The 112,300-nt window shown below is 65.4% G+C and carries 107 protein-coding genes and 1 riboswitch (1 of these 108 cut by a window edge); of the genes, 51 read left to right on the top strand and 56 right to left on the bottom strand.

Features of this window, described 5'->3' with window-relative positions; genetic code table 11:
• The 7 genes from bioB to scpA form a co-directional block, all read right to left on the bottom strand.
• Positions 1-410 carry the beginning of a biotin synthase BioB gene (bioB, locus tag DFR45_RS10755; protein WP_114483742.1) on the bottom strand. 652 nt of this gene lie to the left of the window's left edge, so the window shows 410 of its 1,062 coding nt (coding positions 1-410); it begins with the start codon at positions 408-410; the stop codon falls past the left edge of the window.
• On the bottom strand, positions 410-2,458 hold the full coding sequence (accC, locus tag DFR45_RS10750; protein ID WP_114483741.1) for an acetyl-CoA carboxylase biotin carboxylase subunit: 2,049 nt from the start codon (positions 2,456-2,458) through the stop codon (positions 410-412). The genes bioB and accC overlap by 1 nt, the downstream gene beginning before the upstream one ends.
• Positions 2,459-2,666: 208 nt before the next feature.
• Positions 2,667-4,199: an acyl-CoA carboxylase subunit beta gene (locus DFR45_RS10745; RefSeq protein ID WP_114483740.1), complete on the bottom strand. Its 1,533-nt coding sequence runs from the start codon at positions 4,197-4,199 to the stop codon at positions 2,667-2,669.
• A gap of 47 nt (positions 4,200-4,246) precedes the next feature.
• Positions 4,247-5,269 carry a methylmalonyl Co-A mutase-associated GTPase MeaB gene (gene meaB / locus DFR45_RS10740; protein WP_174564691.1) on the bottom strand — a complete coding sequence of 341 codons (1,023 nt, stop codon included), beginning with the start codon at positions 5,267-5,269 and terminating at the stop codon, positions 4,247-4,249.
• Between the two features lie 51 nt (positions 5,270-5,320).
• Positions 5,321-5,719, bottom strand: a complete 399-nt coding sequence (vapC, locus tag DFR45_RS10735) for a type II toxin-antitoxin system tRNA(fMet)-specific endonuclease VapC (RefSeq protein ID WP_114483739.1) — start codon at positions 5,717-5,719, stop codon at positions 5,321-5,323.
• Positions 5,716-5,976, bottom strand: coding sequence for an antitoxin (locus DFR45_RS10730; protein WP_114483738.1), 261 nt, complete (start codon positions 5,974-5,976; stop codon positions 5,716-5,718). Before DFR45_RS10730 ends, vapC begins: the two co-directional genes overlap by 4 nt.
• 80 nt (positions 5,977-6,056) lie before the next feature.
• The gene (scpA, locus tag DFR45_RS10725) at positions 6,057-8,219 is read right to left on the bottom strand and encodes a methylmalonyl-CoA mutase (RefSeq protein WP_114483737.1); all 2,163 of its coding nucleotides are present in this window, start codon (positions 8,217-8,219) and stop codon (positions 6,057-6,059) included.
• A 214-nt stretch (positions 8,220-8,433) separates the two neighbouring features.
• Between scpA and DFR45_RS10720 the strand changes: the two genes are divergently transcribed.
• The 3 genes from DFR45_RS10720 (at position 8,434) to DFR45_RS10710 (ending at position 9,752) form a co-directional block, all read left to right on the top strand.
• A complete protein-coding gene (locus DFR45_RS10720; protein WP_114483736.1) occupies positions 8,434-9,069 on the top strand; it encodes a GntR family transcriptional regulator in 636 nt (211 codons plus the stop codon).
• Positions 9,070-9,184: 115 nt separating this feature from the next.
• Entirely contained in the window at positions 9,185-9,490 is a 306-nt protein-coding gene (locus DFR45_RS10715) for a DUF4258 domain-containing protein (protein ID WP_114483735.1), read from the top strand.
• A 4-nt stretch (positions 9,491-9,494) separates the two neighbouring features.
• Positions 9,495-9,752 carry a YgiT-type zinc finger protein gene (locus DFR45_RS10710; RefSeq protein WP_114483734.1) on the top strand — a complete coding sequence of 86 codons (258 nt, stop codon included), beginning with the start codon at positions 9,495-9,497 and terminating at the stop codon, positions 9,750-9,752.
• A 98-nt stretch (positions 9,753-9,850) separates the two neighbouring features.
• Here the strand turns inward: DFR45_RS10710 and DFR45_RS10705 are convergent, their stop codons facing one another.
• Positions 9,851-10,555 (bottom strand): DUF3334 family protein, encoded by a 705-nt coding sequence (locus DFR45_RS10705; RefSeq protein WP_114483733.1) that lies wholly within the window; start codon positions 10,553-10,555, stop codon positions 9,851-9,853.
• Positions 10,556-10,653: 98 nt separating this feature from the next.
• On the opposite strand from DFR45_RS10705, the gene DFR45_RS10700 reads away from it, so the two are divergent.
• Positions 10,654-12,447 carry an ABC transporter ATP-binding protein/permease gene (locus DFR45_RS10700; RefSeq protein WP_114483785.1) on the top strand — a complete coding sequence of 598 codons (1,794 nt, stop codon included), beginning with the start codon at positions 10,654-10,656 and terminating at the stop codon, positions 12,445-12,447.
• A gap of 4 nt (positions 12,448-12,451) precedes the next feature.
• On the opposite strand, the gene lpdA is transcribed toward DFR45_RS10700, so the two are convergent.
• From lpdA to aceE, 3 genes are read right to left on the bottom strand one after another with little or no spacing between them, the layout of a single operon-like run.
• Positions 12,452-14,374 carry a dihydrolipoyl dehydrogenase gene (gene lpdA, locus DFR45_RS10695; protein WP_114483732.1) on the bottom strand — a complete coding sequence of 641 codons (1,923 nt, stop codon included), beginning with the start codon at positions 14,372-14,374 and terminating at the stop codon, positions 12,452-12,454.
• Positions 14,375-14,395: 21 nt separating this feature from the next.
• Complete coding sequence (locus DFR45_RS10690) at positions 14,396-15,814, bottom strand: dihydrolipoyllysine-residue acetyltransferase (protein WP_114483784.1); 1,419 nt, start codon at positions 15,812-15,814, stop codon at positions 14,396-14,398.
• A 39-nt stretch (positions 15,815-15,853) separates the two neighbouring features.
• A complete protein-coding gene (aceE, locus tag DFR45_RS10685; protein WP_114483731.1) occupies positions 15,854-18,565 on the bottom strand; it encodes a pyruvate dehydrogenase (acetyl-transferring), homodimeric type in 2,712 nt (903 codons plus the stop codon).
• Positions 18,566-18,748: 183 nt separating this feature from the next.
• On the opposite strand from aceE, the gene DFR45_RS10680 reads away from it, so the two are divergent.
• The 5 genes from DFR45_RS10680 (at position 18,749) to DFR45_RS10660 (ending at position 25,681) form a co-directional block, all read left to right on the top strand.
• Positions 18,749-21,304, top strand: coding sequence for a PAS domain S-box protein (locus DFR45_RS10680; protein ID WP_114483730.1), 2,556 nt, complete (start codon positions 18,749-18,751; stop codon positions 21,302-21,304).
• Positions 21,301-21,927: a response regulator transcription factor gene (locus DFR45_RS10675; RefSeq protein ID WP_114483729.1), complete on the top strand. Its 627-nt coding sequence runs from the start codon at positions 21,301-21,303 to the stop codon at positions 21,925-21,927. Before DFR45_RS10680 ends, DFR45_RS10675 begins: the two co-directional genes overlap by 4 nt.
• Before the next feature lie 84 nt (positions 21,928-22,011).
• Entirely contained in the window at positions 22,012-22,887 is an 876-nt protein-coding gene (gene folD, locus DFR45_RS10670; RefSeq protein ID WP_114483728.1) for a bifunctional methylenetetrahydrofolate dehydrogenase/methenyltetrahydrofolate cyclohydrolase FolD, read from the top strand.
• Between the two features lie 44 nt (positions 22,888-22,931).
• Entirely contained in the window at positions 22,932-24,995 is a 2,064-nt protein-coding gene (locus DFR45_RS10665; protein WP_114483727.1) for a M3 family metallopeptidase, read from the top strand.
• A gap of 17 nt (positions 24,996-25,012) precedes the next feature.
• Entirely contained in the window at positions 25,013-25,681 is a 669-nt protein-coding gene (locus DFR45_RS10660) for a glutaredoxin domain-containing protein (RefSeq protein ID WP_114483726.1), read from the top strand.
• 119 nt (positions 25,682-25,800) lie between these two features.
• Here DFR45_RS10660 and DFR45_RS10655 read toward each other — a convergent pair whose 3' ends face one another.
• Genes DFR45_RS10655 through rpiA form a run of 3 tightly spaced genes read right to left on the bottom strand, consistent with a single transcriptional unit; the run spans position 25,801 to position 27,664 of the window.
• Positions 25,801-26,160, bottom strand: a complete 360-nt coding sequence (locus DFR45_RS10655; RefSeq protein WP_114483725.1) for an AzlD domain-containing protein — start codon at positions 26,158-26,160, stop codon at positions 25,801-25,803.
• Positions 26,157-26,957, bottom strand: a complete 801-nt coding sequence (locus DFR45_RS10650) for an AzlC family ABC transporter permease (protein WP_241659416.1) — start codon at positions 26,955-26,957, stop codon at positions 26,157-26,159. Before DFR45_RS10650 ends, DFR45_RS10655 begins: the two co-directional genes overlap by 4 nt.
• Complete coding sequence (rpiA, locus tag DFR45_RS10645) at positions 26,957-27,664, bottom strand: ribose-5-phosphate isomerase RpiA (protein ID WP_114483724.1); 708 nt, start codon at positions 27,662-27,664, stop codon at positions 26,957-26,959. The genes DFR45_RS10650 and rpiA overlap by 1 nt, the downstream gene beginning before the upstream one ends.
• Positions 27,665-27,732: 68 nt before the next feature.
• Here rpiA and DFR45_RS10640 point away from each other — a divergent pair, with 68 nt between their 5' ends.
• Positions 27,733-28,797: a quinone-dependent dihydroorotate dehydrogenase gene (locus DFR45_RS10640; protein WP_114483723.1), complete on the top strand. Its 1,065-nt coding sequence runs from the start codon at positions 27,733-27,735 to the stop codon at positions 28,795-28,797.
• 110 nt (positions 28,798-28,907) lie between these two features.
• On the opposite strand, the gene DFR45_RS10635 is transcribed toward DFR45_RS10640, so the two are convergent.
• From DFR45_RS10635 to rfbC, 5 genes are all read right to left on the bottom strand, one after another.
• On the bottom strand, positions 28,908-29,249 hold the full coding sequence (locus DFR45_RS10635; protein WP_114483722.1) for a hypothetical protein: 342 nt from the start codon (positions 29,247-29,249) through the stop codon (positions 28,908-28,910).
• Positions 29,249-29,644: a phage holin family protein gene (locus DFR45_RS10630; RefSeq protein ID WP_114483721.1), complete on the bottom strand. Its 396-nt coding sequence runs from the start codon at positions 29,642-29,644 to the stop codon at positions 29,249-29,251. Before DFR45_RS10630 ends, DFR45_RS10635 begins: the two co-directional genes overlap by 1 nt.
• 42 nt (positions 29,645-29,686) lie before the next feature.
• Positions 29,687-29,986, bottom strand: a complete 300-nt coding sequence (locus DFR45_RS10625; RefSeq protein WP_114483720.1) for a DUF883 family protein — start codon at positions 29,984-29,986, stop codon at positions 29,687-29,689.
• 114 nt (positions 29,987-30,100) lie between these two features.
• Positions 30,101-31,261 (bottom strand): NAD(P)/FAD-dependent oxidoreductase, encoded by a 1,161-nt coding sequence (locus DFR45_RS10620; protein ID WP_114483719.1) that lies wholly within the window; start codon positions 31,259-31,261, stop codon positions 30,101-30,103.
• Between the two features lie 32 nt (positions 31,262-31,293).
• Entirely contained in the window at positions 31,294-31,845 is a 552-nt protein-coding gene (gene rfbC, locus DFR45_RS10615; protein WP_114483718.1) for a dTDP-4-dehydrorhamnose 3,5-epimerase, read from the bottom strand.
• Between the two features lie 175 nt (positions 31,846-32,020).
• Between rfbC and adk the strand changes: the two genes are divergently transcribed.
• Entirely contained in the window at positions 32,021-32,677 is a 657-nt protein-coding gene (gene adk, locus DFR45_RS10610) for an adenylate kinase (protein WP_114483717.1), read from the top strand.
• A gap of 46 nt (positions 32,678-32,723) precedes the next feature.
• On the opposite strand, the gene DFR45_RS10605 is transcribed toward adk, so the two are convergent.
• Positions 32,724-33,671: an asparaginase gene (locus DFR45_RS10605; RefSeq protein WP_241659417.1), complete on the bottom strand. Its 948-nt coding sequence runs from the start codon at positions 33,669-33,671 to the stop codon at positions 32,724-32,726.
• 217 nt (positions 33,672-33,888) lie between these two features.
• Between DFR45_RS10605 and lexA the strand changes: the two genes are divergently transcribed.
• The 4 genes from lexA to rpmG all read left to right on the top strand — a co-directional run bounded on the left by lexA (position 33,889) and on the right by rpmG (position 35,802).
• Positions 33,889-34,563, top strand: a complete 675-nt coding sequence (gene lexA, locus DFR45_RS10600) for a transcriptional repressor LexA (protein ID WP_114483716.1) — start codon at positions 33,889-33,891, stop codon at positions 34,561-34,563.
• A gap of 321 nt (positions 34,564-34,884) precedes the next feature.
• The gene (locus DFR45_RS10590) at positions 34,885-35,136 is read left to right on the top strand and encodes a hypothetical protein (RefSeq protein ID WP_144686959.1); all 252 of its coding nucleotides are present in this window, start codon (positions 34,885-34,887) and stop codon (positions 35,134-35,136) included.
• A gap of 246 nt (positions 35,137-35,382) precedes the next feature.
• Positions 35,383-35,616: a 50S ribosomal protein L28 gene (gene rpmB, locus DFR45_RS10585; protein WP_114483713.1), complete on the top strand. Its 234-nt coding sequence runs from the start codon at positions 35,383-35,385 to the stop codon at positions 35,614-35,616.
• Positions 35,617-35,631: 15 nt separating this feature from the next.
• A complete protein-coding gene (gene rpmG / locus DFR45_RS10580) occupies positions 35,632-35,802 on the top strand; it encodes a 50S ribosomal protein L33 (protein ID WP_114483712.1) in 171 nt (56 codons plus the stop codon).
• Positions 35,803-35,895: 93 nt separating this feature from the next.
• On the opposite strand, the gene DFR45_RS10575 is transcribed toward rpmG, so the two are convergent.
• The 3 genes from DFR45_RS10575 to purN form a co-directional block, all read right to left on the bottom strand.
• Positions 35,896-37,086, bottom strand: coding sequence for a DesA family fatty acid desaturase (locus DFR45_RS10575; RefSeq protein WP_114483711.1), 1,191 nt, complete (start codon positions 37,084-37,086; stop codon positions 35,896-35,898).
• A gap of 188 nt (positions 37,087-37,274) precedes the next feature.
• Positions 37,275-38,546: an RsmB/NOP family class I SAM-dependent RNA methyltransferase gene (locus tag DFR45_RS10570; protein WP_114483710.1), complete on the bottom strand. Its 1,272-nt coding sequence runs from the start codon at positions 38,544-38,546 to the stop codon at positions 37,275-37,277.
• 83 nt (positions 38,547-38,629) lie between these two features.
• Complete coding sequence (purN, locus tag DFR45_RS10565) at positions 38,630-39,211, bottom strand: phosphoribosylglycinamide formyltransferase (protein ID WP_114483709.1); 582 nt, start codon at positions 39,209-39,211, stop codon at positions 38,630-38,632.
• 126 nt (positions 39,212-39,337) lie between these two features.
• Between purN and DFR45_RS10560 the strand changes: the two genes are divergently transcribed.
• Together DFR45_RS10560 and DFR45_RS10555 are read left to right on the top strand one after the other, a co-directional pair.
• Complete coding sequence (locus DFR45_RS10560) at positions 39,338-40,519, top strand: acyl-CoA dehydrogenase family protein (RefSeq protein ID WP_114483708.1); 1,182 nt, start codon at positions 39,338-39,340, stop codon at positions 40,517-40,519.
• 11 nt (positions 40,520-40,530) lie between these two features.
• Complete coding sequence (locus DFR45_RS10555; protein WP_114483707.1) at positions 40,531-41,646, top strand: acyl-CoA dehydrogenase family protein; 1,116 nt, start codon at positions 40,531-40,533, stop codon at positions 41,644-41,646.
• Between the two features lie 66 nt (positions 41,647-41,712).
• Here the strand turns inward: DFR45_RS10555 and DFR45_RS10550 are convergent, their stop codons facing one another.
• Positions 41,713-42,270: an HNH endonuclease gene (locus DFR45_RS10550; RefSeq protein ID WP_114483706.1), complete on the bottom strand. Its 558-nt coding sequence runs from the start codon at positions 42,268-42,270 to the stop codon at positions 41,713-41,715.
• 110 nt (positions 42,271-42,380) lie between these two features.
• On the opposite strand from DFR45_RS10550, the gene DFR45_RS10545 reads away from it, so the two are divergent.
• The 5 genes from DFR45_RS10545 (at position 42,381) to DFR45_RS10525 (ending at position 49,111) form a co-directional block, all read left to right on the top strand.
• A complete protein-coding gene (locus tag DFR45_RS10545) occupies positions 42,381-43,502 on the top strand; it encodes a bifunctional riboflavin kinase/FMN adenylyltransferase (protein WP_114483705.1) in 1,122 nt (373 codons plus the stop codon).
• 146 nt (positions 43,503-43,648) lie between these two features.
• Entirely contained in the window at positions 43,649-46,528 is a 2,880-nt protein-coding gene (gene ileS / locus DFR45_RS10540) for an isoleucine--tRNA ligase (RefSeq protein WP_114483704.1), read from the top strand.
• Positions 46,528-47,055, top strand: coding sequence for a signal peptidase II (gene lspA / locus DFR45_RS10535; RefSeq protein ID WP_114483703.1), 528 nt, complete (start codon positions 46,528-46,530; stop codon positions 47,053-47,055). Before ileS ends, lspA begins: the two co-directional genes overlap by 1 nt.
• Before the next feature lie 48 nt (positions 47,056-47,103).
• A complete protein-coding gene (locus DFR45_RS10530; protein ID WP_114483702.1) occupies positions 47,104-47,772 on the top strand; it encodes a site-2 protease family protein in 669 nt (222 codons plus the stop codon).
• Between the two features lie 28 nt (positions 47,773-47,800).
• Positions 47,801-49,111, top strand: a complete 1,311-nt coding sequence (locus tag DFR45_RS10525; protein ID WP_114483701.1) for a tryptophan--tRNA ligase — start codon at positions 47,801-47,803, stop codon at positions 49,109-49,111.
• A 417-nt stretch (positions 49,112-49,528) separates the two neighbouring features.
• Here the strand turns inward: DFR45_RS10525 and acnB are convergent, their stop codons facing one another.
• The 4 genes from acnB to DFR45_RS10505 form a co-directional block, all read right to left on the bottom strand.
• A complete protein-coding gene (gene acnB, locus DFR45_RS10520) occupies positions 49,529-52,123 on the bottom strand; it encodes a bifunctional aconitate hydratase 2/2-methylisocitrate dehydratase (protein WP_114483700.1) in 2,595 nt (864 codons plus the stop codon).
• Between the two features lie 175 nt (positions 52,124-52,298).
• Positions 52,299-52,868, bottom strand: coding sequence for a hypothetical protein (locus DFR45_RS10515; RefSeq protein ID WP_114483699.1), 570 nt, complete (start codon positions 52,866-52,868; stop codon positions 52,299-52,301).
• Positions 52,869-52,893: 25 nt separating this feature from the next.
• Complete coding sequence (locus DFR45_RS10510; protein ID WP_114483698.1) at positions 52,894-53,952, bottom strand: HpcH/HpaI aldolase/citrate lyase family protein; 1,059 nt, start codon at positions 53,950-53,952, stop codon at positions 52,894-52,896.
• Between the two features lie 19 nt (positions 53,953-53,971).
• The gene (locus DFR45_RS10505; RefSeq protein ID WP_114483697.1) at positions 53,972-54,958 is read right to left on the bottom strand and encodes a malate dehydrogenase; all 987 of its coding nucleotides are present in this window, start codon (positions 54,956-54,958) and stop codon (positions 53,972-53,974) included.
• 240 nt (positions 54,959-55,198) lie between these two features.
• Between DFR45_RS10505 and DFR45_RS10500 the strand changes: the two genes are divergently transcribed.
• The 7 genes from DFR45_RS10500 to gltA all read left to right on the top strand — a co-directional run bounded on the left by DFR45_RS10500 (position 55,199) and on the right by gltA (position 61,276).
• Positions 55,199-56,014 carry a GntR family transcriptional regulator gene (locus DFR45_RS10500; protein WP_114483696.1) on the top strand — a complete coding sequence of 272 codons (816 nt, stop codon included), beginning with the start codon at positions 55,199-55,201 and terminating at the stop codon, positions 56,012-56,014.
• Between the two features lie 153 nt (positions 56,015-56,167).
• Positions 56,168-56,602: a succinate dehydrogenase, cytochrome b556 subunit gene (gene sdhC, locus DFR45_RS10495; protein WP_114483695.1), complete on the top strand. Its 435-nt coding sequence runs from the start codon at positions 56,168-56,170 to the stop codon at positions 56,600-56,602.
• Positions 56,603-56,642: 40 nt separating this feature from the next.
• Complete coding sequence (gene sdhD, locus DFR45_RS10490) at positions 56,643-57,008, top strand: succinate dehydrogenase, hydrophobic membrane anchor protein (RefSeq protein WP_114483694.1); 366 nt, start codon at positions 56,643-56,645, stop codon at positions 57,006-57,008.
• A gap of 22 nt (positions 57,009-57,030) precedes the next feature.
• The gene (gene sdhA / locus DFR45_RS10485; protein ID WP_114483693.1) at positions 57,031-58,839 is read left to right on the top strand and encodes a succinate dehydrogenase flavoprotein subunit; all 1,809 of its coding nucleotides are present in this window, start codon (positions 57,031-57,033) and stop codon (positions 58,837-58,839) included.
• Positions 58,840-58,865: 26 nt separating this feature from the next.
• Positions 58,866-59,570: a succinate dehydrogenase iron-sulfur subunit gene (locus DFR45_RS10480; RefSeq protein ID WP_114483692.1), complete on the top strand. Its 705-nt coding sequence runs from the start codon at positions 58,866-58,868 to the stop codon at positions 59,568-59,570.
• Positions 59,571-59,584: 14 nt separating this feature from the next.
• Positions 59,585-59,902, top strand: coding sequence for an FAD assembly factor SdhE (locus DFR45_RS10475; RefSeq protein WP_114483691.1), 318 nt, complete (start codon positions 59,585-59,587; stop codon positions 59,900-59,902).
• 69 nt (positions 59,903-59,971) lie between these two features.
• Positions 59,972-61,276, top strand: coding sequence for a citrate synthase (gene gltA, locus DFR45_RS10470; RefSeq protein ID WP_114483690.1), 1,305 nt, complete (start codon positions 59,972-59,974; stop codon positions 61,274-61,276).
• 119 nt (positions 61,277-61,395) lie between these two features.
• Here gltA and ettA read toward each other — a convergent pair whose 3' ends face one another.
• Positions 61,396-63,057, bottom strand: a complete 1,662-nt coding sequence (gene ettA, locus DFR45_RS10465; RefSeq protein ID WP_114483689.1) for an energy-dependent translational throttle protein EttA — start codon at positions 63,055-63,057, stop codon at positions 61,396-61,398.
• 223 nt (positions 63,058-63,280) lie between these two features.
• Between ettA and DFR45_RS10460 the strand changes: the two genes are divergently transcribed.
• The gene (locus DFR45_RS10460) at positions 63,281-64,981 is read left to right on the top strand and encodes a DEAD/DEAH box helicase (RefSeq protein ID WP_114483688.1); all 1,701 of its coding nucleotides are present in this window, start codon (positions 63,281-63,283) and stop codon (positions 64,979-64,981) included.
• Between the two features lie 83 nt (positions 64,982-65,064).
• On the opposite strand, the gene DFR45_RS10455 is transcribed toward DFR45_RS10460, so the two are convergent.
• Positions 65,065-66,006 carry an alpha/beta fold hydrolase gene (locus tag DFR45_RS10455; RefSeq protein WP_158636992.1) on the bottom strand — a complete coding sequence of 314 codons (942 nt, stop codon included), beginning with the start codon at positions 66,004-66,006 and terminating at the stop codon, positions 65,065-65,067.
• 96 nt (positions 66,007-66,102) lie between these two features.
• Between DFR45_RS10455 and DFR45_RS10450 the strand changes: the two genes are divergently transcribed.
• Entirely contained in the window at positions 66,103-67,998 is a 1,896-nt protein-coding gene (locus DFR45_RS10450) for a M14 family metallopeptidase (RefSeq protein ID WP_241659419.1), read from the top strand.
• Between the two features lie 29 nt (positions 67,999-68,027).
• On the top strand, positions 68,028-68,717 hold the full coding sequence (locus DFR45_RS10445) for a CBS domain-containing protein (RefSeq protein WP_114483685.1): 690 nt from the start codon (positions 68,028-68,030) through the stop codon (positions 68,715-68,717).
• Positions 68,718-68,916: 199 nt separating this feature from the next.
• Here DFR45_RS10445 and ispH read toward each other — a convergent pair whose 3' ends face one another.
• Positions 68,917-69,861, bottom strand: coding sequence for a 4-hydroxy-3-methylbut-2-enyl diphosphate reductase (ispH, locus tag DFR45_RS10440; RefSeq protein WP_421782456.1), 945 nt, complete (start codon positions 69,859-69,861; stop codon positions 68,917-68,919).
• Positions 69,861-70,334 (bottom strand): FKBP-type peptidyl-prolyl cis-trans isomerase, encoded by a 474-nt coding sequence (locus DFR45_RS10435; protein WP_114483683.1) that lies wholly within the window; start codon positions 70,332-70,334, stop codon positions 69,861-69,863. Before DFR45_RS10435 ends, ispH begins: the two co-directional genes overlap by 1 nt.
• 60 nt (positions 70,335-70,394) lie before the next feature.
• Between DFR45_RS10435 and radC the strand changes: the two genes are divergently transcribed.
• Positions 70,395-71,108, top strand: coding sequence for a RadC family protein (radC, locus tag DFR45_RS10430; protein WP_114483682.1), 714 nt, complete (start codon positions 70,395-70,397; stop codon positions 71,106-71,108).
• A 10-nt stretch (positions 71,109-71,118) separates the two neighbouring features.
• Positions 71,119-71,826: a Smr/MutS family protein gene (locus DFR45_RS10425; protein ID WP_114483681.1), complete on the top strand. Its 708-nt coding sequence runs from the start codon at positions 71,119-71,121 to the stop codon at positions 71,824-71,826.
• Positions 71,827-71,999: 173 nt separating this feature from the next.
• Here DFR45_RS10425 and DFR45_RS10420 read toward each other — a convergent pair whose 3' ends face one another.
• Complete coding sequence (locus tag DFR45_RS10420) at positions 72,000-72,947, bottom strand: LysR family transcriptional regulator (protein WP_114483680.1); 948 nt, start codon at positions 72,945-72,947, stop codon at positions 72,000-72,002.
• Positions 72,948-73,025: 78 nt separating this feature from the next.
• Here DFR45_RS10420 and DFR45_RS10415 point away from each other — a divergent pair, with 78 nt between their 5' ends.
• The 5 genes from DFR45_RS10415 (at position 73,026) to DFR45_RS10400 (ending at position 76,456) form a co-directional block, all read left to right on the top strand.
• Positions 73,026-74,150: a YeiH family protein gene (locus tag DFR45_RS10415; protein ID WP_114483679.1), complete on the top strand. Its 1,125-nt coding sequence runs from the start codon at positions 73,026-73,028 to the stop codon at positions 74,148-74,150.
• An 89-nt stretch (positions 74,151-74,239) separates the two neighbouring features.
• Complete coding sequence (locus DFR45_RS14385) at positions 74,240-74,443, top strand: hypothetical protein (protein ID WP_144686958.1); 204 nt, start codon at positions 74,240-74,242, stop codon at positions 74,441-74,443.
• A gap of 29 nt (positions 74,444-74,472) precedes the next feature.
• Positions 74,473-75,792 carry a diaminopimelate decarboxylase gene (gene lysA, locus DFR45_RS10410; protein WP_114483678.1) on the top strand — a complete coding sequence of 440 codons (1,320 nt, stop codon included), beginning with the start codon at positions 74,473-74,475 and terminating at the stop codon, positions 75,790-75,792.
• Positions 75,793-75,953: 161 nt separating this feature from the next.
• Positions 75,954-76,205, top strand: coding sequence for a type II toxin-antitoxin system Phd/YefM family antitoxin (locus tag DFR45_RS10405; RefSeq protein ID WP_114483677.1), 252 nt, complete (start codon positions 75,954-75,956; stop codon positions 76,203-76,205).
• Positions 76,202-76,456 (top strand): Txe/YoeB family addiction module toxin, encoded by a 255-nt coding sequence (locus DFR45_RS10400; RefSeq protein WP_114483676.1) that lies wholly within the window; start codon positions 76,202-76,204, stop codon positions 76,454-76,456. The genes DFR45_RS10405 and DFR45_RS10400 overlap by 4 nt, the downstream gene beginning before the upstream one ends.
• 226 nt (positions 76,457-76,682) lie before the next feature.
• On the opposite strand, the gene DFR45_RS10390 is transcribed toward DFR45_RS10400, so the two are convergent.
• The 4 genes from DFR45_RS10390 to DFR45_RS10375 all read right to left on the bottom strand — a co-directional run bounded on the left by DFR45_RS10390 (position 76,683) and on the right by DFR45_RS10375 (position 79,093).
• A complete protein-coding gene (locus DFR45_RS10390) occupies positions 76,683-77,699 on the bottom strand; it encodes an NAD(P)H-dependent glycerol-3-phosphate dehydrogenase (RefSeq protein ID WP_114483675.1) in 1,017 nt (338 codons plus the stop codon).
• 52 nt (positions 77,700-77,751) lie between these two features.
• Positions 77,752-78,198 carry a protein-export chaperone SecB gene (secB, locus tag DFR45_RS10385; protein WP_114483674.1) on the bottom strand — a complete coding sequence of 149 codons (447 nt, stop codon included), beginning with the start codon at positions 78,196-78,198 and terminating at the stop codon, positions 77,752-77,754.
• Positions 78,199-78,380: 182 nt separating this feature from the next.
• The gene (grxC, locus tag DFR45_RS10380; RefSeq protein WP_114483673.1) at positions 78,381-78,650 is read right to left on the bottom strand and encodes a glutaredoxin 3; all 270 of its coding nucleotides are present in this window, start codon (positions 78,648-78,650) and stop codon (positions 78,381-78,383) included.
• Positions 78,651-78,682: 32 nt separating this feature from the next.
• On the bottom strand, positions 78,683-79,093 hold the full coding sequence (locus DFR45_RS10375; protein ID WP_114483672.1) for a rhodanese-like domain-containing protein: 411 nt from the start codon (positions 79,091-79,093) through the stop codon (positions 78,683-78,685).
• Positions 79,094-79,174: 81 nt separating this feature from the next.
• On the opposite strand from DFR45_RS10375, the gene gpmA reads away from it, so the two are divergent.
• The 4 genes from gpmA to DFR45_RS10355 all read left to right on the top strand — a co-directional run bounded on the left by gpmA (position 79,175) and on the right by DFR45_RS10355 (position 83,680).
• Positions 79,175-79,918: a 2,3-diphosphoglycerate-dependent phosphoglycerate mutase gene (gene gpmA, locus DFR45_RS10370; RefSeq protein WP_114483671.1), complete on the top strand. Its 744-nt coding sequence runs from the start codon at positions 79,175-79,177 to the stop codon at positions 79,916-79,918.
• A 205-nt stretch (positions 79,919-80,123) separates the two neighbouring features.
• A complete protein-coding gene (locus DFR45_RS10365; RefSeq protein ID WP_114483670.1) occupies positions 80,124-81,599 on the top strand; it encodes a S41 family peptidase in 1,476 nt (491 codons plus the stop codon).
• 64 nt (positions 81,600-81,663) lie between these two features.
• Complete coding sequence (locus DFR45_RS10360) at positions 81,664-82,455, top strand: HesA/MoeB/ThiF family protein (RefSeq protein ID WP_114483669.1); 792 nt, start codon at positions 81,664-81,666, stop codon at positions 82,453-82,455.
• Positions 82,456-82,849: 394 nt separating this feature from the next.
• On the top strand, positions 82,850-83,680 hold the full coding sequence (locus DFR45_RS10355) for an oxygen-binding di-iron domain-containing protein (protein WP_114483668.1): 831 nt from the start codon (positions 82,850-82,852) through the stop codon (positions 83,678-83,680).
• A 65-nt stretch (positions 83,681-83,745) separates the two neighbouring features.
• Here DFR45_RS10355 and DFR45_RS10350 read toward each other — a convergent pair whose 3' ends face one another.
• From DFR45_RS10350 to DFR45_RS10330, 5 genes are all read right to left on the bottom strand, one after another.
• The gene (locus tag DFR45_RS10350; RefSeq protein WP_114483781.1) at positions 83,746-84,381 is read right to left on the bottom strand and encodes a protein-methionine-sulfoxide reductase heme-binding subunit MsrQ; all 636 of its coding nucleotides are present in this window, start codon (positions 84,379-84,381) and stop codon (positions 83,746-83,748) included.
• A 38-nt stretch (positions 84,382-84,419) separates the two neighbouring features.
• Positions 84,420-85,409, bottom strand: a complete 990-nt coding sequence (gene msrP, locus DFR45_RS10345) for a protein-methionine-sulfoxide reductase catalytic subunit MsrP (RefSeq protein WP_114483780.1) — start codon at positions 85,407-85,409, stop codon at positions 84,420-84,422.
• Positions 85,410-85,470: 61 nt separating this feature from the next.
• Positions 85,471-86,862 (bottom strand): c-type cytochrome biogenesis protein CcsB, encoded by a 1,392-nt coding sequence (gene ccsB, locus DFR45_RS10340; RefSeq protein WP_114483667.1) that lies wholly within the window; start codon positions 86,860-86,862, stop codon positions 85,471-85,473.
• Positions 86,859-89,087, bottom strand: a complete 2,229-nt coding sequence (locus tag DFR45_RS10335) for a cytochrome c biogenesis ResB family protein (protein WP_114483666.1) — start codon at positions 89,085-89,087, stop codon at positions 86,859-86,861. Before DFR45_RS10335 ends, ccsB begins: the two co-directional genes overlap by 4 nt.
• Positions 89,088-89,222: 135 nt before the next feature.
• Entirely contained in the window at positions 89,223-89,864 is a 642-nt protein-coding gene (locus tag DFR45_RS10330) for a c-type cytochrome (protein WP_114483665.1), read from the bottom strand.
• A 305-nt stretch (positions 89,865-90,169) separates the two neighbouring features.
• Between DFR45_RS10330 and yihA the strand changes: the two genes are divergently transcribed.
• Positions 90,170-90,856, top strand: coding sequence for a ribosome biogenesis GTP-binding protein YihA/YsxC (gene yihA / locus DFR45_RS10325; protein ID WP_114483664.1), 687 nt, complete (start codon positions 90,170-90,172; stop codon positions 90,854-90,856).
• Positions 90,857-90,910: 54 nt separating this feature from the next.
• Here yihA and DFR45_RS10320 read toward each other — a convergent pair whose 3' ends face one another.
• The gene (locus DFR45_RS10320) at positions 90,911-91,819 is read right to left on the bottom strand and encodes a lysophospholipid acyltransferase family protein (protein ID WP_114483779.1); all 909 of its coding nucleotides are present in this window, start codon (positions 91,817-91,819) and stop codon (positions 90,911-90,913) included.
• Entirely contained in the window at positions 91,819-92,661 is an 843-nt protein-coding gene (locus DFR45_RS10315; RefSeq protein WP_114483663.1) for a lysophospholipid acyltransferase family protein, read from the bottom strand. The genes DFR45_RS10320 and DFR45_RS10315 overlap by 1 nt, the downstream gene beginning before the upstream one ends.
• Positions 92,662-92,799: 138 nt before the next feature.
• Here DFR45_RS10315 and metK point away from each other — a divergent pair, with 138 nt between their 5' ends.
• The 3 genes from metK (at position 92,800) to DFR45_RS10300 (ending at position 95,930) form a co-directional block, all read left to right on the top strand.
• Positions 92,800-93,981 carry a methionine adenosyltransferase gene (metK, locus tag DFR45_RS10310; protein ID WP_114483778.1) on the top strand — a complete coding sequence of 394 codons (1,182 nt, stop codon included), beginning with the start codon at positions 92,800-92,802 and terminating at the stop codon, positions 93,979-93,981.
• Between the two features lie 125 nt (positions 93,982-94,106).
• Positions 94,107-94,727, top strand: a complete 621-nt coding sequence (locus DFR45_RS10305; RefSeq protein ID WP_114483662.1) for a C40 family peptidase — start codon at positions 94,107-94,109, stop codon at positions 94,725-94,727.
• Positions 94,728-94,781: 54 nt separating this feature from the next.
• Positions 94,782-95,930, top strand: coding sequence for a bifunctional nicotinamide-nucleotide adenylyltransferase/Nudix hydroxylase (locus DFR45_RS10300; RefSeq protein WP_114483661.1), 1,149 nt, complete (start codon positions 94,782-94,784; stop codon positions 95,928-95,930).
• Between the two features lie 104 nt (positions 95,931-96,034).
• On the opposite strand, the gene DFR45_RS14530 is transcribed toward DFR45_RS10300, so the two are convergent.
• The 4 genes from DFR45_RS14530 to DFR45_RS10285 form a co-directional block, all read right to left on the bottom strand.
• Entirely contained in the window at positions 96,035-96,193 is a 159-nt protein-coding gene (locus DFR45_RS14530; protein WP_158637016.1) for a hypothetical protein, read from the bottom strand.
• 121 nt (positions 96,194-96,314) lie between these two features.
• Positions 96,315-96,791, bottom strand: a complete 477-nt coding sequence (locus DFR45_RS10295) for an RES family NAD+ phosphorylase (protein ID WP_114483660.1) — start codon at positions 96,789-96,791, stop codon at positions 96,315-96,317.
• On the bottom strand, positions 96,791-97,243 hold the full coding sequence (parS, locus tag DFR45_RS10290; protein WP_114483659.1) for a type II RES/Xre toxin-antitoxin system antitoxin: 453 nt from the start codon (positions 97,241-97,243) through the stop codon (positions 96,791-96,793). The genes DFR45_RS10295 and parS overlap by 1 nt, the downstream gene beginning before the upstream one ends.
• Before the next feature lie 233 nt (positions 97,244-97,476).
• Positions 97,477-97,767 carry a type IIL restriction-modification enzyme MmeI gene (locus DFR45_RS10285; RefSeq protein WP_114483658.1) on the bottom strand — a complete coding sequence of 97 codons (291 nt, stop codon included), beginning with the start codon at positions 97,765-97,767 and terminating at the stop codon, positions 97,477-97,479.
• 815 nt (positions 97,768-98,582) lie between these two features.
• On the opposite strand from DFR45_RS10285, the gene DFR45_RS10275 reads away from it, so the two are divergent.
• The gene (locus tag DFR45_RS10275) at positions 98,583-100,799 is read left to right on the top strand and encodes a TonB-dependent receptor plug domain-containing protein (RefSeq protein ID WP_114483656.1); all 2,217 of its coding nucleotides are present in this window, start codon (positions 98,583-98,585) and stop codon (positions 100,797-100,799) included.
• A gap of 39 nt (positions 100,800-100,838) precedes the next feature.
• Positions 100,839-102,221: a PepSY-associated TM helix domain-containing protein gene (locus tag DFR45_RS10270; protein WP_114483655.1), complete on the top strand. Its 1,383-nt coding sequence runs from the start codon at positions 100,839-100,841 to the stop codon at positions 102,219-102,221.
• Between the two features lie 156 nt (positions 102,222-102,377).
• Here DFR45_RS10270 and DFR45_RS10265 read toward each other — a convergent pair whose 3' ends face one another.
• The 8 genes from DFR45_RS10265 to DFR45_RS10230 form a co-directional block, all read right to left on the bottom strand.
• A complete protein-coding gene (locus tag DFR45_RS10265; protein ID WP_114483654.1) occupies positions 102,378-102,953 on the bottom strand; it encodes a methylated-DNA--[protein]-cysteine S-methyltransferase in 576 nt (191 codons plus the stop codon).
• Positions 102,954-102,994: 41 nt separating this feature from the next.
• Positions 102,995-103,564 carry a cob(I)yrinic acid a,c-diamide adenosyltransferase gene (gene cobO, locus DFR45_RS10260; protein ID WP_114483653.1) on the bottom strand — a complete coding sequence of 190 codons (570 nt, stop codon included), beginning with the start codon at positions 103,562-103,564 and terminating at the stop codon, positions 102,995-102,997.
• Between the two features lie 81 nt (positions 103,565-103,645).
• Positions 103,646-104,410 carry an ABC transporter ATP-binding protein gene (locus tag DFR45_RS10255; protein ID WP_114483652.1) on the bottom strand — a complete coding sequence of 255 codons (765 nt, stop codon included), beginning with the start codon at positions 104,408-104,410 and terminating at the stop codon, positions 103,646-103,648.
• Positions 104,407-105,594, bottom strand: a complete 1,188-nt coding sequence (locus tag DFR45_RS10250; protein ID WP_194161665.1) for a FecCD family ABC transporter permease — start codon at positions 105,592-105,594, stop codon at positions 104,407-104,409. The genes DFR45_RS10255 and DFR45_RS10250 overlap by 4 nt, the downstream gene beginning before the upstream one ends.
• Entirely contained in the window at positions 105,591-106,469 is an 879-nt protein-coding gene (locus tag DFR45_RS10245; RefSeq protein ID WP_241659421.1) for an ABC transporter substrate-binding protein, read from the bottom strand. Before DFR45_RS10245 ends, DFR45_RS10250 begins: the two co-directional genes overlap by 4 nt.
• Positions 106,470-106,576: 107 nt before the next feature.
• Positions 106,577-107,179: a bifunctional adenosylcobinamide kinase/adenosylcobinamide-phosphate guanylyltransferase gene (locus DFR45_RS10240; RefSeq protein ID WP_114483651.1), complete on the bottom strand. Its 603-nt coding sequence runs from the start codon at positions 107,177-107,179 to the stop codon at positions 106,577-106,579.
• A complete protein-coding gene (locus tag DFR45_RS10235; protein ID WP_241659423.1) occupies positions 107,170-108,579 on the bottom strand; it encodes a cobyrinic acid a,c-diamide synthase CobB in 1,410 nt (469 codons plus the stop codon). Before DFR45_RS10235 ends, DFR45_RS10240 begins: the two co-directional genes overlap by 10 nt.
• A 96-nt stretch (positions 108,580-108,675) precedes the next feature.
• On the bottom strand, positions 108,676-110,598 hold the full coding sequence (locus DFR45_RS10230; protein WP_114483774.1) for a TonB-dependent receptor domain-containing protein: 1,923 nt from the start codon (positions 110,596-110,598) through the stop codon (positions 108,676-108,678).
• Between the two features lie 86 nt (positions 110,599-110,684).
• Positions 110,685-110,921: riboswitch (cobalamin riboswitch) on the bottom strand.
• Between the two features lie 189 nt (positions 110,922-111,110).
• Here DFR45_RS10230 and DFR45_RS10225 point away from each other — a divergent pair.
• Positions 111,111-111,344, top strand: coding sequence for a DUF904 domain-containing protein (locus DFR45_RS10225; RefSeq protein ID WP_114483650.1), 234 nt, complete (start codon positions 111,111-111,113; stop codon positions 111,342-111,344).
• Positions 111,341-111,676 (top strand): cell division protein ZapA, encoded by a 336-nt coding sequence (locus tag DFR45_RS10220; RefSeq protein WP_114483649.1) that lies wholly within the window; start codon positions 111,341-111,343, stop codon positions 111,674-111,676. The genes DFR45_RS10225 and DFR45_RS10220 overlap by 4 nt, the downstream gene beginning before the upstream one ends.
• Positions 111,677-112,300: the final 624 nt, after the last annotated feature.

The following is a 112,300-nucleotide window of genomic DNA, read 5'->3' as shown; positions in this document are numbered from 1 at the left end:
AGCTCGCTCACTTTTTCGATGTCGCGGTCTTTGGGTGCGCGCCAGGCCGCGCCCATGCAAAAGCGCGTGGCACCGGCGTCCTTGGCGGCCTGCGCGGCACGCACGACTTCATCGACTTCCATGAGCTTTTGCGCCTTGACGCCGGTGTCGAACTCGGCCGACTGTGGGCAATAGCCGCAGTTTTCGGGGCAGCCACCGGTTTTCACCGACAGCAGCGTGGCAAGTTCGATGTCGCCCGCAGGCCAGTGCTGGCGGTGCACGGTCTGGGCTTCATAAACCAGATCGAGCAAGGGCTTGTCGAGCAGGGCCTGGATGGCTTCGACAGTCCAGGGGCCACTGGAGGGCGCGGGCTGTGCAGCGGGGACGGAAGTGCGGTGCACGGTGATGGTTTGTTCGGCAGCGGTGTTCATCACGCAAACTCCAAAATGATTTGATCCACGGCGAGAGATTCGCCTTTTTGCGCGTGGATTTTGCTCACGACGCCGTCGCGCGCCGCAAACAGGATGTTTTCCATTTTCATGGCCTCGATCGCGGCGAGCTTTTCGCCCGCCTCCACTTTCTGCCCCGGCTCCACGGCAATATCCACGAGCAGCCCCGGCATGGGCGAGAGCAGGTACTTGGACATGTCCGGCGGCGCCTTGTAGGGCATGAGCTTGTACAGCTGTGCCGCCAAGGGTGAGAGCACCAGCGCATCGATCTGCGTGCCATTGTGGATGACGCGCAGCGCCAGGGGGCTCTTGGGCGTGCCGCGCTCGACCTGCGCCGTAAAGGGCCTGCCATTGCATTGGCCCTGCACGCGAATCTGGCCCAGCGTTGCATTGCTGCTAATTTGATAGCTTCTATCGCTCACTGTGATTACGCTAGAGCCTGATTTGTCTTCGAAGTCGGTGACGGATACGTCGTGGTATTCACGCTGCCCTTGCGCGCCGAGCACGACCACCACGAACTTCTCGCCGACCTTGACCTCGTGCCCTTCGAGCTGCCCGCTGATGCCCGAAGCGCGCGCGCGGTAGCGCCGGTTCATGTAGGCCGCGAGCGCGATGAGGAACAGCGGGTCTTCGTGCGGCACGTCCTCGGCGTGGAAGCCATCGGCATAGTGCTCGGCGATGAAGCCGGTGTTGAAGTCACCGCTCTGGAACTTGGGGTGCGCGAGCAGCGCCGCCTGGAACGGGATGTTGCTGTGGATGCCGCGGATCACGAAGCCGTTGAGCGCCTCGCGCATCTTGGCGATGGCGTCCTGCCGGTCGGTGCCGTGCACGATGAGCTTGGCGATCATCGAGTCGTAATACATCGGGATTTCGCCGCCCTCATAGACGCCCGTATCGACGCGCACGCCATGGCGCAGGCTGGTGTCGGCCTGGAACATGGTCTGCTCGGGCGGCTGAAAGCGCACCAGCCGCCCGGTGCTCGGCAGGAAGTTGCGAAACGGGTCTTCGGCATTGATGCGGCACTCGATCGCCCAGCCTTCGCGCTTGACCTCGGCCTGCGTGAAGCCGAGCTTTTCGCCCGCGGCGATGCGGATCATCTGCTCGACCAGGTCCAGCCCCGTGATGCACTCGGTCACCGGGTGCTCGACCTGCAGGCGCGTGTTCATCTCGAGGAAGTAAAAGTCCTGGTTCTTGCCGACCACGAACTCCACCGTGCCCGCGCTCTGGTAGCCCACGGCCTTGGCCAGCGCCACGGCCTGCTCGCCCATGGCTTTGCGCGTGGCCTCGCTGATGAAGGGCGACGGCGCTTCTTCGATCACCTTCTGGTGGCGACGCTGGATCGAGCATTCGCGCTCGTTCAGATAGACCACGTTGCCGAAGGCGTCACCAAGCACCTGGATTTCGATGTGGCGCGGCTGTTCGACAAACTTTTCGATGAAGATGCGGTCGTCGCCAAAGCTGTTGCGCGCCTCGTTCTGGCAGCTCGCAAAGCCGTCGAAAGCCTCTTTGTCGTTGAACGCGACGCGCAGTCCCTTGCCGCCGCCGCCCGCGCTCGCCTTGATCATCACGGGGTAGCCGATCTGCCGTGCGATCTCGACCGCCTGCTCGGGGCCCGCGATGGGCTCGTTGTAGCCGGGGATGGTGTTGACCTTGGCCTCATGGGCGAGCTTCTTGGACGCAATCTTGTCGCCCATGGCCGCGATGGCCGCGTGCTTGGGGCCGATGAAGACGATGCCCTCGTCTTCGACCTGCTTGGCGAACGCCTCGTTTTCGCTCAAAAAGCCGTAGCCCGGATGGATGGCCTGCGCGCCGGTCTGCTTGGCCGCGGCAATGATCTTGTCAGCGCGCAGATAGCTCTCGCGGCTGGGCGGCGGGCCGATGTGCACGGCCTCGTCGGCGAGCTTGACATGGCGCGCGTCCTTGTCGGCGTCGGAATACACCGCCACGGTGGCGATGCCCATTTTCTTGGCCGTGGCAATCACTCTGCACGCAATCTCGCCCCGGTTCGCGATCAGGATTTTGGTAAACATGGTTTTGAACTCCTCAAACGATAGGACAGCGTGTTGCAGCCCGGGGCGCGGGCTGCGGCAGGCGATGTGACGAAACGACCGCTGCGCGGCCGTTTTCGCCGCGGTTGGCGATGAGGATTTTTTTGAACATGGTCATAGCCCGTGTTGCTGGTGGATGCTTTTCAGTTGCTGGAGCGCGTGTGGCGTCAGAAGCCACAGTGCGCCTGCTTCACAGCGGAATGTTCCCGTGCTTCTTCCACGGGTTCTCTAGCTTTTTGTTGCGCAGCATCACCAGGCTGCGGCAGATGCGCTTGCGCGTTTCGTGCGGCAGGATCACGTCGTCGATGAAGCCGCGCGCGCCGGCGACGAAGGGGTTGGCGAAGCGCGCCTTGTATTCGGCCTCGCGCGCAGCGAGTTTTGCGGGGTCGTTCTTGTCTTCGCGGAAGATGATCTCCACCGCGCCCTTGGCGCCCATCACGGCAATTTCCGCGTTGGGCCAGGCGAGGTTGACGTCGCCGCGCAGGTGCTTGGAGCTCATCACGTCGTAGGCGCCGCCGTAGGCCTTGCGCGTGATCACGGTGATCTTGGGCACGGTGCACTCGGCAAAGGCGTAGAGCAGCTTGGCGCCGTGCTTGATGATGCCGCCGTATTCCTGCGCCGTGCCGGGCATGAAGCCGGGCACATCGACGAAGGTGATCACGGGGATGTTGAAGGCGTCGCAAAAACGCACGAAGCGCGCGGCCTTGATACTGCTTTTGATGTCCAGGCAGCCTGCGAGCACGAGCGGCTGGTTGGCCACGATGCCCACGGTCTGGCCTTCCATGCGCGCAAAGCAGGTGATGATGTTCTTCGCATATTCAGGCTGGAGCTCGAAAAAGTCGCCGTCGTCCACCGTCTTGAGGATCAGCTCCTTCATGTCGTAGGGCTTGTTCGGGTTGTCGGGCACGAGCGTGTCCAGGCTCAGGTCCATGCGTTCGGCCGGGTCCTTGCTCTTGCGCACGGGCGGTTTTTCGCGGTTGTTGAGCGGCAGGTAGTTGTAGAGGCGCCGCAACATCAGCAGCGCTTCGACGTCGTTCTCGAAGGCCATGTCGGCTACGCCGCTCTTGGTGGTGTGTGTGCTCGCGCCGCCGAGCTCTTCGGCCGTGACCTCCTCGTGCGTCACGGTCTTGACCACGTCGGGGCCGGTCACGAACATGTAGCTGCTGTCTTTGACCATGAAGATGAAGTCGGTCATGGCCGGCGAATACACCGCGCCGCCCGCGCACGGGCCCATGATCAGGCTGATTTGCGGAATCACGCCGCTGGCCATGACGTTGCGCTGGAACACTTCAGCGTAGCCGCCGAGCGAGGCCACGCCTTCCTGGATGCGCGCGCCGCCCGAGTCGTTGATGCCGATCACGGGCGCGCCGACCTTCATGGCCTGGTCCATGATCTTGCAGATTTTTTCCGCATGCGCCTCGGACAGCGCACCGCCGAACACGGTGAAGTCCTGGCTGAATACGAACACCAGGCGGCCGTTGATCATGCCGTAGCCCGTGACGACGCCGTCGCCGGGGATCTTGTTGTTTTCCATGCCGAAGTCGGTGCAGCGGTGCTCGACGAACATGTCCCACTCTTCGAAGGTGCCGTCGTCGAGCAGCAGCTCAATGCGCTCGCGCGCCGTGAGCTTGCCCTTGGCGTGCTGCATGTCGATGCGCTTTTGCCCGCCGCCCAGGCGCGCGAGGGCGCGCTTTTTTTCGAGTTGATCCAGGATTTCTTGCATGGTTCGTCCTTTGGGTGAATTGGCTGTTCCGTGGTAGCTGGCGCTACTTATTCGATGGTTTCCGGCGCTTTGCCGAACTGCGCTGCGAGCAAAATTCTTGCGGCCGTAGATGCAGGCACGCGGCCTTGCGCCACGTCGGCTTCCATGGCGGGCAGCAGGCGGCGCACCTGTGGGTGCTGGCGAAACGCCTGTTTGAGCCCCGCGTCGATGCGCTCCCACATCCACGCGAGCGCCTGCTGCTGACGGCGCGCGGCCAGGCGGCCGTTGGCCGTTTGCAGGCGCCGGAATTCGCTGACCTCGGCCCAGAAAGTGTCTATCCCCTGCCCGCGCAAAGCGCTGATCTGGATGACCTTGGGGTGCCAGAGCGTGTCATCGTGGTGCGCGTGTTCGGGGTTGCCGTGCAGGCCCAGCAGGCGCAGGCTGGAGGTGATTTGCGCCTGCGCGCGCGTGGCCGCCTTGGGGTCGAGGTCGGCCTTGTTGATGACCACGAGGTCGGCCAGCTCCATCACGCCCTTTTTGATCGCCTGCAGATCGTCGCCCGCATTCGGCAGCTGCAGCAGCACGAACATGTCGGTCATGCCCGCCACGGCGGTTTCGCTCTGGCCCACGCCCACGGTTTCGACGATGACCACGTCGTAGCCCGCGGCCTCGCACACCAGCATGGCCTCGCGCGTTTTCTCGGCCACACCGCCCAGCGTGCCGCTGCTGGGGCTGGGGCGGATGTAAGCCATCTCGTGCACCGAGAGCTTTTCCATGCGCGTCTTGTCGCCCAGGATCGAGCCGCCCGAGACGCTCGACGATGGGTCGATCGCGAGCACCGCCACGCGGTGGCCCTGGGCGATCAGGTACAAGCCCAGCGCTTCGATGAAGGTCGATTTGCCCACGCCCGGCACGCCGCTGATACCCAGCCGAAACGCCTTGCCCGTGTGCGGCAGCAAGGCCGTGAGCAGCGCATCGGCCTGCGCACGATGGTCGGCGCGCGTCGATTCGAGCAGCGTGATGGCCTTGGCCATGGCGCGGCGGCGAGCCATGGGGCCGCCATGGAGGATGGCATCAAGCAGCGGCTGCATCCAAGACGGCCCTGTAATGGACTTTGTTTTTGGTGTCTATAACTTGTGGCTTCATATCGCCCAGTTCTCCAGCTTCAGACCCGCAACGCGCTCGAACTCGCGGGTGTTATTGGTAACCATGGTGGCACCCAGGGCCAGGGCCTGGCAGGCCAGCAGCAAGTCCCGTTCGCCGATGCGTTGCCCTTTCGCTTCCAGGGCTTTTCGCACAGGGCCATACACCCACGCCGCGTCCTGATTCCAGTCCAGCACGGGAAATTTCGAGACAAAATTCTCCAGCTTTGCGCGCGACTCGGCGCGCGAGCTCTTGGCCACGCCAAACGCCAGTTCGGCCACGGTCACCGCAGAAATGGCCAGCGATTCGCGCCCGGCATGGATCAGCCGCTGCAACACTCGAGCCGGCTGCTCGTTGATGATGTAAATGCAGATATTCGTGTCCAGCAGGTACGTCATGGAAGCAAGGCCTCCCGGTCTGCCTGGGGCCATTCTTCGGCGCGCTCCAGGCGGGGGCCATCGGCAAAGGCGGCCACGGCGTCCATGAGTTGGCGCGCCCAGGCGTCATGGTCTGGTTTTGGCCGCAGGATGACTGCATCCCCCTGACGCTCTATGGTGACTTCCTTGGTAGTAAAGCGATATGCCTTGGGTAAGCGCACGGCTTGGCTGCGACCGGTGGTGAAAATCTTGGCGGTATCAACGGATGTGGTCGTCATCTCACCTCCACAAAAGATGAATATCAAAAGTATATATCATGAGATAAATACCATAGATATGTACCATCCGCAAGACAGCCTTACAGTGTCTTTTTGATCTGCTCCAGCACGTCCTTCGCGCTGACCGGGATCGGCGTGCCCGGGCCGTAGATGCCTTTGACGCCGGCCTGGTAGAGAAAGTCGTAGTCCTGCGGCGGAATCACGCCGCCCACGAAGACGATGATGTCGTCCGCGCCCTGCTTTTTGAGCTCTTCGATGATTGCGGGCACCAGCGTTTTGTGGCCCGCAGCGAGCGTGCTCACGCCCACGGCGTGCACGTCGTTTTCGATCGCCTGGCGCGCGCATTCTTCGGGCGTCTGGAACAGCGGGCCGATGTCCACGTCGAAGCCCAGGTCGGCAAAGGCCGTGGCCACCACCTTGGCGCCGCGGTCGTGGCCGTCCTGGCCGAGCTTGGCGATCATCACGCGCGGGCGGCGGCCATGCTCGGCGGCGAATTCGTTGATCTCGGCTTTGAGCTTTTCCCAGCCTTCGGCGGAATCGTAAGCGGCTGCATACACCCCGGTCACCTTTTGTGTGTCGGCGCGGTGGCGTCCAAAGACTTTTTCGAGGGCATCGCTGACTTCGCCCACCGTGGCGCGCAGACGGATCGCGTCGATGGTGAGCGCCAGCAGGTTGCCCGTGCCGCTCTCTGCTGCTTTTGTGAGAGCATCCAGCGCTTGCTGTACCTTGGCTTGGTCGCGATTTTGCTTGATTTTTTGCAGGCGGGCGATCTGGCCTTCGCGCACCTTGAGGTTGTCGATCTCGAGGATGTCCACGGGCTCTTCCTTGGCCAGCTTGTATTTGTTCACGCCCACGATCACGTCCTTGCCCGAGTCGATGCGCGCCTGCTTCTCGGCGGCGGCAGCCTCGATCTTGAGCTTGGCCCAGCCACTGTCCACGGCCTGCGTCATGCCGCCCATGGCTTCGACTTCTTCGATGATCTTCCACGCGGCGTCGGCCATGTCCTGCGTGAGCTTTTCCATCATGTAGCTGCCGGCCCAGGGGTCGATCACGTTGGGGATGTGCGTCTCTTCCTGCAGGATGAGCTGGGTGTTGCGCGCGATGCGGGCGGAAAACTCGGTGGGTAGCGCGATGGCCTCGTCGAAGCTGTTGGTGTGCAGGCTTTGCGTGCCGCCGAACACCGCGGCCATGGCTTCGATGGTGGTGCGCACGATGTTGTTGTACGGGTCTTGCGCGGTGAGGCTCCAGCCGCTGGTCTGGCAGTGCGTGCGCAGCATCAGGCTCTTGGGGTTCTTGGCGCCAAAGCCCTTCATGATGCGGCACCACAGCAAGCGCGCGGCGCGCATCTTGGCGATCTCGAGGTAAAAGTTCATGCCGATCGCCCAGAAAAAGCTCAGGCGCCCGGCAAAATCATCCACGTTGAGCCCCTTGGCCAGCGCGGTTTTGACGTATTCCTTGCCGTCGGCCAGCGTGAATGCGAGCTCGAGCGCCTGCGTGGCACCGGCCTCCTGCATGTGGTAGCCGCTGATGCTGATCGAGTTGAACTTCGGCATGTGCTTGGCCGTGTACTCGATGATGTCGCCGATGATGCGCATGCTCGGCTGCGGGGGATAAATGTAGGTGTTGCGCACCATGAACTCTTTGAGGATGTCGTTCTGTATGGTGCCGCTGAGCTGCTCCTGCTTCACGCCCTGCTCTTCGGCCGCGACGATGTAGCCCGCGAGCACGGGCAGCACGGCGCCGTTCATGGTCATGGAGACGCTGACCTTGTCGAGCGGAATCTGGTCGAACAGGATTTTCATGTCCTCGACCGAGTCGATCGCCACCCCCGCTTTGCCAACGTCGCCGACGACGCGCGGGTTGTCCGAGTCGTAGCCGCGGTGCGTGGCCAAATCGAACGCCACCGAAACGCCTTGTGCCCCGGCTGCGAGCGCCTTGCGATAAAACGCATTCGATTCCTCGGCTGTGGAAAAGCCCGCGTATTGGCGGATCGTCCAGGGGCGCACCGCGTACATGGTGGCCTGCGGGCCGCGGATGAAGGGCTCGAAGCCCGGCAGCGTGTCGGTGTAGGGCAAGCCTTGCAGGTCTTGCGCGGTGTAGAGCGGCTTCACGGTGAGCCCGTCGGGTGTGACCCAGTTGAGCGCGTTCAAGTCTCCACCAGGGGCGGATTTGGCCGCGGCTTTGACCCAGTCTGCAAGGCTGGCTTGGGCAAATTCGGGGGAGGCTTTGGTGGGCTCACTCATGGCGTGGCTTTCTGTGGTCAGGCAATGCGAGGAAATGAAAGCGATTCAGAGAATCTGGCGGTGCAAGAAGGCAAAAAGCGTGAGGCGGCTCACGCGCAACGGACGGCAAACGTCCGCTTGGCAGGGGCGGAGTTTATATCATTCATAATTATGAATTCAGAGCGTCAGCCCACGCTGCAGCTCTCATCGCCATTTTGCCTCGTACCGTCCACCCATGTCCTCCCCTACCCTGACGCCGCGCGCGCTCTATGAAGAAGTGGCCGAGCAATTGCGCCAGCGCATTTTCCGGCGCGAGCTCGAGCCTGGTAGCTGGATCGACGAGCTCAAAATCGCCGAGGAGTTCGGCATCAGCCGCACGCCGCTGCGCGAGGCGCTCAAGGTGCTGGCCACCGAGGGCCTGATTACGATGAAGCTGCGCCGCGGCGCCTATGTGACCGAGATGTCGGAAAAAGACCTGCGCGACGTCTATCACCTGCTCGCGCTGCTCGAAAGCGACGCCGCAGGCATTGTGGCGGCCCGCGCGACGCCGCAGCAATTGCAGGAACTCGAAGCGCTGCACGCCGAACTCGAAGCCGCCGTGGGCGAGCGCGAGCGTTTTTTTGCCATCAACGAGCGCTTTCACATGCGGCTTTTGGAGCTTGCCGACAACCGCTGGCGCAGCCAGGTCGTGGCCGATTTGCGCAAGGTCATGAAGCTTAACCGCCAGAATTCCCTGCTCAAGCAGGGGCGCATCGAAGATTCGCTGCGTGAGCACCGCGCCCTCCTCACGGCGCTGCAGGCGCACGACGTAGCCGCGAGCGTGCAGGCCATGCAGACGCATTTTGCGCAGGGGCTGGAGGCGGCGGCGTGAAGACCCGCTATTGCGATCTCTATAGGAGCACCGCTATGGCACTGCCACAATCTAACCTCAGGGATGATCCCCTCAGCGCTTGCGTCTGGGGCGCGCCGCTGCTGGAGGCCATGCCATGATCGCGGAAGACTGGATCAAGCAGTGCGCGAGAACCGACCACTATCGCTATTCCCGCCACGCCGACCGCGAGCGCCAAAACGACGGCTTGTCGCTCGCAGAAGTGGAACAAGCGCTGGCGTCGGGCCGGATCATCGAACACTATCTCGATACAGGCCGCGGCGAGAGCTGCCTCTTGGCGGGTTTTACGGATGCAGGTAAACCGATACACGCGGTATGTGCCGCGATGGAGGACTGGCTGGTCATCGTGACGGTCTATATCCCGACGCCGCCCAAATTCAAAAATCCTTACGAGCGAGGCTGAAGCCATGAGCCAACATTGCACTTTCTGCGGCCACAAACACCTTTCCACCAAGACAACGCGCTACATCCACCAGCAAGCCGACGAATTGCTCATCGTCGATGAAGTGCCCTGCCTGGAATGCGACTACTGCGGCGAGCAGTATTTTGACGCCGCCGTTTTGAAAGCGATCGCAGCCGAACACACTGCGATCCTGCAGCATCGCAAGCAGCCGCAAGCCGTCAAGCCCGTAGCAGTGGAGTCTTTTACAGCGCTTGCTGGATGACCGTTGCACGCGAGCGCCGAGGGGGCTGATGGTTCGTGAACCCTCGCAACCGAAAACCGAGTACCTCTTCGGCCGCGTATTTACGCCCAACCACCCGCTCACATCCCCAGCGACTTGAGCAGTTCCTCGGTATCACTCGCCCCAGCGGCTGCGCCAGCGCCCGGTGCCGTGGCCGCCGGTGCAGCGGATGCCAGGTGCGCCTGCGCGATCAGCGCGTCGGGGTCGGGCACTTCCTGGGGTTCGAAGTCGTAGAGCTTGATGAATTCGGTGCGGTCAACCGCGAGTTCGAGGTAGAAGATGTGGTTCGCGCCGGTGTAGAAAGTCACGCGCCGCGCCTCGGGCTGGTCGAGGTTGGCGTCCACGCTCAATACCACTTGTTTATTCAGCGCCAGCATCTTGGGCTGGTTTTGCGTGATGTGGGTCTGCAGCTCGCGCCGCACCTTGCCGATGAAGTCGCCCACGACCTGGTTCATGAGCTCGCCCATGACGTTGGCGACGTCGTCCGAGGTGTAGGAGCTTGCAAGATCGTCGCGCGACATGCCCATGTTGAGCATGTAGCTCTGGTAGAGCTCCATCGCCGCCTGGGCCGAGAAGTTGATGATCACCAGGCCCGAAAAGCCGCCGTCGAACAGCACGAAGCAGCCGATGTCGGGCTTGAGGCAGGTTTTGCTGATGCGCTGCACCATGGCCGAATAATGGATGGTGCTCTGCGTGGCCAGGTTGAGCACCTTGGTGACCGAATTGCACAGGCTCAGCAGCAGGTCTTCGGTGCCGAAGACGACGGGGTTTTCAATGGCGCTCATGAAAAGGTGTAGAAAAAAGTAACGAACCCCGCAAGTGTGCCTTTTTTTCGACCGCGCTGAAACGAAGCCCCTGGTCATGGCTCGTGTCCAATACGGTCATGCGCAAGGACACCAGAGAAAACAACGACGGCAATATCGACGGTAACGGCGACGACCGCACGGCACCGCCAGGCGCCGACACTCCGGGCTTCAACCTGCGCCTGTGGCGGCATTTTGCGGCGATTGCAAAGCCCTACTGGCGCTCGCAGGAACGCTGGCGCGCCGGCGGGTTGCTCGCCTTGCTCGTGGGGCTGCTGCTCGTGCAGACCGCCTGCAACGTGCTGTTCAACCAGGAAACCGGCGAATTCACCTCGGCGCTGGCGGCGGGCGACAGTGCGCGCTTCTGGGCTTCGATTCGGCGCTACACCGCATTGCTCGTGGCGGCGGTGCCGCTGTATGCGCTGTACTACTTCGTGCGCGACACGCTGGGTCTGCGCTGGCGCCGCCGGCTGACCGAGCAGTTTCTCGCGCGCTACTTCCACCGGCGCGCGTACTACCGGCTGAGCATGGCCGAGGACATAGACAACCCCGACCAACGCATTGCCGACGACATCAACAGCTTCACCCAGCAGTCGCTCTATTTTTCGATGATCGTGCTGGGCTCGGTCATCGAGCTCATCGCGTTTGCGGGCGTGCTGTGGTCGATTTCGCACGCGCTGGTGTATTTTTTGCTCGCTTATGCCGTCGTGAGCACCTGGTTCACGGGCACGGTGTTCGGGCGGCAGCTCATCGCGCTGAATTTTCGCCAGTTGCAGCGCGAGGCCGATTTCCGCTTCAGCCTCGTGCGCGTGCGCGAGCATGCCGAGCCCATCGCCTTCTTGCATGGCGAAGCACGCGAAATGGCAATGATGCAGCGTGTGTTCCAGACGGTGTATGCCAATTTCCAGCGGGTGCTGCGCGCGCAGTTCAAGCTCAACCTGTTTCAGTATGCACACAGTTTTTTGATGGCCTTGCTGCCCACGGTGATCATCGCGGGCGACGTGCTTTCGGGCGACCTGGAGGTCGGCCGCGCGATCCAGGCGACGGGCGCGTTCACCGCCATCCTGAGCGCGCTCACGGTGATCGTCGAACACTTCGAGGGACTGAGCCGCTTTTCCGCGGGCGTGGAGCGGCTGCACGCTTTTTCCGAAGCGCTCGACGGCCAAACGCCGCAGGGCGAGCCTGCGCCCGAGCCCGTGCCGCAGATCCGCACCATGCCCGGCTTCGAGCTGGCGCTGGAGCGCCTGACGCTGCTCACGCCCCACCGCGAGCGCCTGCTGATCCGCGAGCTGAGCCTGAGCGTGCAGCCCGGCGAAGGGCTGCACATCGTGGGCGCGAGCGGCGCGGGCAAAAGCTCGCTGCTGCGCGCGATGGCCGGGCTGTGGAATGCGGGCTCGGGCGAGGTGATACGCCCCGCGGGGCTGGACATGATGTTTCTGCCGCAGCAGCCCTATCTGCCGCTCGGTGATCTGCGCTGCCAGCTCACGTACCCGCAAACCGGGCACGAAGTTTCGGACGAGGAACTGCTGCAGTGGCTCGAGCGCGTCAACCTGCCCACGCTGGCCGTGCGCTTCGGCAGCCTGCAGGCGCGCCAGGACTGGGCCAAGGTGCTGTCCGTGGGCGAGCAGCAGCGGCTGGCCTTTGCGCGCGCGCTGCTTGCCAAGCCGCGCTATCTGCTGCTCGACGAGGCCACGAGCGCACTGGACACGGGCAACGAGGCGCAGCTCTACGGGCAGCTGCACGGCCTGTCAATCACGCCCGTGAGCGTGAGCCACCACCCTGCGCTGCTCCAGCACCACGCCTGGGTGCTGGAGCTCACCGGCGACGGCGGCTGGACGCTGCACGAAGCCGCGCGTTACCGCTGGAGCTTGTGACTTGTCAGCGCCGCAAGGGCGGCAGGTCGGTGCAATGGCCCAGCGCGGCTTCGGCGGCCAGGCCTATGCTTTCGCCCAGCGTGGGGTGCGGGTGCACGGTCTGGCCTATGTCGAGCGCGTCGGCGCCCATTTCGATCGCGAGCGCCACTTCGCCGATCAGGTCGCCCGCATGCGGGCCGACGATGCCGCCGCCGAGGATGCGGCCGTGGCCGGGGGCGCTGGCATCGGCGCTGGCGTCGAACAACAGCTTGGTGAAGCCTTCGTCGCGGCCGTTCGCGATGGCGCGGCCCGAGGCGCTCCAGGGGAACAGCCCCTTGCGCACGGCGATGCCCTGCGCCTTGGCCTGCGCTTCGGTCAGGCCGACCCAGGCGATTTCGGGGTCGGTGTAGGCCACGCTGGGGATCACGCGCGCCTCGAACGCGGCGCGCGCGAGCTCGGCCTTGCCCTGCAGCTCGCCCGCGATCACTTCAGCCGCGACATGGCCTTCGTGCACGGCCTTGTGCGCGAGCATGGGCTGGCCGACGATGTCGCCGATCGCAAAGATGTGCGGCACGTTGCTGCGCATCTGCATATCGACCGGGATGAAGCCGCGCGCATCGACGTGCACGTCGGCCGCTTCGGCGCCGATCTTGCGCCCGTTGGGGCTGCGGCCCACGGCTTGCAGCACGAGGTCGTAGGTTTGCGGCTCGGGCGCTGCCGCATCGGCCGTAGCACCTTCCTGCACCGGGGCGAACTGCACCTGTACGCCCTCGGGCGTGGCGCGTGCGCCGGTGACGCGGGTGTTCAGCAGGATGCGGTCGAAGCGCCCGGCGTTGATTTTTTGCCAGACCTTGACGAGGTCGCGGTCGGCGCCGGGCATGAGCTCGCCGGTCATCTCGACCACGTCGATGCGCGCGCCCAGCGTCGAATACACGGTGGCCATCTCCAGCCCGATGATGCCGCCGCCGACGATCAGCATGCGCTGCGGGATGGACGGCAGCGCGAGCGCGCCCGTGCTGTCGATGATGCGCGCGTCGTCGGGCAGAAACGGCAGGCGCACGGCCTGGCTGCCCGCGGCGATGATCGCGCGCTGGAAGGCGATGGTGCTGCGCTTGCCGGTTTTTTCTTGCGCGGGGCCGCCGGTTTCTTCGACCACGACGCGGTGCGCGCTCGCAAAGCTGCCATAGCCGCGCACGACTTGCACCTTGCGCATCTTGGCCATCGCGGCGAGGCCGCCCGTGAGCCGGCCCACGACCTTGGCCTTGTGCGCACGCAGTTGCTCAAGGTCGATCTGCGGCGCGCCGAAAGACACGCCGGCGCCCGCCAGGTGGCGCGCCTCGTCGATCACCGCGGCCACGTGCAGCAAGGCTTTCGAGGGAATGCAGCCCACGTTGAGGCACACGCCGCCGAGCTCGGCGTAGCGCTCGACGAGCACCACGCGCAGCCCCAGGTCGGCCGCGCGAAAGGCTGCGCTGTAGCCGCCCGGCCCGCCGCCGAGCACGAGCAGGTCGCATTCGAGGTCGGCCGGGGCCTCTGCTGTGGCGCTCACAGGCGCTACGCTTGCAGGAGCTGCTTGCGCTTGAAGGGCCTCATTTTCAGAGATATTTTTGCTTGAAGTGCTTGAATCGACAGCGCCAGCAGCTTCCGAATCAGGAGCGGCAGGGTTTGCCGCAGCAGGTGCAGAAGGAGCAGCAGGTGCAGCAGCGGCGTCCGCCGTTTCGAGCGTGAGCAGCACGCTGCCTTGGTGCACCTTGTCGCCGAGCTTGACGTGCAGCTCCTTGACCACGCCGGCGTGGCTGGAGGGGATTTCCATCGACGCCTTGTCGGATTCCACCGTGACCAGGCTTTGCTCTGCGCGGATGCTGTCGCCGGGCTTGACCAGCACTTCGATCACGGTGACTTCAGGGAAGTCGCCGATGTCGGGCACCTTGATGTCCATGAGGGCCATGGTTTGCTTCTCCAGGATTGCTTACAAGCTCACGCGGCGGAAGTCCGCGAGCAGGCCGGTGAAATAGACGAGAAAACGCGCCGCCGCGGCGCCGTCGATCACGCGGTGATCCCACGACAGCGACAGCGGCAGCATCAGGCGCGGCACGAATTGCTGGCCGTCCCACTGCGGCTCGGTGTGGCTCTTGCACACGCCCAGGATGGCCACCTCGGGCGCGTTGATGATGGGCGTGAAGTAGCGCCCGCCGATGCCGCCGAGCGACGAGATCGAAAAGCAGCCGCCCGTCATGTCGGCCGGCGTGAGCTTGCCCTCGCGCGCCTTTTGGCTCAGCGCTGCGGTTTCCTGCGCGATCTCGAGGATGCCTTTTTGGTCGGCGTCGCGCACCACGGGCACGACGAGGCCATTGGGCGTGTCGGCGGCAAAGCCGATGTGGAAGTATTTTTTGAGCACGAGCTGCTCGCCGTCGAGCGAGGCGTTGAACTGCGGAAATTTGCGCAGCGCCGCGACGGCGGCCTTGATCATGAACGCGAGCAGCGTGACCTTGATGCCGGCCTTGGCCTGCTCCTCGTTGAGCTGCTGGCGCAAGGCTTCGAGGTCGGTGACGTCGGCGTCGTCGTGGTTGGTGACATGCGGGATCATCACCCAGTTGCGGTGCAGATTGGCGCCGCTGATTTTCTGGATGCGCGACAAGTCCTTGCGTTCGATGGGCCCGAACTTGGCGAAATCGACCTGCGGCCAAGGCAGCAGGTTCAGGCCCGCGCCGCCCGGTGCGCCGGCGCCGGCACCTGCGGCCGTTGCGCGCTGGGCCGCGGCAGCGCGCGTTTGCAGCGTGCCGCGCATCACGGCCTGCGTGAAGGCCTGCACGTCGGCGATCGTGATGCGCCCTTTGGGCCCCGTGCCCTGCACTTCTTCGAGCGGCACGCCGAGCTCGCGCGCGAACCTGCGCACCGCAGGCGAGGCGTGCGGCAGGTGCACGAGCTGCGCGCTGCGGTCGGGCTGGTGCGGAGTTTGCAGGCTGGCGGCGGCGGGCGCAACGGCGGCCGGTGCCGCAGATGCGGGCGTCGGTGCGGGCGGCGCCATGGACGCAGCCACCGCGGGAGCCGCCTGCTCGATTGCTTCTGCTTTGGGAGCTGCTTGCGCTTGCTGTACCTGGGCTGGTGGCTGATTTGGCTCAGAATTTTGCGCCGATGCTTGTTGTGCCTTGGCCACATCGAGCGTGAGCAGCACCGAGCCTTCGTGCACCTTGTCGCCGAGCTTCACGCGCAGCTCCTGCACCACGCCTGCGTGGCTCGAGGGGATTTCCATCGAGGCTTTGTCGGACTCCACGGTGACCAGCGATTGCTCTTTTTGCACCGTGTCGCCCGGCTTGACGAGGATTTCGATCACCGTGACTTCATCGAAGTTACCGATGTCGGGCACCTTGATTTCTTGGATGGCCATGTTGTTCTCCAGCGATTCCTGCAATGCCAGGCGCCCGCCTCAGGCGTAGAGCGGGTTGGGTTTTTCGGTGCGTATGCCGTATTGGGCGATCGCCTGCGCCAGGCGCTCGCGCGCCAGCTGGCCTTGCTCGGCCAGGCCCGTGAGGGCGGCGAGCGTGATGTAGTGGCGGTCGATCTCGAAGTGTTCGCGCAGGCGAAAGCGGAAGTCGCTGCGGCCAAAGCCATCCGTGCCCAGCACGTGGTAGCTGCGCCCCGCGGGGATGAAGGGGCGGATCTGCTCGGCGTAGGCCTTGACGTAGTCGGTCGAGGCCACGACGGGGCCGGCGTGGCCTGCGAGCTGGCGCGTCACGAAGGGCACGCGCGGCGCCTCGGTGGGGTGCAGCAGGTTCCAGCGCTCGGCGTCGCGGCCTTCGCGCGCGAGCTCGTTGAAGCTCGGGCAGCTCCAGACGTCGGCGGCCACGCCCCAGTCCTGCGCGAGCAGCTCTTGCGCCGCGAGGCTCTCGCGCAGGATCGAGCCCGAGCCCAGCAACTGCACGCGCGGCGCCTGCGCGTCGGCTGTTGCGGCGGGCTTGAACAGGTACATGCCCTGGATGATCTGCTCCTCGGTGCCGGGCGTGAGGCCGGGCATGGCGTAGTTTTCGTTCAGCAGGGTGAGGTAGTAAAACACGTTCTCCTGGCGCTCGACCATGCGCTTCAAGCCGTGCTGCATGATCACCGCGACCTCGTGCGCAAAGCTCGGGTCGTAGCTCACGCAGTTGGGGATGTTGCCCGCGAGGATGTGGCTGTGGCCGTCCTGGTGCTGCAGGCCCTCGCCGTTGAGCGTGGTGCGCCCCGAAGTGCCGCCCAGCAGGAAGCCGCGCGCCTGTATGTCGCCCGCAGCCCAGGCCAGGTCGCCCACGCGCTGGAAGCCGAACATCGAATAGAACACGTAAAACGGGATCATGATCCGGTTGTTCGTGCTGTAGCTCGTGGCCGCGGCGATCCAGCTGCTCATGCCGCCGGCCTCGTTGATGCCCTCTTGCAGGATCTGGCCCTTGGCGTCCTCGCGGTAATACATCACTTGGTCTTTGTCCACCGGCGTGTATTGCTGGCCCGCGGGGTTGTAGATGCCGATCTGGCGGAACAGCCCTTCCATGCCGAAGGTGCGCGCCTCATCGACGAGGATGGGCACCACGCGCGGCCCCAGCGCCTGGTCGCGCAAGAGCTGCGTGAGAAAGCGCACGTACGCCTGCGTGGTCGAAATCTCACGCCCCTCGGCCGTGGGCTCGAGGATGGCCTTGAAGGTTTCGAGCGCGGGCACGGTGAACTGCTCGTCGGCGCGTGTGCGCCGCTGGGGCAGGTAGCCGCCCAGCGCCTCGCGGCGCGCCTGCAGGTACTTCATCTCGGGCGTGCCCTCGGCGGGCTTGTAAAAAGGCAGCTCCGGGATCTGGCTGTCGGGGATGGGAATGTCGAAGCGGTCGCGAAACGCGCGCACCTCCTCGTCGCTGAGCTTTTTGGTCTGGTGCACGGTGTTCTTGCCCTCGCCGATCTTGCCCATGCCGTAGCCCTTGATGGTCTTGGCGAGTATCACCGTGGGCTGGCCCTCGTGGTGGTAGGCGGCGTGGTACGCGGCATAGACCTTTTGCGGGTCGTGCCCGCCGCGGCGCAGGTTCCAGATTTCGTCGTCGCTCATGTGCTCGACCAGCGCCAGCGTGCGCGGGTCGCGGCCAAAAAAGTGCTTGCGCACGTAGGCCCCATCGAAGGCTTTGAAAGCCTGGTAGTCGCCATCGTTGCACTCCATCATGATCTTGCGCAGCGCGCCGTCCTTGTCGCGCGCGAGCAGGTCGTCCCAATCGCGGCCCCACAGCAGCTTGATGACGTTCCAGCCCGAGCCGCGGAATTCGCCCTCGAGCTCCTGGATGATCTTGCCGTTGCCGCGCACGGGCCCGTCGAGGCGCTGCAGGTTGCAGTTGATGACGAAAATCAGGTTGTCGAGTTTCTCGCGCGCCGCGAGACCGATCGCGCCCAGCGACTCGGGCTCGTCCATCTCGCCGTCGCCGCAGAACACCCAGACCTTGCGCCCGGACGTGTCGGCAATGCCGCGCGCGTGCAGGTATTTGAGAAAACGCGCCTGGTAGATCGCCATGATCGGGCCCAGACCCATGGACACGGTGGGAAACTGCCAGAACTCGGGCATGAGCTTGGGGTGCGGATAGCTCGACAAGCCCCTGCCGCCGACTTCCTGGCGGAAGTTGAGCAGCTGCTCCTCGCTGATGCGGCCCTCGAGGTAGGCGCGCGCGTAGATGCCGGGCGAGCTGTGGCCTTGGATGTAGATGCAGTCACCGCCGTGCTGGGCGCTCGGCGCGTGCCAGAAATGGTCGAAACCCGTGCCCAGCAGCGTCGCGAGCGAGGCAAAAGAGCCGATATGTCCGCCGAGTTCGCCGCCATCGTTGGGATGCAGGCGATTGGCCTTGACCACCATGGCCATCGCGTTCCAGCGCATGTACCCGCGCAGGCGCTTTTCGATCTCCATGTTGCCGGGGCAGCGGGCCTCTTGCGCGGGCTCGATCGTGTTCACGTAGCCCGTGGTGGCCGAAAACGGCAGGTCGATGCTGTTTTGGCGGGCGTGCTCGAGCAATTGTTCGAGCAGGGCGTGCGCGCGCTCGGGGCCTTCGCGTTCGATCACGGCAGAAAGCGCGTCCATCCACTCGCGCGTTTCCTGCGGGTCGGGGTCGGTGGTGGATGCGGGCTGAAAAGCGGCGGGTTCAGTCATGCGATGTCTCCTTCGAGGACGCGAAAAAACAGGGGGGCGGCTCTGCAAGCCATTCTAATGGGCCAATACGGGTTTAATTTCAAATAATGGACGCATATACCGCAATGTGATAATTTGTCACGGGTGCACACAAAAACACAGGGCAGCTCTTTGGCCATTTCTCCTTCTACACTTCGCAGCGTGATGACTTCTACGCGCACGAAACCTTTGCCCGCCACCGCCCCGCGCCGCGCGCTGCTGCAGTGGTGGCGCGCATGGTGGCGCAACCTCACGCCGCTGCGCCAGGAGCGTTTGGCCATGCTGGCGCCGCTGGTGGCGGTATTTGTGTTTCTGGCGGCCATCGTCGCGGCGTTTGCTTATTTACAGCTCGAAGAGTCTGAGCGCGAGCAGGAAACCCTGCAGCGCGATATGGAATACGCCCAGCAGCGTGTGCGCCTGCGCCTGCTCGAACGCCAGGAGCAGCTGATGCGACTGGCGCGCCAGCTCGCGCTGCACGAGCTCGCGCCGGCCGAGTTCGAAAACCGGGCCGAGGAATTCGTCAACCAGTACCCTGAGCTGCAAGCCCTCACCTGGATAGACGCGCAGGGCCGTATCCGTGCGAGCTTCGCTGCCCCCACGCTGCCCGGCAGCCAGCAGCGCCTGGCTGGCGAGCGGGCCGGGCTCGACGCCGCTGCCTGGGCCCAGGCGCAGCAGCAGCAAACGGTGTTCACCCAACCCCTGGCAACGGCTGGGCAGCCGCCGCCCTTGTTGCAGTTGCTGGTGCCCGTCGCGCGCGGGCGGCAGTTCCAAGGCGCGGTGCTCGGTGAGTTTTCCAACGACAGTTTGTTGCGCTATGGCATGCCGCCGCGCGTGCTCGCGCGCTACGCCATCACCTTGCTCGACGGCAAGCGCCAGGTGCTCGCAGGCAGCCCCATGACGAGCAGCGTCAGCCAGGTGCACTTTTTGCCCTGGAAGCAAGCCAAGGCGAGCGAGTACGCGATCCAGGTATCCCCGGTGGGCTACGGACTGGTGCTGCGCGCGCAGGCGTACCGCACTTCGCTGGGCGTGGTTGGCAGCGGCCTGTTCTGGCTCGTGGGTGCGCTCAGCCTGATGACGACCTGGCTGCTCGTTGCCAGCTGGCGCCATACGCGCCGACGCCTGCGCGTGCAAGAGGCGCTCGTGGCCGAGACGAACTTTCGCCGCGCGATGGAAAACTCCATCGCCACCGGCATGCGCGCGCTCGACCTCGAGGGCCGCATCACCTACGTGAACGCCGCGTTCTGCCAGATGACGGGCTGGAGCGCCGAGGAGCTCGTGGGCCTCAAAGCGCCGTTTCCGTACTGGCCCGACGAAGAAAGACACTTGCTGAGTGAAAAATTAAAAGAGCAGTTCAGCGGCAAGAACGCCTCGGGCGGCTACAAGATGCGTGTGAAGCGCAAGAACGGCACCCTGTTCGACGCGCGGCTCTACGTCTCGCCACTGATAGACGCGCACGGTCAGCAGACCGGCTGGATGACCTCGATGACCGACATCACCGAGCCCACGCGCATCCGCGAGCAGCTCGCCGCCGCGCACGAGCGCTTCACCATCGTGCTCGAAGCGCTGGACGCCGCCGTCTCGGTCGCTCCGCTGGGCAGCGAGGAGCTGCTGTTCGCCAACAAGCTCTACCGCCAGTGGTTCGGCGCGCAGGCCGACGGGCACCTGCAACTCGTCGCGCAGGCCGGCAAGCTGCCCGTGGCGTATTCGAGCGTGGGCGACATGGACGAGGAGGACGGCCTCATGGGTTTGCCGGCCGACGCGCTGACCGAGGCCCTGCCAGACCACGCCGAGATATTCCTGCCCGAACTCGGCAAATGGCTCGAGGTGCGCTCGCGCTACCTGAGCTGGGTCGATGGGCGCCTCGCGCAGATGGTGATCGCGACCGACATCACGCAGCGCCGCGAGGCCGAAGAGCAGGCCGCGCGCCAGGCCGAGCGTGCGCAGTCCGTGAGCCGCCTCGTGACCATGGGCGAGATGGCCTCGAGCCTGGCGCATGAGCTCAACCAGCCGCTCACCGCCATCAGCAACTACTGCAACGGCATGCTCACGCGCATCGACAACGGCCAGCTCAGCGAGGACATGCTGCGCACGGCTTTGCAAAAAACCGCACACCAGGCGCAGCGCGCGGGGCAGATCATCCACCACATCCGCGCCTTCGTGAAAAAAAGCGAACCGCAACGCGTGCTGGCAGACGTCTCGAAGATGGTGCAAGAGGCCATCGAGCTCGCCGGCATCGAGCTGCGCCGCCACAACGTGCGCCTCACGCACCACGTGGCCGCGCGCCTGCCGCCCGTACTGGCCGACACCATCCTGATCGAGCAGGCGCTCATCAACCTGCTCAAAAACGCTGCCGAGGCGATCCAGCAGGCGCAACGCCCGCCCGCGGCGCGCACCGTGGAGCTGCGCGTGCTGCCGCGCCGCAACGAGGCTGGCGAAGTGATCGAATTCACCGTGCAAGACAGCGGCAAGGGCCTGCCGCCCGAGATGCGCGAGCGCCTGTTCGAAGCCTTTTACTCGACCAAGCAAGAAGGCATGGGCATAGGGCTGAACTTGTGCCGCAGCATCGTCGAGGCGCACCAGGGCCGGCTGCAGGCGGACAACATTTACAATGGCACCGAGATCGTGGGCTGCAGGTTTTCTTTCTGGTTACCCGTTGCCAAGCCTGCGGAGATTGCATCCAATACTGTAGCAAATGGACCCAGCACGAGGACTGTGGCATGAGTTTGATCCCGAAAAAAGGCACCATCTACGTGGTCGATGACGACGAGGCCGTGCGCGACTCGCTGCAATGGCTGCTCGAGGGCAACAACTACCTGGTGCGCGGCTTCGATTCGGCCGAGGTCTTTCTCGCGCGCTACGACCCGCGCGAAGTCGCCTGTCTGCTCGTGGACATCCGCATGGAAGGCATGAGCGGGCTCGAGTTGCAAGACCGCCTGCTGGAACGCAAGTCGCCGCTGCCCATTGCCTTCATCACCGGCCACGGCGACGTGCCCATGGCCGTGAGCACCATGAAAAAGGGTGCGCTCGACTTCATCCAAAAGCCCTTCGACGAAAAAGCGCTGCTCAGCCTGGTCGAGCGCATGCTCGCAAACGCCGAACAAGCCTTCGCCGAGCACCAGCAGGCCGCGAACCGCGAAGCCATGCTCGCCAAGCTCACGAGCCGCGAGGCGCAGCTGCTTGAGCGCATCGTCGCGGGGCGCCTGAACAAGCAGATCGCCGACGACCTGGGCATCAGCATCAAGACCGTGGAAGCGCACCGCGCCAACATCATGGAAAAGCTCAACGCGAACACGGTGGCCGACCTGCTCAAGATCGCGCTGGGCCAGAACGCGCCCAAGCTCTGACGCCCATATTACTCCTTCATCGATAGCTGCTAGCGCTTTCTACACGGGCGCTAATGGCATATTTCATACTTATTTTCAGCACCCATGACAGCCCAACTCATCGACGGCAACGCCCTCTCGCGCCAGCTGCGTGCCCAGGTTGCGCAGCGCGCCGCGGCGCTCAAGGCGCGCGGCATCACCCCCGGCCTCGCCGTGATCCTCGTGGGCGACAACCCGGCCTCGCAGGTCTATGTGCGCAACAAGGTCAAGGCCTGCGCAGACAGCGGACTGCACTCGGTGCTCGAAAAGTACGACGCCGGTTTCAGCGAGGCCGAACTGCTCGCGCGCGTGCAGACGCTCAACGCCGACCCGCGCATCCACGGCATCCTGGTGCAGCTGCCGCTGCCCGCGCACATCGACGCGCAAAAGGTCATCGAGGCGATTTCTCCCGCGAAGGACGTCGATGGTTTTCACATCGCGAGCGCCGGCGCGCTCATGACCGGCTTGCCCGGCTTCAAGCCCTGCACGCCCTACGGCTGCATGAAGATGCTCGAAAGCATTGGCTACCCCTTGCGCGGCAAGCACGCGGTGGTCATCGGCCGCAGCAACATCGTCGGCAAACCCATGGCGCTGATGCTGCTCGCGCAAGACGCCACCGTCACCATCTGCCACAGCGCCACGCAAAACCTCAAGGCGCACACCTTGCAGGCCGACGTGATCGTCGCCGCCGTGGGCAAGCGCAAGGTGCTCACGGCCGACATGGTCAAGCCCGGCGCCGTGGTGATTGACGTAGGCATGAACCGCGACGAAGCGGGCAAGCTCTGCGGCGACGTCGATTTTGCCGGCGTGCGCGAAGTCGCCGGCTGGATCACGCCCGTGCCCGGCGGCGTTGGCCCCATGACCATCACCATGCTGCTGGTCAACACCCTCGAAGCGGCCGAGCGCGCTGCCGGCGTGGCGGAACAAAACTCCGCGCACTGAATTCCCCCTTGAAGCGACCGCCCACGGCAACCACCTGCGCATCCATGAGCAATCCCCTCCTCGACTTCACCGACCTGCCGCCCTTCGACCGCATCCAGCCCGAAGACGTGGCCCCCGCCATTGATACGCTGCTCGCGCGCGCGAACCAGGCGCTCGAGACCGTCACCGCGCCTGACTTCCCCGCACAATGGGACGCCATCGCGCGCGTGCTCGACGTGGCCACGGAGCGGCTCGGCGTGGTCTGGGGCGCGATCAGCCACCTGAACAGCGTGGCCGACACGCCCGCGCTGCGCGCCGCCTACAACGCCGCACTGCCGCGCGTGACCGAGTTCTGGACGCGCCTGGGCGCCGACGAGCGCCTGTACGCCAAATACAAAGCCATAGACCCCGAGACGCTCGACGCCGAGCAAGGCCGCGCGCTGCACAACGCACTGCGCGGTTTCGTGCTCAGCGGCGCCGAGCTGCAGGGCGCGGCCAAGGAGCGCTTTGCGCAAATCCAGGAGCGCCAGGCCGAGCTGAGCCAGAAATTCAGCGAAAACGCGCTCGACGCGACCGACGCCTTCGCCTACTACGCGAGCGCCGAGGAGCTCGCCGGCGTGCCCGACGATGTATTGCAGGCTGCGCGCAGCGCCGCCGAGGCCGAGGCCGAGGGCCGTGCGGGCTACAAGCTCACGCTCAAAATGCCCAGCTACCTGCCTGTGATGCAGTTCGCGCACGATCGCGCGCTGCGCGAGCGCCTGTACCGCGCCTACGCCACGCGCGCGTCCGACCAGGCCGAGGGCGAGGCCAAGCGCTTCGACAACACCGCGCTGATCCATGAAATCCTCGCGCTGCGCCGCGAAGAAGCGCAGCTGCTCGGCTACCCGCACTTCGGCGCCGTCTCGCTCGTGCCCAAGATGGCGCAGTCGCCCGACCAGGTCATCGCCTTCCTGCGCGACCTCGCCGCGCGCGCGCGTCCCTACGCCGAAAAAGACCTCGCCGACATGCGCGACTTTGCCGCGCGCACGCTGGGCATCGTTGATCCGCAAGCCTGGGACTGGCCCTACATCGCCGAAAAGCTCAAGGAGGCGCGCTACGCCTTCAGCGAGCAGGAAGTCAAGCAATACTTTCCCGCGCCCAAGGTGCTCGCGGGGCTGTTCAAGATCGTCGAAAACCTGTTCGAAGTGCGCATCGTGCGCGACAGCGCGCCCGTGTGGCACCCGGCCGTGGAGTTTTACCGTATCGAGCGCGACGGTGCGCTCGTCGGCCAGTTCTACCTCGACCTGCCCGCGCGCCCCGGCAAGCGCGGCGGCGCCTGGATGGACGACGTGCGCACGCGCTGGCGCCGCCCCGACACCGGCGTGCTGCAAACGCCCGTGGCGCACCTGGTGTGCAACTTCGCTGCGGGCGTGGCGGGCAAACCTGCGCTGCTGACGCACGACGACGTCATCACCTTGTTCCACGAATTCGGCCACGGCTTGCACCACCTGCTCACGCAGGTCAGCGAGCGCGACGTCTCGGGCATCGCGGGCGTCGAGTGGGACGCGGTCGAGCTGCCGAGCCAGTTCATGGAAAACTTCTGCTGGGAGTGGCGCGTGCTGCAGGACATGACGGCGCACGTCGATACCGGCGCGCCGCTGCCGCGCGATTTGTACGACAAGATGCTTGCCGCAAAAAACTTCCAAAGCGGCCTGCAGACGCTGCGCCAGATCGAATTCGCGCTGTTCGACATGCTGCTGCACACCGTGCACGACCCCGCGCAGGACTTCATGCCGCTGCTCGAGCAGGTGCGCAGCGAGGTCTCGGTGATGCCGCCGCCGCCCTTCAGCCGCATGCCGCACACCTTCAGCCACATCTTCGCGGGCGGCTACGCGGCGGGCTACTACAGCTACAAATGGGCCGAGGTGCTGAGCGCCGACGCCTACGCCGCGTTCGAGGAAACCGTGGGCAGCGACGGCCTGCCGAGCCGCGAGGTCGGGCGCCGCTACCGCCAGGCCATCCTCGAAGCCGGCGGCAGCCGCCCGGCCATGGAGTCGTTCAAAGCCTTCCGCGGCCGCGAACCGCAGCTCGACGCGCTGCTGCGCCATCAGGGCATGGCACAGCCGCCGGCCGTCGTGCTAACGGCTTGACTCTCAAGGAGCGCCCCATGCGCAGATTGCCGCGCGTTTGTGCAGCCTGGCTCATTCCCTTGCTGTTCGCAAGCGCAGGTGTGCCTGCGCACGCGCAAGCCATCTACCGCGTCGTCGGCCCCGATGGGCGGGTGACGTTTTCCGACCGGCCACCCACCGAGCCCCAGGCCCAGGCCAAGCCGGCCAAGGTGACCGGCGCCAGCAGCGCGGACGACGGCAACGCCGCCCTGCCCTACGCGCTGCGCGAGGTGGCGGCGCGCTACCCTGTCGCGCTCTACAGCAGCAGCAACTGCGCCCCGTGCGACAGCGCGCGCCAGTTGCTGCAAGCGCGTGGCGTCCCGTTCACCGAATACACCGTGAGCAGCGCCGAAGACATCGAAGCGCTGCAAAAACTCAGCGGCCAGAGCAGCCTGCCCTTTGCCACCATAGGCCGCCAGCATCTGCTGGGCTACGCCGAAGCCGAGTGGACGCAATACCTCGACGCCGCGGGCTACCCCAAGACTTCGCAGCTACCGCCCAACTACCGCCGCCCACCCCCGACGCCGCTCGTGGCCCGCAAGGCGGCCGAACCTGCCGCGCCCGCGGCTTCTGCGGCCTCTGCCGCGTCCATCCCCAATGCACGCCCAGCGGCGGCGCCGTCGCGCCCGGCGAAAAAAACCGACAACCCTGCGGGCATCCGGTTTTGATTGCTACTTTATAAGTAGCAAAATTTACCCATAAAAAACGCTTCTCGGCGCTGATGGATCAAGCGCGAGTTGCTCATTTTTTGGGTGTGAAACGATAGAGATGCCCCGCGGCCTCTTTTTTACGCAGCCGTCAAGAAATACCGGCAGGCACCATACACCAGCGCTGCCAGCAAGGTCGGCAACGCGATGCCGCCCGCAAAGCGCCGCACCAGCCACACCGTGCCCAGCCCGGCGCCAAGCGCAGCCCAGGTGGGCGCGTCTCCCAGCTGCTCGGCCGCTGGCCACACCGACACGACGAGCAAGGCCGTGATCGCCGCCGGCCCGAGCGCGCCCAGCATGCTCCACACGGCACGCCCGCGCGCGCTGCGCGAGCGCTGCGGAGGGTGCCGCATGGGCAGCCAGCGCAGCAAAAACGTCAGTACGCCGCAGATCGCCGCACTTGCGACGCCCAGGGTTTCGTGCGAAAGATGCAAGTTCATGTGTTCGTTTTGCTGTAACCCAAAGCGGCACCCGCCAACATGCCACCCACCATGGCCAGGTACGCAGGCAGCACGCTGGTCAGCGCCGCCGTCGCAAGGGCCGCGCCCCACAGCACACGCCGGCGCGTACCGGGCATGATTTCGAGCAGCAAGGCAAAAAACAGCGCCGGCAGGATGAATGCGAGCACTTCCCGCAGAAAAACCGACTGCGCGAGCATTTGCTGCCCGAGCGTCGCGCCCAGCGCCGTGCCGAGCAGCCAGCTCGCATAGGCGCCAAGTTCGAGTCCGGCGAACCAGTAGGGGCGCTCGGCCAGCGGCACGGCCGACAAGCCGCCCACGGCGCGCGCAAACACCTCGTCGGTAAGGCCGAACGCGAGCAGCGGCAGAGGCACGCCCAAGCCCTGCGCACCTCGCGTTGGGCCTGCACCGGCCAGGATGCCCGTGGCGGAATGCGCCTCGCCACGCAGCTGGGCCAAGATCACCGGCCCGTAAAACACATGGCGCACGTTCATCAACGCCACGGTGGCCACCACCGACAGCAGCGAGCCGCCCGCCGCCACGAGCGCCACCAGCGCAAACTGGCTCGCGCCCGCATACACGAGCGCCGACACGAGCAAAGCCACGGGCGGCGAAAGCTGCGCCTGCAGCGCCGCAAGCCCGAACGAGAACGCCACGGGCAGGTAGCCAGCGCCTATCGACAGGCTCGCGAACAATCCCTGCATGAAAGGGCGCACGCGCGAAACTGCCGCGTTGGCGTCCTCCACCGAAGCCGCCAACGAGCGTTCAGCGTCCGCCATCAGTCGAACCTCAAGGTCTGCACGCCTTGCGCCGTGCCGAGCAGGCACAACGTCGCCTTCTGGTGCGCAAATACGCCCACGGTCACCACGCCCGGCCATTGGTTCACTTCGGACTCGAACGCCAGCGGCGCGTCGATGTGCAAGCCGTGCACGTCGAGCAGGTGCTGGCCGTTGTCGGTCACGAGCGGCTGGCCGCCCTGCAGGCGCAGGCGCGCCTGCCCGCCCAAAGCGGCAAAGCGGCGTGTGATCTGGCGTGCGGCCATGGGAATCACCTCCACGGGCAGCGGAAAGCGTCCGAGCACCTCGACCTGCTTGGACGCATCGGCAATGCAGACGAAGCGCGCGGCCATGGAGGCGACGATTTTTTCGCGCGTGAGCGCCGCGCCGCCACCTTTGATCATGTAGCCGCGCGGGTCGATCTCGTCGGCGCCATCGATATACACCGCGAGCGCATCGACATCGTTGGCGTCGAACACGGTGATGCCCAGCGCGCGCAGCCGCGCCGTGCTGGCCTCGGAGCTGGACACCGCGCCGCGGATGCGCTCTTTGACGCCGGCGAGCGCGTCGATGAACTTGTTCACCGTGGAGCCCGTGCCCACGCCGACGATGCTGTCCGGCTCCACGTACTGCAAGGCCGCCCGCCCCACGAGGGCTTTGAGCTCGTCCTGGGTCGGCAGGGAAAAAGGTGGGTGCGGCGCTGAGGTCATGGTGTGCTTTTGCAGGGGGTTCGTAGGGGAAAATCGCGCAAACCCCGCATTATCCTTTTCTACGCTTCATGCCTTTGCTCCCCTACGCCCTCGCCCGCGCCGTGCTGTTTCGCATGGACGCCGAAACCGCCCACGAACACACGCTCGCGCTGCTCGAGCGCGGCCAGCACACGCCGCTGCAATGGGCCTGGTGCAGCGAAACCGTGCAAGACCCGATAGAGCTCGCGGGCCTGCGCTTTCCGAACCGCGTGGGCCTGGCCGCAGGGCTGGACAAAAACGCGCGCTGCATCGACGCGCTGGGGCGCATGGGCTTTGGCTTCGTCGAAGTCGGCACCGTCACGCCCAAGCCGCAACCCGGCAACCCCAAGCCGCGCATGTTCCGCCTGCCCGAGGCGCAGGCGCTGATCAACCGGCTGGGCTTCAACAACGAGGGGCTCGCTGCCTTCGTGCACAACGTGCAGCGCTCGCGCCTGCGCCGCGCGCCCGGCGCGCTGCTGCTCGGGCTCAACATCGGCAAGAACGCCAGCACCCCCATCGAAGACGCCACGCGCGACTATCTCATCGGCCTCGAAGGCGTGTACCCGCACGCCGACTACGTCACCGTGAACATCAGCTCGCCGAACACCCAAAACCTGCGCTCGCTGCAAAGCGACGCCGCGCTCGACGCGCTGCTGTCTGCGCTCGCCGAGCGGCGCGAGGTGCTCGCGCAGCAGCAGCGCGACGCTGGCGGCAAGGCGCGGCGCGTGCCCATCTTCCTCAAGATCGCGCCCGACCTCGACGAGGCGCAAGTCGCCGTGATCGCCGCCGCGCTGCAGCGCCACGGCATGGACGGCGTGATCGCCACCAACACCACGATCCGCCGCGACGCGGTGCAAGGGCTGCCCCACGCCGACGAAGCCGGGGGTCTGAGCGGCGCGCCGCTGCTCGAGCCCAGCAACCAGGTGATCCGCCAGCTGCGCGCGGCGCTGGGCAGCCGCTTTCCCATCATCGGCGTGGGCGGCATCCTGAGCGCGCAAGACGCGCAAAGCAAAATCCGCGCGGGCGCCGACGCGGTGCAGATCTACACCGGCCTGATCTATCGCGGCCCCGCCTTGGTCGCCGAGGCTGCGCGGGCGATCAAGGCGATGCGATAGAGGCTCGACTTACGCAACACGGGGGCGGGAAAGGCGCGCGTCCCATGGCAACACGCTTTGCTGCATCCTTGCTTGCGTGAGTCCAGTTGTTGTGTCGGCGGGCTGCGCCATCAGCCGCGCAGCCGCAAAATCCAGGGCAACGCGACCGTCGCCCAGCGCAGCACGCGGCGCGGGCCCGCAGCGGCGATCAGGGCCGCCGCCACTGCGCCCGTGACGGCCGGGTGGGCGCGCGTGAACAAGGCCAGCCGCTCGGCAAACGAAGCGTCAGGCGGATACAAGTCCCCCTGTGCTGCACCATCGGTCGAAGTGGTGGTGTTTGCAGTCCCGTGCGTTTGCGCCTGCTGCCGTGCGGCGCGGCGCGCGCGCAGGCGTTCGCGCTGCACGGCGATGCGCTCGAGCACGCGTTGCTGCTCGGGCGTCACGTCCACCGGGATGGATTTGTCGGCACACATCACAAGCGCTCCTTGAGCTCGCGCCAGTCTTGCGCCAGCTCGCGGCGCGTGAGGACAAACGCTTGGCGGCACGCTTGCGCGATCGACCACGCCCACCTTGCAGCGCCAAGCCACAGCAGCAGCCAGACGATCACCATCAGCCAAGCGGCGAGCACACGCTGCGGGCTGTCCCAAAATAGCAGCAACACCGCCGCCGACAGCGCCACCAGCGTAACGACTGCAAGCACGAGCAGCGCTGCGCCCAGCAAGAGCAGGATGAGCCCGTGCCGCTTGAGCTGGGCCCACTCAAGCCGGGCGAGCTCGGCGCGGTCCTCGATGGCAATCGCGCCTTCATTGAGCGCCGTGCGCCAGCGCGCGAGCCAGGCGTCGAGCCCGAGCAACGCAAGCCACCTCATGGCGACGCCCCAGAGTCCAAGCGCAGCAAAGTGCCGCCCCGATCAGCGACGGCCCAGCACGAAACCGACGAGTGCGCCAATCGCAAGCGCCGCACCGGCCAGGCGCCAGGGCTCGTCGTGCGCGTAGCGGTCGGCCGCCAGCGCGGCATCCTTGGCCTGGCGCGCGGCCTCTTGCGCAGCACGCACGGCGGCTTCACGCACCGAGTGCATGCCGTCGTCTATGCGCTGGCGCAGCACTTTGATCTCCGGCACGGCGTCGAGGTCTTTGCTCGCGATCAGTCCGCGCAGGTCGGCGACCAGTTTTTCGAGCTCTGCTTGAGTAGAGTTGTTGGGAGTAGTCATACGAACCTTTCCATTGAGTGATTTCAAACAAATAGCAACCACGCCGCACAAATCAAACCTCGCACGGGCATGAGCATCTTAGCCCTTGGGCGCAAGCCCCTTCCATGATGCAAGTCAAGACTGCACCAGGAGCCCCTCTGCAAGGCTTTGCAGCACGCATTCGGCGATCGCCAATGCACTGGTCAAACCCGGCGACTCGATGCCAAACAGATGCACCAACCCCGGTACGCCATGCTGCGCCGGGCCGACGATGCAAAAGTCCTCGCTGATGGCGCCGTCAATCTTTATTTTGGGGCGAATGCCTGCGTATCCAGGGGCCAGCGCGCCGTCGGGCAGATCGGGCCAGTATCGACGCACGGCAGCATAGAACGCTGCGGCGCGCGTGGCATCCACCGAGAAGTCGTCGGGCGCGTCGAACCCTTCGCCCACGTCCAGCCACTGCACGTCCGGCCCGAATTTGGCCTGCCCGGCCAAGTCGAGCGTCAGGTGCACGCCCAGGCCGCCCACTTGCGGCACGGGGTAGATCAGATGCCGAAACGGCGCCCTGCCCATGAATGTGAAGTAGTTGCCCTTGGCAAAACAAGGCGTGGGCACGTGGCGCGGATCGAGCCCGGCAAAGCGCCGCGCCAGCGCGCAAGCCTGCAGCCCGGCGGCGTTGACTACCGTGCGCGCCTGCAACCATTCGCCCTCGTTGACTTCCAAAAGAATAGCTGCTTGCGCACGTCCATCAAGCACTTTGGCCGAATTGACCTTGGAATGCAAAACGACCATGCCGCCCGCATGCTCGAGGTCGCCTTGCAAGGCCAGCATGAGCGCGTGGCTGTCGATAATGCCGGTGCTGGGCGAATGCAGCGCCGCCTCGCAGGCGAGCGCCGGCTCGAGCGCACGCGCCGCGCCGGCGTCCAGCCACTGCAGGTCATGCACGCCGTTCGTGGCCGCGCGCTGCGCCAGGGCCTCTAGCCGCGCCACCTCATGCGGCGCCGTCGCCACGATGAGCTTGCCGCAGCGCCGATGCGGCACGCCCCGCGCCGCGCAGTAGGCATAGAGCAGATCGCGCCCGCGCACACACAACCGCGCTTTGAGCAAATCTGGCGCGTAATACAAACCCGCGTGGATCACCTCGCTGTTGCGCGCGCTCGTGCCCGTGCCGATCGCGCCCTGCGCCTCGAGCACCAGCACCTCGCGCCCTGCCAAGGCCAGGGCCCGCGCCACCGCGAGCCCGACCACGCCCGCGCCGATGACGACGCAATCCACCTCATTGAACGAATGCGCCATGGCCTACGCTTGCAGGGAGTCCACCCGTTGGTTCAGGCAAACACCTCGGCTTCGGCGAGCAGCATGCCCGCCGCGTCCTTGGCGGCAAGAATGGGCGGCGCGGCGATGGGCCAGCGGATGCCTATGGCCGGGTCGTCCCAGCGAATGCAACGCTCGTGCGCGGGGGCGTAGTAGTCGGTGGTCTTGTAGAGAAACTCCGCCGCGTCGCTGAGCACGACGAAGCCATGCGCAAACCCGGCGGGAATCCACAGCTGGCGCTTGTTCTCGGCGCTCAGGTGCACGCCCACCCAGCGACCGAAGTGCGCCGAGCTTTTGCGCACATCCACGGCCACGTCGTACACCTCACCCTGCACCACGCGCACGAGCTTGCCTTGGGGCTGCTGAACTTGGTAGTGCAGGCCGCGCAGCACGTTCTTGGCGCTGCGGCTGTGGTTGTCCTGCACGAATTCGACCTGCACGCCCGTGGCCTGGGCGAAGTCGCGCCGGTTGTAGCTTTCAAAAAAGAAACCGCGCTCGTCGCCAAAGACTTTGGGCTCGAGAATGAGCACTTCGGGCAAGGCACTGGGAGTGACATGAAAAGGCATGCGCGCATTTTAGGTGCCGCATCTGGCCTGGAGTTCTTGGCCCGGAGTTCCTGCCGGGAGCGCCTGGTTGCACGGGCGCTCGTCGCCGCTTTTTTCATAGGCAAGCGCAATTTCATGCCATGCTATCCTCGACTTCGAAAGACATCCCATTGACATCTGCGAGGAAACAAAAATCATGCGACTGATCCTGCTCGGCCCCCCCGGCGCCGGAAAAGGCACCCAAGCCACTTTCATCTGCCAAAAATTCGGCATCCCGCAAATCTCTACGGGCGACATGCTGCGCGCTGCCGTCAAGGCCGGCACACCGCTGGGGCTGCAGGCCAAGGCCGTGATGGATTCGGGCGGCTTGGTCAACGACGACATCATCATCGGCCTGGTCAAAGAACGCATCGCCCAGCCCGATTGCGCCAAGGGTTTTTTGTTCGACGGCTTTCCGCGCACGATCGCGCAGGCCGACGCCCTCAAGGCAGCAGGCATCAAGATCGACTACGTGCTTGAAATCGACGTGCCTTTCGACGCCATCATCGAGCGCATGAGCGGCCGCCGCACCCATCCCGCGAGCGGGCGCACCTACCACATCAAATTCAACCCGCCCAAGGTTCCGGGCAAGGACGACATCACTGGCGAAGACCTGGTGCAGCGCGACGACGACAAGGAAGAAACGGTGCGCAAGCGCCTGCAGGTTTATAGCGAACAAACACGCCCTCTGGTCGATTACTACCGCCGCTGGGCCGAGCAAGACCCGGCCAACGCCCCCAAGTACCGTGTCATCAACGGTATGGGCAGCGTGGAGGAAATCACGGCGCGCATCTTGCAGGCACTGCAGAGCTGAGCTGAGCTGAACAACCAGGCCCCGCCCAATCCTCTCGCCCTCATCCTCACGGCAGCAAGTCGAGCAGCAGCGTGATGCGCGCCTTGACGGGCGAGAGCCCCGGCGCAGCGGGCAATACATCACCTGGCCGCGGCAGTAGTTGTCCTTCGCTGCAGCGCGTCGCGCGTAGCACGCGCACGCCCGCCGCCTGCGCGCGCAGCAGCGCCTCTTCGAGCGCCGCGTGCACCGTTCCATTGCCCGTCGCCGCCACCACCAAGCCCTGCACTCCGCCTTGCACCAGCGCATCGACGATGGCGCCGCTTGCCCCTGCGTGGCTGAACACCAGCTCGACGCGCGGCCAGGTGCTGCAGCGGTTTATTTTTTCGATAGCTGCTTGCGCTTGATTTGCCTTGGTTTGCGGCCATTTTCGTATCAAACGCACTGCGCCCTCCTCGACCCAACCGAGCGGCCCGACATCCTCTGAGCTGAAAGCATCGAGGCGATACGGGTGCACTTTTTTCACCCATTGGGCCTCGTGGATCACGCCCGCCACCACGGCCACCACCCCGCACGCGCCCGGCGTGCGCGCCACCGCGACGGCATCGAGCAAATTCTGCGGCCCATCGGGGAAAGGCGCCGTCGCAGGCCGCATCGCACAGGTCAGCACCACGGGCTTGTGCGCCGCGAGCACCTGGTGCAAAAACCACGCGGTTTCTTCAAGCGTGTCCGTGCCGTGGGTAATCACCAGGCCGCGCACCTGCGGATCGGCCAGCAGTGCGGCGCAGCGCAGCGCCAGCCGGCGCCAAGTGTCCAAGTCCATGTCCTTGCTGTCGAGCTGCGCGATCTGCTCGGACTGCACCGAGCAACCAGCCGTCTCGCGCAAGCCCGGCACTGCGGCCAACAATTGCTCTATGCCCCACTGCGCCGCGCGGTAGTCGAGGCTGCCCGCGCCCGCCTGCGCCACCCCGGCAATGGTGCCGCCCGTGCCCAGCACGACAATTTTTTCTTCCCCCACTTGCGCACTCCAAAAAACTGTTGAAAAATACAGCTACTGTATAAATATACAAGTTCGTTTCGCCGCTGTGCCATAGCTGTAAGAGCCTGTTTGCGATTTTTCGCAAACCCACACGACTTACGCAAATCGGGGTCAGGCAAGGCGCACGCCCCAATGGCAAAGCACTTTGCTGCATCCTTGTTTGCGTAAGTCCAGACCCATTTTCGTGGAGCCACTGATGTCCGACCAACCCAAACTCACTGCGCGCCAGCAGCAGGTCTTCGACCTGATTCAACGCGTCATGGCGCAAACCGGGGCCCCGCCCACGCGCGCGGAAATCGCCGCTGAGCTGGGCTTCAAGTCCGCCAACGCGGCTGAAGAGCACCTGCAGGCGCTGGCGCGCAAGGGCGTGATCGAGCTCGTCAGCGGCACCTCGCGCGGCATCCGCCTGCGCGGCGAGGCCATGCGCCACCTCAACGCCGCACGTGGCAAGCAGTTCAACCTGCCAATCGCAGAGCTCGCGCAACTCGTGCTGCCGCTGGTCGGCCGCGTCGCCGCAGGCTCGCCGATTCTGGCGCAAGAGCACATCGACCGCACGTACGCGGTGGAGCCCACATTGTTCGCGCGCAGGCCTGACTACCTGCTCAAAGTGCGCGGCATGTCCATGCGCGACGCAGGCATCCTCGACGGCGACCTGCTCGCCGTGCAAGCCACGCGCGACGTCCGCAACGGCCAGATCGTCGTCGCGCGCTTGGGCGACGAGGTCACGGTCAAACGCCTGCGCCGCAGCGCCGACCAGATCGAGCTGCTCCCAGAAAACCCTGACTACCCCGTCATCACCGTCCAGCCCGGCGAACCTTTCGAGATCGAAGGGCTGGCCGTGGGGCTGATACGCAACACCTTGCTCAACTAGTGCAGTGTTCGACGCTATCTGCGACATAAAACCGCGTCTTTTCGGCCTGGGCCGCGTTGCAAATCCTCGCGATACCACCCGGTATCGCTGCGGTTTGCGCCTTGCCCAGACCAAAAATTCATCAGTTTTATTGGTCGCATCAAGCATCAAACACTGCACTAGCGCCGATTCTGCCGGCATCCTCAGGTGGCGGGCGTCTGGCAAGAGGAATGGTCGCGCACGCAAGTTTTGCGCATATTCCATCCTGTTGCCGACCCTGAGGAGCCAGTTTCGCGTCTGTCGCAATCCTGCCTGTGTCCAACCTCTTTCATGGAGTTTCACATGGGAATCGCCCTGCTCACCCTCAGCACTTTGATCCAGCGTCTCTTCCTGCTTTCCTTGCGACACAAGCGGCCGCTTGCGACGCCTGCGCTGCAAGAATCGCGTCGCTTTCGCGTAGCCCCAGGCTGCGTGCGCATTTTTCGGCCCAACAGTTGCACGGCAAACGAAGCCCGTTTCGCCATCACCGGGCGTATGGCTGACGTGTGCGCAGAACTGGAGCGCCTGGCCGCGAACGACGAAGCCTGGCGCTAGCAGCCGGTCAACGCAAAATAGAAATGTCCTTTCTGAGCCTTTGAACCTTCTTTTGCGCCTTCTTCTGACCCAAATCATCGGCTAAAATAGCCGGCTTTGCCGAATCCAGCATAGGAAACAAGGCAAATAGGGTTACCGCCACCCTTTCTGGCGAGGTGAGGCCGCAGGCACAGCAAGAAAATGGGCGCACAGGCGCATGGTTTTCTTGGCAGCTGCAGCGGCCGTGATCGATATCGGAGTGTCCTCATGGCACGCGTTTGCGACGTAACGGGCAAAAAGCCCATGGTGGGAAACAATGTCTCCCACGCCAACAACAAAACCAAGCGCCGGTTCCTGCCGAACCTGCAATACCGCCGTTTCTGGGTCGAGAGCGAAAACCGCTGGGTGCGCCTGCGCATCACCAACGCGGCCTTGCGCCTGATCGACAAGAAGGGCATCGATGCCGTGCTTGCAGACCTGCGTGCACGCGGCCAGGCTTAAGAAGGAGAGAGCACCATGGCAAGCAAAGGCGGACGCGACAAAATCAAGCTGGAATCCACTGCGGGTACCGGCCACTTCTACACCACGACCAAAAACAAAAAGACCACGCCCGACAAAATGGTGATCATGAAATTCGATCCCAAGGCGCGCAAGCACGTCGAATACAAGGAAACCAAGCTGAAGTAAGCCGCTGCAAAGCCGCTTTTTCAGTCGCACGAAAATCCGCCCGGCGCCAAGGTGCCGGGCGGATTTTTTTATGGGATATGGATATGCGGCGCCTCAGGCACGCACGGCACGCAGGCGCAGCGCAAAGTCGCGCAGCGCGGCGATGCCGCTGTCTTCGGCGCGGCGGCACCAGGCCTGCAACTCGGCCGTGAGCTGCGCGCGCGTGTGCGTGGTGCTGAGCCACAGTTGGCGCAGCTCCTCCCGCATGGTGAGCATTTGGTCGAGCGCCGGGTGCGCGGCGCGCGCCTTGGCAAGCTGCGGCAGCGCCGCGGCGGGCAGCTTCTCGATGTCGCGGTGCAGCCAGCGGCGCACCGTGCGCAGCGAAGCGTCGGGCTGCAGGCGCTCGAACTCGCGGCGCATACTGCGGGCATAGCGTGCCATGACCTCGTAGCGGTTTGCAATCAGCGCCTCCAGTGTTTTTTCGTCGGCCACAGGGCGCACGGCGCCGAAACGCAGCCGCGGCGGCACCTTTTTCACGGTGGCCCAGCCGAGTCTTTGCAGCAGCCAGATGTAACACCAACCCAGGTCGAACTCATACGGCTTGACCGCGAACTTGGCCGCCGTCGGGTAAGTGTGGTGGTTGTTGTGCAGCTCCTCGCCGCCGATCACCAGGCCCCATGGCACCAGATTGGTGCTTGCGTCGGGTGACTCGAAATTGCGATAGCCCCAAAAATGGCCCACGCCGTTGACCACGCCTGCCGCCCAGAATGGAATCCACACCATCTGCACGGCCCACACTGCCGCGCCGATGGCGCCAAAGAGCGCCAGATCGAGCAGCAGCATCAGCCCCACGCCCTGCCAGGTGTAGCGGCTGTAGAGGTGGCGCTCGACCCAGTCGTCGGGCGTGCCGTGGCCGAACTTGCGCAGGGTTTCCTCATTTTTCACCTCGGCCCGGTACAGCTCGGCGCCGCGCCAGAGCACGGCATCGAGCCCGCGCGTTTGCGGGCTGTGCGGATCGTCGGGCGTTTCGCACTTGGCGTGGTGCTTGCGGTGGATCGCCACCCATTGTTTGGTGACCATGCCCGTGCCGAGCCAAAGCCAAAATCGGAAAAAATGCGCGGGAATCGGATGCAGATCGAGCGCGCGGTGCGCCTGCGCGCGGTGCAAAAACACGGTGACGGCGACGATGGTCACATGCGTGGTCGCCAGCGTGTAAAGAACGATTTGCCACCAGGAAAAATGCCACAGGCCGTGGCCCAGCCAGTCAATGGCTGCGCTGAACGCAGCCCCATCCACAAAAGACATAACACTCCAAAACAAACATTGCCCCGCGGCATCCTCCGCGCACGCAGAGGCAAACCGCACCCGCGCCGCAATTGCGCGGCGCGGGTGGCCCTATTGTAGGGAGGCATCTCCAGTGCGCCATGCGTGAAAACCATGGTGACAGCGCTGGCGCCGCGCACGCTCACGCACGGCCGTCTCTCTTTGCGCCCTCACTGGCGCGTCCACACCGCAGCAAAAAAACCGTCGGTCTGGTGCTTGTGCGGCCACAGGCGCAGGTAGGCCGAGCCCGTGGCGCCGCCGCTGCACAGCGCCCTGCCCTGCGCCAGCTTGAGCTGCTCGAGCAACTCGCCCGTGTCGAGCGGTGCAAATTCAGGATGCGCGGCGCCGAAAGCCTCGGCGATGGCCTCGTTTTCCTCGCGCAGCAGGCTGCAGGTCGCATAGACCAGGCGCCCGCCGGGCTTGAGCAGCCGCGCCGCGCTCGCGAGGATCGCGGTCTGCTTGAGCGTGAGCTCCTGCACGCTCTGCGGCGACTGGCGCCACTTCAAGTCCGGGTTGCGCCGCAGCGTGCCCAGGCCCGAGCATGGCGCATCGACGAGCACACGGTCGATCTTGCCCGCCAGGCGTTTGATGCGCTCGTCGCGCTCGTGCGCGATCGCCACCGGGTGCACGTTTGAGAGCCCGCTGCGCGCGAGCCGCGGCTTGAGCGCTTCGAGCCGGTGCGCTGACACGTCGAAGGCATAGAGCCGCCCCGTGTTGCGCATGGCCGCGCCCAGCGCGAGCGTCTTGCCGCCCGCGCCCGCACAAAAATCGACCACCATCTCGCCGCGGCGCGCGTCCAGCAGCAGCGCAAGCAATTGCGAGCCTTCGTCCTGCACCTCGAAGGCGCCGCGCTCGAACGCCGGCAGCCGCGCGAGCACGGGCTTGCCTTGCACGCGCAAGCCCCAGGGAGAATACGGCGTAACTACCGATTCAATAGCTGCTTGTGCAAGCTCCGCCTGCACTTGTTCGCGTTTTTCCTTCAAAACGTTGACGCGCAAGTCGAGCGGCGCGGTCTGCAGCAGGCTCTGCGCCAGCGGCCAAAACTCGGCGCCGAGTTGCGCTTTGAGCGGCTGCGCGATCCATTCGGGCAGGTTGTGGCGGTGCGGCTCGAGCAAATCTGCGGGATCGACTGCATTGCACGCTTCGAGCCAGCTTTTCTCCTGCATGTTCAAGGCGCTGTAGAGAAAGTCGCGCGGGCCATGGAAGCCCAAAATCGCCAGGCGCCGCTCCTTGGGGCCCGAGCCCGAGCGCGCGAAGTATTCGAACAGCAGCTTTTTGCGCAGCACGGCATAGACGGTCTCGGCCAGCGTCGCGCGCTCGCGCGGGCCCAGGTTGCGGTGCTCGCGAAAAAAGCGCGACACCACGGCATCGGCCGGGTGCTCGAACGTCAGGGTGCGGCGCACGAGCTCGGCGCAGGTGTCCAGCAAGGCTTTGGGGTGCATAAGGCAGTTGGGCTCACCCTGTTGGGGCAGCAAAAAATAGGAGTCAAATCGGGCTTTAGCGCTTACTCATCAATCGCAAGCAGCTACATTTTCGAAAGCAATTGCGCAATCGCGCGCGGGTAGATCAGGTGCTCTTGCGAGAGCACGCGCGCGCACAGCGCTGCGGCGTCGTCGCCCGGCAAAATCGGCACCACGGCCTGCTCGAGGATGGGGCCGGTATCGAGCTCGGCCGTGACCAGGTGCACGGTGGCGCCGGCAAATTTGCAGCCCGCGGCAATGGCGCGCTCGTGCGTGTTGAGGCCGCTGAAGGCCGGCAACAGCGAGGGGTGGATGTTCACGAGCCGCCCCGCGTAGTGCGCGACGAAGCCCGGCGTCAGGATGCGCATGAAGCCCGCGAGCACCACGAGCGCGGGCGCGTAGCGGTCGATGCGCGCCTGCAGCGCGGCATCGAAGTCCTCGCGGCAGGCAAAACCCTGGTGCGCGATCACCTCGGTAGCGAGCCCTTGTGCGCGCGCCCAGGCCAGGCCTGGCGCCTCGGGCCGGTTGCTGAGCACCGCTGCCACGCGCGCGCCCAGGCGCTGCTCCCAGCGCTCTTGCTGCGCCGCACGCACGATGGCCTGCATGTTCGAGCCCGCGCCCGAGATCAGGATCACGATATTTTTCATGGGGGCGCGATTATCCCAGGGTGGCCGCAGCGCATGGTGGTGCTCCCTTTTTGTCGCCCGCTGGACAAGCAAAAGCGCACAGTCGTGCTAAAACCGCAGGCTCGATGAGCAAAGGAGTCAAACCCCATGGATCTTGCATTCACCCCTGAAGAGCAGGCGTTTCGCGCAGAGGTACGCGCCTGGGTGCGTGCCCACCTGCCGCCGGAAATTGCCTACAAAGTGCACAACGCGCTGCGCCTGACGCGCGACGATATGCAAGGCTGGGCCAAGATTTTGGGCAAAAAAGGCTGGCTCGGCTATGGCTGGCCCAAGCAGTTCGGCGGCCCAGGCTGGAATGCGGTGCAAAAACATTTGTTCGAAGAAGAGTGCGCACGCGCCGGGGCACCGCGCATCGTCCCTTTCGGGCCGGTGATGGTCGCGCCCGTGATCATGGCTTTTGGAACGCCCGAGCAACAGCAGCGCTTTCTGCCCGGCATCGCGAGCGGCGAGGTCTGGTGGAGCCAGGGTTACAGCGAGCCGGGCGCGGGCTCGGACTTGGCGTCGCTGCGCACGCGCGCCGAGCGCAAGGGCGACAAATACATCGTCAACGGGCAAAAAACCTGGACCACGCTGGGCCAATACGGCGACTGGATGTTCTGCCTCGTGCGCACCGACCCCACGGCCAAGCCCCAGGCGGGCATCAGCTTTTTGCTCATCGACATGAAGTCGCCCGGCGTGTCGGTACGCCCGATCCGGCTGCTCGATGGCGAGTGCGAGGTCAACGACGTGTTTCTCGACAATGTCGAAGTGCCCGTCGAAAACCGCATTGGTGAGGAAAACAAGGGCTGGACCTATGCCAAGCACTTGTTGAGCCACGAACGCACCAACATCGCCGACGTCAACCGCAGCAAACGCGAGCTCGAGCGCCTCAAGCGCATCGCCAAAGCCGAGGGCGTGTGGGAGGACGTGCGTTTTCGGGACCAGATCGCGCTGCTCGAGGTCGAGATCGTGGCGCTCGAGATGCTGGTGCTGCGCGTGCTCAGCGCCGAGAAATCGGGCAAAAACGCACTCGACATCGCGGGCCTGTTGAAAATCCGCGGCAGCGAGATTCAGCAGCGCTACACCGAGCTCATGATGCTTGCCGCCGGCCCCTACAGCCTGCCCTACATCTTCGAAGCCATGGACGCGGGCTGGCAAGGCGACTTCCCCGGCGGCGTGCGAGGCAACGCGCCGCTCGCGCCCAACTATTTCAACATGCGCAAAACCACGATTTACGGCGGCACGAACGAAGTGCAGCGCAACATCATCGCGCAAACCCTGCTTGGCTGAGGACGACGACCATGGACTTCAATTTTTCCGACGACCAGGAGCAACTGCGCGCGGCCGTGCGCCGCTGGGTCGAAAAAAGCTACCCCTTCACGCGCCGCCGCGCCATCGTCGCGGCAGGCGGCTTTGCGCGCGAGGTCTGGCAGGAACTCGCCGACCTGGGCCTCACCGCGCTGTGCGTGCCCGAAGCCTACGAGGGGCTGGGCCAAAGCAGCGTCGATGCGATGGTGGCGATGGAGGAGCTGGGCCGCGGCATCGTGCTCGAGCCGCTGGTGCAGGCTTTCGTCGCGAGCACGCTGCTCGCCGCGCACGCCGACGCTGCGCTGCAAGCCGCGTGGCTGCCGCGCATCGCCAAGGGCACGGCCCTCGTAGTGCTCGCACATCAGGAGCGTCAGGCGCGCTACCAGCTTGGGGTTTGCGGTGCAACAGCAGCACAAATCGGGACGGGATATGCGCTGACAGCTACCAAAAGCATAGTCCCTGCGGGCGACCAGGCCGACGCCTTTTTGGTGCCCGCACAGCTCGACGGAGTCCTGGCGCTATTTCTTGTGGAGCGCAGCGCCCCCGGCGTCGCGACCTCGGGCTACCTCACGCAAGACGGCAGCCGCGCCGCCGAGCTGCGCCTGGCAAACGCCCCCGCCACCCTGGTGACGCGCGCGGGTCTGGCCGCGCTCGAATTCGGCGTCGATACGGGCATCGCCGCGCACTGCGCCGAAGCCGTGGGCGCAATGGAGCAAACCCTTTCGATCACCATCGATTATCTGCAGCAGCGCAAGCAGTTCGGCGTGCCGATTGCGAGCTTTCAGGCGCTGCGCCACCGCGTCGCGGACATGAAGATGCAACTCGAGCTTGCGCGCTCCATGAGCTATTACGCAAGCCTGAGCCTGACCGAGCCGCCCGAAGCGCGCCGCCGCGCCATCGCGCGCGCCAAGGTGCAACTGGGCCAGTCCATGCGCTTCGTAGGCCAGCAAGCCGTGCAGTTGCATGGCGGCATCGGCGTGACCGACGAATACATCGTGAGCCACTACTTCAAAAAGCTCACGCAGCTCGAGATGCTCTACGGCGACACGCTGCACCACCTCGGCGAAGTGTCGGCGCGCATGCAGGACACGGCGGGTGTGTTTGCTTGAACTATCTCCCAGCCGAACCCGCGCCCAAAGCCCCGGCCGTCACGCGAAAGTGGCGGATTGGGGCGCTTATACCAGCAGCCGCGACGACCTGGGCACGTGGGCGAGCAGGAACTCCATCTGGTCGGCCAGAATGCGCCGGTTGCGCAGGATGAAGTCCTCCCACAGGCTGGGCACGTAGGGGGCGTACAGCAGCGGCATGCGCGCTTGCTCGGGGGTGCGCGCGCCTTTGCGGTGGTTGCAGGCGCGGCAGGCCGTGACCACGTTCATCCAATGGTCGCGCCCGCGCTGCGCGAGCGGCACGATGTGCTCGCGCGTGAGGTCTTGTTCGTCGAAGTGGCCGCCGCAGTAGGCGCAGACGTTGCGGTCGCGCGCGAACAATTTGGCGTTGGTCAGGCTGGACTTGAGGTTGAAGGGGTTGATGTCGGGCACGCCCTTGGTTCCTATGATGCTGTTGACGGCGATGACCGACTGCGCCCCCGTGACCGCGTTGTGCCCGCCGCGAAACAGTGCCACCTGCGCGCCCGATTCCCAGCGCACTTCATCTGCGGCATAGTGCAGCACCGCCTGTTCGAGCGAAATCCACGCCTGGGGCAAACCCTGGGCCGAGAGCTTCAGTACCTTCACGAAACGCCTCCTGGAAACGGCTTGGGCACAATATACTCCGATTTGATGACAAATTGCCACTTTGCGCTTGATCCATCAGCGCAAGCAGCTATTAAAAAGATAACAAACCAATGAAGATCTTTCGTGGTTTTCACCACCCCGACATCGCACCGGCCTGCGCCCTGACCATTGGCAACTTCGACGGCGTGCACCGCGGACACCAGGCCATGCTCGCACTGCTCCACAACGAAGCGGCGCACCGCGGCATTCCGAGCTGCGTGCTCACGTTCGAGCCGCACCCGCGCGACTACTTTGCGGCCGCGCAGCGCAAGCCCGAAATCGCCCCCGCGCGCATAGGCACGCTGCGCGACAAGCTCACCGAGCTCGCACGCTGCGGCGTGCAACAGGTCGTGGTGCTGCCTTTCGACGCGCGCCTGGCTGCGCAGTCGCCGCAGGACTTCATCGACCAGGTGCTGCTGCGCGGCCTGGGTGCGCGCTACGTGCTCGTGGGCGACGACTTTCGCTTCGGCGCGCGGCGCGCGGGCGACTACGCCATGCTCGAAGCCGCAGGCCAGGCGCAAGGCTTCGAAGTCGCGCGCATGAACAGCTACGAAGTCCCCATGCCCGCCGACCTGCTCGCACCGCAAGCCAGCGATGCCGCCGCTGTGCCCACGCAGCACAGCCTGCGCGTTTCGAGCTCCGCGGTGCGCGCCGCACTCGCGCAGGGCCGCATGGAAGACGCGGCACGCCTGCTCGGGCGCCCCTACAGCATCAGCGGGCACGTGGTGCACGGGCGCAAACTCGGCCGCGCGCTCGGAGCGAGCGCGGACGGCGCGGACGACGGCTTTCGCACGCTCAACCTGCGCTTCACACACTGGAAGCCCGCCGCAAGCGGCATCTTCGCCGTGCGCGTGCGCGGCCTGGCCGATGTGCCACTGCCCGGCGTGGCGAACCTCGGCGTGCGCCCCTCGCTCGATCCCATCGACGTGAACGGCGGGCGCGTGCTGCTCGAAACCCATTGCCTGGACTGGCCGCCCAGCCTGGGCCCCGAAGAGGCCTACGGTAAAATCATCTGTGTGGAACTGCTACACAAATTGCACGACGAACGCAAGTACGACAGCCTGGCCGCGCTCACCGCAGGCATAGCGCAGGACTGCGCCGACGCGCGCGCCTATTTCGCCACAGCCCGGCCCGAGCTTGCCGGCACCTCCCACGCCGAAACCCGCCGCCAGACCACGCGCGACCGAATTTGAGGGCACGCGCCGCACGCTGCACCGCCTTGCAGCAGGCAAGAATGCGCGCCGCACGGGTGGCGCTTTTTTGCCGCTCCCATTTTCCAGCCCCTTTTTATCCCGATCGCCGGCCCGCTGTGGCCCGATCTGCTCTTCCAAGGCCCCCCATGTCCAAGCCTGCCAAGCCCTCCACGTCCAGCGACCCCGCGAGCGCCAAGCCAGATTACCGCAGCACGCTGAACCTGCCCGACACCCCTTTTCCGATGCGCGGCGACCTGCCCAAGCGCGAGCCGGCCTGGGTCAAAGAGTGGGAAGAAAAGCGCCTGTACCGCAAGCTGCGCTACGCGCGCCTGGGCGCCCCCAAGTTCGTGCTGCACGATGGCCCGCCCTACGCCAACGGCCAGATCCACATCGGCCACGCGGTCAACAAAATCCTCAAGGACATGATCGTCAAGGCGCGCCAGCTCAAGGGCCTGGACGCGCAATACATCCCCGGCTGGGACTGCCACGGCCTGCCGATCGAAAACGCGATCGAAAAGCTCCACGGCCGCAACCTGCCGCGCGACGCCATGCAGGCCAAGAGCCGCGCCTTTGCCACCGAGCAGATCGCGCTGCAAATGGCCGACTTCAAGCGCCTGGGCGTGCTCGGCCAATGGGATCACCCCTACAAAACCATGGACTTCGTCAACGAGGCGGCCGAAATCCGCGCGTTCAAGCGCGTGATGGAGCGCGGCTTCGTCTATCGCGGCCTGAAGCCCGTCTATTGGTGCTTCGACTGCGGCTCGTCGCTGGCCGAGTTCGAAATCGAATACCAGGACAAAAAGAGCACCACGCTCGACGTGGGCTTTGAATGCGCCGAGCCCGACAAGCTCGCCGCGGCGTTCGGCGTCCCAGCGCTCACGCAGCCCGCCTACGCCGTGATCTGGACCACCACGGCCTGGACCATCCCCGCAAACCAGGCGCTCAACCTCAACCCCGAACTCGATTACGCGCTCGTGCAAACGCAGCGCGGCCTGCTCGTGCTCGCGGCGAGCCTGGTCGAACAGTGCCTTGCGCGCTACGAACTCAGCGGCCAGGTGCTGGCCACGGTGCGCGGCGAAAAGCTCGGCCTGATCCAGTTCAAGCACCCGCTGTACGACGTCGATGCCGGCTACCGGCGCCTGAGCCCCGTCTATCTCGCCGACTACGCCACCGCCGAGGACGGCACCGGCATCGTGCACTCGGCACCGGCCTACGGCGTGGAAGACTTCAACAGCTGCGTCGCGCACGGCATGAAGTACGAGGACATCCTCAACCCCGTGCAGGGCAACGGCAGCTACGCGGCCGACTTCGCGCTCTTTGGCGGCCTCAACATCTGGAAGGCCGTGCCCATCATCATCGACGCGCTGCGCAGCGCCGGGCGCCTGTTTGCCACGCACGAGATCACGCACAGCTACCCGCATTGCTGGCGCCACAAGACGCCCGTGATCTACCGCGCCGCCGCGCAGTGGTTCGTGCGCATGGACGAAGGCGAAGGCATCTTTACCAAGGACAAGGCGCCGCAAACCCTGCGCCAGATGGCGCTCGCGGCGATCGAGCAGACCCACTTTTACCCCGAAAACGGCAAGGCGCGCCTGCGCGACATGATCGCCAACCGGCCCGACTGGTGTATTTCGCGCCAGCGCAGCTGGGGCGTGCCGCTGCCTTTCCTGCTCGATGTCGATAGCGGCGAGCCGCACCCGCGCACGCCCCAGATCATCGACCTCGCGGCGGATGTGGTCGAAGACGGCGGCATCGAAGCCTGGAGCAAGCTCAGCGTGGCCGACATCCTGCAGCGCATAGGCGACAAGAGCGACCCGGCGCGCTGGAGCAAGAGCAACGACATTCTCGAAGTCTGGTTCGACTCGGGCACCACGCACACCACGGTGCTCAAAGTCTCGCACCCTGGCGCGGGCCACGAAAACGGCCCCGAGGCCGACCTTTACCTCGAAGGGCACGACCAGCACCGCGGCTGGTTCCACTCGTCGCTGCTCACGGCCTGCGCGATGTATGGGCGCGCGCCCTACCTCGGCCTGCTCACGCATGGTTTCACCGTCGATGGCCAGGGCCGCAAGATGAGCAAGAGCCTGGGCAACATCGTCGCGCCGCAGACCATCAGCGAAAAGCTCGGCGCCGAAATCATCCGCCTGTGGTGCGCGGCCACGGACTACTCGGGCGACCTCGGCATAGACGACAAAATCCTCGCGCGCGTGGTCGACGCCTACCGCCGCATCCGCAACACGCTGCGCTTTTTGCTAGCGAACGTGAGCGATTTCGATCTCGCCACCGACGCCGTTCCCGATGAAGAGCTGCTCGAGATCGACCGCTATGCACTTGCGCGCGCCGCCGAGCTGCAGGCCGACTTCCTTGCGCACTACGAAAAATACGAATTCCACCCCGTCGTCGCCAAGCTGCAGGTGTATTGCAGCGAAGACCTGGGCGCGTTCTACCTCGACGTGCTCAAAGACCGCCTCTACACCACCGCGCCCAAGAGCCACGCGCGGCGCAGCGCGCAGACGGCACTGCACCAGATCACGCACGCCATGCTGCGCTGGATGGCACCGTTCTTGAGCTTCACGGCCGAAGAGGCGTGGAAGGTATTTGGCGATTCGGAGTCGATCTTCCTCGAAACTTATAGCAGCTTGCGCGCGCCGGATGGCGCTTTGCTCGCAAAATGGGCCCGCATCCGCGCGATCCGCGACCTCGTGAACAAAGAGATCGAGGCCTTGCGCACTGCGGGCCAGGTCGGCTCCTCGCTGCAGGCCACGCTGCGCCTCACGGCCGCAGCGGACGACCACGCGCTGCTCGCGAGCCTGGGCGACGATTTGAAGTTCGTCTTCATCACCTCGTCCGCCGAACTCGTGCCGGGCGACACCCTGCAGATCGAAGTGCACCCGAGCACCGACGCCAAATGCGAGCGCTGCTGGCACTACCGCGCCGACGTGGGACATGATCCAGACCATCCCACGCTGTGCGGCCGCTGCACCAGCAACCTGTTCGGCGCGGGCGAGCCGCGCAAGGTGGCCTGATGGCGCGGGGCAAAACCGCCGCGCCGCGCCGTCCAGCCAGCGCTGGAACTGCGGGCGCGAGCCTGTGGATCTGGCTGGGCTGGGCGCTGGTCGTGCTGCTCGCCGACCAGTTCACCAAGACGCTGATCCTCGGCTACTACCACCTCGGCGACGCCACGCCGGTCACGGGCTTTTTCAACATCGTGCGGGCGCACAACACGGGCGCGGCTTTTTCGTTTCTGGCCGCGGCGGGCGGCTGGCAGCGCTGGCTCTTCACCGCGCTGGGCGTGGCCGCCGCCATCTTCATCGTCTGGCAGCTGCGTGCGCATGCGGGGCAGAAGCTGTTTTGCTTTGCGCTCGCGAGCATCCTGGGTGGCGCCGTGGGCAACGTGCTCGACCGCCTCGTGCACGGCTACGTGGTCGATTTTCTCGACTTCCACTGGCACGGCTGGCACTTTCCGGCGTTCAACGTCGCAGACTCCGCGATCACCGTGGGCGCGGCCTGCCTGATCCTCGACGAGCTGCTGCGTGTGCGGCGCGCGCGCTGAAGTGGCAGCGCTGCGCCTTCTGAGAACCTGTTCTGAGACAATCCGCGCGTGAACGACGCCAACCTCATCCAAACCATCCTGATCTACGTCCTGCCGGTGCTGTTTGCCATCACCGTGCATGAAGCCGCACACGGTTACGCTGCGCGCCACTTCGGTGACAACACCGCCGCCATGATGGGGCGGCTCACGCTCAACCCGCTCAAGCACATCGACCCTGTCGGCACCATTTTGATGCCGCTGCTGCTGTATTTCGCGACCTCGGGCGCTTTTCTGTTCGGCTACGCCAAGCCCGTGCCCGTGCAGTTCGACCGCCTGCGCAACCCCAAGCGCGACATGGTGTGGGTGGCGCTCGCCGGGCCGGCGTCCAACTTTTTGCAGGCGCTACTGTGGGCGCTGTTTCTGATCGTGCTCGCGCTGCTGGGCATTGACGAGCGCTTTTTCGTCCAGATGGCGCGCGCCGGCGTGCTGGTCAACCTCGTGATGTGGGCCTTCAACCTGTTTCCGCTGCCGCCGCTCGACGGCGGACGCATCCTCGTAGGGCTGCTGCCCTGGAAGCAGGCGCAGGCCGTCTCGCGCGTCGAGCCCTATGGCTTTTTCATCGTCATGGCGCTCGTGATCGCAGGGGTGGTGAGCGCCTTCTGGCTGCGCCCGCTGATGGCCCTGGGCTACTGGATCATCAACCTGCTGCTCAGCCCGCTGGCCTTGCTGATGCGCTGACGCGCTGGTTTTTCACTACATCGATCGCATGACGACACGTTTTCTCACCGGCATCACCACCACGGGCACGCCCCATCTGGGCAACTACGTCGGCTCCATCCGCCCTGCCGTCGCGGCGAGCCGCGAGCCCGGCGTGCAGAGTTTCTACTTTTTGGCCGACTACCACGCGCTCATCAAGTGCGAAGACCCGGCGCGCATCCAGCGCTCCACGCTCGAAATCGCCGCGAGCTGGCTCGCCGCGGGGCTGGACCCGGCACAGGTCTTTTTCTACCGCCAGTCCGACATCCCTGAAATCCCCGAGCTCACCTGGCTGCTCACCTGCGTGACCGGCAAGGGGCTGCTCAACCGCGCCCACGCCTACAAAGCCGCGCAGGACAAAAACGCCGCCGCAGGCCGCGACGCCGACGATGGTGTGAGCGCGGGCCTGTTCATGTACCCCGTGCTCATGGCCGCCGACATCCTGATGTTCAAGGCGCACAAGGTGCCCGTGGGGCGCGACCAGGTGCAGCACATCGAGATGGCGCGCGACATGGCGGCGAGCTTCAACCACTTGTATGGCGAGCATTTCGTGTTGCCCGAAGCCCAGATCGAGGAGCACGTGGCCACGCTGCCTGGCCTCGACGGGCGCAAGATGAGCAAGAGCTACGACAACACCATCCCGCTGTTTGCGCCGCGCGAGCAGCTGCGCAAGCTCGTCGCAAGCATCGTCACCGACTCGCGCGCACCCGGAGAGCCCAAAGAGGTCGAGGGCTCGGCGCTGTTCCAGATTTACCAGGCATTTGCGAGCCCGCAAGAAACCGAGGCCCTGCGCCAAGCCTACGCCCAGGGCATCGCCTGGGGTGAAGTCAAGCAACTGGTGTTCGAGCACATAGACCAGACCCTCGCGCCGCTGCGCGCGCGCTACGAGGCGCTGATCCAGGACCCAGCGCACATCGAAAACACGCTGCGCGTCGGCGCCGAACGCGCCCGCGCGATCGCCACGCCTTTCATGCGCGAGCTGCGCCACGCCGTGGGCCTGCGCAGCCTTGCGCAAAGCACGGCCCAGCAGACTGAAAAGCCCGCCAAACCCGGCAAAAACGCCCTGCCCACCTTCAAGCAATACCGCGAAGCCGACGGCAAGTTCTACTTCAAACTCGTCTCGCCCCAAGGCCAGCTGCTGCTGCAAAGCATGGGCTTCGACAGCCCGCGCGCCGCCGGCCAGGCGATCGCCCAGCTGCAGCAGCAAGGCGCGCGGGCGCTGCACGCACTCGCCGCGCAGCTCGCGCCCGTGGCAGGCGTGACAGAGTCCGAAGTGGCTGCAGCGCTGCAGGCGTTGCAGGACGCGGCGCAGCAGGCGTAAAGCCGCTGGACACACCATGCGGTCTGAAAACGCATGGCCCCCAACAAAAAGCCCGCAGAAGCGGGCTTTTTGTTGGGCTGGGAGCCTGTCGGACTTTGGGCGTCGAAAGCGAGAAGGTGCCCCAGCGAGGCCAGTTTTTGCCGGATTCGCCGCCCCATAGTGGTGCCATGGAGCAAGAAGCCGGTAAAAAATGGGTCGCTGCGGCGCATTCGCAGCCGACGCTTCCTAAGTCCGACAGGCTGCTAGTGCAGTGTTCGACGCTATCTGCGACATAAAACCGCGTCTTTTCGGCCTGGGCCGCGTTGCAAATCCTCGCGATACCGCCCGGTATCGCTGCGGTTTGCGCCTTGCCCAGACCAAAAATCCATCGGTTTTATTGGTCGCATCAAGCATCAAACACTGCACTAAGCAAGCTCGTCAGACGCTCACCGTCTCGGCGGCTTGTTTGAACTCCTCGATCTGGTCGAAGTTCATGTAACGATAAACCTCGCTGGCCTTCTGGTTGACCACGCCCATCTCGGCGTGGTATTCCTCCACGGTGGGCAAGCGGCCCAGACGCGAGGCGATGGCCGCCAGCTCCGCCGAGGCGAGGAACACGTTGGTGTTCTTGCCCAGGCGGTTCGGGAAGTTGCGCGTGCTCGTGGAAACCACCGTTGCGCCCTCGTGCACCTGCGCCTGGTTGCCCATGCACAGGCTGCAGCCGGGCATTTCGGTGCGCGCGCCGGCCGTGCCGAAAGTTGCGTAATAGCCTTCCTTGATGAGCTCGTTCTGGTCCATCTTGGTCGGCGGCGCGACCCACAGGCGCACAGGGATGTCACGCTGACCTTGCAGCAGGCGCGCAGCGGCGCGGAAGTGGCCGATGTTGGTCATGCACGAACCGATGAAGGCCTCGTCGATCTTGGTGCCCGCCACTTCGGACAGCACCTTGGCGTCGTCCGGGTCGTTCGGGCAGCAGAGAATGGGTTCCTTGATGTCGGCAAGGTCGATCTCGATCACGGCAGCGTATTCGGCATCGGCGTCGGCCTCGAGCAACTGCGGGTTCGCGAGCCACTCTTCCATCTTCTTGATGCGGCGCGCGAGCGTGCGGGCATCCTGGTAGCCATCGGCGATCATGTTCTTGAGCAGCACGATGTTCGACTTCAGGTACTCGATGATGGGCTCTTTGTGGAGCTTGATCGTGCAGCCCGCGGCCGAGCGTTCGGCCGAAGCGTCGGAGAGCTCGAACGCCTGCTCGACCTTGAGGTCCGGCAGGCCCTCGATTTCGAGGATGCGGCCCGAGAAAAAGTTTTTCTTGCCCTTCTTCTCCACGGTGAGCAGCCCCTGCTTGATCGCATACAGCGGAATCGCATGCACCAGGTCGCGCAGCGTGATGCCCGGCTGCATCTGGCCCTTGAAGCGCACGAGCACCGATTCGGGCATGTCGAGCGGCATCACGCCCGTGGCCGCAGCAAAGGCCACGAGCCCCGAGCCCGCCGGAAAGCTGATGCCGATCGGAAAGCGTGTGTGCGAGTCGCCGCCCGTGCCCACGGTGTCGGGCAACAGCATGCGGTTGAGCCAGGAGTGGATCACGCCGTCGCCGGGGCGCAGCGCGACGCCACCGCGGCTGCTGATGAAGGTGGGCAGCTCGCGGTGCATCTTCACATCGACGGGCTTGGGGTAGGCCGCGGTGTGACAGAACGACTGCATGACCAGGTCGGCGCTGAAGCCCAGGCAGGCCAGGTCTTTGAGCTCGTCGCGCGTCATCGGGCCCGTGGTGTCCTGGCTGCCCACGGTGGTCATCTTGGGCTCGCAGTAGGTGCCGGGGCGGATGCCCTGGCCTTCGGGCAGACCGCAGGCGCGGCCCACCATTTTCTGCGCCAGCGTGAAGCCCTTGCCCGTATCCTTTGGCGCCTTGGGCAGGCGGAACACCGTGGAGGCCGGCAGGCCCAAAAATTCGCGCGCCTTGCCCGTGAGGCCGCGGCCAATGATCAGGTTGATGCGGCCGCCCGCACGCACTTCGTCGAGCAGCACTTCGCTCTTGAGCTCGAAGGTGGCGATGACTTCGCCGTTTTTCTCGATCTTGCCCGCGTAGGGGTAGATGTCGATGACGTCACCGAACTCGATCTTGCTGACATCGACCTCGATCGGCAGCGAGCCCGAGTCTTCCTGTGTGTTGAAGAAAATCGGCGCGATCTTGCCGCCCAGCGTCACGCCGCCAAAGCGCTTGTTGGGCACATAAGGAATGTCATGCCCGGTGTGCCAGATCACGCTGTTGGTGGCCGACTTGCGGCTCGAACCCGTGCCGACCACGTCGCCCACGTAAGCCACGAGGTGGCCTTTTTGCTTGAGCTGCTCGATCACGCCGATCGGGCCGCGCTTGCCGTCCTCCTCGGGCTCGAACGGCGCGTCGGGGCGCTTGTTCTTGAGCATGGCGAGCGCGTGCAGCGGGATGTCGGGGCGGCTCCAGGCATCGGGCGCGGGCGAGAGGTCGTCGGTGTTGGTTTCGCCAGGCACCTTGAACGCCGTCACAGTGATTTTTTGTGGCACTTCGGGGCGTGCGAGGAACCATTCGGCATCGGCCCAACTCTGCATCACGGCCTTGGCGTGCGCATTGCCGGATTGCACCTTCTCTGCCACGTCGTGGAAGGCGTCGAACATCAGCAGCGTGTGCTTGAGGGCTTCAGCCGCGATCGGTGCCACCTCGGCATCATCGAGCAGATCGATCAAGGGCTTGACGTTGTAGCCTCCTACCATGGTGCCGAGCAGCTCGGTTGCCTTGGCCTTGCTGAGCAGATCCACCTGGATGTCGCCATGGGCTACAGCAGCAAGAAACGAGGCCTTGACTTTGGCGGCATCGTCCACCCCCGGCGGCACGCGGTGCGTGAGCAGGTCGAGCAGAAACTGCGGGTCTTCGCCTGCAGGCGGATTTTTGATGAGCTCGATCAGCTCGGCGGTTTGCTGCGCGGTCAGCGGCAACGGCGGAATACCCAAAGCGGCACGTTCGGCCACATGGTCACGGTAGGCTTGCAACATTTTTTCTCTTGGGATGATGAAAACAGCATTGCCGCACAGGCTTCATCGCCTGCGGCAATGGCTTGGGAGTTCTCAATCAGGACCTGCGCAAATCGGGTTCAGGCAAGGCGCTCGCCCCATGGCAATACACTTTGCTGCATCCTCGTTTGCGCACGTCCGATCAATGACGAACCGATTACTTGCGCGAATCCAACAGGCTCGGCGGCGGGTTTTTCTTCATGGCTTCGGCCACGGCAACCTGCGGAGCGCTCATGCACTCGTCGGCCATGCGTTGGCCCAGCTTTTGGTTCATGAGCATGGACTTATTGGGAATCTGCAGCCAAACGGCACCGGCCTTTTGGTCTTCGAGGCGAATGGCGCCCGTCGCAGAAACCACGGGTGCCATGTGGTACTTGAAGCCTTTGCCCTCGACGTTGAAGTACCCAGGCGCGGCGCTGTCGGCCGAAACCGTCACGGAAGCGCCGAGTTCGCAAGGCATGCGCCCCACATAGACTTTCTCGGCGATCGCCAGCTCTTCGGGTGTCAGCGCCTTTTCGGCCGCTTCGAACCCCGTGGCCACCTGCTTGGCCGCGCTGTGCAACTGCTCGCGACTGCTCATCGGTTGCGCTTTGGGCTTGGCGTGCGATGCCTTCGCGACGGTTTTGTGCGCCGCTTTAGGCGCAGCAGCGTCGCCGGTGTCAGATGCAGCGGCCACAGCAAAGGCCGGCACGATGGCCACCACCACAGAAGCAAACAAGGACTTCATCAAAACTCTCCTTCAAACAACAAACTCATGGCGCATCGGAAGATGCAGGCGAAGTAAACCACTCCTGCACTGCTGCTGGCAAGGGAAGCCCCGTGCGATGGGCACGCTCCAACACTTGCCAGTAATAGCGATAGCTCGCGCGGTCGTGCAAAACCCCGTCGAAATTGATCGGAGCCCAGTCTCCATCTGCCGCCGCAGCTATTATTTTTGCTGCATGCTCGACGTCGTCCTGCGTTGGCGCAAACGCCTCGAGAATGGGTCGTATCTGCGCCGGATGAATGCTCCACATGCGTGTGTAGCCCAACTCCCGTGCGGCGCGCGTGGCCGCAGCCTTCATCGCCGCAGCGTCGCTGAACTCGGTCACCACGCAGTGTGCGGGCACTTTGCCATAGGCATGGCAAGCCGCGGCGATTTCGAGCTTGGCACGCAGCACCAAAGGATGGCTGAACTGCCCCGCCGAAGTCATGGCCGACGCGGGAATCGCGCCGCCATGGGCCGATACGAAATCCATCAACCCAAAGCTCAGACTCTGCACGCGCGGGTGCGCGGCAATCTCGAACGCACGATGCACGGCCTGTGGCGACTCGATCAAGACGTGTAGAGGCAAATGCCCCGCCGCGGCACGCAGCAGCGCCTGTTCGGCCGCGAGCACATCGTCGATCGACTCGACTTTGGGAATCATGATGTGGCACAGGCGCTGCCCGGCCTCGCCCGCGATCGTGGCCATGTCATTTGCGAACGCCGGGTGCCCCACGGGATGCACGCGCACCGCGACACGGGCTTGGGGAGCCGCCTCACACGCGAGCGCCGCCACCAGCCTGGCATGGGCCGCCTCGGCCCCCACGGGGGCGCCATCTTCGCAATCGAGCGTGACATCGAAAACGCAAGTACCAAACTCTTGCGTCATCTCGGCTTGCAACTGCAAGCTTTTGCGCATGCGTGCCTCGACGCCGCTGTAATGATCGCAAACCGGCAAAAAACCGGTCTGCGCCTGCGCGCCGAGCAACACTTCACGCGGATGGCGGCCAACCAATCCCTGGCCTTCAGACAAATGGGATAAATGGGGTGCCTGGGCCGCATTCATGACACGCTCGCCTTGGCTTTCAGAGCAGATGCTTGACGCCGTCTTGCTCGGCCAACAGCTCGGCCAAGGTGGCGTCGATGCGCTGCTGGGAAAAGGCGTCTATTTCAAGCCCTTCGACGACTTGGTATTCACCATTGGCGCAGGTCACGGGGAAGCCAAACATCACGTCTTTGGGGATGCCATACTGACCATCCGAAGGAATACCCATGGTCACCCATTTACCGTTCGTGCCCAAGGCCCAGTCGCGCATGTGGTCGATTGCAGCATTCGCTGCCGAAGCTGCGGACGACAGGCCGCGCGCCTCGATAATCGCCGCACCGCGCTTGGCGACGGTAGGCAAAAAGACGTTCACGTACCAGTCTTGGTCGTTGATCATTTTGACAACGCTCTGACCCCCAATGGTCGCGAAACGGTAGTCGGCATACATGGTGGGCGAGTGATTGCCCCAGACGATCATTCTTTCGATTTCCGCAACCGGCTTGCCTGTCTTTGCGGCAATCTGGCTCAGTGCGCGGTTGTGGTCCAGGCGCAGCATGGCCGTGAAATTTTTGCGGGGCAGATCGGGCGCGCTCTTCATTGCAATGTAGGCGTTGGTGTTTGCGGGATTACCGACCACCAGCACCTTCACGTTGCGACTCGCTACGGCATTGAGCGCCTTGCCTTGTTCGATGAAGATGGCTCCGTTGACGGCGAGCAGCTCGGCACGCTCCATGCCAGGGCCGCGCGGACGCGAGCCCACGAGCAAAGCGTAGTCGGCATCTTTGAACGCCGTCATGGGGTTGCTGTGCGCCTCCATGCCGGCCAGCAGGGGGAATGCGCAATCTTCGAGCTCCATCATCACGCCCTTGAGGGCTTTCTGCGGCCCTTCCGCTGGCACCTCGAGCAGTTGCAGGATGACGGGCTGGTCCTTGCCCAGCATTTCGCCCGAAGCGATGCGGAACAACAGGGCGTAACCAATTTGACCTGCGGCACCGGTGACGGCCACACGGACAGGCTTTTTGCTCATGGTGAAAACTCCAGGAAGTGAGGAAATGGATCGAAGAATCCCAAAAACCGAAGATGCGCAAAGGAATCGTGCATGCACGGCGCAATGCCTCGTGCGCAACCCGCAAGTTTACTGCCGTTCGGCCGCGCTGGTCAATTTGTCTTATGTCTTATATAAGATATGATCGACAAACCGATTTCACCGCTGCGTCCATCCCAAAACAGACGCTCCAGCCCCTTGGCCCATCACTGCCATCGCCCCATGTCTTCGCCGCCCCACCATCCTGACAACCCTCAGCCGCCGGGCGCCGCACCCTCGGCCACGGTGCTCAGTCCGCCCTCTGCCCTGCCCACGCCCGCTTTCAGTCCGCTGTATCAGCAAATCAAAGGACTCATCCTCCAAAGCCTGCAAAGTGGCGAATGGAAGCCCGGAGAGGCCATCCCCAGCGAAATCGAACTCGCAGCACGTTTTCGCGTCAGTCAAGGGACGGTGCGCAAAGCCATCGATGAGCTTGCCGCCGAAAACCTCGTGATCCGGCGCCAGGGCAAAGGCACCTTCGTGGCGACCCACGCAGAGCAACAGGTGCAATACCGTTTTTTGAAACTGCGCCCTGACACTGGCGATGCCCGCACCGAAGGCCCGGCGCAACGCAGCATCCTGGAATGCCGGCGCACGCGCGCCAGTGCAGAGGTCGCGCGGGCACTGGCGCTGCGCAGTGGTGACCCGGTGATCCAGGCGCGGCGAATTTTGTCGTTCGCAGGCGAGCCCACCATCCTTGAAGACATCTGGCTGCCAGGCCAAGCCTTCAAGGGTTTGACTGCTGAACAGATGGCCGACTACCAAGGACCCATGTACGCCATGCTGGAAAAAGAATTTGGCGTGCGCATGGTTCGGGCGGAGGAAAAGATCCGCGCCGTGCTCCCCGACGAGGAGCAAGCCAGACTTTTGGAAATCGCGCCCACCACACCCGTATTGAGCGTCGAACGCATTGCCTACACCTACAACGATATTCCCATGGAATTGCGCCGCGGCCTTTATCGTACCGACACGCACCACTACCACAACGAAGTCCACTGATATCCAGGAAACCCGTAAAGCCCCGCATGCGCGCGCAAGCTCTGTCGCAAAATTTTGCCCCCTCCTGAGGGTTTGCCCCAAGCTTGCAATAGAATTTTGTGCTTCCCCCCAAGCCCGCTTTCCCATGGCGCCTCTTCACAGAAAGCCCGAGACATGACAGAACTCACCAAAAAAAGACCGGAATTTCGCAACATCAACGCCCTGTCGGATTTGCCCACGTATCGACTGCCTGCGGCCGGCTGGGTGTCCATCCTGCACCGCATCAGCGGCTTCCTGATGTTCTTGCTGCTGCCGTTCGTGCTTTGGATGTTCGACACCTCGGTGTCTTCCGAAATTTCCTTCGAAAAATTCAAAGCAGCCTTCAATGTCGGGCTCGGCTGGGCGCCGGGCTGGTTCTTCAAGCTCATTGCCCTGGCATTGATTTGGGCCTATCTGCATCACCTCACGGCCGGTCTGCGTCACCTCTGGATGGACACCCACCACGAAGCCGTGAGCAAGGAATTCGGCAGGTCTTCCGCCGTCGCCACCCTCGTGATCAGCATCGCCCTGACCGTCGTGCTGGGTGCCAAGCTTTTTGGTCTTTACTGACCGCGCAGCCCTCCTAGAAGAAAGCAGAAAGGTAACGATCATGTCCGTCAATTACGGCTCCAAACGCACCGTCGTCGGCGCGCACTATGGCTTGCGCGACTGGCTCGTGCAGCGCACCACCGGCGCCCTCATGGCTTTGTTCACGCTCATCGTCCTCGTGCAATTGCTTTTGTCGCAAGGGCCGATTGGTTATGGCGTGTGGGCAGGCATTTTCTCGCACCAGTGGATGAAGCTACTGACGTTCGCCGTCATCGTCGCGCTGGCTTGGCACGCCTGGGTTGGCGTGCGCGACATCTTCATGGACTACATCAAGCCGGTAGGTGTGCGTCTCGTTTTGTATGTGCTCGCCATCGTATGGCTGGTGGGGTGTGCCGGCTGGGGCTTTCAAGTCCTCTGGCGTCTTTGATTTCTGCGACTGAAGGCCAACAATGAGCTATACCAACGCAAACATTTCCAAGCGCAAATTCGACGTCGTCATCATCGGCGCAGGTGGGTCGGGCATGCGTGCCGCGCTCGAACTCTCGCGCGCCGGGCTGAGCGTAGCCTCGCTTTCCAAAGTGTTTCCCACGCGCAGCCATACCGTGGCAGCGCAAGGCGGCGTGTCAGCCGCTCTGGGCAACATGAGCGAAGACAACTGGCACTACCATTTTTACGATACCGTCAAGGGCTCCGACTGGCTCGGTGACCAGGATGCGATCGAATTCATGTGCCGCGAGGCGCCCAACGTCGTGATCGAGTTGGAACACTTTGGCATGCCTTTCGACCGCAATCCCGACGGCACCATCTACCAGCGACCCTTCGGTGGCCACACGGCCAACTACGGCGAAAAGCCGGTGCAGCGCGCCTGCGCCGCCGCCGACCGCACCGGCCACGCCATGCTGCACACGCTGTACCAGCAAAACGTCAAGGCCAAAACCAATTTCTTCGTCGAATGGATGGCGCTCGACCTGGTGCGCGATGCCGACGGCGATGTGGTCGGCGTCACCGCCCTCGAAATGGAAACCGGTGATCTGCACCTGCTGGAGGCCAAAGCCGTGTTGCTCGCCACGGGCGGCGCCGGACGTATTTTTGCGGCATCCACCAACGCCTTCATCAACACCGGTGATGGCTTGGGCATGGCGGCGCGTGCCGGCATCCCGCTCCAAGACATGGAGTTTTGGCAATTCCATCCCACGGGCGTCGCAGGGGCGGGCGTGCTGCTCACCGAAGGTTGCCGCGGCGAAGGGGCCATCCTCATCAACAGCAAAGGCGAGCGCTTCATGGAACGTTACGCCCCCACGCTGAAGGATTTGGCGCCCCGCGACTTCGTCTCGCGCTGCATGGATCAGGAAATCAAGGAAGGGCGCGGCTGCGGCCCCAACAAAGATTACGTGCTGCTCAAACTCGACCATCTCGGCGCCGAGACCATCCACAAACGCCTGCCTTCGGTGTATGAGATCGGGATCAATTTCGCCAATGTGGACGTCACCAAGGAGCCGATTCCCGTGGTGCCTACTATCCACTACCAAATGGGCGGCATTCCGACCAACATCCACGGCCAGGTCGTCACACAGGCCCATGGCGTGCACAACGCCGTCGTGAATGGCCTCTACGCAGTGGGCGAATGCTCTTGCGTGAGCGTGCATGGTGCCAACCGTCTGGGGACCAATTCACTGCTCGACCTGCTGGTATTCGGCAAGTCCGCCGGCAAGCACATCGTCGAGTTCGTCAAGCAGAGCAAGGAACACAAACCCTTGCCCAAGGATGCTGCTGCGCGCACCCTCGAGCGCTTGAATCAGCTCGAAAAATCCTCCGACGGCATCTATGCGCAAGATTTGGCCAATGAAATCCGCGCCACTATGCAACAACACGCGGGGGTGTTCCGCACCCAAGCGAGCATGGATGAAGGTGTGAAAAAAATCGCCGCGCTGCGAGCAAAGGTCGCGAATGTGACCCTCAAAGACAAGTCCAAGGTTTTCAACACGGCGCGCATCGAAGCGCTCGAAGTGGACAACCTCATCGAAGTGGCGCAGGCCACCATGGTATCGGCGGCTGCGCGCAAAGAGTGCCGCGGCGCACACACCGTGGACGACTATGAGCACCCGGCAGACCACCCTGAGTTTCCATTGGGTCGCAACGACAAAGAATGGCTCAAGCACACCTTGTGGTACAGCGAAGGCAACCGCCTCGACTACAAGCCGGTGAACCTCAAACCCTTGACGGTGGACAGCATCCCGCCCAAGGTCCGGACGTTCTGAAGCGCCAGCCTCTTTAGAGAACAACCATGCAAAAACGCACTTTTCAAATCTACCGCTACGACCCGGACAAGGACGCCAAGCCCTACATGCAGACCGTGGAGATCGAACTCGACGGCCACGAGCGCATGCTGCTCGACGCCCTGATCAAACTCAAGGCCCAAGACCCCAGCCTTTCGTTTCGCCGCTCGTGCCGCGAAGGTGTGTGCGGCTCGGACGCCATGAACATCAACGGCAAGAACGGTCTGGCCTGTTTGACCAACATGAACTCCCTCAAGGGCACTATCGTGCTCAAGCCGCTGCCGGGCTTGCCCGTGATACGCGACTTGATCGTCGACATGACCCAGTTCTTCAAGCAGTACCACTCGATCAAGCCCTACCTGATCAACGAAGCACCAACACCCGAAAAAGAACGCTTGCAATCTCCCGAGGAGCGCGAAGAACTCAATGGACTTTACGAGTGCATCCTGTGCGCGAGCTGCTCGACGAGTTGTCCGAGCTTTTGGTGGAATCCTGACAAATTCGTCGGCCCGGCGGGCTTGCTGCAAGCCTATCGCTTCATCGCCGACAGCCGTGATGACGCCACAGGCGAACGCCTGGATAACCTTGAAGACCCTTATCGCCTGTTCCGCTGTCACACCATCATGAACTGCGTGGATGTGTGCCCCAAGCACCTGAATCCCACCCGGGCGATCGGCAAAATCAAAGAGTTGATGGTGCACCGCGCCATTTGAGGTGCCTGATCGTCATGAGTGAAAACGCCCTCACCGCTGACGCGCTGCTCGACGAACGCGCACTGAGCAAACTGCGTTGGCGTTGTCGGCGTGGTTTGCTCGAAAACGACTTGTTCATCGCCCGATTTTTCGCGCACTTCGAGCCCCGACTCACCCAGCGCCATGCACAGGGTTTATTGGCTTTGATGGATTTGGCGGACAACGATCTGCTCGATTTGCTTCTGCGCCGCAGTGAACCCCATGGAGCGCTCGACACGCCCGAAGTGCGCGAAGTGCTCCAGATGCTGCGACACACGCAGACAGAGCCTGCGCCCGTTACTTCTTCTCGGTAACCGGCCCGCCGTGCCTTCCGACTTTTTACCCCATTCCCGTTTACCAGCCTCTCATTCCAAGGAAACACCATGAAGCTCGCCAATTACAAGGCCTCTTTGTCGTTCAGCAACGGCAGCCCCAGCGTGGATTTACCTGTGTACCAAGGCACGATGGGGCCGGATGTGATCGATATTCGTAAGCTCTATGCCCAAACGGGCATGTTCACCTACGACCCAGGCTTTCTGTCCACGGCTTCATGCCAGTCGGCCATCACCTACATCGATGGCGACAAGGGTGAATTGCTCTACCGCGGCTACCCTATCGAGCAATTGGCGGTTCAATGCGACTATCTCGATACCTGCTATCTGCTGCTCAATGGCGAGCTGCCCACCGAAGCGCAGCGCAATGAGTTCCACAAGCTCGTGATCAGTCACACCATGGTCAACGAGCAGATGCAGTTTTTTCTGCGGGGCTTTCGCCGTGACGCGCACCCGATGGCGGTGCTCACGGGTTTGGTCGGCGCGATGTCGGCCTTCTATCACGACAGCACGGACATCCATAATCCTGAGCATCGGGCGATCTCTGCCATTCGCTTGATCGCCAAAATGCCCACACTCGTCGCCATGGCCTACAAATACGGCAAAGGCGAGCCTTACATGTATCCGCGCAACGAACTCAGCTACGCCGGCAATTTTTTGCGCATGATGTTCGGCACACCATGCGAGGACTACCATGTGAATCCGGTGATCGAGCGTGCCATGGATCGGATTTTCATTCTGCACGCCGACCATGAGCAAAACGCCTCGACTTCGACGGTGCGCCTGTGTGGTTCGTCGGGCACCAACCCCTTTGCTGCCATCGCGGCGGGCGTGGCCTGTCTCTGGGGCCCTTCGCACGGCGGCGCCAACGAAGCCTGCCTGAAAATGCTCGAAGAAATCCAGGCGATGGGCGGGGTGGCCAAGGTCGGCGAGTTCATGGAAAAAGTCAAAGACAAGAACTCCGGTGTCAAGCTCATGGGCTTCGGGCATCGCGTCTACAAGAACTACGACCCGCGCGCCAAGCTCATGCAAGAGACATGCAATGAAGTCTTGTCTGAATTGGGGCTCGAAAACGACCCGCTGTTCAAGCTGGCCAAGCAACTCGAAAAAATTGCCCTCGAAGACGACTACTTCGTACAGCGCAAGCTCTACCCGAACGTGGACTTTTACTCTGGCATCGTGCAACGCGCGATCGGCATTCCAGTCAATTTGTTCACGGGGATTTTCGCGCTGGCCCGCACCGTGGGCTGGATCGCTCAACTCAACGAGATGATCAGCGACCCCGAATACAAGATCGGCCGTCCGCGCCAGCTCTATACCGGTGCGCCGCGCCGCGATGTGCCTGTAAGCAAATAAGCTATTGAATATCCTCCGAGCCCCTGCGCACGCGCACCAGCGCTGCGCAGGGAAACGGAAACAATCTTCACGCGGGCCCTGAGTCGCGGCGCAAAAGCCGCGACTCAGGGCCCGAAGCGTTATTTGAGCGACTTGAAGCGCATGCGCTTGGGCTTGGCGCCCTCTTCGCCCAGGCGCTTCTTCTTGTCGGCCTCATACTCCTGGTAGTTGCCGTCGAAGAACGTCCACTGGCTGTCGCCCTCGGCCGCGAGAATGTGCGTGGCAATGCGGTCGAGGAACCAGCGGTCGTGGCTGATGACGAGCACGGTGCCGGCAAACTCGAGCAGCGCCTCTTCGAGCGCGCGCAGGGTTTCCACGTCCAGGTCGTTCGAGGGCTCGTCGAGCAGCAACACATTGCCGCCCGCGATCAAGGTCTTGGCCAGGTGCAGGCGCCCGCGCTCGCCGCCCGAGAGCGCGCCGACCTTTTTCTGCTGGTCACCGCCGTTGAAGTTGAAGCGCCCGCAGTAGGCGCGGCTCGCCATCTGGAACTTGCCCACGGTGATGATGTCGAGCCCGCCCGAGACATCTTCCCAGACGGTTTTTTCGTTCGCGAGCGCGTCGCGGTGCTGATCGACGAAGGCCATCTTCACGGTCGATCCGATCACGACCTCGCCGCTGTCGGGCTGTTCGCGGCCGGCGATCAGCTTGAACAGCGTCGATTTGCCCGCGCCGTTCGGGCCGATGATGCCGACGATCGCGCCCGCGGGGATGTTGAAGCTCAGGTTGTCTATGAGCAGGCGGTCGCCGAACGACTTGCTCACGTTCTTGAACTCGATCACCTGGCTGCCCAGGCGCTCGGCCACGGGGATGAAGATTTCCTGCGTCTCGTTGCGCTTTTGGTATTCGTAGTCGGACAGTTCTTCGAAGCGTGCGATGCGTGCCTTGCTCTTGGACTGGCGCCCCTTGGCGTTCTGGCGCACCCATTCGAGCTCTTTCTTCATGGCTTTGGTGCGCGCGTCTTCGGTGCGCTGTTCCTGCTCGAGCCGGGCCTCGCGCTGCTCCAGCCAGGACGAATAATTGCCCTTGTAAGGAATGCCGTGGCCGCGGTCGAGCTCCAAGATCCACTCGGCCGCGTTGTCGAGGAAGTAGCGGTCGTGCGTGATCGCCACCACAGTGCCCGGAAAGCGCTTGAGGAACACTTCGAGCCACTCCACGCTCTCGGCGTCGAGGTGGTTGGTCGGCTCGTCGAGCAGCAGCATGTCGGGCTTGGACAGCAGCAGGCGGCACAGTGCGACGCGGCGCTTTTCGCCGCCCGAGAGCTGGCCGACTTTCGCGTCCCACGGCGGCAGGCGCAGAGCGTCGGCAGCGATCTCGAGCTGGTGCTCGGAATCCGTGCCCGCGGTGGCGATGATGGCCTCGAGGCGCGCCTGCTCGGCAGCAAGGGCGTCGAAATCGGCCTCGGGGTCGGCATACGCGGCATAGACTTCATCGAGCTTGGCGCGCGCGGCAAAGACCTCGCCCATCGCTTCTTCGACGCTCTCGCGCACGGTGTGCTCGGGGTTGAGCTGCGGCTCCTGCGGCAGGTAGCCGATCTTCAAGCCCGGCATGGGCAGGGCCTCGCCCTCGAATTCTTTGTCCACGCCGGCCATGATCTTGAGCAAGGTGGACTTGCCCGAACCGTTCAAACCCAGCACGCCGATCTTGGCGCCGGGGAAAAAGCTCAAGGAAATGTCTTTGAGAATCTGTCGCTTCGGGGACACCGTCTTGCTGACATGATTCATCGAATATACGTATTGGGCCATGGGATCAATCTGACTCGCTAAAAATTAACAGGCACGAAGGGGTGGAATTATCCGCGCATGCGACAATATGGGACTTTGCAGGCTCCAGTACCCTGCAAATTTCTCCCCATCTGAGGGCGAATCTCTCTCCATAAACCCCGCCGGTCTGCAACTGGCGCGATCGCCAGTCAAGGCTTTCGCGGCGCATCGGCACCCAGCGCCCAGGACGGGCGCAGATCAATCCATGCAATTTGAAGAACTCCAGCTGGCTCCGGCCATCCTGCAGGCCGTGCGCGAGCAAGGCTACGAAACCCCCACCCCGATCCAGGCGCAGGCCATTCCTGCCGTGCTCGCAGGCCATGATCTGCTCGCCGGCGCGCAAACGGGCACCGGCAAGACGGCCGCGTTCACGCTGCCCATGCTGCACCGCCTTGCGCAAGAGCCGGCTGCCAAAGGCAAATCCGGCGCCAAGGCCATACGCGCCCTGGTGCTCACGCCCACGCGCGAGCTCGCCGCGCAGGTCGAGGAATCCGTGCGCACCTATGGCAAATACCTCGACCTCAAGTCCACCGTGATATTCGGCGGCGTAGGCATGAACCCGCAGATCGAGCGCCTGCAGCGCGGTGTCGATATTCTGGTCGCCACGCCCGGGCGCCTGCTCGATCTGCAGGAGCAGGGCTTTCTGGACCTCTCGCAGGTGCAGGTGCTGGTGCTCGACGAGGCCGATCGCATGCTCGACATGGGCTTCATCCATGACGTGAAAAAAGTGCTCGCGCTGCTGCCCAAGAACAAGCAGAGCCTGCTGTTTTCCGCCACCTTCAGCGACGAGATCCGCGAGCTTGCGAACGGCCTGCTGCGCGAGCCGCAGCACATCCAGGTCACGCCGCGCAACACCACGGTGCAGCGCATCACGCAGGTGATCCATCCCGTGGGCCGCGCCAAGAAAAAACAGGCGCTGCTGCACATCATCGAACAGCACCAGTGGAGCCAGGTGCTGGTGTTCACACGCACCAAGTTCGGCGCCAACCATGTGGCCGACTTTCTCAACCAGCACGGCGTCAAGGCCATGGCGCTGCACGGCAACAAGAGCCAGAGTGCGCGCACCCAGGCGCTCGCGGACTTCAAGAGTGGTGCGCTGCGTGCGCTCGTGGCCACCGACATTGCCGCACGCGGCATTGACATCGACGAGCTGCCGCACGTCGTCAACTACGACATCCCCAACGTGCCCGAGGACTACGTGCACCGCATCGGTCGCACGGGCCGCGCAGGCGCGAGCGGCGAGGCCGTGAGCCTGGTGTGCCTCGACGAAGAAGGCTTCATGATGGAGATCGAGCGCTTCACGCGCCAGGAAATCCCCGTGCAGGTGCTCGAGGGCCTGGGGCCAGAGCCCGGCGAAAAGGCCGAACCGATCGCCATGGGCCGCCAGACCCTCTGGGGCGGCGCGGGCAAACCGCCGAGCCGCGAAGTGATGCAGGCGGCCGCCAAGGCTGCGCGCAGCGAGATGATGGATCGCATGCGCAGCAACAAGGGAACCAAGGGCGCACAGCGCGGCGCGCAAACCGGCACAGCCCAGGACGACGGCGGCCAGGCGCAGCCGCGCCCGAGGAACGCCAAGCCGCAAGGCAGCGGCCAAGGGCCCAACCAGCGCCCGCGCGCCGAGCAAAGGCCTGCGAACGGCAACCGCGGCCCGGCACGCCCGCGCCAGGACGGCGGCTCGCGCCAAGGTGGCGGTTCACGCCATGACGACTTCCAACCCCGCAGCGATGACGCGCATCTGGGTACGCAAATGGGGCACAGCCTGCGCCCCGCAGGCGCCGGCAAAGGCTCAGGCCAACCCGACCCCATGCGCACCAGTGTGGATACCATGGCGCGGCGCGAAGGTCGCGGCGGTGCGCGCGGCGGCAAACCGCGCGGCCAAGGCATGCGCGGCTTTTCGGGGCGCTGAAATTTTTGATGAAATTGGCCTACAGCGCTTTATGGACAAGCGCTAGTAGCTATTAAAAACAAAGCACCCCGCTTCTACTGCGTTCACAGACCGGCGACGAAGCCATCGACGGCCTGGGCGAGTGCGGCGGGGTTGTCGGTATAGACCATGTGCTCGCAGTCCGGGATCACGGCCAGCTCGCCGCGCGGCAGCGTCTGGGCCAGGCGCTCGGCGGCGTCCTGCAGCAAAAAGCCGCTCTGCGCCCCGCGTGCGATCAGCGTCGGCAGCGCGACGCTGCGCAGCGTTTCGAGGTCCGGCATGCCGGGCATGAAGCGCCCGTCCAGCCCACCCATGGGGTGGCGCGGGTCGAACTTGAGCTGGTACAGGCCATCTTCGCGCTGCATGAGTTCATGCTTCGCGTTGCGCCGTATGTGTTCCTCGCTGCGCTTCATGCGCGGTGCTTGGCGGCGCACGTACTCGTCCACGCTTTCATAGAGCCGCACGGTCTCGTGGACTTCTTTTTTCGGCTCCCAGCCGGGATAGACCACTTCGGGCCCCACATCGACGAGCACTGCGCCGCGCAGCAGCTCGGGCGAGTGCACCATCAGGCGCATCAGCAGCATGCCGCCCACCGAATGCCCGACCACCACGGGGCGCTCGAGCTGCAGTTGGGCAATGATCTGGCGCACGTCCTCGGCCATGGTGTTGTGCGCGGCATGCGCATCGCGCGGCCATTCGCTGTCGCCATGGCCGCGCATGTCCACCGCGATGAGCCGGTATTGGTGCGCGAGCAAGGCGCAAAAAGGCCCCCAGGTGCGCCCCGTGACCGCACCGCCGTGCAGCAGCACCAAGGCCGGGCGGTCTGGCGCGCCGGCACCCCAGTCGGTCATGTGCAGGCGCAGCCCCTGCACCAGCAGGTTGCGCGAGACGCAGGCAAACGGCGGCTGCGGCGTGCCGCCGAGGTCGGACGCGGTGCGCAGCGCGTCGGTGAAATATGCGGTGCCGGTGATGTCCAGCGGCTCCAAGGCTTGGGCGAATTCGGTCAAATACATAATGCAGCCGAATATAACGACAGCGGCATGCCGCCGCCTACCGCCATGCACCCATGCCCTGCACCGCCCGCACGACAGCCCCGGCGCCCTATGCCCCGGCTTTCTGAGTTCTCTGCACGCCGCGCACGGGCTTGGCTCGCGCGCGGCGCCCTCCTCTTGCTGGCCGCATGCAGCAGCACGCCTTTGCCGCCGTGGCCAGAGCCGTCCTCGCAGAGCGGCAAAGCGCCCACAGCCGGCGCGCCGAAGTCTCCCGCAGCCAGCGCCAACGCGCGCAGCAAGTCCGTGCCCGCGCCGCTGGGGCAAGCCGGCGCGAGCCAGGTGCGCGTGACGCCCGTGCCGCCCTCTGCGCTCGAGGCGCAGGCGCCAACCGCTCCTGCCGGTGCTGCCACCCTCCCCTACGCCAGCGCTGTCGCAGCCTGGTTCCCCGATCCTGGCACACGCTACGACACGCCAGGGCTCGCGCCAGCGCGGCAGAGCTTCACGAGCAATGCAGAACTCGCCATCTGGCTGGAAAAGCTCGCCGCCGCGCCGCCACACGGCCCCACGCGCGTCAAGCTCTTGAACCTGGGGCTGTCGCAGCAAGGCGAGCCCCTGCTGGGCCTGCTGCTCACCCAAGCCAAGGACACGGACATCGCCAGCCTGGACGCGAGCGGCCGCCCCACGGTGCTTTTGCTCGCGCAACAGCGCGGCGACGAGCCCGCGGGCGCTGAGGCTTTGCTGGTGGTGGCGCGCGAACTCGCGCAAGGTCTGCTCGAGCCGCTGCTCGCGCGCATCCACGTGATCGTCGTGCCGCGCGCCAACCCCGATGGGGCGGCGCTGGGCCAGCCAGGCACCGCGCAGGGCACGGATTTGGAGCGCGACCACCTGAGCCTGACCACCCCCGAGGCGCAGGCGCTCGCACGCCTGGTGCGCGACTACCGGCCGCTGCTCGTGCTCGATGCGCGCGAGTATCCGGCTCTGGCGCTGCAGCCAAAGCTGGACGGCATTGCCCGCTACGACGCGCTGCTGAGCTACGCCACCACGGCAAACTACCCGCCCTTTCTCGCCAAGGCGGCGCAGCAGTGGTACTACGAGCCGATCACGCAGGCCCTGCGCGCGCAGGGCCTCACGAGCGCCTGGTACTACGAGCCTGCCGCGCAGCCCCAAGACCGCGGTATCCGCACGGGCAGCACGCTGCCCGACGAAGGGCGCAACGTGCAAGGGCTGAAAAATACCGTGAGCCTGCAGGTGGCCGCGCGCGGCAGCGACCTTGGGCGCGCGCATCTGCAGCGGCGTGTGCACACGCTCGTGACAGCCGTGAACAGCGCCTTGCAAAGCACGGCCGAACGCGCTGCCGAGCTCGAACAGGTGCGCTCTTTCGTGGCGCGCGAAACGCGCGCGCAAAGCTGCCGCGGTGAACTCGTGCTGATGGCGGAGCCCACGCCCGCGCAGCAGGATCTGGTGTTGCTCGACCCCCGCAGCGGCGCCGAAAAAAAACTCAATGTCGAGGCCCCTTCGGCGCGCGCGCTGCGCCCGCTGCAAAAACGCGCACGCCCTTGCGGCTACTGGCTCGCCGCGAGTGCCGAGCGCGCCGTCGAACGCCTGCGCCTGCTCGGCGCCGAAGTGCTGCGCGTGGCCGAGCCGGGCACGGTGCTGGCCGAAACCTATGCGCCGGAACTGTCCGCCGGAAATGATGCAGCCCCCGCTGCACCCGACAAAAACGGCGCCACGGCCGCAGCGGCCGCAGCGGCCGCAACGACCGACCTGGCCGGCCAGCCTGGCACAGGCACCGTGCCGCCCCCCGCGCTGCGCCTGCGCCGCAGCGTGATCGACGCGCCCCTGGGGAGCTACTACGTGCCGCTCAGCCAATCGCTCGCGCCGCTCATCAGCGCCGCGCTCGAACCCGACACGCCCTTCAGCTACTACAGCCAGCGGCTCGTGCCCGATCTTGCCGCAGTTGCGCGCGCCGTGGCTGCGCCCGAGCTGGTGTTCGACGACAGCGATTGAGACCCGCGGCAGCAACACAGGAGAAGTCGATGGCCGACACCTTCTTCGTCTTCGGCCCCATGGGGCAGATATACCGCGGCGGCGCAGAAAGGCTCAGCGAGGTGCTGCCGGTGCAACCGGTGCAACGTCCGCAGGCCGTGCGCCGCGCCGAAGGCGTGCCGCTGCATGCTCCACCCGCGCCCAAGCCCCTACCTGCAGCCACTGCGCCCCCGCGCTGGCAAGAGGCCGTGCGTGCCTACGTGCAGACCGAACAACCCGCCCCGGCAGAGCGCCGCCCGCTCACGCAGGTGCGCGACGTGATGACGCCGCACGCGATCAGCGTGCACCCCGACGAGCGCGCCAACGACGCCTGGCAGATGCTGGCCGAGCGCCAGGTGGCGCAGGCGCCCGTGGTCGATGCGCAGGGCCGCGTCGTGGGCCTGCTGTTGCGCGCCGACCTCGCACCCGAAAAACTGCTGCCCGCAGCGGACGACGTGCAAAAGGCCATCGCACTCGCGCGCCGGCCCGTCAGCGAGGTGATGGTGAGCCCCGTGCCCACGGTGTCCGCCGACACCTCGCTGCGTCGCGTCGCCCAGGTGCTTTTGCAGACTGGCCTGCCGGGCCTGCCCGTGACCGACGCGCAGGGTACGCTGCAGGGCTTCATCTCGCGCACCGACATCCTGCGCGCCGTCGCCGCCGACCCGCCGCTGGACCTGTGGGTCGGGCCTACGCCAGCCTGAAGCCATCACAAAAGCTGCAATATCAATAGCTGCTTGCGCTGATGAATCCTTGGCAAAACGCTGATTTGACCAAAATTTTCTGCAGCAACAGGCGTGCCCTGTCTGGACTTACGCAAACAAGGATGCGGCGAGGTGTTTTGCCATGGGGCGAACGCCTTGCCTCACCCCGATTTGCGTAAGTCGTGCTTGTATTCCAGCGCTATGCTGCCTCGCCCAGGCGCAAGCCCTTGGGCAGCGGGAATTTCACCGTCTCCTGCACGCCCTCCATGCGCCGCACGGCGGTCGCGCCCAGCGCCTTGATACGCTCGAGCACCTGCTGCACCAGCACTTCGGGCGCCGAGGCGCCGGCCGTGAGGCCCACGCGCGTCACGCCCTCGAACCACGCGCTTTGCAGCTCGGCGGCGCTGTCCACCATGTACGCGGGCGTGCCCAGCTTGGCCGCGAGCTCGCGCAGGCGGTTGCTGTTCGAACTCGTGGGGCTGCCCACGACGATCAGCACATCGACCTGCGGGCTCAGCAGCTTGACGGCATCCTGGCGGTTTTGCGTGGCGTAGCAGATGTCCTGCTGCTTGGGCTCGCGCACCTGCGGGAAACGCGCGCGCACCGCGGCCAGGATGTGCGCCGCGTCATCCACGCTCAAAGTGGTCTGCGTGACCACGGCAAGCTTGTCGGTCTGCGCGGGCTGCACGCGCGCGACGTCGTCCACGTCCTCGATCAGGTGGATGCCGTGATCGAGCTGGCCCATGGTGCCCTCGACCTCGGGGTGGCCCTTGTGGCCGATCATGAGGAATTCGTAGCCTTCCTGCGCGAGCTTGGCAACCTCGACGTGCACCTTGCTCACGAGCGGGCAAGTGGCGTCGAAAATTTGAAAGCCTCGCGCGCGGGCCTCCTGCTGCACGGCACGGCTCACGCCATGCGCGCTGAACACCAGCGTGGCGCCCGGCGGCACCTCGGCCAGGTCTTCGATGAACACCGCGCCACGCGCCTTGAGGTCGTTGACCACGTAGGTGTTGTGCACGATTTCGTGGCGCACGTAGATCGGTGCGCCGAACTTGCGCAGCGCGCGCTCGACGATCTCGATCGCGCGATCGACACCTGCACAAAAGCCGCGCGGCTCGGCCAGCACCACTTCTTGCAGCGGCATCACAGCACCCCGATCACGTGCACCTCGAAGGTCACGGGCTGGCCGGCCAGCGGGTGGTTGAAGTCGAACAGCACCGCGCCGTCGTCGCGCACCTGCAGCACCACGCCGGCGTAGCTGCCCTGCGCGTCGGGCGTGGGAAACTGCACCACCTCACCCACGGCGTAGGACTCATCGGGGTCGCCGAGCGCGTCGAGCAGCTTGCGCGCCACCCATTGCTGCATCTCGGCCTTGCGCTCGCCGAAAGCCTCGCCCGCGGGCAGCTCGAACGTGGCGCGCGCGCCTTCGTGCAGGCCTAGCAGGCGCTGCTCCACGGCGGGCGAGAGCTCGCCCGCGCCGAGCGAGAGCGTGGCCGGCTGGCCGCCGAAGGTGTTGATCACATCGCCCGCCGGGCCGGCAAGGCGGTAGTGCAGCGTGAGGAAGGAGCCCGGCTGCACGGTGGGAAGGCTGGAATCAAGGCTGGCGCTGGAGGTCATGGAAGTCCCGATAAACTGGCCTGCATTGTAAAAACACATTCTTCCAGCCCCACTCCCGCCATGGCGATCAAAGACCTGCCCTCCGACGCCCAGCCGCGCGAAAAGCTGCTCGCGCGCGGCCCGGCCGCGCTCGCCGACGCCGAGCTGCTCGCGATCCTGCTGCGCACCGGCATCCAAGGCAAAAACGTGCTGCAGCTCGCGCAAGAGCTGCTCGACGCACCGCGCCGCGACGGCGCCTCGGGCAAGCTCACGGGCGGCTTTGGCGGCATCGCGGGGCTGTTGCACACCACGCCACGCGAGCTCGAACGCATCAAGGGCTTGGGGCCGGCCAAGCGCGCCGAGCTCGTCGCCGTGCTCGAACTCGCGCGCCGCGCACTCGCGCAAGAGCTGCGCGAGCGCCCCGCGTTCGACACGCCCGGTGCGATCACGCACTACCTGCAGCTGCACCTTGCGGCCAAGGAGCATGAAGTCTTTGCCGTGTTGTTTCTCGACAGCCAGCAGCGCCTGCTCGCGCTCGAAGAGCTGTTTCGCGGCACGCTTTCGCAGACCAGCGTCTATCCGCGCGAAGTGGTGCTGCGCGCCCTGCACCACCAGGCCGCGGCCGTGGTGCTCGCGCACAACCACCCGAGCGGCAGCGTGCAGCCCAGCCGCGCCGACGAGGTTCTGACGCAGACGCTCAGGGCCGCGCTCGCGCTCATCGACGTGCGCGTGCTCGACCACGTGATCGTCGCGCCGGGGCAGAGCTTTTCGATGGCCAAAGAAGGGCTGCTATGAAGGGTCTGCTATGAAAATTGAAGGAGCTGCGGCGAGCCGCGAGCGCTTCATCGCCCACGCGCTGCAAGACCTGGGGCCGTTGCGCACGCACCTCGCGCAGGAGCGCGCCCGCGCCGAGGCCATGGAGCAGGCCCGCCGCGCCGCTGCAGCCCAGGCGCGCGCCGCGCAGCAAGAATTCGCGCGCGCCGTGGGGCCGGTGACGCCGCTGCGCGCGCACGGCACCGTGCTGCTGCGCCCTGAGCCGCCCGCGCCGCTCGCACTGCAGCACCAGCGCGACGAACAGCGCGTGCTGCACGAGGCGCTGAGTGACGACTTCGACGTGGGCTCGCTGCTCGACACCGACGAAACCCTGAGCTTTCGCCGCCCCGGCATCGGCCCCGAGGTCACGCGCCGCCTGCGCCAGGGCGCCTGGACGCTGCAGGCCGAGCTCGACCTGCACGGTCTGCGCACCGAAGAGGCGCGCGCCGCGCTCGGCCAGTTCCTGCGCACGGCCTTGCAGCGCGGCTTGCGCTGCGTGCGCATCGTGCACGGCAAGGGGCTGGGCTCGCCGGGCAAGAGCCCCGTGCTCAAGGGCCGCGTGCACAGCTGGCTGGTGCAAAAAAACGAAGTGCTGGCCTTCGTGCAGGCGCGCGCCGACGAGGGCGGCGCGGGCGCGCTCGTGGTGCTGCTGCGCGCGCAGCGCCAGCACAGGCGGGATGGCGCCGAGAATTTTGAATAAAAAGTACCTCTAGCCCAGATGCAGCAAGCGCTAGCAGCTATATCTTTGGTAGCTTTTCAGTTCCCAGCGGGGGAAACGCCTGGCCCTAGCAGCCTGTCGGACTTTGGGCGTCGATAGCGAGAAGGCGCCCCGGCGAGGCCAGTTTTTGCCGGATTCGCCGCCCCATAGCGGGACTATGGGGCAAGAAGACGGTAAAAAATGGGCTGCTGCGGCGCATTCGCAGCCGACGATTCCAAAGTCCGACAGGCTGCTAGCGCAGGCGCTAGCGCCAAAAACGCCTGCATGCCGCGCGTGACCGGGCGGTCGCGGTGGCGCACCAGGCACAGCTGGCGCACCAGCGGCGGCAGGCCGGTCTGCACCTCGACCACGGCGCCGCTCGCGAGAAAGTCCTGCACCGCGCTGCGCGAAAGGCAGCTCAAACCCAGCCCAGCAGCCACGGCGCGCTTGATGGCTTCGGAGTTGCCCAGCTCCATGTCGGCGCGCACGCTGCCCAGGTGCGTGAGCAGCCAGCGCTCGACCTCCTCGCGCGTGCCGCTTCCAGGCTCGCGCAGCAGCCAGGGCGCAGCGGCCAGTTGCGCGCGCGTGGGCTGCCTGGCCAGCGCATGGCCGGGCGCGGCGATCACCACCAGCTCGTCGGCGCGCCAGCGTTCGACGTGCAGATGCGAGTCGCTGCACACGCCTTCGATCAGGCCAAAATCCACCTTCATCGCGGCGACGGCCGCGACCACTTCGCGCGTGTTGCCCACGGTGAGCTGCACGGGCGCGCCGGGGTGCGCCTGGCGGTAAGCGGCCAGTTGCGCCGGCAACAGGTAGTTGGCAATGGTGGTGCTGGCGCCCAGGTTCAGCGCGGGGCCGCCTTCGTCCCACAGCGCCTGCACCTCCTGCGCCTGGTCGAGCAAGGCCCGCGCGCGCGGCAGCAACTGGCGCCCGTTGTCGTTGAGCACGAGCCGGCGCCCACGCCGGTCGAACAGCGGCCGGCCCAGCGCCGCTTCCAACCGCGCCAGCGCCTGGCTTGCGGCCGACTGCGTCAGGGCGACGGCCTCGGCAGCGCGGTGCACGTGGTCGTGCTGCGCAATCGCGCAAAACACTTCCAGCTCACGCAGGGAAAAACGCAGGGGCATGGTTGATCGATTTTCCTCATCAAAGAAAGAAGAATTATCCGTTTTACTTCTTGGATTGAAGGGCACAGGATTGCGCCCATGCCTGAGCCTACCCACCACCCTGTCTCGACTCCCCCTTCCCCCTGGATGCGGCCGCTGCGCCAGCGTGCCCCTGGCCTCGTGCTCACGCTCGTGCTGGCTTTGGCCGCCGCCTGGCTGGCCCAACAACCGTGGGTGGCGCGCTGGGGCCTGTCGGCACTGACGCTGGCGATCGTCGGTGGCATCGTGCTGGGCAATACGGTGTACCCGGCCCTGCAAACCCGCTGCGGCATGGGTGTGGACTACGCCAAGCAGCGACTGCTGCGCCTGGGCATCATCCTGTTCGGCCTGCGCATCACGCTGCAGCAGATGGGGCAAGTCGGCTGGTCAGGCGTGCTGATCGACGTGATCATGCTCACGAGCACCTTTGGCCTGGCAGTCTGGCTGGGCCGCTGGCTGCGCATCGACGGGCAGACGGCGATCCTGATTGGCGCCGGCAGCTCGATCTGTGGCGCGGCCGCCGTGCTGGCCACCGAGCCGGTGCTTCAGGCGCGCGGCGACAAGGTGGCCGTGGCAGTGGCCACGGTAATGGTGTTCGGCACGCTGGGCATGTTCGGCTACCCGCTGCTGCACCCATGGCTGGCTTCGCTGGGCGCGGGCGATGCGGCCTACGGCGTGTACGTGGGCTCCACCGTGCACGAGGTGGCGCAGGTGGTGGGCGCGGGCCGCGCCGTGAGCGAAACCGCAGCCGATCACGCGGTAATCACCAAGATGATCCGCGTGATGCTGCTGGCGCCTTTTCTGCTGGCGTTGTCTTGGGCCGTGGCGCGCCGCGGCGTGCGTGTCGGCGCCCGTGCGCCTGTGGTCGCGCCCATCACAGCAAGCGGGCCGACGGCCGATGCCAGCGCCCGCAGCCGCATCACGATCCCGTGGTTTGCGCTGGGCTTTGTGCTGGTGGCGCTGCTCAACTCGCTGCCGCTGCTGCCGGCCGCGCCCAGGGCAATGCTGCTCGCGCTGGACAACCTGCTGCTGGCCATGGCCATGGGCGCGCTGGGCCTGAGCACGCACGCCAGCGCCATCCGCCGCGCCGGCAGCCGCCCACTGGCACTGGCCGCGCTGCTGTTCGTTTGGCTGGTGCTGGGCGGCGGGCTGGTCAATGCGCTGCTGGGGCACTGGGGGCGCTGAGCCAAGGAGACGCAGCGCACGCATGAATGCTTATCCCCGCACGGGCTGCACAAATCTGTGGATAAACCCGAACAAGCCCTGTACGGCGTTTGCAAGCCATTGATTTTTCAACAAAAACAACGCATTGCCAAAATTTTCAGCAGGTGGGCAGCGGCTTATCCAGCGCGTCTTGGGACAAGCATGTGGATAAGTTTTGGCTTGTGCTGTATGGCTGCGGCAAGCCCTTGATTTGCCGGGCGGCGCAGCAGATTGCCTCTTTTTCGTGCACGCAGCGAGGCCGAAAAAAGGCATGATTCAGGGTTTTGGATTTTCGGGAAATTCCATGTCCATCCCTTTTTCTGCAGCGCAACTCACCACGCTGGCGGCGCGCTTTGGCACGCCTTTGTGGGTCTATGACGCGGCCACCATCCGCGCGCGCATCGCCGCGCTGGCGGCGTTCGAGACTGTGCGCTACGCGCAAAAAGCCTGCTCCAACCTGCACATCCTGCAACTCATGCGCGCGCAGGGCGTGCGTGTCGATGCGGTCTCGCGCGGCGAGGTGCTGCGCGCGCTCGCAGCCGGCTATACCGCGGGCCATACGGCCGAGCGTGTGCGCGGCGACGCGGCGCGCGCGGCTGCGGCCGAAATCGTCTTCACCGCCGACGTGCTCGACCACGCCACGCTCGCATGCGTGGTGGCGCAGGGCGTGCCGGTGAACGCGGGCTCGATCGACATGCTGCACCAGTTGGGCCGCGCCGCGCCCGGGCATCCGGTGTGGCTGCGCATCAACCCCGGCTTCGGCCACGGCCACAGCAACAAGACCAACACCGGCGGCGAGCACAGCAAGCACGGCATCTGGCACGCCGACCTGGGCGCGGCGCTCGCGGCGGTGCGCGCACACGGCCTCGCGCTCGTCGGCCTGCACATGCACATAGGCTCGGGCGTGGACTACGCGCACCTCGCGCAGGTGTGCGGCGCCATGGTCGAACTCGTGCGCGCCACGCACGCCGCGGGGCACGACGTGCACGCGATCTCGGCCGGCGGCGGCCTCTCGACGCCCTACCGCGAGGGCGACGCCGCGGTCGATACGCAGCACTACCACAGCCTGTGGGACGCCGCGCGGCGCGAGGCCGAGGCCATCGTGGGTCATGCGCTCGGGCTCGAGGTGGAGCCCGGCCGCTACCTGGTGGCCGAATCGGGCGTGCTGCTGTGCGAAGTGCGTGCCACCAAGCACGCGGGCAGCACGCATTTCACGCTCGTCGATGCGGGCTTCACCGAGCTGCTGCGCCCCGCGATGTACGGCAGCTACCACGCGATGAGCGTGCTGCGCCCGGACGGCAGCACGCCGCCAGGAAGCCGCACCACGGTGGTTGCGGGGCCGCTGTGCGAGTCGGGCGACGTGTTCACGCAGGGCGAAGGCGGCGTGCTGCTGCCGCGCCCGCTGCCGCCCGCGCAGGTGGGCGACCTGCTCGTGATCCACGACACCGGCGCGTATGGCGCGAGCATGTCCTCGAACTACAACACGCGCCCGCTCGCGGCCGAAGTGCTCGTCGACGGCGACCAGGCACGCCTGATCCGCCGCCGCCAGACCGTGGAAGAGCTGCTCGCGCTCGAGCAAAACCTGCACGAAAGCATGGCGCTGCCGCGTCTTTCGGCGGCGTAAACCGCACGCGGGGGGCGACGGCGGCCGGCACTAGGAGCCTGTCGGACTTTGGGATCGTCGGCTGCGGCGCATTCTCGCTTTCGACGCCCAAAGTCCGACAGGCTGATAGACAAGGGGGCGGTCATCATGTACAGTTAATCGTACACATAAGGAGCCCCAAAATGGATGCGATTACCTACACGACGGTCCGAGCGAACTTGGCGAGCGCGATGGACCGCGTTTGCAACGACCACGAAGCGTTGATTATCACGCGCAACGGAGAGCAATCGGTTGTGATGCTCTCGCTTGAAGATTACAAGGCGCTGGAAGAAACTGCCTATCTTCTGCGCACGCCGGCCAACGCAAAGCGTCTTCTTGCGGCGGTAGCGCAACTGGACGCTGGCAAGGGTATTGAGCGGGAGCTGGCCAAGTGAAACTGGTCTTCGCAGACGAGGCGTGGGAAGACTACTTGTATTGGCAGAAGCAGGATCGAAAGATGGTGGAGCGGATCAACAAACTGATTCGCGAGACGCAGCGTGAACCTTTCAGCGGTGTCGGAAAGCCAGAGCCACTGAAACATGCCCTCTCAGGATTTTGGTCACGCCGCATCACGGACGAGCACCGCATGGTGTATCGGGTTGAGGGCGAGCAAATCCAAATAGCTCAGTTGCGTTTCCATTACTGAGACGCCAGCGTTTGAATTCAGCGGACGCCGCTTGCGGCGGTCCGCTGGAATGAGAGGTTAGGTGTCCATTGGGCGAAGCGGTTCATCCGGTTTCATGGCAAGCGCCACCCTGCGGAGATTGGCGCCTCAAGTGGAATCGTTTTTGACGCACTTGACTGTCGACGGTCAAGGCACGCAGCGGCGCGCGCACGGCCGGGGCTTGGGATAGCGCTCTGTAGCGCGGGGCTCACCCGCGCTCGGGCTCGGCGCGCGGCTCGCGCTCCATGAGCAGCGCGACGGCGGCGGCGGCGTGCAGGCGGCCTTCGAGCAGGGACACCACGGTTTCGGCGATGGGCATTTCCACCCCCAGGCTGCGCGCACGCTGCACGGCGGTGTGTGCGGAATAGACGCCCTCGGCCACGTGGCCCAGCGAGGCCACGGCCTGCGGCAGGCTCTGCCCCTGCGCGAGCAGCAGGCCCACGCGGCGGTTGCGCGAGAGGTCGCCCGTGGACGTGAGCACGAGGTCGCCCACGCCCGCCAGGCCCAGAAAGGTTTCGCTGCGCGCGCCCAGCGCCAGACCCAAGCGCGTCATCTCGGCCAAGCCGCGCGTGATTAGCGCGGCGCGCGCGTTCAGGCCCAGTTGCAGGCCGTCGCACAGGCCCACCGCGATCGCGAGCACGTTTTTCACGGCGCCGCCGATTTCGACACCGACGAGGTCGTCGTTCGCATACACGCGCAGGCTCGGGCCATGAAAGGCCTGCACCAGCGTGTGGCGCACCGATGCGTGCGCGCTCGCGGCCACCAGCGCCGTCGGCTTGCCTTGAGCAACCTCCTGCGCAAAGCTCGGGCCGCTGAGCGCGCCTGCTTTCAAATCAGGAGCTACCTGGGCACATATTTCATGGGCTAACAGCCCAAAAGAGCCCGAATCCGCAGCTGCGGCCTCGAAGCCTTTGCACAGCCAGGCGAGCGGCACTGGGCAATCGCGCAGCAGCGCCAGAAACGAGCGCAGCGCGGCCATGGGCGTGGCGACGATGAGCAGATCGGCATCGCGCGCGCACTGCAGCGCGTCGCCTTGCGCCAGTGCCAGGTTCTCGGGCAGCGGCACGCCCGGCAGGTAGCGCAGGTTTTCGCGCCGCGCCTGCATGTCGGCCACCTGCTGCGCGTTGCGCGCCCACAGTGTGACCGCATGCCCCGCAGGATGGCGCGCCGCGTTCATGGCCAACGCCGTGCCCCAGGCGCCGGCGCCGAAAACTACTATTTTCATAGCTGCTTGCGCTTGCTGCATCAGCGCAAAAGGCCAAAACGGTGAAAATTTTTTACTGCGCCATGCCACCAGCCGCCTGCGCCTGCTGCTGCTCGTACATGGCCTGGAAGTTGATTTCCGCGAGGTGCACGGGCGGAAAGCCGGCGCGCGTGATGATGTCGGCGACGTTGCCGCGCAGGTAGGGATAGACGATTTGCGGGCAGGCGATGCCCAGCACCGGCCCCATCTGCTCTTCGGGCAGGTTGCGGATTTCAAAAATGCCGGCCTGCTTGGCTTCGACCAGGAACACCGTGCGGTCGTCGATGCGCGTGTGCACGTTGGCCGTCACGGCGACTTCGATGATGCCATCGCTCACGGGCGTGGCCTCGACGCCGAGCTGGATGTCCACCGTAGGCTGGCTCTGGTCGAGCAGGATGCCGGGCGAGTTGGGCTGCTCGAGCGACATGTCCTTGAGATAGACGCGCTGAATTTGGAAAACGGGGGTGTCTTGGTCGGCCATGGTGGGGTCTTTTCGTGAAAGTGAAGCGAAACGATGCCCGCCGGGGGCGAATGCCATGGCGGGCGGGCGGGTTGGGCGTATGCGCCGGCATCCGCGCCGGCGGCATTATGCAATCGCGGCGTGTCTATTCCGCATCATGCCGCAGTGCATGGGGCGCACACGGCATGTACGGCGTATGAGGTTCAGGCCGCCGGCTGGCCCTCGAGCAGCGGCATCAGGCCGCCGCGCGCGTCCAGCGCCACGAGGTCATCGTGGCCGCCCACGTGCGTGTCGCCAATGAAAATCTGCGGCACGGTGCGCCGGCCGGTGATCTCCATCATGTGCTGGCGTGCCGCAGGGTCGGTGTCCACGCGGATTTCCTCGATCTGCTGCACGCCCTTGGACTGCAGTATCTGCTTGGCGCGCACGCAGTAAGGGCAGACGGCGGTGGTGTACATCTTCACGGCTTGCATGGTGGTCTTTCGCTAAAAGAGGTTGGGGCAGATCAGGCTTTTTCTTTGGCGATGGGCAGCCCGGCTTCGCGCCAGGCTTTGAGGCCGCCGGCGAGCACCTGGGCGTTTTCATAGCCGAGTTTGCGCGCAATGGCCGCTGCGCCGCGCGCGCGCATGCCGCTCGCGCACACCAGAACGATGGGCGCGGACTTGTTCTTCACCACGGTGGGCAGGCGCTCTTGCAGCTGGGCAAGCGGCACGTTCTTGGCGCCGTTCACATGGCCCGCGGCAAATTCGCCGGGCTCGCACACGTCGATGACCACGGCTTTTTCGCGGTTCATGAGCTGCACCGCCTGCTGCGGCGAGATGCCGCCGCCAGCATTGCGCAGCATGGGCAAAAACAGCAAGCCGCCCGAGACCAGGGCGATGAAAATCAGGTACCAGTTGTCGATGATGAATTGCACAAAAAATTCCCTCAGCAGGTGAGAACCAGCGGGATTCTAAAATGCCCGGTTTTTGACCCGTTCACTGGCCCGCAAGAAACCATGCACAAACTCGTCCTGATCCGCCACGGCGAATCGCTGTGGAACCTCGAAAACCGCTTCACCGGCTGGACCGACGTAGACCTCACGCCCGCGGGCGTCGCGCAGGCCATGGCCGCGGGCAAGCTGCTGCGCGCCGAGGGCTACGCATTCGACCTGGCCTACACCAGCGTGCTCAAGCGCGCGATCCACACGTTGTGGTATTGCCTCGACGAAATGGACTGCACCTGGCTGCCTGTGGTCAAGAGCTGGCGCCTCAACGAGCGCCACTACGGCGCGCTGCAGGGCTTGAACAAGGCCGAGATGGCCAAACAATACGGCGACGAGCAGGTGCTGATCTGGCGCCGCAGCTATGACACGCCGCCGCCCGCGCTCACCCCCGACGACCCGCGCTGCGAACGCACCGACCGGCGCTACGCGGGCCTCGCGCCCCACGAAGTGCCGCTGACCGAATGCCTCAAGGACACGGTGGCGCGCGTGCTGCCGTTCTGGAACGAAACCATGGCCCCGGCGATCCGTGCCGGCCAGCGCGTGGTGGTTGCAGCGCATGGCAACTCGATCCGCGCGCTGGTCAAGTACCTCGACGGCATCTCCGACACCGACATCGTGGGCTTGAACATTCCCAACGGCATCCCGCTGGTCTATGAGCTCGACGCCGATCTCAAGCCGCTGCGCCACTATTACCTCGGTGACGCGCAGGCCGTCGCGCAGGCAGCTGCGGCGGTGGTCGCGCAGGGCAAGGGCTGACGACGAGCGCCGCCGACAGGAGTCGAGCCGAGGGCTAGGTGCCGGGGGGTAAGCCGGGGTGTAAACCCGCAGTAAAACCAACGCCAATGGACCCTGCAGGGCAGGCAAGTGTGGCGAAAAACCCGCACAATGTGCACCGCTATGCAAACACAGCTCTTCCCTTGGATTTCACCATTGCATGCTTCGGATCGGTAAAAGGTTTTTTATGGGCCACAAACTCAAAATCGCTGGATGGATCTCGGTCGGCGCCCTCGCCGGCGCGCTCACCACGGTGTCGCTGCAGACCATGGCGCGCAACGCCATGGCGCCGTTGCCGCTCGAGGAAATCCAGCAGCTCTCGGCCGTGTTCGGCCTGATCAAGACCGACTACGTCGATCCCGTCGATGACAAAAAGCTCATCACCGACGCGATCTCTGGCATGGTCAGCGGGCTCGATCCGCATTCGCAATATTTCGACAAAAAATCCTTCAAGGAATTTCGCGAAGGCACCTCGGGCCGCTTCGTCGGCGTCGGGATAGAGATCACGCAGGAAGACGGGCTCGTGAAGGTCGTCTCGCCCATCGAAGGCTCGCCCGCGTTTCGCGCCGGGCTCAAGACCAACGACCTCATCACCAAGATCGACGACACCGCCGTCAAGGGCCTCTCGCTCAACGAAGCCGTCAAGCGCATGCGCGGCGAGCCCAACACCAAGGTCAAGCTCACCATCTTCCGCAAGGACGAGGGCCGCACCTTCACCGTGACCATCACGCGCGAGGAAATCAAGACCCAGTCGGTCAAGAGCAAGATCGTCGAGCCCGGCTACGCGTGGGTGCGCCTGTCGCAGTTCCAGGAACGCACGGTGGAAGACTTCGTGCGCAAGGTGCAGGAGATTTACCAGCAGGAGCCGCAACTCAAAGGCATGGTGCTCGATCTGCGCAACGACCCCGGTGGCCTGCTCGACGCGGCCGTGGCGATCGCCGCAGCCTTCTTGCCAGCCGATGTGACCGTGGTCAGCACGAATGGCCAGCTGCCCGAGAGCAAGGCCACGTACAAGGCTTCGCCAGAGTTCTACGCGCGCCGCGGCAGCCCCGATCCGCTGAGGCGCCTGCCGGTGGCACTCAAGACCGTACCGCTGGTCGTGCTCGTCAATGAAGGCTCGGCCTCGGCGAGCGAGATCGTCGCAGGCGCCTTGCAAGACCACAAGCGCGCCATCATCATGGGCAGCCAGACCTTCGGCAAAGGCTCGGTGCAAACCGTGCGCCCACTGGGGCCGGACACGGGCATCAAGCTCACCACGGCGCGCTACTACACGCCCAGCGGCCGCTCCATCCAGGCCAAGGGCATCGTGCCCGACATCATGGTCGATGAGTCCGAGGAGGGCAATCTCTTCGCTGCACTGCGCGTGCGCGAGGCCGACCTCGACAAGCACCTGGACAATGGCCAGGAAAAGAGCGGCGGCAAAGACAAAGCGCAGACCACCGAAAAAATGGAGGAGCAAGCGCGCGAACAGGCGCGCGAGGAAGCCCTCAAACGCCTCGAATGCGAAGCCAAGAAGCCCGATGCCGAACGCAAACTGCCCGAGTTCGGCAGCGACAAGGACTTCCAGCTGCGCCAGGCGCTGAACCAGCTCAAGGGCCTGCCCGTCAAGGTCAGCAAAACCCTGACCGAGCGCAAGGAAGAAAAGAAGGAGCAGGACGAATAAGCGCAAGCCTGCGGCAAAAGGTCGCAGCTCTCTGCGGCCTTTTTCGTTCCTCCTACGTTTCGCCATGACCGACGAGCAACTCCTGCGCTATTCGCGCCACATCCTGCTCGACGAGGTCGGCATCGCGGGCCAGGAGCGCATCCTCGCGGGCCACGCGCTGCTGATCGGCGCCGGCGGGCTGGGCTCGCCCGCGGCGCTGTACCTCGGCTCGGCCGGCGTCGGACGCATCACGCTGGTCGATGACGACGAGGTCGATCTGACCAACCTGCAGCGCCAGATCGCCCACACCACTGCGCGCGTGGGTCAGCCCAAGGTGCAATCGGCCACACAGGCGATCACCGCGCTCAACCCCGAGGTGCAGGTCACGCCCGTGCAGGCGCGCGCCGACGCCGCGCTGCTCGCGCGCCTCGTGCCCACGGCGTCGGTGGTGCTCGACTGCAGCGACAACTACGCCACGCGCCAGGCCGTGAACGCCGCCTGCGTGCGCCACGGCGTGCCGCTCGTGACGGGTGCGGTGATCCGTTTCGACGCGCAGATCACCGTGCGCGACCCGCACGATGCGCTATCGCCCTGCTATGCCTGCCTGTTCGCCCCCGACGCCACGCCGCAGGAAGCGCGCTGCGCGACCATGGGCGTCTTTGCCCCGCTCGTGGGCGTGATCGGCGCCATGCAGGCCGCCGAAGCGCTCAAGCTGCTCGCGGGCGTAGGCCCTTCCCTCGCGGGGCGCCTACTGATGCTCGACGGCCGCAGCATGGAATGGAGCAGTCTGCGCGTGCCGCGCCAGCCAGGCTGCCCGGTCTGTGGCGCGCCGAGCGGGCATGCACAGGAAGCGGGCAGGACTTCAGAGAATGATTGACATTGATCAATCACCATCTGCGTGAGCGTTCTACAGTGCTTCAGGAGCCTGTCGGACTTTCGAATCGTCGGCTGCGAATGCGCCGCAGCGGCCCATTTTTTACCGGCTTCTTGCCCCATAGCACCACTATGGGGCTGCGAATCCGGCAAAAACTGGCCTCGCTGGGGCACATTCTCGCTTTCGACGCCCAAAGTCCGACAGGCTCCTAGTGTAGTGTTCGACGCTATCTGCGACATAAAACCGCATCTTTTAGGCCTAGGCCGCGTTGCAAATCCTCGCGATACCACCCGGTATCGCTGCGGTTTGCGCCTTGCCCAGACCAAAAATCCATCGGTTTTATTTGTCGCATCAAGCATCAAACACTACACTTGTTCTCGCAAACACCGAGCAACCCATGACCCCATTGGAACTTTACCGTGACAAGAATCACGCCTGCTTGATGTTCACCGACCTCATCGAGGATGACGGGCAGGCAGTGCAGGCCAACCAGTTTCTGATCGTGGACGACGACACCGGCGCCGTGATCGACCCCGGCGGCAATCTGGCCTTCAACGAACTGTTCATGGGCATGACGCGGCACTTTCCGCCGCACAAGCTGTCGTACCTGATCGCGTCGCACGCCGACCCGGACATCATCGCCTCGCTCGACCGCTGGATGACCAGCACCAAGGCTTTGCTCGTGATTTCGCGGCTGTGGGAACGGTTCGCACCGCACTTCACCAAAGTCGGCAAGACCGAAAACCGCGTGATCGGCGTGCCCGACGGCGGCGGCCACCTGCCGCTGGGCCGGCACGAACTCGTGATTCTGCCCGCGCACTTCATGCACGCCGAGGGCAATTTCCACTTTTACGACCCGGTGAGCCGCATCCTGTTCACGGGCGATCTGGGCGTGTCGATGATGTCGGGGGCCGAGGCGCGCGTGCCCGTGACCGACCTGCAGGCGCACATCCCGCGCATGGAGGCCTTCCACCGCCGCTACATGGTGTCGAACAAGATCCTGCGCTTGTGGGCACGCATGGCGCGCCAGCTCGACATCGCCATGCTGGTGCCGCAGCACGGCGCGCCCATCATGGGCAAGCAGGCGATCAGCGACTTTTTCGACTGGATCGAAAACCTCATGTGCGGCATCGACCTGTTCGACGACCGCGCCTACCAGTACCCCACCGCCTTCATCGACCCGGTTACGCGCCAGATGCGCCCGGCGCTGCGTTCGGTCAATGGATAATTTTGAGCGGAAATGGGCTCAAACCCAGGTGTATCAAGCGCAATTGGCTATTGATAACATAGCGGCTAGTTTGCGCCACCGGCAGCCCGCCGCCTGCGCCACCAGGCGTGGCCCAGGCGCCAGCCCAGCAAGAGGCCAAGGATCAGGGCATAGACGGCCACTTCGGCAAAGTTGCGCTTGCCCGCGCGCATCCAGAAAAAATGCAGCAGCGCCAGCGCCGCCACCGCATAGACCGCGCGGTGCAGGGCCTGCCAGCGGCGCCCGCCCAGCGCCCGCATGGCGCGTTGGGTCGAGGTGGCGGCGAGCAGGGTCAGCAACACCAGCGCCAGGCTGCCCACGAGGATGAACGGCCGCTTGACCACGTCGCGCAAGATGGTCTGCACGTCGAGCCCCTGGTCGAGCACGGCGTAGCACACGAAGTGCAGCACGGCGTAGCAAAACACCCATAGCCCCAGCATGCGCCGAAAGCGCGCGAGCGCCGGCGTGCCCGTGAGCACGCGCAGCGGGGTCACGGCGAGCACCAGGCACAGCGCGCGCAAAGTCCAGTCACCCGTGGCGCGGATCAAAGCCTCTGCGGGGTTGGCGCCGAGCCCATCCGTCAGCGCTGCGAAAAGGAGCCACGCGCAAGGCAGCGCGCACAGCACGAACACCAGCGGCTTGGCGGCCGGGTGCAGCCATGGAGGCCGCGCTCCCGTTCGCATAGCCGCCCTCGTTGCCGTGCTCTGCTGCACCACGGCGATCAGAAAAACCGGCGCAAGTCCATGCCGGCATACAGCTGCGCCACCTGCTCGGCATAGCCGTTGAACGGCAGGGTCTTGCGCTTGGGTGCGAACAAGCCGCCTTCGCCAATGCGCCGCTCGGTGGCCTGGCTCCAGCGCGGGTGATCGACGTCGGGGTTGACGTTGGCATAAAAGCCATACTCCTGCGGCGCGGCCTTGACCCAGGCCGTGGCGGGCTCGCGCTCGGTGAAGCGGATCTTGACGATGCTCTTGGCGCTCTTGAAGCCGTACTTCCACGGCACCACGAGGCGCACGGGGGCGCCGTTTTGCTTGGGCAGCACCTCACCGTACATGCCGAAGGCCAGCAGCGTGAGCGGATGCAGCGCCTCGTCGAGCCGCAAGCCCTCGAGGTAAGGCCAGTCGAGGATGCGCGCGCCCACGAAGGGCATGGTCGCCTTGTCGGCCAGTGTGACGAATTCCACGTATTTCGCGCTACCCAGCGGCTGCACGCGCGCTATCAGGGCCGCCAGCGAATAGCCGACCCAGGGGATGACCATGGACCAGCCTTCGACGCAGCGCAGCCGGTACACGCGCTCTTCGAGGGTGCTGAGTTTGAGCAAGTCTTCGACGCCAAAGCGACCGGGTTTGTGCACTAGTCCTTCGACCTCCACACTCCAGGGGCTGATGCGCAAAGTGTGGGCGTTGCGCGCGGGGTCGTCCTTGTCGGTGCCAAACTCGTAGAAATTGTTGTAGCTGGTGGCGTCCTGGTAGCGCGTGGGCTTGTCGAGCACCATGGCGCCGGACACCCTGGAGGGCACGGCGGCGAGCGGTGCGAGCTTGCCGGGGCGCTGCGCCTGCGCCAATGCCGTGCGGCCCGCCCAGGCGGCCAGGGTGGCGCCCGCAGCGCCCGTTGCCAGACCGCGCAGCAAGGCGCGGCGGTTTTCATACACTGCGCGCGGGGTGATCTCGGACGGCAGCGGTTGCGGAAAGTCGCGTGTACCGTGAAACATCGCCATGGCAAGCCCCCTTTCCCCCCTTGACGTAGCCTCAGAGAAAGCAGCGATCGACCTTCTACAGAGTGCCGTAGCTGTGCAAACCGCTGAGGAACATATTGACGCCGATGAAGGCAAAGGTCGTCACGACCAGCCCGCCAAGCGCCCACCAGGCTGAGACTGTGCCGCGCAGGCCCTTCATGAGGCGCATGTGCAGCCAGGCGGCGTAATTGAGCCAGACGATCAGCGCCCAGGTTTCCTTCGGGTCCCAGCTCCAGTAGCCGCCCCAGGCCTCGGCCGCCCAGAGCGCGCCAAGCACCGTGGCGATCGTGAAAAACGCGAAACCCACGGCGATCGCCTTGTACATCAGGTCGTCGAGCACTTCGAGCGCGGGCAGGCGCGCCGCGATGCGCCGGCGCCCAAGCAATATGCCCGCAACGATCAGCGCGGAAATGCCGAAATACACCATCCAGTACGCGCTGCCCTGCGCGCCCGCGCCACGGCGAAACACCAACGGCTCGAAGCACAGCACCACACCGAGCAGCCACAGGGGCGCAAGCTTGTACCAGCGCAGTTCCTGCGCGCTCTGTTTGACGAGGTAGGCAAACGCCACCATGGCCGAGAGCGCAAAAGTGCCGTAACCGATGAAGTTGGCAGGCACGTGCAGCTTCATCCACCAGCTCTTGAGCGCGGGCACGAGCGGCTGGATTTCCTGCGCCTCGCGCGCCACGGTGTACCAGAGCAAAAAGCCGACGGCCGCGCTGACCACCAGCATCACGAAGCCGCCGAGCGCGCGCGTGCCGTAGTGCGCCTCGAAATACAGGTAAAACAGCGCCGTGAGCCAGCAAAAGAGCACGAACACTTCATAAAGATTGCTCACCGGGATATGCCCGATGTCGCTGCCCAGCAGGTAACTTTCGTACCAGCGCACCATGGTGCCTATCAAAGCCATGGTGACGCCTGTCCAGGCCAGGCGCGAGCCGATCAGCGACATGGTCTCGCCTGCCGCGCCGCGCGCGAACATGCCGATCCAGTAAAACGCCGTGCTCGCAAAAAACAGCATGCTCATCCAGAGGATGGCCGACTGGCTCGAAAGGAAGTATTTGAGGCCAAACACCTGATCGGCGCGCGCCAAGTCGCCCGCGCCACCCTGCTGGTACAGCCCGATCGCAAGCAGCGAGGCCGCCGCCACGACCAGCATCAGCACGCGCAGCGGGCGCCAGAACCAGCCGAGCCAGATCGCGCCAGGCACGGCGGCGACCGTGATGCCTTTTTCATAGATGTCCATGGCGCTGCCGTAGCGCTGCAGGGCGAACGCGCCGCCGAGCACCGCGAGCACGGCGAAAACCCAGTCGAAGGCGCTGCGCCGCGCCAAAAAGCCCTCGTGCAAGTCCCGCTGCACTCCGGTGCCGGCCACCCCTTGGGGTGCGCCGCCAGCGGGAGAAATCTTTACCGTGGTCGTGCTGTTCATGCCTTGCCTTCCTGGGGCCGCGCCCCTATCAGTTGCTCTGCGAGCTGGGCAAACTCCCGGTCGCCGTCCATGGTTCTGCGGTTGCTCGACAGCGCCATGGTGGCGTGCGTGCGCGCAGCCTCTTGCCCTGGCGCCGGGCCGTTTGCATCGCCGTGCGGCGCAAGCCAGACCCACACGCGCCGCTCGTGCACGTAGAGCATGGCAAAAACGCCCAAAATCAGCAAAGCGCAACCCAGATAGACAACGTTCTTGCCAGGGGCACGCGCAACCTGGAACACGCTGGCCTGCACCTGGGTGAAGTCCGTGAGCTCGAGCGCGAACGGCGCCGGGTAATTTTGCGCGTCGCTGAGCGCGAGCACGGCCTGCGTCATGAAGGCGCGGGCGTGCTCGTCGGCGGCAAGCGGCGCGAGCCCGGCGCGCTCGCGCGTGAGCTGCAGCAGCTCGAACAGACTGCCGTTGAGGATGCGCACCAGCACCTCAGCGGCCTTGCCGCGCTCGGCCTCGGGCACGTTGGCCTCAATGAAGTCAGACACCGCCTGCAGCCCGCCGCGTGCTGTGCCCTGTGGCGCACCGTGCGCGGACGCCTGACCGTCATCGCCCGCAAACAGCGCGAGCGCGCGCGCGGCGGACTGCGTGAGTTGCTGCGCGAGTTCGGGGCGCGCGGCCTCGAGCGCCTTGGCCACGTAGCGCTGCACGGCCTGCGCGCGCGCCTCGGGGTCGGCCAGCGCGGCGCGCAGGCGCATGAAGCCGTCCATGCGCCCTTGCTCGTCGGCCGGAATGCGCAGGTAGCGCATGGGCTCGTCGGTGCGCGTGCGCACGCCGAGCAGAAACACCGGCACGCCGTCGCCCAGATCGACGGGCAGCATGTAGTTGTGGAATTCGATCGCCTGCCCGGCCGCGTCGCGGAGCTTGTAGCCCACGCTCGGGCCCACGTTGCGCAGCTCCTTGGGCTTGCCGGCCTTGTTCGCGGCGCCCAGACGTTCTTCGATCGAAGCGCGCAGATCGACCTTGCGCGCGTCGGCGCCCGAGCCGCCGGGGTTGCCAAAATTCTCCACGTTGATGGTGCGCAGCGCGGTGAATTCCACGGTCAGGGTTTGCAGCGCGGCATTGCCGGCGCCATGCGCGGCCACGCGGTCGAGCCGCGCCGAGCCGCCGACCACGCCTTCGAGGTCGAAGGGCGCGACGTTCGCGCCCATGGGGTAGGCGTGAAGCTTGAGGCGCGAGCCGCCGTCGTCGAAGCTCGACTGGTAAATCTCGATGCCGCGGTAGCTCGCGGGGTGGTTGACCTCGACGCGCGCGGGCACTTGCGCGCCCGTGGCCTTGTCATGGATCACGATCTCGCTCGCGAACAGCTTGGGCATGCCCGTGGAGTAATGCTCGACGATGAACTTCTTGAGCTCGATCGCAAACGGCAGCTCCTGCAGCAGCACGCCGTCCGACTGGCTCAAAATGGCCGTGTCGGACTGCGTGCCCTCGGCCACGAGCAGGTTGCCGCGGAAGGTCGGGTTGCTTGCAGAGAGGCGATGCTCGGCCGGCACCTCGGAAATCAAACCGCCGCCGCGGTACGGCGTCTTGCCGCCGAGCAGCATTTGCGCACGCACGATCAGGTCGCCGTCGAACAGGCCGCCCAGGCAGATCAGCACGATGGCGCTGTGCGCGGCGATGTAGCCGATCTTGTTCGCGGCGCCGGCCTTGGCTGCGACCATCCAGCCCGCGCCCGCCGCGCCCTCGCCTGTTGGCCCCACCGGCGCGCGCTGCTGCAGACGCACCTTCCAGCCCTTGCGCGCGAGCTGCTGGCCTATGCGTTGCGCGGCGGCCTCGGGCGTTTCGGGCAGGTCGGCCTCGGCCCGGTGGTGGAAGGCGCGCAGGCTTTGCACGCGGATGTTTTCTTTGTAGGTCTTGAGGTCGGCCAGAATCTTGGGCGTGTTGCGCGCGATGCACAGCGAGGTGCTGAGCACCAAAAACGCCAAAATCAGCAAAAACCACCACGCGCTGTAAATGGTGTTGAGGCGCAGCGTCAAGAACAGCTCGGCCCAGAACGGCCCGAACTGGTTGACGTAATTCGCCGCCGGTTCGTGCTGCTTGAGCACGGTGCCTATGACCGAGGCAATGCAGATCACCGTGAGCAGCGCGATCGCAAAGCGCATCGACGACAGCAGCTCGATGCCAGTGCGCAAAGCCTCGGAGCCGCGGCGCAGGCGCACGCCCTGGGTGGATTCAGACATGGAGCAGAGGAGGAAGCTGAGCGAGGGTCAAAAGCAAAAAGGGCCGGCCCTCATCCGAACAGGCCTGCCCTTTTTGGAGCTTATCGTGTGTGCTTGGTTCCGGCGCCGCCAGCGCAGCCGGCGGTGTCGGGGTTGTCAGCGCAGGCCGGCGATGTAATCGGCCACGGCGCGGATTTCACGGTCGTTGAGCTTGGCCGCGACCTGCGTCATCTGCGGGCTGTTGGTGCGCACACCATCGCGGAAGGCGATCAGCTGCGCGGCCACATACTCGGAATGTTGGCCCGACAGGCGCGGATATTGCACGGGAATGCCGGCACCGTTGGGGCTGTGGCAACCGGCGCAGGCCGCGATCTGGCGGTCGGCGATGCCACCGCGGTAGATGCGCTCGCCGAGCATCACCAGGTCTTTGTCTTTCGCAAAGCCCGGCTTGGCGGGCTTGGAGGCCACCCACCAGGCGATGTTTTTCATCTCTTCTTCGGAAAGGGCCGAGGCAAAGCCCTTCATGATGGCGTTGTTGCGCTTGCCGGACTTGAAGTCCTGCAACTGCTTGAACAGGTATTCGGGGTGCTGCTGCGCGAGCTTGGGGTTGGCCGCAATGGTCGAATTGCCGTCCGCCGCGTGGCAGGCCGCGCACACCGCACCGAAGCTGGCTTCGCCCTTGGCCAGGTCGGGCTTGGCGGCCCGGGGCTTCGTTGCAGGGGATTCGCCCGCCGCGAAGGCCGGCAAAACGGGTGCTGCCAGTGCGGCAGCCGTCAGCAAGGAGGCGAGCAACTTCATATGTCGAGGGTCTGTATCGTTGGAGGAATGCGCAAAACGGGGCGATTCTACAATGCAGCCCCGGCCTTCTTGCACTCACCGCCCCCTTGCCGCGATGCACCGCTTGCGCGCGCCGCCATTCTTTCTTCGATCCCATGACCACCGATTCTCCCGCCCCGCAAGCAGCCGCCCCTGCTACACCCTCTGCACCCGCCTCTGCACCCGCCTCTGCACCCGCCTCTGCACCCGCCTCTGCACCCGCCTCTGCACCCGCCTCTGCACCCGCCTCTGCACCCGCCTCTGCGCTGCCCGACGCCAAGACCGCCATGGGCTGGCTGCACACCGCGCGCTTTTTCACGACCGCCGCGCAGCTGCACCAGTTGCCGCCCGTCGAAGTGCCCGAGATCGCCTTCGTAGGCCGCTCGAATGCAGGCAAATCGACCTGCATCAACACGCTGACGCAGCAAAAGCAGCTGGCCTTTGCCTCCAAACGGCCCGGGCGCACGCAGCACATCAATCTGTTCGCGCTGGGCAGGCAGGGCGTGACCGACGCCGTTTTTGCCGACCTGCCGGGCTACGGCTACGCCGCGGTGTCGCGCAGCGACAAGCAGCGCTGGCAGCAGGTGATGGTGAACTACCTCGTGAGCCGCGCGAGCCTGAGCGGCATCGTGCTGCTGTGCGATCCGCGCCTGGGGCTGACCGAGCTCGACGAGGCGCTGCTCGAAATCATGCGCCCGCGCGTCGAGCAGGGGCTCAAGTTCCTCGTGCTGCTCACCAAGGCCGACAAACTCACGCGCGCCGAACAGGCCAAGGTGCTATCGATCACGCGCCTGCAGGCTGGCGGTGGCGAGGTGCGGCTGTTTTCTGCGCTCAAAAAGCAGGGTGTGGAAGACGTTGCGCAGCTGCTGTGGCAATGGGCACATCCGGCCACGACCCAGGACGCGCCCGCGGCGCCGGCCACGTCACCCGCGCCTGCCGCACCCGCCCCGGAGCCCACCGAGGACGACACCTGAAAACCCAAAAACGATAGCTGTCAGCGCTTGTCCCGCCTTGGCTAGAGGCCAATTTCATTCATAAACCGGCGGTTCGCCTGGCGGACGCGTTTTGAAGCGCCGGTGCACCCAGTAATACTGGCCGGGCATGGTGTCGATGTAGCTTTGCAGGCGCCGGTTCATCTCGGCGGTGTCGGCTTCCACGTCCTCGCTCGGGAAGTTGGGCCAGGCGGGCGTGAGCTCGGCCACGTAGCCCTCGGGCGTGATGCGCGTGAACATGCCCACCACCTTGGCCCGCCCCAGGCGCGCAAAGCGCGACAGCGAAGGCACGGTAGCCGCGGGCACGCCGTAAAAGGGCACGAACACCGAATCCTTGGCGCCAAAGTCCATGTCCGGCAACAAATACAGCAAGCCGCCCTGGCGCAGATTGGCGATGATGGGTTTGACGCCGTCGGCGCGGTTGAGCATGCGCACGTCGCCAAAGCGCTGGCGCCCCGCGCGCAGCCAGGCGTCTATGGCGGGGTTGGGGTGCGTGGAAAAAATCGAGGTGAATGCGCGGCTCGTGCGCAGTGGCAGCGCAAGCCCGCCCGCGTCCATGCCGTAAAAATGCGGCGCGAAGATGATGGTCGGCGTGTCGCCCTCGAGCTCTTGAACCGCGCCTTGCAGCTGGACGCGGCGCTCAACCAGCGCGCGCGGGCCGAACCAGAGCCAGCTGCGGTCCAGCCAGGTCTGGCAAAACGCCACGAAGCTCTCACGCGCCCAGCGCCGGCGCTGGCGCGGCGGCACCTGCGGAAAGCACAGCTCCAGATTGCGCAGTGCGATCTTGCGCCGCTGCGCCGCGAGCACGTAGAGCACCTGGCCAACGCCCCAGCCGAGCGCGCGCAGCACGGGCAGCGGCAGCGGCGCGAGCACATGCATGAAGGCCACGCCCAGGTGCCCGCCGAGCGAGCCTTTGTCCGTCTTCTTTTTTTCTTGTTGCTGCATCATGCCGCAGCCTCCATCCGTTCCACACGCGGTTTTTTGTAGCGCCCGTAGCCCCACAGGTATTGCTCGGGGCAGGCGCGGATCAGCCGCTCCATGGCCTCGTTGATCTGCCGCAGCGCGGCCTCCATGTCCGGTGCGAGCTGCGGGCCGGGTTCCACATACAACACGTAGCCGCGCCCCCACGAAAGCCGTTCGCAGCGCGCGAGGATGATGGCCGCGCCCGTCTGCTGCACGAGGCGCGCGGCGAGCGTCATGGTGTAGGCCGGGCGGCCGAAAAACGGCACCCACAGCCCCTGCCCTTCGGGTGGCACCTGGTCGGGCAGCAGGCCCACGGCGCCGCCGCGACGCAAGACCCGGATCATGCTGCGCACGCCGGGGAGCGTGGTGGGCACGGCCTGCACGCCGGGGCGGTTGCGCGCCGTCTCCTGAAAGCGCGCAAGCCAGGCCTGGCGCGCGGGCCGGTACAGCACCGTGATCGGCCCGTGATCGGCACCCCAGCGCTGCGCCGCCCTCTGCACCGACATTTCGAAGCAGCCGAGGTGCGGCGTGAGGAACACGATGCCCCGCCCCGCAGCCCAGGCGCGCTCTATGCACTCGGCGCCGTGCATGGTGCAAGGCGGCGGACGGCCCAGCCACAGGCGCGGCAGTTCGGCCACCATGCGCCCCGCATGGCCCACGGCCGCGCGCACCTGCGCGAACGCATACCCGGCCTGCGCCGCGTTCTCCAGAAAACGCCGGCGGTACGTGGGCGAAAGGGCGAATACCACCCAACCGAGCAAAGCCCCAAGGCCGTGCAGCAACCCCAAGGGCAGCACGGCCAGAAAGCGCAAGAAAAGAAGCATTAGAATGAAAAGGTCGCTGAGTTAAATGAGCAACTTGCAGGGCGACGTAAAACAAATCTGCTAAAGCGTTCGCCACAGCTCCTGTGAGCCGAGGGCAACGCCCCAAAAGCCGCAAACACAGGAGTTTATTCAATGGAACTGGCGAACAGCTTTCTCTTCACGTCCGAATCGGTTTCCGAAGGCCACCCCGACAAGGTCGCCGACCAAATTTCCGACGCCATCCTCGACGCCCTCCTCGCACAAGACCCGCGCTCGCGCGTGGCCGCCGAGACGCTGACCAACACCGGCCTGGTGGTGCTCGCCGGCGAGATCAGCACCAACGCGCACGTCGATTACATCCAGGTGGCGCGCGACACCATCCGCCGCATAGGCTACGACGACACCGCGTTCGGCATCGACTACAAAGGCTGCGCCGTGCTCGTGGCCTACGACAAGCAAAGCAACGACATCGCGCAGGGCGTCGATCATGCGAGCGACGACTACCTCAACACCGGCGCCGGCGACCAGGGCCTGATGTTCGGCTACGCCTGCGACGAGACGCCCGAGCTCATGCCCGCGCCCATCTACTACGCGCACCGCCTGGTCGAGCGCCAGGCGCAGCTGCGCAAGGACGGGCGCCTGCCCTTTCTGCGCCCCGACGCCAAGAGCCAGATCACGCTGCGTTACGTCGATGGCAAGCCGCACAGCATAGACACCGTGGTGCTCTCGACGCAGCACCACCCCGACCAGTCCGAGACGCCCACCAAAATGAAGCCGAGCTTCATCGAGGCCGTGATCGAAGAAATCATCAAGCCCGTGCTTCCCAAGGAGTGGCTGGCGGGCACGCGCTACCTCATCAACCCCACGGGGCGCTTCGTGATCGGCGGGCCGCAGGGCGACTGCGGCCTGACCGGGCGCAAAATCATTGTCGACACCTACGGCGGCGCCTGCCCGCACGGCGGTGGTGCCTTCAGCGGCAAGGACCCGACCAAGGTCGACCGCTCGGCCGCCTACGCCGCGCGCTACGTGGCCAAGAACATCGTCGCCGCGGGCCTGGCGCGCCAGTGCCAGATCCAGGTCTCGTACGCGATCGGCGTGGCCGAGCCCATCAACATCACCATCTACACCGAAGGCACGGGCGCCCTTCCCGACGCCGAGATCGCCAAACTCGTGCGCGAACACTTCGACCTGCGCCCCAAGGGCATCATCCAGATGCTCGACCTGCAGCGCCCCATCTACGGCAAAACCGCCGCTTACGGCCACTTTGGCCGCGAAGAGCCCGAGTTCAGCTGGGAGCGCACCGACAAAGCCGCGCTGCTGCGCGCCGCTGCAGGGCTTTGAGGCGCGGCGGCCGCTTGCGCGCCATGGTGCCTGCAACGACAACCCCAGCGCCAAAGTCTTGTCAACGCTGGAAGCTATCGACAAAATAGCTTCCAGCGCTTGATACATCAGCACTGGAGGCCAAAATGACTGTCCATTTGGCAACGCCACCGCAGCACCCGTACCCGCACACGACCATCGCCCGCCGTCCGCTGGCCCTGGGTTTTTTCGGCGCGCTCGTGCTGGCCGGCTGCGGCAGCAGCCCCACGCGCCGCAGCGGTGACGCCGCCAGCGGCGCCGCGCCCTGGCAGACGCGCGCCAGCCGCATGCCCCCACCCGCGACGCAGCCGCCGCTGGAGCTCGACCCGCGCGGCCGCGAGGAGGCTGTGGCGCTCGCCACGCTGGTCATCAATACGCCCTACACCTATGGCGGCAACACGCCGCACGGCGGCTTTGACTGCAGCGGCCTCGTGTACTACGTCTTCAGCCACGTGGCCCAGGGCAGCGCGATGCCGCGCCGCCTGCCGCGCAGCACCGCCGAATGGGCGGCAGCCACCGAGCCGGTGGACGACGACGCACTGCAGCGCGGCGACCTGGTGTTTTTCAACACCACCGGCGCGCTGTTTTCGCACATGGGCATTTACGTGGGGCAAGCGCAATTCGTGCATGCACCGTCGAGCGGCGGCACCGTGCGCCGCGATTCACTCGAAAGCAGCTACTTTCGCCCCCGCTACGTCGGCGCGCGCCGGGCGTTCGCGACTGCGTGAGCGGCATTCGCTGCACCCGTGCATCCCAACCGGCCCATCCACCACCACTTCCCCATGACCGCAGCCTACGACACCGCCATCTACATCGGGCGCTTCGAGCCCGTCCACAACGCGCACCTCGCGCTGCTGCGCCAGGCGCTGGCCAGCGCGCGGCAGGTGATCGTGGTCATAGGCTCGGCTTGGCAGGCGCGCTCGCCGCGCAACCCCTTCACGTGGCAGGAGCGCGCCGACATGCTGCGCCAGGCCCTGCCCGCAGCCGAGCGCGCTCGCCTGCAGCTGCTGCCCGTGCGCGACTACTACGACGAACCCGTGTGGGCGCAGGCCGTGCGCCGCGGCGTGGCCGCGCTGACCGCACCGGGTGCGCGCATCGCGCTCGTGGGCCACTTCAAGGACGCGACGAGCAACTACCTGCGCAGCTTTCCCGGCTGGGCGCTGATTTCGTTGCCGCGCCAGGGCGACATCGATGCGAGCACGCTGCGCGACGCCTACTTCGGCGCCGCCACGGCTGCGCCCGCAAGCGCTGCAGCGGACGCACCCAGCAGCGCCGACTTGTTCGCCGATCCCGCCACCGACCCGGCCGCCACCCTCGCCGCCGTCGATGCCGCTTTGCTCCCATGGAAAGAGCACATACCGCCCGCCACACTTGCCTTTCTGCGTGATTTTGCGCAAAAACCAGAGTACGCCGCGCTGCAGCACGAATGGCGCGTGCTGCGCGACTACCGCGCCTCATGGGCCGGCGCGCCCTACCCGCCCGTATTCGTCACCGTCGATGCCGTGCTGCGCTGCCAGGAGCACGTGCTCGTGATCCGCCGCGCGCACGCGCCCGGCAAAGGCCAGCTCGCCGTGCCCGGCGGCTTCATCGAGCAAAAAGAGACTTTGTGGCAATCGTGCCTGCGCGAGCTCGCCGAAGAAACGCACTGCGCCCTGCCCGAGGCCGCCCTGCGCGCCGCGCTGCGCCAAGCGCACGTCTTCGACCACCCCGAACGCAGCCAGCGCGGCCGCACCATCACGCACGCGCACTATTTCGACCTCGGCAACGCCCCTTTTCCCGCCGTGCAGGCCGACGACGACGCGCTGCAGGCGCAGTGGCTGCCCATCGCCGCGCTCGCGGGCATGGAAGACCAGTTCTTTGAAGACCACTTCCACATCCTCGACCGGTTTTTGCAGCTCACCGATGCGGCGGAGCTGGCGCGGGGAATGTGAAAACCTCCACGCCAGCCAAATCCAACATGCATTGCGGGACGTCAAAAGGCCGTTGAAAAATCCCATGCGCTGAACGCCGTCAAAAATCGATGCATCGGCGCGGCCTACAAGCATTTTTTCCACGACTTGCGCAAATCGGGGTCAGACAAGGCGCTCGCCACAGGGCAAAACACTTTGCTGGCCCCTTGCAGCCTGTCGGACTTTGGAATCGTCGGCTGCGAATGCGCCGCAGCGGCCCATTTTTTACCGTCTTCTTGCCCCATAGCACCACTATGGGGCTGCGAATCCGGCAAAAACTGGCCTCGCTGGGGCGCCTTCTCGCTTTCGACGCCCAAAGTCCGACAGGCTGCTTGGTTGCGTAAGAGTGGGTTGGGTACCCGGCCATCACAGGGGGGTGTCGAGATTGCGCAGCAGTCGTGTATCGGTCTGCAAGGACTGCGGCTCACCGATCACGATGCGCGCAAAGTCGGGGTGGCGTGGGTTGAGCAGGTAGTTGCGCTCTGCGGGCAGCACCGCGCTGGGTACGTTCAATACGGCCGTCCGAGCACTTTTGAGCCAGGCCAGCCCCAGCGATTGCAGAACCTCCCTCGTGCCGAGGGTGCGCCAGTCTGCCGGCAGTCCATCGGCGTCAATGCGTGACTGTGCCAGGTCGTCAGGTATCTGTGCGGGAATCAGGACATAGTGCGCCCGCAGGGGTTCGTCTTGCACCATCAGTTCAAGCAAGGCCAGAGATTGGGATTCGGCGGTATAGACCACCTCCCAGCCCTTGGGGTTCCAGCGCCCGCCGTAAGCCCGAGCGCCTTCGCCGCTGAAAGCGCTTTGCGCAAAGCGAGCAGTGGTGATGCGCCAGACGGTGGGCATCAGGCAAACACCCCATGCTCGATTCGCCCCAAAGTGTCGAGCACGCTGTCCTCCCCGATGTCGGTGTCCAGCAGCGATAGCGGGGTGGCCCCGCCGAGTGCCACATTCGGGCTTTGCAGCCAACCCAGGGCGCTTTCGAGGTCTTCAAAGACGGTTTCAGCGCGCTCGAGCACGCGGGCAAAGCGCACGAACTTGGCCGATTCTTCCGGCGACAGCGCCCCCTCACGCTTGCGCCTGGCCAAGGTGCGCTCGGGAATGGCCAGGGCGCGCGCCAGTTCGCTCTGCGTGATGCGCGTGATGCGCACCAGCGCGTCGACCGAGGCCGCTGGCAGGCCCCGACGCAGCAAGGGAATCCAGTCCAAGCCCACCCGCGGTTGGGCCTGCAGTACCCCCTCGCCACCGAGGAGTTGCACCGCCGAAACAAATGCGGGTTCCAGACTGGCGGTTGTCATGATGACTCCTGTTGGGTTAAACCCAGATTGTCCATTAGGACGCGGGATGATGGCGAGACGGCTGGCGAGGCAGTTTGGTCGCGGCTGAGGAGTGCATGGCCGGTGCCATGGACGACGAAGCCGCGGCCAAAATGACCGTCAGACGTCCGCCAGCGCCCGCGTAGGTGCGCAGCACCGCCTAATGGACAATCTGGGTTAAAGCCATTTGGCTTTCATCTTAGTTAAAAATGGCATCAAAGTCCATCCCTTTTTCTCTCCGATACGTCCCCATGACCCCTTTGAAGGAAAGACGAAGCCCCCTGCACCAGCATCTGCCCCGGCCAGAACAGATCGACATAGCCCTGCCCGCCGCCGTGCTTTTTGACGGCGTGCTCGAAGCTGGCCACACGTCGATTGGTGAGGCCGAAGATTTCAAAAAAGTCGATCCAGAACGGGATGGACTGCTGCTTTTCGTCGGCCGCGTCCTGCCACTGGCGGCTGAACGCCATGGCGCGCGACTTGATTTCGTTCCAGGACAGGGGCATGGGGGTGGGTAAGCGGGGAAAATACAGACACGACTTGCGCAAATCGGGGTCAGGCAAGGCGCACGCCCCATGGCAAAGCACTTTGCTGCATCCTTGTTTGCGTAAGTCCAGACAGAGTATCCATTACGCGCGTTGTGCGCAGCGTTTCTTGACATCCGTCACGTATTTGCAACCAATCTGTGACAATACCGCGCATGCAAAGCCGATCCGCCCCGCCTCTGCCGGCACAGCGCACAGCCGCCTTCTGGCTGGGCCTGTGCTTTGCGCTGGCGCAGTGGATCACGATGCTGGCGCCGTGGATGCCGTCCCACGCAAGCGACATGGTGGTCTGCAGCGCAAGCGGCGGCTTCCATTCCGACGGCGCTTCTTCTGACGGTTCTGATGCCCTGGGCGTAGCGTCGCTGCATTGCGCGCTTTGCCTGCCGGCCCTGCTGCCACTCCCTCAAGAAGGGGCGCATGGTGCGTTGCGGCAGGCCCAAAACCCGGTGCCGCATTGGGTGGCTGCTGGACATTTTCTGCAGGTTGCCACCCCGCTGCCGCCACTGCGCGGCCCTCCAGCGTTGGTCTGAGCTTTTCTGCGCCCTGGTTTGCGACTTCCCGCCTTGTAGCGATGGAAGCCACGCGCGGCTGGTCGGACTGGTTTGAATACCGAGCCGCCCCCCACGCGCAGCCAGGCGCCCTCCTTTCCCGCCCGCCGATAGCCGATAGGCAGCGTTTGCGCGTCATTTCGTGCGTCATTTCGCACGCCGTGCGCGCACCCGCCTGTGCCTGGCGCGGGCACGTACCGCAGGCCCCAAGATTCCAAAGCACAGACCATGCACACCGATCAATCCTTTCCTTACGTCCAGCCCGTTTCCGTTTTTGCCAGGGTGGGCACCGCATGCTTCATCGCAAGCCTTTGTGCCGCGCCAGCGTTCGCGCAAACTACCGGCGCAGCGCAGGGCGCCACGGCCAGCTCTGCACCCAGCCCTGTGGCCGGGCAGCTCGAAGCCGTGACGGTCGGCGCGAGCCGCGGCACGCAACTCGAGGACATGGACATCAGCACGACCGTGATCCCGCGTGAGGTCATTGAGCGCGCACCCGAGACGACGGTCGATCAGATCCTGAACAAAATCCCCGGCATCTTCGTGCCCACCCAGCCCAGCACCCAATTGCACCCCACGGGGCAGGTGCTGAGCATCCGCGGCTTTGGCACCTCGACCAATGGCCTTACGCTGGTGCTGCTCGATGGCATTCCCGTCAATGATCCGTACTTTCGCACCGTGAACTGGGCGCAAATCCCCAAAAGTTCGATCGAGCGCATCGAAATCATCCGCGGCGGCGGGGCCACGAGCCTGTGGGGCAACATGGCCATGGGTGGCGTGATCAACATCGTGACGCGCGCGCCCGTCGCCGGCGAGAAACGCCTGGAGGTAGGCTATGGCAGCTTCAACACCAAGACGCTGGACGCCAGCGTGGGCTTTGCACCCAGCGACGACCTGAAAATCGGCTTGAGTTTCGACGGCAGCGACTCGGACGGCTACAACGCAACGCCGCAGCAGTACCGCAATCCCGCCATGGTTTCTACCGCCTCACAGGTGAGCAACTTCAATGCCATTGCGCGCTACACACCCAGCGCGGCATCGCAATACTTCGTCAAGCTCCAGGCCAGCCAGACGCGCGAAAACGGCCTGACTTACGACATTGCGCACAACCATTGGGACACCTACCGGCTTTCCTTTGGCGGGCAGTCGCGCTTGTCCGACACGTCGAGCCTGAACGCGAGCGGCTGGTTCCAGCGCAGCATGATGTTCACGCAAAACGCGTCGAACCCGTCATACTCGCTGGCGTCGCCACAGGCAGGGGTGCCCTACGTGAGCCAGCGCGAGAACGCCACCTACAGCAGCGCCGGGGCAACGGTCTATCTGCAGACCGAGTACGGGCCTATCAAAGACATCAAGGTCGGCCTGGACTTGCGGCGCATTTCGACGAATGACCCGCTCAATCTTTTTAGCGCCGCAGGCTACCAGGGCAACCTGACCTCGCAGGCCGTACACCAGTTCGAAGGATTGTTTCTGCAAGGCACCTACAGACCCGAAGCTATACCGCTGGATGTGACACTGGGGCTGCGCGAGGATTTTTGGCAAGCCAACAACGCGAGCATCAATGGCAACTATCGCGGCAGTGCCATCGCGAATGACTTGGCTGACACCTCGTTTCACCGCTTCGACGGCCGGTTGGGGGCGAAGTATTACCTAGGCTCGGCCTGGGACTTGCGCGCTGCGGCCTATCAGAACTTCTCGGCGCCGGGGCTCAACCAGATGTACCGCAGCTTTGTGGGCGGCAGCAACTACACCATCCCGAACACGGGTCTGCAGCCCCAGACCAATCTGGGCTACGAGTTTGGTGTCGACTTCAAACGCCAGGACTTCGACCTCGCGCTGACGTACTTCCACAACAAGCTCAAAAATTACATCGACTATTCGACCGTGCAGACCGGCTGCGCGGCGGCGAACAACTATTGCAACACGGGCGTGACCTCGGCCAACACGCTCAAGCAATACGTGAACGGCGGCGACGCGACGCTGCGCGGCTTCGAGGTGCTGGGTACTTGGCGCGCGCTCGAAACGCTCACGCTCACAGGCGGCTTTGCGCGCACCGCCGCCTACCTAACGTCGTCCAAGGTGGCATCGGACCCGGTGTTCCAGCAGCTCGGGCAGGTTCCGCTGTGGAGCGCGAACCTCGGCGCGACGTGGCAGGCCAGCCCCAAACTGAGCTTCACCTTGCAGGTGAAGGCCTTCCCCGACTACTGGAACAACACCGCACACACCCAGGTCAACGACGGGGCGACGCTGGCCGATCTGGGCGTGGTTTACAAGCACAGCAAGATGGTCGAGCTCTACGCCTTCGCACAAAACATCGGCGACAAGTCCTACTACGACCAGGGCTTGAGCTACACGCCCAGCGGCGCCGTGAACACTTCGGCTTCGGGCACCATTCCGGCGCGGGGCATGCCGTTCAATCTGACCGTGGGGCTGCGCGCCACGTTCTGATAGGCACGCGGGCCTCGGCCCGCATGAGGAGACCCGTCCATGACAACATCCCAAACTGCTGCCCGCCCGGCGCGTGTGCGCATGCGCCTTGGCTACGCCACCGTGTGGCACTGGCATTTTTATGCCGGTTTGTTTTGCATTCCCTTCGTGCTCTGGCTGGCCTGTACGGGCGCGATGTACCTGTTCAAGCCACAGATCGACGCCTGGATAGACCGGCCTTTTGCTCACCTGCCCATGCACGGACCTGCGGCACCGCCCTCGGCGCAGGTGCATGCAGCTCTGGCTGCCGTGCCAGGGGCCATGCTGGACGGTTATGAGTTGCCATTGGCGGCCGATGGCGCAACGCAAGTGCTCGTGGGCAAGGGGCGCGAGCTCTTTCGGGTGTACGTACACCCGCAAACCAGCGAAGTGCTGCAGGTGCTGCCTGAAGACAGTCGCTTTACGCGCCTGCTGTTCAATCTGCACGGTGAATTGTTGCTCGGCAACAAAGGCTCAATGCTGGTGGAGCTTGCCGCCTCATGGGCGATCGTGATGATTTTGACCGGGCTGTACCTTTGGTGGCCGCGTCAGGGCGGCGGCCTTGGCGGCTTGGTCTATCCGCGACTGCGGTTGCAAGGGCGCCCGTGGTGGCGAGATTTGCACGCCATTGTCGGCTTTTGGGTCGCAGCCTTCACTTTGTTTTTGCTCGTCTCCGGCCTGCCATGGGCCAAGTCCTGGGGCAGCATGCTGAGGGAAGTGCGCGAATGGAGCGCCGGCATGGCCATTCACCAGGACTGGAGTACGGGCAGCGAGGACGAAGCTGCCGCGCGCCATGCCAAGCACCAGGCGCGGCGCTTTCAGCACGGAGGCACGCACGGCAAGGCGCTCGACCACGAGGCGCTAGAGGCACTTGACCGCCTGGCGCCCGCAGCATCCGCCCTAGGGCTCGCGGCACCGGCACTGCTGGTGCCACCGGATATGCCCGGCGGCCATTGGGTCGCCCGCTCCGATGCGCAAAACCGGCCACTGCGCGAAACCGTGGAGCTCGACGCGACCACGGGCCGCATCGTCTCGCGCGCCACTTTTGCCCAGCAGCCGTTCATCGACCGGCTCGTAGGCTATGGCGTTGCGATCCATGAGGGCCAAATGTTCGGCTGGCTCAACCAGGCCCTGGGCGTCTTCACCGCGGTGGGGCTCGTGACGGTCAGCGTCAGTGGCTTGGTGCTGTGGTGGCGCCGCCGCCCGCCCGGCCGGCTCGGCGCGCCGCCGCGACGGGCAGGTTATCGACCTTCGGCATCGCTGACACTGCTCATGGTCGCCCTGGGGCTGGTGCTGCCCCTGCTCGGCCTGTCCATGCTGAGCGTGCTGGCGCTCGATCTCTGGGTCTTCCCACATCTCGGTCCACTCGCGCGCTTTTTGGGTTTGGGTGCATCCGCGGTCTGATGCGGTGCAAGCGTGGGTCGGTTTAGTCTGAACACACGCAGGAGCACAGTCGAGGCACAAAGGCATTGTGGCGCATGGCAACCAAGGCCCAGCCTGGGGCCGCAGCGGTGCAGGTGTTCTCAGATCGGCTGCATTCGTAGCCATTTTGAGAACACTTCACGCCCCACCCACCCCCAGTGGTGATGCGGGCGGCGCGGCTTGCTGCCCCGGCTCCAATCCTTGCTCCGTCCCCTGCTCCAACCTCAGCAGCCACGCCTTGCGCGGCAGGCCGCCGCCGTAGCCGGTGAGCTGGCCCTTGCTGCCGATCACGCGGTGGCAGGGCACGACGATGCTGATCTTGTTCTGCCCATTGGCCGCGGCCACGGCGCGCGTGGCGCTGGGCTGGCCGATGTGCTTCGCCTGCTGCGCGTAGCTCCAGGTCTGGCCGTAGGGGATGGCGCGCAGCGCCTGCCACACGCGCTGCTGAAACGGCGTGCCCACCAGGTCCAGCGGCAGTTCGAACCGGCGCCGCCGGCCCGCGAAGTATTCGGAAAGTTCGAGGCCGAGCTGTGCCGTCCAGGCGTGCAGCGCGGTTGACTCAAGCGCCGCATCGCCGCGCGCGGCCTGCACTTGTGCCAGCTCACGCTCTACGCGCGGCTGGCCCGCAAACTCGAGCAGCCCGAGCCCACGCGCGGTAAACACGGCGAGCAAGTCGCCGAGCGGACTGGGGTAGGTGTGGGTGGCGAGGGGCATGGAGAGCGGCTTTGCAGGGATGCGCAAGACGCATCATGACATCAATCCTCTATCCCCCGCTGCGCCGGCACGCCGGCATTGAAGGCGTGTTTGACGAGGCGCATCTCGGTCACGGTGTCGGCGATGTCGATGATTTCCTGCGGGCAGTTGCGGCCCGTGAGCACCACGTGCACGTCTTTGGGGCGCGTGCGCAGGGTGTGCAGCACGTCTTCGAGCGGCAGCCAGCCGTAGATCAGCGGGTAGGTGATTTCGTCAAGCACGACCAGAAAATACTCGCCGCTCAGGATGCTGGCCTTGGCGCGTTCCCAGCCGTCGCGCGCGAGCTGGGCGGAGCGTTCCAGGTCCTGGCTTTTCCAGCTGAAGCCGTCGCCCAGGCCCTCCACGGGCACGCCGAGCTGCTCGAACACGCGGTGCTCGCCAAAGCGCGCGCTCGGCACTTTCATGAATTGGTAGATCTTGACGGCCTTGCCGCGGCCATGCGCGCGCAGCGCGAGACCGAAGGCCGCCGTGCTCTTGCCCTTGCCGTCGCCGGTGTTGACGATGACGAGGCCGCGGCGCTCGCCCGCGGGGGGCTCGTAGGGTTTTTCGGTCGGTGGGGTTTGGATGTCCATGGGGGCTCCTGAAAATGTGGCGGTCAAAAATGGGGGAACGGTACGGCGGATGGTGCGCGGCGCCAGGGCATCGGAACTTTGCTATTTCAGCACCGCCACCCACTGCCCCTGCAGCGCGTGGATGGCGATGCGCCCGTCGAACACCTGCTCGAGCGCGCGTTGCGTGGCTGCATCGGCGCAGGCGCCGTGGTGCACGACGCGCCCCTGGGCGAGCACCAGCATGTCGTCGGCCTGCAAGGCGAGCGAGATTTCATGTAGCACGCTGACCACGGTGGCGCCCTGCGCGACCAGCGCGCGCACGAGCTGTAGCCAGTCGGCCTGGTGCGGCGGGTCGAGGTTGGCGAGCGGCTCGTCCATGAGCAGCACCGGCGCCTGCACCGCGAGCGCACGCGCCAGCAGCACGCGCTGGCGCTCGCCGCCCGAGAGCTGCCCCAGGCCGCGCGCGCGCCAGTCCCAGGCTTGCGTGGCGCGCAAGGCCTGCTCGACGGCGGCAAGGTCGGCAGCGCTGGGCGCCGCGAGCCAGGGCCGGTGCGGCAGGCGCCCGAGCAGCACCACATCGTGCACCGTGAGCTCGTCGGCCACGGCCTCGTTCTGCCCGAGCCAGGCCAGCGTGCGTGCGCGCTCACGCCGCGGCCAGTGCGCAAGCGGGCGGCCCAGCAGCTGCACCTGCCCCATGCAGGGCTGCAGGCCCGCGAGCGTGCGCAGCAGCGTCGATTTGCCGGCGCCGTTGGGCCCGACGATGCTGGTCCAGCGCCCTGCGGGCAGCGCCAGGCTGATGCCTTGCAGTATGGGGTGTTTTTCGATGCTGACGCTGATCTGCTGCGCGCTGATAGCTATGTTCGTCATAGCAATCCCCCGCTTGCGCTGCGCCGGTGCATGCGCCACAGCAGGTAGCTTCCGCCAAGCGCCGCAGTGAGCACGCCCACGGGCAGCTCCTGCGGCGCAAGCACCCAGCGCGCGAGGATGTCGGCGGCGAGCAACAGCACCGCGCCCATGAGGCTCGCAAGCGCGATGTGGCGCGCAGAGGTGGTGCGCACCAGGGTGCGCACGAGGTGCGGCGCGGCCAGGCCGACGAAGGCGATCAGCCCCGTCTGCGCCACCGCCGTGCCCGTGGCCAGCGCCAGCACCGCCACGAGCCCGGCGCGCATGGGTGCGAGCGGCAGGCCCAGGCTTGCGGCCGTGGCCTCGCCCAGCGTGAGGCCGTCGAGCGCGCGCGCCAGCGCCGCCGCAAGCAGCAGGCACAGGCCCCAGGCCGCCGCCATGAGCGCGCAGGCCAGCCAGCCGACGAAGCTGGTGCTGCCCAGCGTAAACGCCTGCATGGCCTGCAGGATGTCGGGCGAGGCCAGCTCCACCAGATCGCGCGCCGCGCCCAGCACCACGCCCACGATCACGCCCGCGAGCAACAGGCGCAGCGTGTGCTGCACGCCACGTGCCAGCGCGAGCGTGAGCAAGACCGCCGCCGCCGCGCCCACGAAAGCCATGCCGTTGATGCCCAGTTGGACACCCAAGCGCGCAAGCCAGGGCACGCCACCCGCCGGCACCACGCCGAACACAGCGAGCGCGAGCGCGCCACCGAGCGCCGCGCCCGAGGCGCTGCCGAGCAGGTACGGATCGGCCAGCGGGTTGCGAAACAGCCCTTGCGCCACCGCGCCCGCAAGCCCCAGCAGCGCGCCCGCAAGCCACGCGCCCAGCGTGCGCGGCAGACGGATGTCCCAGACGATTTGGCGCGCCACCGCGTCCTGCCCTTGCTGCAGCAGGCTCGTAAAACCCGTGCTGCCCACGCTCGCGCCGAGCAGCAGCAAGGCGCTGCTTGCGAGCAGCAGCGCCACGGCGAGCAGCAGCGCGCGGCGGCTTTGGCCCTGCGGGGCCGCAGCGGGAGCGTGGGCTGCAGCTCGGACTTGGGCTTGGGCTTGGACTTGGGCTTGGGCTTGGGCTTGGGCTTGGGCTTGGGCTTGGGCTTGGGCTTGGGCTTGGGCTTGGGCTTGGGCTTGGACTTGGGCCGGCGCGGCAGCGGGCGCTTCGCGTTTCATGGCGCTTTGGCTCCGGGCGCAGGGCCCAGCTTGTCTGCGAGGCAGCGCGCCATGGCACGCGCGCCCTCGGCCAGGCGCGGGCCGGGGCGCACGATGAGTTCGGACGTGGCGGCGTCGAACACGCACACGCGCTGCGCGCGCACCGCGGGAATGCTCTCCCAGCCCGGGTAGAGCGCGCGTGCCTGCATGCTGCGGTTGCCGAGCATGATCACGTCGGGGTTCGCGCGCACCACGTACTCGGGGTTCAGGCGCGGAAACGGCCCCAGCGCCGCGGGCACCACGTTGCGCGCGCCCAGGCGCTGCAAGGTCTCGCCGATGAAGGACGATTCGCTCGCCGCATACGGCCCGCGGCTGACCTCGAAATACACGCGCGCCCCTCGTGCCCGGGCCGGCAGCGACTGCGCTGCCGCCTGCACGCCGGCGTCAATCTCGCGCCACAGTCGCTCGGCGCCCTGCGCCGGCGGCACGCCGAGCAAGTCGCCGAGCACGCCCAGCACCTGCCGCACCTGCGCATATGTCTTGGGCTCGAGCGCGACCACGGTGAGCCCCAGCGCCTCGAGCCGTTCGTTGGTGCGCGAGGACACGCTCGCGAGCACCACGTCGGGGTGCAGCGCGACGATGGCCTCGATATTCGGATCGAGCCCGCCACCCACCTGCGGCAGGCGCGTGAGCTCTTGCGGCCAGTTCGAGTAGCGATCCACACCCACAAGGCGCGCGCAAGCGCCGAGCGCACACACGCTCTCGCTCAGCGAGGGCAGCAGGCTCACGATGCGCTGCGGCGGCGCGGGCAGCCGCACCATACGGCCGCGCCCGTCGGTGATCTGCACGGGCTGGGCTGCGGCCACGCCAGCGCAAAGCAGGCTGGCGACGAGCATGCACAAGCCCCAAGCACTGCGCCAAAAACAACGCCAAAAACAACGCCAAAAGCAATGCCCCAAGTGGTTCCACCAGCCCTGGCGCACGATCTGCCGACATGCACCCATCATTCGGACTCCTTCAGGCGCAGCGGCAGGCCCGCGGCCATCAGCGTGACGCGCGTGCAGACCTGCGCCACGCGCTGGTTCAGCGTGCCCAGCGCATCGACGAAGGCGCGCACCTCGGGCCCGAGCGGGATGACGCCCAGGCCGATCTCGTTGCCCACCAGCACCACGGGGCCGGGGGATTGCTGCAATGCTTGCAAAAACATAGCTTCCTGCGCTTGCCAGTCCTGCGTTAGATGCCTATTTTGCTCAAAATCATCGAAAGGCATGCGCCAGTTCGTGAGCCAGAGCGTGAGGCAGTCCACCACGACGAGCGTGTGCGCGCTGCCATGCACCGCGAGCGCACCGGCCAGGTCGTGCGCCACCTCTACGGTGCGCAGCCCCGGCACGCGCGCCGCGCGCTCGCGCTGGTGGCGCGCGATGCGTTCGCACATTTCGGCGTCGTGCGCCTGCGCGGTGGCGATCAGCACGGCCTGGTGCGCAGGCGACTGCGCGAGCCAGGCCGCGGCGAGCTGCTCGGCACGGCGTGATTTGCCGCTTTTCTGCCCGCCGAGGATGAGCTCGCGCGCGACGTTGGTGGGGTGACGGGAGCCGATCACGGACATGCTGCTTTCTCCGCGTCTGCCACGCAGTCTGCCCCCGCAGCGCCGAACAGCAAGGCCACGGCCTGCGGGGCCGAGGCAAACCAGGCGTGGAAGTAGCTCGCATGGATGCTGCCATGCCGGTACAGCGCCTCGCCCACCTCGCGCACCTTGGCCCGGGGTGCTGCGCCCGGCGCCGCGGTGCGCGCGACTTCGCGTGCGCTGCTGCTGCAGGTCGAATAGTGGAAGGTGTGGCCGCGCAAACAATGCCCCTGCCAGACCAGCTGCTGCGGCCCGAGCGCGGCCAGGCGCGTGTGCATGCTGACTTCGCCCGAAAGCAGCCCCCACAGCGGCTGAACGCGGCCATCGGGCTGGCGGATGGAATCCATCAAGGCCACCATGCCGCCGCATTCGGCCCACAGCGGCTTGCCCGCCTGCACATGCGCGTGCAGGTCGGCGCGCAGCGGCTGGTTGGCGTGCAGTTGCGCGGCGTGCAGCTCGGGGTAGCCGCCCGGCAGCCAGACGGCGTCGCAAGGTGGCAGTGCAGCATCCGCGAGCGGCGAGAAAAACACCACGCGCGCGCCCAGTTGCTCGAGCGTCTGCACATTGGCCGCGTAGATGAAGCAAAACGCCGCATCGCGCGCCACGGCCACGGTGCGCCCGGCGAGCAAAGGAGCCACGGGCCGCGCTGCAGGCGCCGGAAAGTCCACCGCCCAGGCTCCTAACTGCACAGCATCCATCTGGCCCAGCGGCGTGGCGGCGAGCGCGTCGGCCGCGGCGTCGAGCCGCGCCATGGCATCGCCCAATTCTGTCGCGGCCACGAGTCCCAGGTGCCGCTCGGGCAGCGTGAGCGCCGGATTGCGCAGCAGCGCGCCCAGCCAGTGTGCGGGATTTTGCAGGCTGGCTTGCAGCATGCCCGCGTGGCGCTCGCTGCCCACGCGGTTGGCCAGCACGCCGGCCCAGCGCAGCCCGGCGCGGTAGTGCTGCAAGCCATACGCCACGGCCCCGAAGGTGCCAGCCATGGCGCCGGCGTCGATCACGGCAAGCACCGGCAGGCCGAAGCGCAGCGCCAAGTCGGCCGCGCTGGGCTCGCCGTCGTACAGGCCCATCACGCCCTCGACGATGATCAGGTCGGCCTCCTGCGCGGCCGCGTGCAGGCGTGCGCGGCAGTCGGCTTCGCCCGTCATCCACAGGTCGAGCTGGTACACCGGCGCGCCGCTGGCCAGCTCGTGCCAGAACGGGTCGAGGAAGTCCGGCCCGCACTTGAACACGCGCACGCGCCGCCCCTGGCGCGCATGCAGCCGGGCCAGCGCAGCGGTGATCGTGGTCTTGCCCTGCCCCGAAGCCGGGGCCGTGACCAGCACGGCGGGGCAGCGGGCGACAGCGCCTTGGCCCATGTCAGCCATGTCAGCCATGTCAGCCATGTCCAGCTCCGAAAGTGCCCTATGCATGTCTTTCCTTCCCATTTTCATCAGCGCCAAGGATGCCTGCAGCGCACGCGGCGGCACCATTGCCGGGCATCACTGCGGCGCCCATTTGAGCCCCACGTACAGCATGCGACCCGGCGGCACGTAGGTGTTCGCGAGCTGGTAGCGCTTGTCGCCGAGGTTGTCCACGCGCGCGAGCAGCTGCGTGTCGCGCGCCACCGGCGTGCTTGCGTGCAGGTTGAAGAGCGTGTAGCCGCCGAGCCGGGTTTTGTTCGCGGCGTCGTCGAAGCGCTGGCCTGCGGCCTGCACTTCGCCGCCCAGCGTCCAATCGGCCAGGCGCGTATCTGCGCCCAGCGTGGCGTAGCGCTGCGCGCGGCGTGCCAGACGCTTGTCGGTGTCGAGGTTGCGCGGGTCTTGCCAGTCGATCGAGCCGTGCAGCTGCACCCCGCCCCAGCGCTGCGAGCCGGCCAGCGTCACGCCCTGGTAGCGCGCGTGCGCCGTGTTCGCATAGCAGCCGTAGGCCGAGGCGCAGGTGCCCGCGCCGACGAAGTTGATCAGGTTGCTCACGCGGTTGCGATAGACCACGAGCGATGCGCTGCTGTGGCCCTGGTCGTAGCGCAGGCCCAGCTCGGCGTTGTAGCTGGTTTCGGGCTGCAGCGCGGGGTTGCCGTATTCGCTGAAACGCTGGTAGAGGGTGGGCGCGCGAAAGGCCGAGCCCCACGACGCTGTGGCGCGCCAATGCGGCGCAAAGGCGTAGCCGTAGGCGGCGCTCGCGGTGTTCTTGATGCCGAACTCGCTGTCGTCGTCGTGGCGCCAGTGCAGCTGCAGCGTGTGCGCGCCTGCATGCAGGCCGTAGCCGAGCGCCAGGGCGTTTTGCGCGCGGCTGCCGCGGATGGCCGTGCTCCAGGCGTCGAGCGCGGGGTTCGTGAGCTCGTCCTCGCGGCGCTCGAGCGCGGCGCTGAAGCGGTGCACGCCGAGGCGGTAGTCGTTTTGCCAAAGATAGTTGCGCAGCCGCGTTTCGGTCAGGTAGGGCGAGGGCGAGGTCTCGTAGCGGCTGAAGGTGTCGGTGGCCGACAGGCGCATGGTGTAGGCGTCGGTCCAGTCGGCCGTCCAGGTCAGGCCGGCGGTGCGCAGGCGTTCCTTGTTGCGGTCGTCGACAAGCGGCGTGCTGGGCGTGGGGGCGCTCGACATGTAGTCGTCGTAGCCCGAATTGAGCTGGTTTCCAAGCAAGGTCGCGTCGAGCCGGTGGCGCGCGTCGATCTTCAAGCCCAGGCGCGCGTGGCCCGAGGTGCTGCGGTAGCCGTCGCGGTCGGGGTTGTGCGGCACGCCGGCGCGGATGTCCCAGCCGTCGCTGCGCTCGTGCGCGAGGCTCAAAGCGTAGTCGAAGGCATTGTCCACGCCCGTGGCGCCGCTCACGCCGGCTTCGAGCTTGCGCGTGCCACGGTTGCCCACGCCCACGCTCACATAGGGCGCGGGCGGGCCTTCGCCCTTGCGCGTGAAGAGCTGGATCACGCCACCGATGGCGTCTGAGCCATAGACTGCCGCGGCCGGCCCGCGCAGCACCTCGATGCGCTCGATCTGCGCGAGCGGAATCTGCTCCCACGAGGCGCCGCCCGTGGATTGCGAATCCACGCGCACGCCGTCGATATACACGGCCGTGAAGCGCGACTCGGCGCCACGCAGAAAAACGCTGGTCGCATTGCCCGGCCCGCCGTTGCGCGCAATTTCCACGCCCGGCAGGCGCGCCAGCACGTCGGCCACGCCCGTGGCGCCGCTGTTTTCGATGGTTTCACGATCGACGATGGACATGTCCGCCACCAGGTCGGACAAAGGCTGCGGCGCGCGCGTGGCCGTGACCACCACCTCCTGCAGCGAAGGGGCGCGCAGATTCTGCGCGACCAGGGTTTGCGCCTGCGCGCTCGGCAGCGCCGCAGCAAGGGCAGACAAGGCGCAGCACGCCGCAGGCGCGCGCAGCAAGGGCACGGCAGAGCGCGCAAAAGGGAGACGATTTTTCATGGAGAACATCCCGTCGAGGGAAGCACCCGCGCCGGCTTCCCCGCCGGCTTGTGGGTAAAAATGGCTTTGCACGCGGAAAAAGCGCCTGCAAAGCCGCCTCGTTGGCCGGTATCCGGGCTGGCGGAACACCCTCCAAAGCCTTCCCAGATACTTTTCAGGGTATCCAGTGGCGTGAGGATGGAGAGGGAATCGGCAAGATTCGTCCGCTGACCGTTGCGGGGGCAGCGCAGGCTCGGCACGCATCGTGGATGCGCCCCTCCCTGCTTCCCGTTTAACCGCAGCCCTTGAACCGGGCCGCGAGCACCAACGGCGGGGATTCTAATGTGCTGCACTGCAAATAGCCGCACGCAATGAAATCGATGGATTCGCGTTCAGGGCAAGGCGCAAACCGCAGCAATAGCCGCAGCTATCGCGAGGATTTGCAACGCCGCCCTGAGCACGAAGGCGCGATTTCATGTTCGGTTATTTGCGGGGCAGCACATGATGGCCGCGCCTCTACAATCTGCGGCGCCATGGACGACGCCGCCTCCCCCAACGACCCCATCACCCAGATCGGCGAGCGCATCGAGCGCCTGCTGCAGCGCCACGCCGAGCTGCAGCGCAGCAACGCGCTGCTCACCGAGCAGGTGGCCGCCCTCACCAAAGAGCGCGACTCGCTCGCCTCGCGCCTGCGCGCCGCACGCGCGCGCGTGGACGCGCTGCTCGAACGCCTGCCCGAAACGCCCCCCACGAAGGAAGCGCCATGAAACAGATCGAGGTGCAAATCCTGCAGCAAAGCTACCTGCTGAGCTGCCCCGAAGGCCAGGAGGCGCGCCTGCTCGACGCCGTGGAGCGCGTGGACACCGCCATGACGCGCATCCGCGACGCCGGCAAGGTGCGCGTGCGCGAGCGCATCGCCGTACTCGCCGCGCTGAACCTCGCCTTTGAGCTTGCCGAGCGCGAAAACGCAGCCACCGCCGCAGCCGCCCAGGCCGAAGCCGGCGCCACGCCCCTGCCCCCCAGCGCAAGCCAGCGCCTGCAAACCCTGGTGCAGCGCCTGGACGACGCCTTGGGCACGAACGGCATGCTGTTCGAGTAAACCCAGATTGTTCATTCGGCTGCGCTGAGCACCCACGAGGGCGCCGGCGGTCATTTTGGCCGTTGCGAAGAAACCCGTCAGTGCGAGCCCCGCAGGGGCGCGGCAATCCAATCCTGTCCACTGCGGTGTGCGCAGGCGTTGTTGCCAAGGCTCCATGGATTGCCGCGGGCCTTCGGCCCTCACAGTGACTGGAGGGATGATCATCCCCCGTCCTCATGGCAGCTGGAGTGAATAGCACCACCAGATCGACAGGCTCCACGGCGACGCACGAAACGGCATGCGGCTTATGGTCAATCATCGACATGCCGCCCACTTTCGCACCACAACCTATGGTGCCAAGGGACACTGGCTTTGCCGGGACATCGCAATTGTCCCGCCCAGCACAGCGCCGAAATGGTAGAAAGAAAAATACGAAAATGCGGGAATACCCTAATCTGAACTGTCTCCTGGTCGATTGACAAGTGATGTGCGCAGCACTAGATTTTTTGGTTGACATTCATTTTCAACTTCCACACGGGCAGCCATGAAATACTAAGTAATAAACAAAATTATTTCACAAGTTTCTACTGATAAGTTAAAATCGGCGCATGAATAAAGAACCACCTCGCAAGCCGATTTTCGTTT

Origin of the sequence: Extensimonas vulgaris, assembly GCF_003337425.1 — a bacterium.
Taxonomy (GTDB): domain Bacteria; phylum Pseudomonadota; class Gammaproteobacteria; order Burkholderiales; family Burkholderiaceae_C; genus Extensimonas; species Extensimonas vulgaris.
Note: the sequence above shows the minus strand (reverse complement) of the source record. Positions and strands in the feature narration are given on the sequence as shown.

Bases quoted from the DNA above. Each gene is read 5' to 3' on its own strand.
- accC (WP_114483741.1), bottom strand. From the start codon at position 2,458: ATGTTTACCAAAATCCTGATCGCGAACCGGGGCGAGATTGCGTGCAGA.
- DFR45_RS10745 (WP_114483740.1), bottom strand. From the start codon at position 4,199: ATGCAAGAAATCCTGGATCAACTCGAAAAAAAGCGCGCCCTCGCGCGC.
- meaB (WP_174564691.1), bottom strand. From the start codon at position 5,269: ATGCAGCCGCTGCTTGATGCCATCCTCCATGGCGGCCCCATGGCTCGC.
- vapC (WP_114483739.1), bottom strand. From the start codon at position 5,719: ATGACGTACCTGCTGGACACGAATATCTGCATTTACATCATCAACGAG.
- DFR45_RS10730 (WP_114483738.1), bottom strand. From the start codon at position 5,976: ATGACGACCACATCCGTTGATACCGCCAAGATTTTCACCACCGGTCGC.
- scpA (WP_114483737.1), bottom strand. From the start codon at position 8,219: ATGAGTGAGCCCACCAAAGCCTCCCCCGAATTTGCCCAAGCCAGCCTT.
- DFR45_RS10720 (WP_114483736.1), top strand. From the start codon at position 8,434: ATGTCCTCCCCTACCCTGACGCCGCGCGCGCTCTATGAAGAAGTGGCC.
- DFR45_RS10715 (WP_114483735.1), top strand. From the start codon at position 9,185: ATGATCGCGGAAGACTGGATCAAGCAGTGCGCGAGAACCGACCACTAT.
- DFR45_RS10710 (WP_114483734.1), top strand. From the start codon at position 9,495: ATGAGCCAACATTGCACTTTCTGCGGCCACAAACACCTTTCCACCAAG.
- DFR45_RS10705 (WP_114483733.1), bottom strand. From the start codon at position 10,555: ATGAGCGCCATTGAAAACCCCGTCGTCTTCGGCACCGAAGACCTGCTG.
- DFR45_RS10700 (WP_114483785.1), top strand. From the start codon at position 10,654: ATGCGCAAGGACACCAGAGAAAACAACGACGGCAATATCGACGGTAAC.
- lpdA (WP_114483732.1), bottom strand. From the start codon at position 14,374: ATGGCCCTCATGGACATCAAGGTGCCCGACATCGGCGACTTCCCTGAA.
- DFR45_RS10690 (WP_114483784.1), bottom strand. From the start codon at position 15,814: ATGGCCATCCAAGAAATCAAGGTGCCCGACATCGGTAACTTCGATGAA.
- aceE (WP_114483731.1), bottom strand. From the start codon at position 18,565: ATGACTGAACCCGCCGCTTTTCAGCCCGCATCCACCACCGACCCCGAC.
- DFR45_RS10680 (WP_114483730.1), top strand. From the start codon at position 18,749: ATGACTTCTACGCGCACGAAACCTTTGCCCGCCACCGCCCCGCGCCGC.
- DFR45_RS10675 (WP_114483729.1), top strand. From the start codon at position 21,301: ATGAGTTTGATCCCGAAAAAAGGCACCATCTACGTGGTCGATGACGAC.
- folD (WP_114483728.1), top strand. From the start codon at position 22,012: ATGACAGCCCAACTCATCGACGGCAACGCCCTCTCGCGCCAGCTGCGT.
- DFR45_RS10665 (WP_114483727.1), top strand. From the start codon at position 22,932: ATGAGCAATCCCCTCCTCGACTTCACCGACCTGCCGCCCTTCGACCGC.
- DFR45_RS10660 (WP_114483726.1), top strand. From the start codon at position 25,013: ATGCGCAGATTGCCGCGCGTTTGTGCAGCCTGGCTCATTCCCTTGCTG.
- DFR45_RS10655 (WP_114483725.1), bottom strand. From the start codon at position 26,160: ATGAACTTGCATCTTTCGCACGAAACCCTGGGCGTCGCAAGTGCGGCG.
- DFR45_RS10650 (WP_241659416.1), bottom strand. From the start codon at position 26,957: ATGGCGGACGCTGAACGCTCGTTGGCGGCTTCGGTGGAGGACGCCAAC.
- rpiA (WP_114483724.1), bottom strand. From the start codon at position 27,664: ATGACCTCAGCGCCGCACCCACCTTTTTCCCTGCCGACCCAGGACGAG.
- DFR45_RS10640 (WP_114483723.1), top strand. From the start codon at position 27,733: ATGCCTTTGCTCCCCTACGCCCTCGCCCGCGCCGTGCTGTTTCGCATG.
- DFR45_RS10635 (WP_114483722.1), bottom strand. From the start codon at position 29,249: ATGTGTGCCGACAAATCCATCCCGGTGGACGTGACGCCCGAGCAGCAA.
- DFR45_RS10630 (WP_114483721.1), bottom strand. From the start codon at position 29,644: ATGAGGTGGCTTGCGTTGCTCGGGCTCGACGCCTGGCTCGCGCGCTGG.
- DFR45_RS10625 (WP_114483720.1), bottom strand. From the start codon at position 29,986: ATGACTACTCCCAACAACTCTACTCAAGCAGAGCTCGAAAAACTGGTC.
- DFR45_RS10620 (WP_114483719.1), bottom strand. From the start codon at position 31,261: ATGGCGCATTCGTTCAATGAGGTGGATTGCGTCGTCATCGGCGCGGGC.
- rfbC (WP_114483718.1), bottom strand. From the start codon at position 31,845: ATGCCTTTTCATGTCACTCCCAGTGCCTTGCCCGAAGTGCTCATTCTC.
- adk (WP_114483717.1), top strand. From the start codon at position 32,021: ATGCGACTGATCCTGCTCGGCCCCCCCGGCGCCGGAAAAGGCACCCAA.
- lexA (WP_114483716.1), top strand. From the start codon at position 33,889: ATGTCCGACCAACCCAAACTCACTGCGCGCCAGCAGCAGGTCTTCGAC.
- DFR45_RS10590 (WP_144686959.1), top strand. From the start codon at position 34,885: ATGGGAATCGCCCTGCTCACCCTCAGCACTTTGATCCAGCGTCTCTTC.
- rpmB (WP_114483713.1), top strand. From the start codon at position 35,383: ATGGCACGCGTTTGCGACGTAACGGGCAAAAAGCCCATGGTGGGAAAC.
- rpmG (WP_114483712.1), top strand. From the start codon at position 35,632: ATGGCAAGCAAAGGCGGACGCGACAAAATCAAGCTGGAATCCACTGCG.
- DFR45_RS10575 (WP_114483711.1), bottom strand. From the start codon at position 37,086: ATGTCTTTTGTGGATGGGGCTGCGTTCAGCGCAGCCATTGACTGGCTG.
- DFR45_RS10570 (WP_114483710.1), bottom strand. From the start codon at position 38,546: ATGCACCCCAAAGCCTTGCTGGACACCTGCGCCGAGCTCGTGCGCCGC.
- purN (WP_114483709.1), bottom strand. From the start codon at position 39,211: ATGAAAAATATCGTGATCCTGATCTCGGGCGCGGGCTCGAACATGCAG.
- DFR45_RS10560 (WP_114483708.1), top strand. From the start codon at position 39,338: ATGGATCTTGCATTCACCCCTGAAGAGCAGGCGTTTCGCGCAGAGGTA.
- DFR45_RS10555 (WP_114483707.1), top strand. From the start codon at position 40,531: ATGGACTTCAATTTTTCCGACGACCAGGAGCAACTGCGCGCGGCCGTG.
- DFR45_RS10545 (WP_114483705.1), top strand. From the start codon at position 42,381: ATGAAGATCTTTCGTGGTTTTCACCACCCCGACATCGCACCGGCCTGC.
- ileS (WP_114483704.1), top strand. From the start codon at position 43,649: ATGTCCAAGCCTGCCAAGCCCTCCACGTCCAGCGACCCCGCGAGCGCC.
- lspA (WP_114483703.1), top strand. From the start codon at position 46,528: ATGGCGCGGGGCAAAACCGCCGCGCCGCGCCGTCCAGCCAGCGCTGGA.
- DFR45_RS10525 (WP_114483701.1), top strand. From the start codon at position 47,801: ATGACGACACGTTTTCTCACCGGCATCACCACCACGGGCACGCCCCAT.
- acnB (WP_114483700.1), bottom strand. From the start codon at position 52,123: ATGTTGCAAGCCTACCGTGACCATGTGGCCGAACGTGCCGCTTTGGGT.
- DFR45_RS10515 (WP_114483699.1), bottom strand. From the start codon at position 52,868: ATGAAGTCCTTGTTTGCTTCTGTGGTGGTGGCCATCGTGCCGGCCTTT.
- DFR45_RS10510 (WP_114483698.1), bottom strand. From the start codon at position 53,952: ATGAATGCGGCCCAGGCACCCCATTTATCCCATTTGTCTGAAGGCCAG.
- DFR45_RS10505 (WP_114483697.1), bottom strand. From the start codon at position 54,958: ATGAGCAAAAAGCCTGTCCGTGTGGCCGTCACCGGTGCCGCAGGTCAA.
- DFR45_RS10500 (WP_114483696.1), top strand. From the start codon at position 55,199: ATGTCTTCGCCGCCCCACCATCCTGACAACCCTCAGCCGCCGGGCGCC.
- sdhC (WP_114483695.1), top strand. From the start codon at position 56,168: ATGACAGAACTCACCAAAAAAAGACCGGAATTTCGCAACATCAACGCC.
- sdhD (WP_114483694.1), top strand. From the start codon at position 56,643: ATGTCCGTCAATTACGGCTCCAAACGCACCGTCGTCGGCGCGCACTAT.
- sdhA (WP_114483693.1), top strand. From the start codon at position 57,031: ATGAGCTATACCAACGCAAACATTTCCAAGCGCAAATTCGACGTCGTC.
- DFR45_RS10480 (WP_114483692.1), top strand. From the start codon at position 58,866: ATGCAAAAACGCACTTTTCAAATCTACCGCTACGACCCGGACAAGGAC.
- DFR45_RS10475 (WP_114483691.1), top strand. From the start codon at position 59,585: ATGAGTGAAAACGCCCTCACCGCTGACGCGCTGCTCGACGAACGCGCA.
- gltA (WP_114483690.1), top strand. From the start codon at position 59,972: ATGAAGCTCGCCAATTACAAGGCCTCTTTGTCGTTCAGCAACGGCAGC.
- ettA (WP_114483689.1), bottom strand. From the start codon at position 63,057: ATGGCCCAATACGTATATTCGATGAATCATGTCAGCAAGACGGTGTCC.
- DFR45_RS10460 (WP_114483688.1), top strand. From the start codon at position 63,281: ATGCAATTTGAAGAACTCCAGCTGGCTCCGGCCATCCTGCAGGCCGTG.
- DFR45_RS10450 (WP_241659419.1), top strand. From the start codon at position 66,103: ATGCCCCGGCTTTCTGAGTTCTCTGCACGCCGCGCACGGGCTTGGCTC.
- DFR45_RS10445 (WP_114483685.1), top strand. From the start codon at position 68,028: ATGGCCGACACCTTCTTCGTCTTCGGCCCCATGGGGCAGATATACCGC.
- ispH (WP_421782456.1), bottom strand. From the start codon at position 69,861: ATGCCGCTGCAAGAAGTGGTGCTGGCCGAGCCGCGCGGCTTTTGTGCA.
- DFR45_RS10435 (WP_114483683.1), bottom strand. From the start codon at position 70,334: ATGACCTCCAGCGCCAGCCTTGATTCCAGCCTTCCCACCGTGCAGCCG.
- radC (WP_114483682.1), top strand. From the start codon at position 70,395: ATGGCGATCAAAGACCTGCCCTCCGACGCCCAGCCGCGCGAAAAGCTG.
- DFR45_RS10425 (WP_114483681.1), top strand. From the start codon at position 71,119: ATGAAAATTGAAGGAGCTGCGGCGAGCCGCGAGCGCTTCATCGCCCAC.
- DFR45_RS10420 (WP_114483680.1), bottom strand. From the start codon at position 72,947: ATGCCCCTGCGTTTTTCCCTGCGTGAGCTGGAAGTGTTTTGCGCGATT.
- DFR45_RS10415 (WP_114483679.1), top strand. From the start codon at position 73,026: ATGCCTGAGCCTACCCACCACCCTGTCTCGACTCCCCCTTCCCCCTGG.
- lysA (WP_114483678.1), top strand. From the start codon at position 74,473: ATGTCCATCCCTTTTTCTGCAGCGCAACTCACCACGCTGGCGGCGCGC.
- DFR45_RS10405 (WP_114483677.1), top strand. From the start codon at position 75,954: ATGGATGCGATTACCTACACGACGGTCCGAGCGAACTTGGCGAGCGCG.
- DFR45_RS10390 (WP_114483675.1), bottom strand. From the start codon at position 77,699: ATGAAAATAGTAGTTTTCGGCGCCGGCGCCTGGGGCACGGCGTTGGCC.
- secB (WP_114483674.1), bottom strand. From the start codon at position 78,198: ATGGCCGACCAAGACACCCCCGTTTTCCAAATTCAGCGCGTCTATCTC.
- grxC (WP_114483673.1), bottom strand. From the start codon at position 78,650: ATGCAAGCCGTGAAGATGTACACCACCGCCGTCTGCCCTTACTGCGTG.
- gpmA (WP_114483671.1), top strand. From the start codon at position 79,175: ATGCACAAACTCGTCCTGATCCGCCACGGCGAATCGCTGTGGAACCTC.
- DFR45_RS10365 (WP_114483670.1), top strand. From the start codon at position 80,124: ATGGGCCACAAACTCAAAATCGCTGGATGGATCTCGGTCGGCGCCCTC.
- DFR45_RS10360 (WP_114483669.1), top strand. From the start codon at position 81,664: ATGACCGACGAGCAACTCCTGCGCTATTCGCGCCACATCCTGCTCGAC.
- DFR45_RS10355 (WP_114483668.1), top strand. From the start codon at position 82,850: ATGACCCCATTGGAACTTTACCGTGACAAGAATCACGCCTGCTTGATG.
- DFR45_RS10350 (WP_114483781.1), bottom strand. From the start codon at position 84,381: ATGCGAACGGGAGCGCGGCCTCCATGGCTGCACCCGGCCGCCAAGCCG.
- msrP (WP_114483780.1), bottom strand. From the start codon at position 85,409: ATGTTTCACGGTACACGCGACTTTCCGCAACCGCTGCCGTCCGAGATC.
- ccsB (WP_114483667.1), bottom strand. From the start codon at position 86,862: ATGAACAGCACGACCACGGTAAAGATTTCTCCCGCTGGCGGCGCACCC.
- DFR45_RS10335 (WP_114483666.1), bottom strand. From the start codon at position 89,087: ATGTCTGAATCCACCCAGGGCGTGCGCCTGCGCCGCGGCTCCGAGGCT.
- DFR45_RS10330 (WP_114483665.1), bottom strand. From the start codon at position 89,864: ATGAAGTTGCTCGCCTCCTTGCTGACGGCTGCCGCACTGGCAGCACCC.
- yihA (WP_114483664.1), top strand. From the start codon at position 90,170: ATGGGCTGGCTGCACACCGCGCGCTTTTTCACGACCGCCGCGCAGCTG.
- DFR45_RS10320 (WP_114483779.1), bottom strand. From the start codon at position 91,819: ATGCAGCAACAAGAAAAAAAGAAGACGGACAAAGGCTCGCTCGGCGGG.
- DFR45_RS10315 (WP_114483663.1), bottom strand. From the start codon at position 92,661: ATGCTTCTTTTCTTGCGCTTTCTGGCCGTGCTGCCCTTGGGGTTGCTG.
- DFR45_RS10305 (WP_114483662.1), top strand. From the start codon at position 94,107: ATGACTGTCCATTTGGCAACGCCACCGCAGCACCCGTACCCGCACACG.
- DFR45_RS10300 (WP_114483661.1), top strand. From the start codon at position 94,782: ATGACCGCAGCCTACGACACCGCCATCTACATCGGGCGCTTCGAGCCC.
- DFR45_RS14530 (WP_158637016.1), bottom strand. From the start codon at position 96,193: ATGGGGCAAGAAGACGGTAAAAAATGGGCCGCTGCGGCGCATTCGCAG.
- DFR45_RS10295 (WP_114483660.1), bottom strand. From the start codon at position 96,791: ATGCCCACCGTCTGGCGCATCACCACTGCTCGCTTTGCGCAAAGCGCT.
- parS (WP_114483659.1), bottom strand. From the start codon at position 97,243: ATGACAACCGCCAGTCTGGAACCCGCATTTGTTTCGGCGGTGCAACTC.
- DFR45_RS10285 (WP_114483658.1), bottom strand. From the start codon at position 97,767: ATGCCCCTGTCCTGGAACGAAATCAAGTCGCGCGCCATGGCGTTCAGC.
- DFR45_RS10275 (WP_114483656.1), top strand. From the start codon at position 98,583: ATGCACACCGATCAATCCTTTCCTTACGTCCAGCCCGTTTCCGTTTTT.
- DFR45_RS10270 (WP_114483655.1), top strand. From the start codon at position 100,839: ATGACAACATCCCAAACTGCTGCCCGCCCGGCGCGTGTGCGCATGCGC.
- DFR45_RS10265 (WP_114483654.1), bottom strand. From the start codon at position 102,953: ATGCCCCTCGCCACCCACACCTACCCCAGTCCGCTCGGCGACTTGCTC.
- cobO (WP_114483653.1), bottom strand. From the start codon at position 103,564: ATGGACATCCAAACCCCACCGACCGAAAAACCCTACGAGCCCCCCGCG.
- DFR45_RS10255 (WP_114483652.1), bottom strand. From the start codon at position 104,410: ATGACGAACATAGCTATCAGCGCGCAGCAGATCAGCGTCAGCATCGAA.
- DFR45_RS10250 (WP_194161665.1), bottom strand. From the start codon at position 105,594: ATGAAACGCGAAGCGCCCGCTGCCGCGCCGGCCCAAGTCCAAGCCCAA.
- DFR45_RS10245 (WP_241659421.1), bottom strand. From the start codon at position 106,469: ATGCTCGTCGCCAGCCTGCTTTGCGCTGGCGTGGCCGCAGCCCAGCCC.
- DFR45_RS10240 (WP_114483651.1), bottom strand. From the start codon at position 107,179: ATGTCCGTGATCGGCTCCCGTCACCCCACCAACGTCGCGCGCGAGCTC.
- DFR45_RS10235 (WP_241659423.1), bottom strand. From the start codon at position 108,579: ATGGCTGACATGGCTGACATGGCTGACATGGGCCAAGGCGCTGTCGCC.
- DFR45_RS10230 (WP_114483774.1), bottom strand. From the start codon at position 110,598: ATGAAAAATCGTCTCCCTTTTGCGCGCTCTGCCGTGCCCTTGCTGCGC.
- DFR45_RS10225 (WP_114483650.1), top strand. From the start codon at position 111,111: ATGGACGACGCCGCCTCCCCCAACGACCCCATCACCCAGATCGGCGAG.
- DFR45_RS10220 (WP_114483649.1), top strand. From the start codon at position 111,341: ATGAAACAGATCGAGGTGCAAATCCTGCAGCAAAGCTACCTGCTGAGC.